This is a genomic window from Bacillus sp. J14TS2 (genome assembly GCF_018333015.1).
GTDB lineage: Bacteria > Bacillota > Bacilli > Bacillales > Bacillaceae_C > Lederbergia.
On record NZ_BORE01000010.1, the window covers coordinates 1 to 115343 of the forward strand.

At 37.9% G+C, this 115343-nt stretch carries 113 protein-coding genes, 3 pseudogenes and 1 other annotated feature (1 of these 117 running past the window's edge); of the genes and pseudogenes, 22 read left to right on the top strand and 94 right to left on the bottom strand.

The genetic code is table 11. From position 1 onward, the window contains the following. Nucleotides 1-150: 150 nt before the first annotated feature. Both KI375_RS15650 and KI375_RS15655 read right to left on the bottom strand, forming a co-directional pair. Nucleotides 151-1749: an ABC transporter permease gene (locus KI375_RS15650; RefSeq protein ID WP_212974414.1), complete on the bottom strand. Its 1599-nt coding sequence runs from the start codon at nt 1747-1749 to the stop codon at nt 151-153. After that, nucleotides 1749-2657, bottom strand: a complete 909-nt coding sequence (locus KI375_RS15655) for an ABC transporter ATP-binding protein (protein ID WP_212974415.1) — start codon at nt 2655-2657, stop codon at nt 1749-1751. Before KI375_RS15655 ends, KI375_RS15650 begins: the two co-directional genes overlap by 1 nt. A gap of 147 nt (nt 2658-2804) precedes the next feature. On the opposite strand from KI375_RS15655, the gene KI375_RS15660 reads away from it, so the two are divergent. After that, nucleotides 2805-3407: a TetR/AcrR family transcriptional regulator gene (locus tag KI375_RS15660; RefSeq protein WP_212974416.1), complete on the top strand. Its 603-nt coding sequence runs from the start codon at nt 2805-2807 to the stop codon at nt 3405-3407. A 229-nt stretch (nt 3408-3636) separates the two neighbouring features. Here KI375_RS15660 and KI375_RS15665 read toward each other — a convergent pair whose 3' ends face one another. The 3 genes from KI375_RS15665 to KI375_RS15675 all read right to left on the bottom strand — a co-directional run bounded on the left by KI375_RS15665 (nt 3637) and on the right by KI375_RS15675 (nt 5427). Continuing rightward, on the bottom strand, nt 3637-4377 hold the full coding sequence (locus KI375_RS15665) for an SDR family NAD(P)-dependent oxidoreductase (RefSeq protein WP_212974417.1): 741 nt from the start codon (nt 4375-4377) through the stop codon (nt 3637-3639). Nucleotides 4378-4513: 136 nt separating this feature from the next. Further along, the gene (locus KI375_RS15670) at nt 4514-5047 is read right to left on the bottom strand and encodes a DinB family protein (protein ID WP_244852713.1); all 534 of its coding nucleotides are present in this window, start codon (nt 5045-5047) and stop codon (nt 4514-4516) included. Between the two features lie 209 nt (nt 5048-5256). After that, nucleotides 5257-5427 (bottom strand): hypothetical protein, encoded by a 171-nt coding sequence (locus tag KI375_RS15675; protein ID WP_212974418.1) that lies wholly within the window; start codon nt 5425-5427, stop codon nt 5257-5259. A gap of 237 nt (nt 5428-5664) precedes the next feature. Here KI375_RS15675 and KI375_RS15680 point away from each other — a divergent pair, with 237 nt between their 5' ends. After that, nucleotides 5665-6570, top strand: a complete 906-nt coding sequence (locus KI375_RS15680; RefSeq protein WP_374706861.1) for an SDR family oxidoreductase — start codon at nt 5665-5667, stop codon at nt 6568-6570. Between the two features lie 97 nt (nt 6571-6667). Continuing rightward, nucleotides 6668-7087 (top strand): DUF6508 domain-containing protein, encoded by a 420-nt coding sequence (locus KI375_RS15685; RefSeq protein WP_212974419.1) that lies wholly within the window; start codon nt 6668-6670, stop codon nt 7085-7087. Between the two features lie 255 nt (nt 7088-7342). On the opposite strand, the gene KI375_RS15690 is transcribed toward KI375_RS15685, so the two are convergent. From KI375_RS15690 to shc, 4 genes are all read right to left on the bottom strand, one after another. Next, nucleotides 7343-12565 carry a GH92 family glycosyl hydrolase gene (locus KI375_RS15690; RefSeq protein ID WP_212974420.1) on the bottom strand — a complete coding sequence of 1741 codons (5223 nt, stop codon included), beginning with the start codon at nt 12563-12565 and terminating at the stop codon, nt 7343-7345. A gap of 105 nt (nt 12566-12670) precedes the next feature. Beyond that, nucleotides 12671-13165, bottom strand: a complete 495-nt coding sequence (locus tag KI375_RS15695) for a GNAT family N-acetyltransferase (RefSeq protein ID WP_212974421.1) — start codon at nt 13163-13165, stop codon at nt 12671-12673. Between the two features lie 100 nt (nt 13166-13265). Next, nucleotides 13266-14567: an ABC transporter substrate-binding protein gene (locus KI375_RS15700; RefSeq protein WP_212974422.1), complete on the bottom strand. Its 1302-nt coding sequence runs from the start codon at nt 14565-14567 to the stop codon at nt 13266-13268. Nucleotides 14568-14873: 306 nt separating this feature from the next. After that, the gene (shc, locus tag KI375_RS15705; RefSeq protein WP_306419833.1) at nt 14874-16739 is read right to left on the bottom strand and encodes a squalene--hopene cyclase; all 1866 of its coding nucleotides are present in this window, start codon (nt 16737-16739) and stop codon (nt 14874-14876) included. A 583-nt stretch (nt 16740-17322) separates the two neighbouring features. Between shc and hflX the strand changes: the two genes are divergently transcribed. From hflX to KI375_RS15720, 3 genes are all read left to right on the top strand, one after another. Beyond that, complete coding sequence (hflX, locus tag KI375_RS15710; RefSeq protein WP_212974424.1) at nt 17323-18579, top strand: GTPase HflX; 1257 nt, start codon at nt 17323-17325, stop codon at nt 18577-18579. A 38-nt stretch (nt 18580-18617) separates the two neighbouring features. Beyond that, a complete protein-coding gene (locus tag KI375_RS15715; protein ID WP_212974425.1) occupies nt 18618-19517 on the top strand; it encodes a macrolide 2'-phosphotransferase in 900 nt (299 codons plus the stop codon). A 211-nt stretch (nt 19518-19728) separates the two neighbouring features. Continuing rightward, complete coding sequence (locus tag KI375_RS15720) at nt 19729-20403, top strand: uracil-DNA glycosylase (protein WP_212974426.1); 675 nt, start codon at nt 19729-19731, stop codon at nt 20401-20403. Nucleotides 20404-20485: 82 nt separating this feature from the next. On the opposite strand, the gene KI375_RS15725 is transcribed toward KI375_RS15720, so the two are convergent. The 3 genes from KI375_RS15725 to KI375_RS15735 all read right to left on the bottom strand — a co-directional run bounded on the left by KI375_RS15725 (nt 20486) and on the right by KI375_RS15735 (nt 23093). Then, nucleotides 20486-21697, bottom strand: a complete 1212-nt coding sequence (locus KI375_RS15725) for a UDPGP type 1 family protein (protein WP_212974427.1) — start codon at nt 21695-21697, stop codon at nt 20486-20488. 50 nt (nt 21698-21747) lie between these two features. Then, nucleotides 21748-22146 (bottom strand): CPBP family intramembrane glutamic endopeptidase, encoded by a 399-nt coding sequence (locus KI375_RS15730; protein ID WP_212974428.1) that lies wholly within the window; start codon nt 22144-22146, stop codon nt 21748-21750. 392 nt (nt 22147-22538) lie between these two features. Beyond that, nucleotides 22539-23093, bottom strand: coding sequence for a GrpB family protein (locus KI375_RS15735; protein ID WP_244852719.1), 555 nt, complete (start codon nt 23091-23093; stop codon nt 22539-22541). A 180-nt stretch (nt 23094-23273) separates the two neighbouring features. On the opposite strand from KI375_RS15735, the gene KI375_RS15740 reads away from it, so the two are divergent. After that, entirely contained in the window at nt 23274-23663 is a 390-nt protein-coding gene (locus KI375_RS15740) for a hypothetical protein (RefSeq protein ID WP_212974429.1), read from the top strand. A 385-nt stretch (nt 23664-24048) separates the two neighbouring features. Here the strand turns inward: KI375_RS15740 and KI375_RS15745 are convergent, their stop codons facing one another. Together KI375_RS15745 and ant(6) are read right to left on the bottom strand one after the other, a co-directional pair. Further along, nucleotides 24049-25806 carry a methyl-accepting chemotaxis protein gene (locus tag KI375_RS15745; protein ID WP_212974430.1) on the bottom strand — a complete coding sequence of 586 codons (1758 nt, stop codon included), beginning with the start codon at nt 25804-25806 and terminating at the stop codon, nt 24049-24051. Between the two features lie 296 nt (nt 25807-26102). Then, the gene (ant(6), locus tag KI375_RS15750; RefSeq protein ID WP_212974431.1) at nt 26103-26969 is read right to left on the bottom strand and encodes an aminoglycoside 6-adenylyltransferase; all 867 of its coding nucleotides are present in this window, start codon (nt 26967-26969) and stop codon (nt 26103-26105) included. A gap of 608 nt (nt 26970-27577) precedes the next feature. Here ant(6) and KI375_RS15755 point away from each other — a divergent pair. The 7 genes from KI375_RS15755 (at nt 27578) to KI375_RS15785 (ending at nt 33637) form a co-directional block, all read left to right on the top strand. Then, the gene (locus tag KI375_RS15755; RefSeq protein WP_212974432.1) at nt 27578-28309 is read left to right on the top strand and encodes an ABC transporter ATP-binding protein; all 732 of its coding nucleotides are present in this window, start codon (nt 27578-27580) and stop codon (nt 28307-28309) included. Beyond that, complete coding sequence (locus KI375_RS15760) at nt 28306-29073, top strand: ABC transporter permease (protein ID WP_212974433.1); 768 nt, start codon at nt 28306-28308, stop codon at nt 29071-29073. Before KI375_RS15755 ends, KI375_RS15760 begins: the two co-directional genes overlap by 4 nt. A gap of 309 nt (nt 29074-29382) precedes the next feature. Beyond that, a complete protein-coding gene (locus KI375_RS15765) occupies nt 29383-29805 on the top strand; it encodes a DUF6220 domain-containing protein (protein WP_212974434.1) in 423 nt (140 codons plus the stop codon). After that, entirely contained in the window at nt 29802-30005 is a 204-nt protein-coding gene (locus tag KI375_RS15770) for a DUF5957 family protein (RefSeq protein WP_212974435.1), read from the top strand. The genes KI375_RS15765 and KI375_RS15770 overlap by 4 nt, the downstream gene beginning before the upstream one ends. A 427-nt stretch (nt 30006-30432) precedes the next feature. Then, nucleotides 30433-31326 (top strand): sensor histidine kinase, encoded by an 894-nt coding sequence (locus KI375_RS15775; protein WP_483861603.1) that lies wholly within the window; start codon nt 30433-30435, stop codon nt 31324-31326. Then, the gene (locus tag KI375_RS15780) at nt 31304-31990 is read left to right on the top strand and encodes a response regulator transcription factor (protein ID WP_212974437.1); all 687 of its coding nucleotides are present in this window, start codon (nt 31304-31306) and stop codon (nt 31988-31990) included. The genes KI375_RS15775 and KI375_RS15780 overlap by 23 nt, the downstream gene beginning before the upstream one ends. Nucleotides 31991-32185: 195 nt before the next feature. Further along, nucleotides 32186-33637: a serine hydrolase domain-containing protein gene (locus tag KI375_RS15785; RefSeq protein WP_212974438.1), complete on the top strand. Its 1452-nt coding sequence runs from the start codon at nt 32186-32188 to the stop codon at nt 33635-33637. Between the two features lie 90 nt (nt 33638-33727). On the opposite strand, the gene KI375_RS15790 is transcribed toward KI375_RS15785, so the two are convergent. The 6 genes from KI375_RS15790 to KI375_RS15815 form a co-directional block, all read right to left on the bottom strand. Further along, entirely contained in the window at nt 33728-34762 is a 1035-nt protein-coding gene (locus tag KI375_RS15790; RefSeq protein ID WP_212974439.1) for a glycoside hydrolase family 18 protein, read from the bottom strand. 16 nt (nt 34763-34778) lie between these two features. Next, nucleotides 34779-35408, bottom strand: a complete 630-nt coding sequence (locus KI375_RS15795) for a 3-keto-disaccharide hydrolase (protein WP_212974440.1) — start codon at nt 35406-35408, stop codon at nt 34779-34781. Nucleotides 35409-35767: 359 nt separating this feature from the next. Further along, the gene (gene ileS / locus KI375_RS15800) at nt 35768-38824 is read right to left on the bottom strand and encodes an isoleucine--tRNA ligase (protein WP_212974633.1); all 3057 of its coding nucleotides are present in this window, start codon (nt 38822-38824) and stop codon (nt 35768-35770) included. A gap of 694 nt (nt 38825-39518) precedes the next feature. Continuing rightward, a complete protein-coding gene (locus KI375_RS15805) occupies nt 39519-39869 on the bottom strand; it encodes a GNAT family N-acetyltransferase (RefSeq protein ID WP_244852722.1) in 351 nt (116 codons plus the stop codon). Nucleotides 39870-40004: 135 nt separating this feature from the next. After that, nucleotides 40005-41144, bottom strand: coding sequence for a 5-methyltetrahydropteroyltriglutamate--homocysteine S-methyltransferase (locus KI375_RS15810; RefSeq protein ID WP_212974441.1), 1140 nt, complete (start codon nt 41142-41144; stop codon nt 40005-40007). A gap of 369 nt (nt 41145-41513) precedes the next feature. Then, a complete protein-coding gene (locus tag KI375_RS15815) occupies nt 41514-42968 on the bottom strand; it encodes an NAD(P)/FAD-dependent oxidoreductase (RefSeq protein ID WP_212974442.1) in 1455 nt (484 codons plus the stop codon). Nucleotides 42969-43255: 287 nt separating this feature from the next. Here KI375_RS15815 and KI375_RS15820 point away from each other — a divergent pair, with 287 nt between their 5' ends. Further along, entirely contained in the window at nt 43256-44035 is a 780-nt protein-coding gene (locus tag KI375_RS15820; protein WP_212974443.1) for a TetR/AcrR family transcriptional regulator, read from the top strand. Between the two features lie 166 nt (nt 44036-44201). Here the strand turns inward: KI375_RS15820 and KI375_RS15825 are convergent, their stop codons facing one another. The 9 genes and pseudogenes from KI375_RS15825 to KI375_RS15865 all read right to left on the bottom strand — a co-directional run bounded on the left by KI375_RS15825 (nt 44202) and on the right by KI375_RS15865 (nt 52523). After that, on the bottom strand, nt 44202-44810 hold the full coding sequence (locus KI375_RS15825; protein ID WP_212974444.1) for a transglutaminase-like domain-containing protein: 609 nt from the start codon (nt 44808-44810) through the stop codon (nt 44202-44204). Between the two features lie 236 nt (nt 44811-45046). After that, complete coding sequence (gene resA, locus KI375_RS15830) at nt 45047-45574, bottom strand: thiol-disulfide oxidoreductase ResA (RefSeq protein WP_212974445.1); 528 nt, start codon at nt 45572-45574, stop codon at nt 45047-45049. Between the two features lie 25 nt (nt 45575-45599). Further along, on the bottom strand, nt 45600-46307 hold the full coding sequence (locus KI375_RS15835) for a cytochrome c biogenesis CcdA family protein (RefSeq protein WP_212974446.1): 708 nt from the start codon (nt 46305-46307) through the stop codon (nt 45600-45602). Nucleotides 46308-46414: 107 nt separating this feature from the next. Continuing rightward, nucleotides 46415-47017: a S26 family signal peptidase gene (locus tag KI375_RS15840; protein WP_212974447.1), complete on the bottom strand. Its 603-nt coding sequence runs from the start codon at nt 47015-47017 to the stop codon at nt 46415-46417. Nucleotides 47018-47198: 181 nt separating this feature from the next. Then, nucleotides 47199-47777 (bottom strand): annotated as a pseudogene (locus KI375_RS15845) (GNAT family N-acetyltransferase). 38 nt (nt 47778-47815) lie between these two features. Further along, a complete protein-coding gene (locus KI375_RS15850) occupies nt 47816-48700 on the bottom strand; it encodes a serine/threonine-protein kinase (protein WP_212974448.1) in 885 nt (294 codons plus the stop codon). A gap of 260 nt (nt 48701-48960) precedes the next feature. Then, nucleotides 48961-50349 carry a group II intron reverse transcriptase/maturase gene (gene ltrA / locus KI375_RS15855; protein ID WP_244852724.1) on the bottom strand — a complete coding sequence of 463 codons (1389 nt, stop codon included), beginning with the start codon at nt 50347-50349 and terminating at the stop codon, nt 48961-48963. A gap of 744 nt (nt 50350-51093) precedes the next feature. Beyond that, entirely contained in the window at nt 51094-52005 is a 912-nt protein-coding gene (locus KI375_RS15860; RefSeq protein ID WP_212974449.1) for a GNAT family N-acetyltransferase, read from the bottom strand. 35 nt (nt 52006-52040) lie between these two features. Beyond that, a complete protein-coding gene (locus tag KI375_RS15865; RefSeq protein ID WP_212974450.1) occupies nt 52041-52523 on the bottom strand; it encodes a GNAT family N-acetyltransferase in 483 nt (160 codons plus the stop codon). Between the two features lie 345 nt (nt 52524-52868). Between KI375_RS15865 and KI375_RS15870 the strand changes: the two genes are divergently transcribed. Beyond that, nucleotides 52869-54296, top strand: coding sequence for a L,D-transpeptidase family protein (locus KI375_RS15870; protein WP_374706855.1), 1428 nt, complete (start codon nt 52869-52871; stop codon nt 54294-54296). 164 nt (nt 54297-54460) lie between these two features. On the opposite strand, the gene KI375_RS15875 is transcribed toward KI375_RS15870, so the two are convergent. The 21 genes from KI375_RS15875 to KI375_RS15975 form a co-directional block, all read right to left on the bottom strand. Next, nucleotides 54461-55237 (bottom strand): class I SAM-dependent methyltransferase, encoded by a 777-nt coding sequence (locus tag KI375_RS15875; RefSeq protein ID WP_212974452.1) that lies wholly within the window; start codon nt 55235-55237, stop codon nt 54461-54463. A 39-nt stretch (nt 55238-55276) separates the two neighbouring features. Further along, on the bottom strand, nt 55277-56134 hold the full coding sequence (locus tag KI375_RS15880) for a GNAT family N-acetyltransferase (RefSeq protein ID WP_212974453.1): 858 nt from the start codon (nt 56132-56134) through the stop codon (nt 55277-55279). A gap of 365 nt (nt 56135-56499) precedes the next feature. Further along, nucleotides 56500-57108: a GNAT family N-acetyltransferase gene (locus KI375_RS15885; protein ID WP_212974454.1), complete on the bottom strand. Its 609-nt coding sequence runs from the start codon at nt 57106-57108 to the stop codon at nt 56500-56502. A gap of 11 nt (nt 57109-57119) precedes the next feature. Next, nucleotides 57120-58151: a serine hydrolase domain-containing protein gene (locus KI375_RS15890; protein WP_212974455.1), complete on the bottom strand. Its 1032-nt coding sequence runs from the start codon at nt 58149-58151 to the stop codon at nt 57120-57122. Between the two features lie 779 nt (nt 58152-58930). After that, complete coding sequence (locus KI375_RS15895; protein WP_212974456.1) at nt 58931-59458, bottom strand: GNAT family N-acetyltransferase; 528 nt, start codon at nt 59456-59458, stop codon at nt 58931-58933. A gap of 12 nt (nt 59459-59470) precedes the next feature. Beyond that, nucleotides 59471-59887 (bottom strand): NUDIX hydrolase, encoded by a 417-nt coding sequence (locus KI375_RS15900; RefSeq protein WP_212974635.1) that lies wholly within the window; start codon nt 59885-59887, stop codon nt 59471-59473. 36 nt (nt 59888-59923) lie between these two features. Then, nucleotides 59924-60736 (bottom strand): GNAT family N-acetyltransferase, encoded by an 813-nt coding sequence (locus tag KI375_RS15905; protein ID WP_212974457.1) that lies wholly within the window; start codon nt 60734-60736, stop codon nt 59924-59926. Between the two features lie 36 nt (nt 60737-60772). Next, nucleotides 60773-61288, bottom strand: a complete 516-nt coding sequence (locus KI375_RS15910; RefSeq protein WP_244852726.1) for an ankyrin repeat domain-containing protein — start codon at nt 61286-61288, stop codon at nt 60773-60775. Nucleotides 61289-61538: 250 nt separating this feature from the next. Further along, nucleotides 61539-61937 (bottom strand): GNAT family N-acetyltransferase, encoded by a 399-nt coding sequence (locus KI375_RS15915; protein ID WP_244852728.1) that lies wholly within the window; start codon nt 61935-61937, stop codon nt 61539-61541. A gap of 74 nt (nt 61938-62011) precedes the next feature. After that, a complete protein-coding gene (locus KI375_RS15920; RefSeq protein WP_212974459.1) occupies nt 62012-62473 on the bottom strand; it encodes a GNAT family N-acetyltransferase in 462 nt (153 codons plus the stop codon). Nucleotides 62474-62668: 195 nt separating this feature from the next. Next, nucleotides 62669-64039 (bottom strand): alpha/beta hydrolase, encoded by a 1371-nt coding sequence (locus tag KI375_RS15925; protein WP_212974460.1) that lies wholly within the window; start codon nt 64037-64039, stop codon nt 62669-62671. 162 nt (nt 64040-64201) lie between these two features. Further along, nucleotides 64202-65500: an arsenic transporter gene (locus KI375_RS15930; protein WP_212974461.1), complete on the bottom strand. Its 1299-nt coding sequence runs from the start codon at nt 65498-65500 to the stop codon at nt 64202-64204. A gap of 15 nt (nt 65501-65515) precedes the next feature. Further along, the gene (locus KI375_RS15935; protein ID WP_212974462.1) at nt 65516-65860 is read right to left on the bottom strand and encodes an ArsR/SmtB family transcription factor; all 345 of its coding nucleotides are present in this window, start codon (nt 65858-65860) and stop codon (nt 65516-65518) included. A 163-nt stretch (nt 65861-66023) separates the two neighbouring features. Then, nucleotides 66024-66635: an NAD(P)H:quinone oxidoreductase gene (wrbA, locus tag KI375_RS15940; protein ID WP_212974463.1), complete on the bottom strand. Its 612-nt coding sequence runs from the start codon at nt 66633-66635 to the stop codon at nt 66024-66026. A 239-nt stretch (nt 66636-66874) separates the two neighbouring features. Then, the gene (locus tag KI375_RS15945) at nt 66875-67477 is read right to left on the bottom strand and encodes an alpha/beta hydrolase (protein ID WP_212974464.1); all 603 of its coding nucleotides are present in this window, start codon (nt 67475-67477) and stop codon (nt 66875-66877) included. 24 nt (nt 67478-67501) lie between these two features. Beyond that, on the bottom strand, nt 67502-68488 hold the full coding sequence (locus KI375_RS15950; protein ID WP_212974465.1) for a ring-cleaving dioxygenase: 987 nt from the start codon (nt 68486-68488) through the stop codon (nt 67502-67504). A gap of 27 nt (nt 68489-68515) precedes the next feature. Next, complete coding sequence (locus KI375_RS15955) at nt 68516-69124, bottom strand: flavin reductase family protein (protein ID WP_212974636.1); 609 nt, start codon at nt 69122-69124, stop codon at nt 68516-68518. A gap of 14 nt (nt 69125-69138) precedes the next feature. Beyond that, entirely contained in the window at nt 69139-70077 is a 939-nt protein-coding gene (locus KI375_RS15960; RefSeq protein WP_212974466.1) for a ring-cleaving dioxygenase, read from the bottom strand. Between the two features lie 92 nt (nt 70078-70169). Further along, complete coding sequence (locus tag KI375_RS15965; protein ID WP_374706856.1) at nt 70170-70625, bottom strand: MarR family winged helix-turn-helix transcriptional regulator; 456 nt, start codon at nt 70623-70625, stop codon at nt 70170-70172. A 475-nt stretch (nt 70626-71100) separates the two neighbouring features. Then, the gene (locus tag KI375_RS15970) at nt 71101-72102 is read right to left on the bottom strand and encodes a tryptophan--tRNA ligase (protein ID WP_212974468.1); all 1002 of its coding nucleotides are present in this window, start codon (nt 72100-72102) and stop codon (nt 71101-71103) included. 42 nt (nt 72103-72144) lie between these two features. Beyond that, nucleotides 72145-72393 (bottom strand) — a binding site (T-box leader). A gap of 127 nt (nt 72394-72520) precedes the next feature. After that, nucleotides 72521-72913: a UPF0715 family protein gene (locus KI375_RS15975; protein WP_212974469.1), complete on the bottom strand. Its 393-nt coding sequence runs from the start codon at nt 72911-72913 to the stop codon at nt 72521-72523. A 313-nt stretch (nt 72914-73226) separates the two neighbouring features. On the opposite strand from KI375_RS15975, the gene KI375_RS15980 reads away from it, so the two are divergent. Continuing rightward, nucleotides 73227-73787, top strand: a complete 561-nt coding sequence (locus tag KI375_RS15980) for an AAA family ATPase (RefSeq protein ID WP_212974470.1) — start codon at nt 73227-73229, stop codon at nt 73785-73787. A 167-nt stretch (nt 73788-73954) separates the two neighbouring features. Here KI375_RS15980 and ggt read toward each other — a convergent pair whose 3' ends face one another. The 30 genes from ggt to KI375_RS16125 all read right to left on the bottom strand — a co-directional run bounded on the left by ggt (nt 73955) and on the right by KI375_RS16125 (nt 100633). After that, nucleotides 73955-75649 carry a gamma-glutamyltransferase gene (gene ggt / locus KI375_RS15985; protein ID WP_212974471.1) on the bottom strand — a complete coding sequence of 565 codons (1695 nt, stop codon included), beginning with the start codon at nt 75647-75649 and terminating at the stop codon, nt 73955-73957. Between the two features lie 87 nt (nt 75650-75736). After that, complete coding sequence (locus tag KI375_RS15990) at nt 75737-76876, bottom strand: M20 family metallopeptidase (protein WP_244852730.1); 1140 nt, start codon at nt 76874-76876, stop codon at nt 75737-75739. A 220-nt stretch (nt 76877-77096) separates the two neighbouring features. Beyond that, nucleotides 77097-77630, bottom strand: coding sequence for a GNAT family N-acetyltransferase (locus tag KI375_RS15995; protein ID WP_212974472.1), 534 nt, complete (start codon nt 77628-77630; stop codon nt 77097-77099). 165 nt (nt 77631-77795) lie between these two features. Continuing rightward, complete coding sequence (locus tag KI375_RS16000; RefSeq protein WP_244852732.1) at nt 77796-78512, bottom strand: aminoglycoside phosphotransferase family protein; 717 nt, start codon at nt 78510-78512, stop codon at nt 77796-77798. 658 nt (nt 78513-79170) lie between these two features. Then, on the bottom strand, nt 79171-80226 hold the full coding sequence (locus KI375_RS16005) for a DUF3231 family protein (RefSeq protein WP_212974473.1): 1056 nt from the start codon (nt 80224-80226) through the stop codon (nt 79171-79173). A gap of 194 nt (nt 80227-80420) precedes the next feature. Then, on the bottom strand, nt 80421-80921 hold the full coding sequence (locus KI375_RS16010) for a VOC family protein (protein ID WP_212974474.1): 501 nt from the start codon (nt 80919-80921) through the stop codon (nt 80421-80423). Between the two features lie 60 nt (nt 80922-80981). Continuing rightward, nucleotides 80982-81437 carry a MarR family winged helix-turn-helix transcriptional regulator gene (locus KI375_RS16015; RefSeq protein ID WP_212974475.1) on the bottom strand — a complete coding sequence of 152 codons (456 nt, stop codon included), beginning with the start codon at nt 81435-81437 and terminating at the stop codon, nt 80982-80984. A gap of 110 nt (nt 81438-81547) precedes the next feature. Then, the gene (locus tag KI375_RS16020) at nt 81548-81736 is read right to left on the bottom strand and encodes a hypothetical protein (RefSeq protein WP_212974476.1); all 189 of its coding nucleotides are present in this window, start codon (nt 81734-81736) and stop codon (nt 81548-81550) included. Further along, on the bottom strand, nt 81733-83031 hold the full coding sequence (locus KI375_RS16025; RefSeq protein ID WP_212974477.1) for a serine hydrolase domain-containing protein: 1299 nt from the start codon (nt 83029-83031) through the stop codon (nt 81733-81735). The genes KI375_RS16020 and KI375_RS16025 overlap by 4 nt, the downstream gene beginning before the upstream one ends. Before the next feature lie 9 nt (nt 83032-83040). After that, complete coding sequence (locus KI375_RS16030; protein ID WP_212974478.1) at nt 83041-83898, bottom strand: P-loop NTPase family protein; 858 nt, start codon at nt 83896-83898, stop codon at nt 83041-83043. Between the two features lie 191 nt (nt 83899-84089). Continuing rightward, nucleotides 84090-85400: a VWA domain-containing protein gene (locus KI375_RS16035; RefSeq protein ID WP_212974479.1), complete on the bottom strand. Its 1311-nt coding sequence runs from the start codon at nt 85398-85400 to the stop codon at nt 84090-84092. Next, nucleotides 85385-86224, bottom strand: a complete 840-nt coding sequence (locus KI375_RS16040; protein WP_212974480.1) for an AAA family ATPase — start codon at nt 86222-86224, stop codon at nt 85385-85387. The genes KI375_RS16035 and KI375_RS16040 overlap by 16 nt, the downstream gene beginning before the upstream one ends. An 84-nt stretch (nt 86225-86308) precedes the next feature. Next, nucleotides 86309-87574 (bottom strand): acyl-CoA thioesterase/bile acid-CoA:amino acid N-acyltransferase family protein, encoded by a 1266-nt coding sequence (locus tag KI375_RS16045; RefSeq protein WP_244852734.1) that lies wholly within the window; start codon nt 87572-87574, stop codon nt 86309-86311. A 519-nt stretch (nt 87575-88093) separates the two neighbouring features. Then, a complete protein-coding gene (locus tag KI375_RS16050) occupies nt 88094-88864 on the bottom strand; it encodes a class I SAM-dependent methyltransferase (RefSeq protein WP_212974481.1) in 771 nt (256 codons plus the stop codon). Nucleotides 88865-89144: 280 nt separating this feature from the next. Continuing rightward, nucleotides 89145-89615, bottom strand: coding sequence for a hypothetical protein (locus KI375_RS16055; RefSeq protein ID WP_212974482.1), 471 nt, complete (start codon nt 89613-89615; stop codon nt 89145-89147). Between the two features lie 19 nt (nt 89616-89634). Further along, on the bottom strand, nt 89635-90510 hold the full coding sequence (locus tag KI375_RS16060; protein WP_212974483.1) for a GNAT family N-acetyltransferase: 876 nt from the start codon (nt 90508-90510) through the stop codon (nt 89635-89637). Nucleotides 90511-90753: 243 nt separating this feature from the next. Beyond that, complete coding sequence (locus KI375_RS16065; protein ID WP_212974484.1) at nt 90754-91431, bottom strand: SDR family NAD(P)-dependent oxidoreductase; 678 nt, start codon at nt 91429-91431, stop codon at nt 90754-90756. A gap of 95 nt (nt 91432-91526) precedes the next feature. Then, nucleotides 91527-92255: an HAD family hydrolase gene (locus KI375_RS16070; protein WP_212974485.1), complete on the bottom strand. Its 729-nt coding sequence runs from the start codon at nt 92253-92255 to the stop codon at nt 91527-91529. 151 nt (nt 92256-92406) lie between these two features. After that, nucleotides 92407-93204 carry a class I SAM-dependent methyltransferase gene (locus KI375_RS16075; protein WP_212974486.1) on the bottom strand — a complete coding sequence of 266 codons (798 nt, stop codon included), beginning with the start codon at nt 93202-93204 and terminating at the stop codon, nt 92407-92409. A gap of 129 nt (nt 93205-93333) precedes the next feature. Continuing rightward, nucleotides 93334-93831 carry an NUDIX domain-containing protein gene (locus tag KI375_RS16080; protein WP_212974487.1) on the bottom strand — a complete coding sequence of 166 codons (498 nt, stop codon included), beginning with the start codon at nt 93829-93831 and terminating at the stop codon, nt 93334-93336. 91 nt (nt 93832-93922) lie between these two features. Further along, nucleotides 93923-94480, bottom strand: a complete 558-nt coding sequence (locus tag KI375_RS16085) for a D-glycero-alpha-D-manno-heptose-1,7-bisphosphate 7-phosphatase (protein WP_212974488.1) — start codon at nt 94478-94480, stop codon at nt 93923-93925. A 174-nt stretch (nt 94481-94654) separates the two neighbouring features. Beyond that, a complete protein-coding gene (gene thyX, locus KI375_RS16090) occupies nt 94655-95362 on the bottom strand; it encodes an FAD-dependent thymidylate synthase (protein ID WP_212974489.1) in 708 nt (235 codons plus the stop codon). 63 nt (nt 95363-95425) lie between these two features. Further along, nucleotides 95426-95548: a hypothetical protein gene (locus KI375_RS27685; RefSeq protein WP_280528653.1), complete on the bottom strand. Its 123-nt coding sequence runs from the start codon at nt 95546-95548 to the stop codon at nt 95426-95428. Nucleotides 95549-95568: 20 nt separating this feature from the next. After that, nucleotides 95569-95895: a hypothetical protein gene (locus KI375_RS16095; protein WP_212974490.1), complete on the bottom strand. Its 327-nt coding sequence runs from the start codon at nt 95893-95895 to the stop codon at nt 95569-95571. Nucleotides 95896-95920: 25 nt separating this feature from the next. Continuing rightward, complete coding sequence (locus KI375_RS16100; protein WP_212974638.1) at nt 95921-96334, bottom strand: NUDIX domain-containing protein; 414 nt, start codon at nt 96332-96334, stop codon at nt 95921-95923. Nucleotides 96335-96414: 80 nt separating this feature from the next. Further along, the gene (locus KI375_RS16105; protein WP_212974491.1) at nt 96415-96885 is read right to left on the bottom strand and encodes an HIT family protein; all 471 of its coding nucleotides are present in this window, start codon (nt 96883-96885) and stop codon (nt 96415-96417) included. Between the two features lie 16 nt (nt 96886-96901). Beyond that, the gene (locus KI375_RS16110; RefSeq protein ID WP_212974492.1) at nt 96902-97063 is read right to left on the bottom strand and encodes a hypothetical protein; all 162 of its coding nucleotides are present in this window, start codon (nt 97061-97063) and stop codon (nt 96902-96904) included. Continuing rightward, on the bottom strand, nt 97038-97541 hold the full coding sequence (locus KI375_RS27990) for an ABC transporter transmembrane domain-containing protein (RefSeq protein WP_374706857.1): 504 nt from the start codon (nt 97539-97541) through the stop codon (nt 97038-97040). Before KI375_RS27990 ends, KI375_RS16110 begins: the two co-directional genes overlap by 26 nt. A 3-nt stretch (nt 97542-97544) precedes the next feature. Further along, nucleotides 97545-99266 (bottom strand): ABC transporter ATP-binding protein, encoded by a 1722-nt coding sequence (locus KI375_RS16120; protein WP_212974494.1) that lies wholly within the window; start codon nt 99264-99266, stop codon nt 97545-97547. 740 nt (nt 99267-100006) lie between these two features. Beyond that, nucleotides 100007-100633, bottom strand: coding sequence for a DJ-1/PfpI family protein (locus KI375_RS16125; protein ID WP_212974495.1), 627 nt, complete (start codon nt 100631-100633; stop codon nt 100007-100009). A gap of 390 nt (nt 100634-101023) precedes the next feature. Here KI375_RS16125 and KI375_RS16130 point away from each other — a divergent pair, with 390 nt between their 5' ends. From KI375_RS16130 to KI375_RS16140, 3 genes are all read left to right on the top strand, one after another. Continuing rightward, nucleotides 101024-101314, top strand: coding sequence for a hypothetical protein (locus KI375_RS16130; protein ID WP_244852739.1), 291 nt, complete (start codon nt 101024-101026; stop codon nt 101312-101314). A 274-nt stretch (nt 101315-101588) separates the two neighbouring features. Beyond that, nucleotides 101589-101984, top strand: a complete 396-nt coding sequence (locus KI375_RS16135; protein WP_212974496.1) for an NUDIX hydrolase — start codon at nt 101589-101591, stop codon at nt 101982-101984. 139 nt (nt 101985-102123) lie between these two features. After that, nucleotides 102124-102597, top strand: a complete 474-nt coding sequence (locus KI375_RS16140; RefSeq protein ID WP_212974497.1) for a hypothetical protein — start codon at nt 102124-102126, stop codon at nt 102595-102597. Nucleotides 102598-102719: 122 nt separating this feature from the next. Here KI375_RS16140 and KI375_RS16145 read toward each other — a convergent pair whose 3' ends face one another. The 9 genes and pseudogenes from KI375_RS16145 to KI375_RS16180 form a co-directional block, all read right to left on the bottom strand. Then, nucleotides 102720-103481 carry a (S)-benzoin forming benzil reductase gene (locus KI375_RS16145; RefSeq protein ID WP_212974498.1) on the bottom strand — a complete coding sequence of 254 codons (762 nt, stop codon included), beginning with the start codon at nt 103479-103481 and terminating at the stop codon, nt 102720-102722. 29 nt (nt 103482-103510) lie between these two features. Then, nucleotides 103511-103888 (bottom strand): hypothetical protein, encoded by a 378-nt coding sequence (locus KI375_RS27435; protein WP_244852742.1) that lies wholly within the window; start codon nt 103886-103888, stop codon nt 103511-103513. A gap of 60 nt (nt 103889-103948) precedes the next feature. Further along, nucleotides 103949-104134, bottom strand: a pseudogene (locus KI375_RS27995) (TetR/AcrR family transcriptional regulator); the annotation flags it as partial. 51 nt (nt 104135-104185) lie between these two features. Then, on the bottom strand, nt 104186-104836 hold the full coding sequence (locus KI375_RS16155) for a uridine kinase family protein (protein WP_212974499.1): 651 nt from the start codon (nt 104834-104836) through the stop codon (nt 104186-104188). Between the two features lie 97 nt (nt 104837-104933). Beyond that, entirely contained in the window at nt 104934-105812 is an 879-nt protein-coding gene (locus tag KI375_RS16160; protein ID WP_212974500.1) for an SDR family oxidoreductase, read from the bottom strand. A gap of 236 nt (nt 105813-106048) precedes the next feature. Further along, on the bottom strand, nt 106049-106666 hold the full coding sequence (locus tag KI375_RS16165; RefSeq protein WP_212974501.1) for a DJ-1/PfpI family protein: 618 nt from the start codon (nt 106664-106666) through the stop codon (nt 106049-106051). A gap of 199 nt (nt 106667-106865) precedes the next feature. Beyond that, nucleotides 106866-108068 carry a translocation protein TolB gene (locus KI375_RS16170; protein ID WP_212974502.1) on the bottom strand — a complete coding sequence of 401 codons (1203 nt, stop codon included), beginning with the start codon at nt 108066-108068 and terminating at the stop codon, nt 106866-106868. Nucleotides 108069-108138: 70 nt separating this feature from the next. Further along, on the bottom strand, nt 108139-108678 hold the full coding sequence (locus tag KI375_RS16175) for a hypothetical protein (protein WP_212974503.1): 540 nt from the start codon (nt 108676-108678) through the stop codon (nt 108139-108141). Nucleotides 108679-108798: 120 nt separating this feature from the next. Next, nucleotides 108799-109314, bottom strand: a complete 516-nt coding sequence (locus KI375_RS16180) for a GNAT family N-acetyltransferase (RefSeq protein ID WP_212974504.1) — start codon at nt 109312-109314, stop codon at nt 108799-108801. 167 nt (nt 109315-109481) lie between these two features. On the opposite strand from KI375_RS16180, the gene coaA reads away from it, so the two are divergent. Next, entirely contained in the window at nt 109482-110414 is a 933-nt protein-coding gene (gene coaA / locus KI375_RS16185; protein ID WP_212974505.1) for a type I pantothenate kinase, read from the top strand. A 22-nt stretch (nt 110415-110436) separates the two neighbouring features. On the opposite strand, the gene KI375_RS16190 is transcribed toward coaA, so the two are convergent. The 3 genes and pseudogenes from KI375_RS16190 to KI375_RS16200 form a co-directional block, all read right to left on the bottom strand. Further along, nucleotides 110437-111060: an NUDIX hydrolase gene (locus KI375_RS16190; protein ID WP_212974506.1), complete on the bottom strand. Its 624-nt coding sequence runs from the start codon at nt 111058-111060 to the stop codon at nt 110437-110439. 57 nt (nt 111061-111117) lie between these two features. Next, a complete protein-coding gene (locus KI375_RS16195) occupies nt 111118-111570 on the bottom strand; it encodes a hypothetical protein (RefSeq protein WP_212974507.1) in 453 nt (150 codons plus the stop codon). A 118-nt stretch (nt 111571-111688) separates the two neighbouring features. After that, nucleotides 111689-112503: pseudogene (locus KI375_RS16200) on the bottom strand (pentapeptide repeat-containing protein). 226 nt (nt 112504-112729) lie between these two features. On the opposite strand from KI375_RS16200, the gene KI375_RS16205 reads away from it, so the two are divergent. After that, the gene (locus KI375_RS16205; protein WP_212974508.1) at nt 112730-113491 is read left to right on the top strand and encodes a TerC family protein; all 762 of its coding nucleotides are present in this window, start codon (nt 112730-112732) and stop codon (nt 113489-113491) included. 77 nt (nt 113492-113568) lie between these two features. Here the strand turns inward: KI375_RS16205 and KI375_RS16210 are convergent, their stop codons facing one another. Together KI375_RS16210 and KI375_RS16215 are read right to left on the bottom strand one after the other, a co-directional pair. Continuing rightward, nucleotides 113569-114438: an aminoglycoside phosphotransferase family protein gene (locus KI375_RS16210; protein WP_212974509.1), complete on the bottom strand. Its 870-nt coding sequence runs from the start codon at nt 114436-114438 to the stop codon at nt 113569-113571. A gap of 96 nt (nt 114439-114534) precedes the next feature. Beyond that, a protein-coding gene (locus KI375_RS16215; RefSeq protein WP_212974510.1) for an MFS transporter crosses the window boundary here: on the bottom strand, nt 114535-115343 show its 3' portion. The gene runs 463 nt beyond the window's last position; 809 of the gene's 1272 nt are visible here — the last part of the coding sequence; its start codon lies beyond the right edge, outside the window; its stop codon occupies nt 114535-114537.

The window sequence follows — 115343 nt, forward strand, 5'->3', positions numbered from 1 at the left end:
CATATTCATGCTATCAAATTTCATTTTTTGTCTGGTTTACTGAAATATAGAGGGAGACTAAAGGGTTTTTTACGCCTATCGCATAATTGGGGGGCAACATCTGTACATACGCAAATGGCACCTCCCCAATTGCTTTTTCAATTAATTAGATCATCCTTGCATATCTCGTTTCTTATAGCCAATCAATCCACAAAACATCAAGATCAGAGCCAGTAATGTTAACAAACAGATCGGCCACCATTTCATTTCTTCAACAGGAAGCTGGGGAATATACCCATATGGAGACAATTTCCCAAGCCAGTTAGGTAAGTCGAATAAGCCACCTAGGTATAGGATTAAAAAGGAGTATATGACATATCCCCAAATAAAGCTAGCCATTTTAGGTAGAAAACCGATCAGCAATACGGAAAGGCCAATCATCACACACAGCGCTGGAAAATATGCAAGTGCTGCTCCGTAAATTGTTGCAAATCTAAAGCCTTCTTCCATGACTGCATTCCCAGCAGCCCAAAGACCAATAGCCGTAAGCGATAGCATTATAAAACCATTCACCAAAGCAATGATCAAGTAGCTTGCCATCACGTTAGTCCGCGAAACAGCTCTACTAAGTAAATGTTCCAAGCGATTCTTTTTCTCTTCCCGATTGAGTTTCAGCATTGCCATAAGTGGGGGAACAGTTGAAAGTAAGCTCATCACGATCATAAGCATCGGGATAAACTGTTCCGTTAGTGTATATCCCTCTTTCTCAGCAAGTAATTGCTCAAAAACTTCATTTCCTTCAAAAAAAGATTCTAAATCACCAAAAACAGATCCATAAGACACACCCATTACAAGCATTCCAACAGCCCAAGCAATGGTACCTGTGCGCTGCAATCTTAACGCTAAACCAGCAGGACTTTGTAAAAAAATCGATGCATGCTTCCTACCTGGTTTTGCTGGAAAGAATCCAGCTTCTACATCTCGGATTGCATGCAAATAATGAGCCAAGAAAAAGAGTATAATCGATAACCCAAGCATGAACAACACAGGCCACCAATGATTCGACGTAAACGCCTCTGTTCGTGTAGCCCAGCCTAATGGAGAAAACAATGATAATGTTTCATTGCTCACATCCCCCATTGCTCGAATAAGATAGGCAAACAAGAGCAAAGCAATCGAATAACCCGTTGCCCCTCGTGAACTTTCACAAAGTTGTGCAAAGACAGCTGCAACTCCAGCAAATACAAGCCCTATTCCCCCTAAAGCCGCTCCATATAGCAACGATCCTTGCAATCCCATGCTATCAATCTGTAAGGCATATAAACCAAAACCAGAAAGGAGCACCAATAATACATTGGTTACAATTAAGATGATCATAACAGCAGTAACGTTGGCCAGCCGTCCAACAGGTAAGGAGCGAATCAGCTCGATCCTTCCATCTTCTTCATCAGCCCTTGTGTGGCGAATCACGATCAAAATATTCATCAACCCGACCACGACCGCTGTTAATAGGAGCATTTGATGTGTCGTCATAGCTCCTGTTGTATACTGATCTAAATTACCAGGTCCTACCATGGCTGTCATTGCAGGATTTCGCATCGTTTCTGCCATAACATCTCTTTCTTGTTGTGTTGCATACATATCATCAAAGGCTAGAGGAACAATCCAAGTAAAAATGGCGATCATTAATAGCCACATAGGAAGTCGAAGTCGGTCCAATCTTATCATTAGCCTAGCAAGTGAAATTGTATTTTTAAAAATAGCCTCCATTAAAATCCCCCCTTTTCTCCTCCACTGCCTTGATTTTCATAATGGCGCATAAACATTTCCTCCAAAGTAGGAGGTGAACTTTCTAACTTGACGATCGCAAACTGACTAAGATACTGGAGGACATCATTCAATACTTCTGTATCTATTTGAAACGAGAGTTCCTGACCTTTTTCTGCTACATCATACACACCATCGAACTGCTGGATAGAAGGAACAGGCTGTTTCGTTTCAACAAGCAAATGCGTTCGCGTTAAATGCCGTAATTCTGCTAAAGAACCTGTTTCAATGATTTGCCCTTGACGAATAATCCCAATCCGATCACATAACTTCTCAACTTCCGATAAAATATGACTGGAAAGTAAGACAGTTTTCCCAGCTTGTTTGGCCTCAAGCACACACTCTTGAAAAATCTGCTCCATTAGTGGATCTAAGCCAGAAGTAGGCTCATCTAAAATATATAAATCCGCATCTGAAGAAAACGCCGAAATCAATGCTACTTTTTGCCGATTCCCCTTTGAATACGTCCGACACTTCTTCGTTGGATCAAGATCAAATTTTTTTATCAATTCTTCACGTTTGTTCTTATGCTTTCCTCCGCGTAATTGAATAAATAGATCAATCACTTCTCCGCCGGTTAAATTTGGCCATAGATTCACATCTCCGGGAACATAGGCAAGCCGTTTGTGTATTTCAACAGCATCCGACCATGCATTTTTACCGAAAATTTCAGCTTCCCCTGTGGTCGCTTTTAAAATCCCCAAAAGGATCCGGATCGTTGTCGACTTACCAGCACCATTTGGCCCTATAAAACCATAAACCTCTCCTTCGTTTAATTCGATGTTAATGCCATCAAGTGCTGTAAACTTCCCAAACCGCTTCTTCAAATTCATTGTCTTTAATATAGCCATATTTTATCTCCCCTTCGAACTAATTATGAAATATTTATCGTATTTCATTTCATAATATACAAATTTAAAACATTCATCAATAGTTTATGAACTATTTCCATTGTGATATTACAAAATTTTTATTAAACTAAGATGGAGGTGAATGAAATGAACGGATTCGAACGACGAAAACAACAAAAAAAGCGAGACATTTTAAAAGCCACTCTCGCATTATTTAAAAACTATGGGGTACAAAAAGTATCGATAGCTGAAATTGCGAGCAAGGCCAATGTATCTCAAGTCACAATTTATAATTATTTTGGCAATAAGGACCAGCTCATCCACGAAGTGATTATTTTTTATGTCGATCAAGTTTGGGCAGAATATGAGGGATTATTTTATAGCAACGCTCCCTTCCAAGAAAAAATCACAAAAATTATTTTTGGTAAAAAAAAGGAAGCCAGCCATTTAAATGAGGATTTTTTTGAGCACTTTATGGCTGAATATACGGATGGAAGTCATTATATTGAAAAGCTGTTTACGGAAAAGGCATTGCCACGTTTTATCGAGCTATTCCGCGAAGGAAAGGAGCAAGGCTACATCGACTCAACGATCTCGAATGAGGCCATCCTGCTTTATTTTCAAATGTTTACAGACTATCTACGCCGCAAAGATACAACGAAAGATATTCTCCCCATGACAGAAGAACTAACAAAACTATTCTTCTATGGAATCGTAGGAAAACAAACTGAAACGGACGATGATAATTGAATGATGCAGTCAGCAAAATCGCTGGTGCTTCTAAACACTTAGAGAGTTCGCTGTAATTTACTCCTAGCTTGAGAGAGAATGGCTAGCGGAAAACAACAGACAGGTGAAGAAAAAGGCTCATTTTCTTCACCTGTCTTATATTGAAAAGCTAATTGATCAGCCTCTCTAGAATTTATAAAGTGACACTTCAATCAGTGGAGTATTACTGCCTGTTAATACGGGATAAAAATTATAATGTTGTTGATCCACCATCGACAACGAATTCTGATCCTGTGCAATAACTTGAATCATCAGAAGCCAAGAATAAAACCATATTCGTTACTTCTTCAGGTTTAGCAATTCGTTTCAGCGGAATGGTTTGGGCGAATTCTTCAACCATTTCTTTATTATCCTCTTGGACAATCATCGGTGTTGCAATGGCCCCTGGGTGAACAGAGTTAACACGGATGCCGTATGGCGCAAATTCTAAAGCCGCTGCTTTATTCATTCCTCGAACCGCAAACTTCGAAGCACTATAAGCAACAGCGGCAACCGATCCTTTTAGACCATTGATCGAAGAAATATTAACAATCGAGCCATTTTCTGTTTTGCGCATAGAAGATAGTACTGCTTTCATTCCTAAAAAGACAGATACTTGGTTAATGTCCATCACTTTTCTATATTCTTCTTCTGTCATCTGTTCAATCAATTTATGAAAAGCAATACCAGCATTATTCACAAGAATATTGATCGGACCAAATGCCTCTTCCGTTTCAGCTACAACTTGATCCCAATCTTTTGCTCTCGTAACATCTTGTCTAATAAATTTGGCATTATCACCTAACTCTTTCGCTAATGCCTCTCCCTCTTCTACTAGAATATCAGTAAAAACAACTTTTGCTCCTTCTTTGACAAATTGGCGAACATGCGAAGCTCCCATTCCGCGAGCTCCACCTGTAATGATAGCTACTTTTCCAACAAGCTTCCCCATGTATACCATCTCCCTCTTTGATTATATTGTGAAATACTTCACATTTAAATTTTACTATAATTCTCCAAATAAGTAAAGGGGCCTGTCCCCCGCCGCGTTAAATGATTAACACGGTGGGGGACAGGCCCCGTGATTTTTATTGCTTTACCATCATTTTTTTGATTATTCTTATTTGTCCTCTATGGTTCAATTCATCTTCGAAGACATGGAACCATTTAAAATAGTTGTTTGCTGGCTGATCAAACCAAAATGGGGTTTGGTGAAATAGCCATTCGTCTGGGAGTGTTTTAAAGGTTTCTATTGTTTGCTTTCGAGTATCTGCTAATTCCTTTAGATAATAATTAATGCTGTTCCCATGAATCTGTTCGCGTGCTTTTTCCCCTAATTCTAAAGCTGGATTTAAGTCAGCAATTTCTTCCTCTGTTATTTGACGATTATGAAACGTTTCAATCTGATACGCTTTTTCCACAGCCACCATATGTGCCAATAACATTCCAATCGAATTGGCATCATCCATATAAAGGAAATCTAGTTCTTCTTTGGACAATTGTTTTACCTCTTCGAGTGTTGCGACTCTCGTATAATTCATCATTGAAAGTAATTTACTAAACTCTGAGCTCAAGTCATCCATTTGGTCAATTAAAAATAAACTATTTAATTCTGCTGTCATGTCTTCACCAACCTTTTTGAAATATATTATTGGAAAAAAATACCACCTATTCAATTATTAAGCATTAATTAAGCTTACGCAAGCTTTTATACACTCGTGAGGTAAATACAGACTATGTATATTTAAAATTACTTCCCATGCTCCCATCTGCAAGCGGTATTTTAAGAGTTTCCCCACTTATAGTTTTGAAGTGGGGATCTTCCAGGCAATCACCCTTTAACAAGCGAGTAGTAAGGTTCATACTGAGGATTTGTGTAATAAGGTGGCCTTCTGGCTATCACTGACGTCGGCCAGCTATATTGAAGATACTCCATCCTTACTTTTTCATTAGATTGATTGACTAACAGCCATTTTATAACAGGATTGAACATGACACGCAATGGTGTCACCTCCTTTTTCGTATCCTACGTATCAATGGATGTATTGGAGCAAGTCTATGTGAAAAATCTAGACACGCACTAAACGTTCGCCCAATCATACAGTACTAAGATAAAGATGAATGGGAGGTTATACAATTGCCTAATAAACGGACGGATGGAGATAACGAAAAACATAGGATCACAGAGGAAGAATTACAAGAATTACGCGCATATCAAAAATGGTTTGCGGACAATCAACTGACAGACCCTTATCCCCTTTATCCAAACTATGGTAAAATAACAAAATATGAAGAAGTCCCGTTAAGTCATCCCGAACAACGACAACTTAGACAACCTGGACATGAGGATTTAATGGTACCCAAACCAATTATTGAAAACCCACACTATAAAGGAAGCGGAAAGTTAAAGCACAAGGTCGCTTTAATAACCGGTGGAGATAGCGGGATGGGGGCTGCAGCCGCTATTGCCTTTGCGAAAGAAGGAGCAGATGTGTCCATTGCCTATCTTGATGAACATGACGATGCCAATCGAACAAAAGCACGGATAGAGGAGCTTGGTCAACGATGTCTGTTACTGCCAGGAGATTTAAAGGAAAAGCAACATTGTAGGGCTGTCGTAACAGAAACGATTCGTACATTTGGCAAATTAGATATACTGTGTAATCATGTAGGCGTCCAATTCCAACAAAATAGTTTACTTGATATTACAGATGAGCAATTCGATGAAACGTTTAAAGTAAATATTTACTCTCATTTTTATATGACAAAGGCAGCTTTGCCTTATCTAAAACCAGGAAGCTCTATTATCGGCACAACTTCCGTCGTCACATATGCAGGGGAACCGTTGTTAATTGATTATTCGGCTACTAAAGGAGCGATCGTGGGCTGGACACGTTCACTAGCTAAAAGCCTTGCAGATCAAAATATTCGTGTAAATGCAATTGCACCAGGGAGAATATGGACACCGCTTATTCCCGCAAGCTTCTCTTCTGATATTAACGCCTTACATGGGCCTAATCTATTTAATCGGATTGGCCAACCATTCGAATTAGCACCCACATTTGTCTATCTAGCTTCAGACGATTCTCAATTAGTAACTGGGCAAGTATTACATGTAGATGGCGGGGAATCTACTAATTCCTAAGTTGCTGGGAAGAAGCTTAAATAATTGCCATGCCGATCTCTCCTATACTGGTCTAGACCCCAAACTAGTAAACTTTCTTTGATAAAGGAGCCTAACTATGGAAGGTAATCCCGACGATATTCAACTTATTAAACAGCTAGATAGGACGCAAACTGATGCTTGGGAGCAACTGCGTTCTATTGCAGAAGAGATGGAAGCTGAGGATCATGATGTAAAATGGCTTAATGCGAAGTCTCTATCTGAACAAATATCTTCGTTAAGCTATCCGGCTTATAGTGAGCGAGTGGAGAAAGCAATTAGTCTATTATCTACTATTGGCGCTGTGACCCCTTTGTACTTTTGGATGGAACATGGGCTTCCAAGCTATTCGCCAAATAACAAGCTGAGCCCTGCAGATGCGGTCCGAGCAGCTACATTTGTCGTGCGCGGCGAGCGATTTAGCGATGGCACTATTGCAAAGGCGTACGAAAAATGGCTTGCTAAAAGCGATTTTAAATGCATTGGTCATATGGTATGACGACAAGCAAATGTTCTAAGCCAATAAAAGTCCACTTTTGACTTTTATTGGCTTAGATTGTTTCGTAAAATATCAGAGTTCGTATATCTTCGCTGATGAACTTACAACTTATGAGCTAGGCATCAGCCACAACAGCCTGCAATTTATCGATTTTAAAATTTCCTACCCAACAAAGAAAATCCGTATCTTCATTCATCATGATTTCTCATTCTTTCTCCTCTTAACGCTTTAAGCAGTCCTTTGTACTGATCTTTTTTATTGCCATTTCTTCTTCAAATAATCAGTATCTGCCTTCAATGCGTTGTATGCATCTTCAGAAATCATTTTGTTCTTTTTCTGATCATCCACTAATACTTCAAAACCTTTTAGGTGTTTCAACACTTTGTCTGTGGCCTCTTTTTTCTCGAATTGTTCTATTGTTGTCAATTGCAAATTCAATGCGTGAGCAGCGTCTTTATTTTTGATCGCCCCTGACTTTTCATATCTTTCAACAAGTGTCTGCATGTCGGATACGCTTGTCGTCACGTTCAGTACATAGGTTTTTTGCTTGATTCCTCCTGAGTTAACAGCGGTCACAATCAATGTATGCTCTCCAGTCTTCCCTGCCAAATCTATGGAAGCCCCTTCCTCATATACCTCACCGTCAAAGGTTGCAGATACCTTAGCTAAATCATCTTGTGCTTCCCAGTTGAATGCCGCGGTTGTGCTATCGGGTACTTTTATTCCGTTTTCAAGAGTTTTGCCGTTCATCATTACATTAATTTTTACATCCGGTTGAATTTCATCTGATTCTAACACCCTTTTGTAGATATGGACTTCATCAATCAATCCTTTCATCTGGAATGCTTCCGTATCCCACGGTGCACCTCCGATAATGAACGGATTGTCGTTGTCTTTAATAGGATCGGAACTTGCGGACACATTCTTAACCTCTTCACCGTTAACATACCCTATGAATCTTCCACCTGCTTCCCATGTAAGAGCAATATGAACCCATTGATTAGCTAGAATAGATCCATCTTCAAAGGTATGATGATGACCACCAGCATCCCATAATTCCGGATAAAGTTTTCCACCCTGTACGCCCAGCATATACCCATCATTTGTGGTGGTTTTACCCAAAATCTTTTGGTTGGCTTCAGGATTTTCCAGATTCACCCAAGCAGTGATGGTAAAAGCATCCTCACCATTTAATAAACCGTTGCCGGGAATTTCAATCCATCCCCCATCAAGCTTCATTGCCTTGCCGAATTGGCCTTGAACTCGTGAGACATTCCCATGTAATTTACCGTCTAATCCGTATGGGGAGGAATCTTTAACAGTATCTCCGTCCTCGTCAAAATGTAGTGACAATACAGGTTTTTCGGCATACAAGGCTTTTAGCATAGTCGTTTGATTATTCATTTTTATCTGATGCACGCCTGGTGATACATCGCGAACTGTAAACGTCACCTTTTTGCTCTCTCCTGGTTTCAGGCTGACTGTCTCAGAATCGACAAGCTTATCATCAAAATAAAAATTTATCTCCTCATCACCTGCAACTAAACCGATATTTTTCACAGAAGCGGTTACGATAGCATCCTCGCCGGGCTCAATTGCATCGCTTTTGAGGTCAGAAATCTCGAATACCGTTATCTTTTCAACCTCTTCATCGTACTCCCAATCACCTTCAGGTGGTTGAATGGTCACGTTTGTTATCAACTCGATCAATGCGTGAATATCTGGCGTTAATTGAGTTCTAGCCTTTTCAGAGACTTCCCCAGTTTTAGCTTCCTTCAGCTGTTTTAGAAAATCCTTTAATTGCTGAATAGCCTCCTTATTTTTATCATTTTTAAAATTGTCTTGTGCTTCGTGTAATGATTGGGACAACTGTTTTTCGGCAGTTCCTTTAATATCCCCTGACTCTACATATCCTTGATAATTCTTCTCTACTTGAACAAATTTTGCTCCGAGATCCCTATGGCCAAGCAGTTCAAGTTCCGCTACAGTGGTGGACGATGCTCCGCCATTACCCTTGATAATCAATCTGTAAAAAGAGTAATTACCCGGGTTCTGAATTGTAAATGGCTTGGTATACTGCCGCCATTTGAAGCTTTCATCGTTTCTTTTATCAAGAATGTTCCAACTTTCCCCGTCTTTGGATCCGATTAATATCCAATTTTTCGGATCTTGTGACGAGTCATCAGTTGAGCTAGTAATCGTGTACATTAGCGCCTTTTGGGCTTCATCTGTGAAATTGTATTGGACCCAGGGATCCTTTCCCTTCAACGTTAGTGATGTATCGGATGAATTGTCAAAAAGCGCTTTGGCTATTGTTCCACTACTATCATAGGATTGCCCGCTCCCTTTATCAGTCAAATCAACCATTGGATCAGGCAGCAATGACGACCCATCCGCTGCCGTTGGGGTAATCGATGATGGAACTGCATCTTTACCAGTACCCCATTTAGATGGCTCAGGTCCCATTTCAAACTCTAATATTGCGCCATTGGCAAGTTCCTTATGACCAATGCTCAATGAATTGTATGGTTTCCCATTCACTTTCAAACTTTGAATATATTTGTTTGTGTCACTGACTTCAGGTGCGTTGATCACAATGTCTTTTCCATTTTCCAAATGAATTGTCATTTTTTCAAAATAGGGAGCACCAATTGCATAAGAAGATGTTCCAGCACGAAGTGGATAAAAACCAGCCGCACTCAAGATATACCAAGAGGACGCTGCTCCGTTGTCATCATCACCAACATAGCCCTGACCGATTTCACTTCCAACATAAATCCGAGACAATACTTCCCGAACCTTTTCCTGGGCTTTCCAAGGCTGACCTGCATAATCATACATATAGATGATGTGATAAGCGCCTTGGTTACTATGACCATACATTCCCATTCGTACATCTCGGGCTTCTCTCATTTCGTGAATGGGATTATCACGCCCGCCGAGATGTAAAGCTGTCTCTTCAGTCGCAAAAAAAGTATCGAGCTTTTTGGCCAACTCCTTTTTTCCACCGTATAGATTAGCTAACCCTTGCCCATCCTGTGGAGCAGAAAAAGCCGTGCCCCATGCGTTCGTTTCAACATAGTCTGAGCCTAGCCAATCTTTCGGATCAAATTTGTCTGCAGTCATTCTCCACTTTCCCGTAGAGTCTTTCCCCATGAAAAAATCCACTTCCGGATTGAATATATTCACATAGTTTTGCGCTCGATTGATAAAGTACTTGTAATTGGTAATATATTGATCATAGTTCGGATCATTTTCATCCGTCTGTTCGGCAAGTTCCTTAGAAATTGACGCGATCGCAAAATCATTAAGGTAGCCTTCTATCGCCCAAGACATCCCTTCACCTATATCGGTACTTGTGTAACCATTAAAAATCGATGTCGCGAGGCCATTTCTTCCTGTTTTCTGATTATGACTTACAACAGATCCGTCTTTGATTGCCGCTTCGTAAAAGCTTGATATATCAAAATTACTAACACCTTTAAGATATGCATCCGTAAAGGCGACATCCGCACTTGTCCCCGTCATTCCTCCTCCATGACCAGGACTAGACCATCTTGGAATCCAACCACCTTGTTCATATGCTTGCAGAAAACCGTCAATCATTTCACCTGTTTTTTCCGGTGACAATAGGCTATAGGCTGGCCATGCAGTTCTATACGTATCCCAAAATCCATTATTAACATATGGTTTTCCTTTGACTATTTTCGCGCCGGTTTTGGTTTCCGTCGGTTTTCCATCCAGATCAGAGAAAGGGCTCGCGTATTCATATATAGGTTTTTCCATTGTTCCTGTATTCTCAAACAACATATTTGGATAGAGATAGAGTCGATACAAATTGGAGTACAACGTAACAAGTTCCTCATCTGTCGCACCTTCGACTTCAACTTTTTGCAATAGGCTGTTCCATTCTTCCTTTGCTCTTTCTTCGACTGATGCAAATGTGTCGCTCTGATGAATTTCTTGATTTAAGTTTTTCTTCGCTTGATCCATGCTGATAAGTGATGTGGCAATTCTCATTGTGACGGTTTTATCACTCCCTGAAGTATCAAAACGGAAGTAACCAGCAACATTGTCACGATCTTCACCAGTTAATTTCCCACTTTTCGTGACTGGTTTATCAAATGTTGCATAGAAGAACATTCTTGTTGCTCCTGGGGTTTTCGTACCCACATCTGTGTACCCTTGGATGTGTTGTTTATCCGCTTCAAGTGTCAAGCCGCCATCATTGTTGAAGTTATCAAAAATCAAGTCAGAAACATCTTCCTTGAATGTAAAATGGAACATCGCTGCATGGTTGGTCGGTGTAATCTCCGTTTGTATACCATTTTCAAAGGTCACACTGTAATAATTAGGCTTTGCGATTTCATTCTCATGTTTGAAAGGCAGTGCTCGTTTGTCACGATTTAAGGGTGGCAGATCCGATGCCGAAGCAGATGGCATGATTTGAAATGTCTGACGATCACCATCACCTACCCATGGACTCGGAGAATGACTAAGCAAAAAGCTTTGAATTTCGGGAAAATTGTCTTCATTATTGTCCTGCTGATATTTGTACATCCATCGCCTATCACCTGCGTCCGTCACTGGAATCCAGAAATTAAATCCATGTGGTACCGCAACTGCCGGGATGTTGTTACCTCGTGAAAACTCTCTATTATTGTTTGTCCCCCTAAGGATATTTACATAATCAATCGGGCTTGAGTAGTTTTTTTGTTCCGGTTGGCCTATGATGCTAATATCATCAATGCTACCTTTAAATTCCCCTGGACCATTTGGATTATCATAAGCCACTAAAATTCTTTTAATTTTTTTTCCAGATGCGACCTTCCCGATGTCTGACAAACGATAATTCCACTGATTTGGAAATAAGGTATTAGACTTGCCTTGTGCTTCAGGTCGCAATTCTGCCCCGTGTTGATCTTTCGCACTAAGGTCACTTAAGTAAGTTCCATCTGTGAATGCTAAATCAATCGATACATAGGTGCTAGAATAATCCATCTGCTCTTTATCCACAAACTCTGGGTGGATATAATACGACAACTGCGTTTCCGGTGTCACCTTAATATCAACATCTAACAGTTTGTTATAGGAGTATGCCCTCCCTTCCTTAAGATGTGTTCCCGCATACGTTAACGCCTTCTTTCCAGTCCAACCAACATTTATTTTTGCGATATAACTGTTAGTTGGGCCATCCCCAATCTGCGATTTCATGGGTGTTGAAGAAGATGTTGGAGGAATGTTTCCATCAATACCCGCTGCTTTCTCTTCCCCGTCAGAAGTGATTTCAACTGTATCCATCCATGTCAACTGGGGATCCTCCTTTTCAAATGAAGTAAAAAAATCAGCCTTGGACGTATTGGTATGAGATGAATGATCAGTTGAAGCCCCGTGAACCTGTTCAAACGGTACCAAAACCATCGCAAACATGAGACAAACAATACTTGGTAATGCAGCTAGCCTTCCTAATCTTCTCATAATCACATTCCTTTCAATGTACAGCTTTACAGCTTATATTGCTTTTGTTCCCTGACATCAGACAGTTTTTTGCTTTCTAAAATGTCATCTGCAAGCCCAATAGATTCACTTCCCATTTGTATTGTCAGAACTGATTTCATTCACCTGTTTATAGACAAACTCACGATATTTTACAAACTTTTGTTTTTTATAAAATCTTTTAGCTATTTGATTATCAACCCAGTAATCTAATTCAATGAGATCAATAGCTTGTTTCTGGGCGAATTGATAAATTCCTTCCATTAAAAGTGTTCCATACCCGTTCTCTCTTTTTGATTGGACAATACTGATTTGATGAACATAAATAGACTTATATTCTTTGTTAAAAACATTTCCTCGATAATGTCTTTTTTCGATCCAAGCATAACCCAAAGCCTCTTTATCCTCTTTTACAAGAAAAAAGGTGAAATCTCTATTTTTCATTAGCTGCTTAAACAAAGCCTTCACTTCTTCGTAGTCATACTCTCTAAAGTATTTCGGGTATAGAGAACAATGCAGATCATGGACAGGCTTATTTAATTTAGCAACTAACTCAAAATCCCTTGTTTGCTCTATTTTCATTTAGCCCTCCTTAACTAAGTCCCCCATAATCTAGTCTCTGTCTACAACTTTTTGTTGATAACCAATAGACTCCGGCAATAACCGGAGTCTCTCTAGCACCCTATTCTTTTGCCTTCAATTCTGTCACAATCGTAGTGTACTCTTCTTCCATTTGTCTAAGATATGTGACAACATCTATATCAGACTCCAGAAATTCTCTTGCTTTTGCTGTAATAAAATTATCGCCATGGAAGGTCATCTGTGGACCGTATTTAGAATACGGTGGCAATTCTCCCATTTGGTCGACAAATGGAGCCTTGACGTTATACGTAGACCCGTCCTCTAAGTCCATATTGCCAAATAGGGCAAAGACTTCCTCACTGTCATATGTTGGCGCACTTCCAGCGGCAGAGAGGACCTTTTGACCTTCTTCTGTCGCTAGGTAAGAGATAACAGCCCAAGCAGCTTCTTTATTTTCACTGTGTTTTGTGATGTTAAATGGTAGTACTGGTGTCGTAGGCGCGATACCAGGAAGCTCCTCCCATACGGGTACAGTGGTCATATCGAAATTTAACCCTTCGACTGGGGCAAGCAGTGGTAACCATGGGGCTGTGCTAATCCACATCGCGATGTTTTGCCCGTTTCCACCAAAGCCATCTGGACGATCCTCATCCATATTCATCAAGCCAGGGATATTGCGGAGCTTGTCAAGCCAGTCGAATACGCGCTTTGTATTCGGATCCTGTGTGAAAAGGACGTCGCCTGTTTCAGGATCCGTACCGGGAATTGCGAACTGGGTATATGGAATCGCATATGTTGGTTCAAGTGCTAGCCCTTTATATTGAATACCATCGACTTCTTGCGTTAGCTTTTTAGCCAGCTCTAGCGCTTCATCCCAAGTCATTCCTTCGGCCGGATAGGGCTCACCGAACCGGTCGAAAATGTCTTTATTGTAATACATGACCAACAGCGTTGATTCGATCGGTAATCCGTATAGGTTTCCCTCGCCAAGGGGATCAATGGCGCGTAGGTTGTCGACGACGCCTTCCCGAAATACGCCAAGGTCAAAACCGCTTTGCTCAATAATATCATCAATAGGCATGAGTAAGTCGAGATCTTCGATATATTCCAGTGTCGGGGTGGTTGGAATAATATCAGGCACTTCACCACGAGCGAATTGTTCCTGTAAAAACTGGGAATCGTTCGGTGATCCTGAGACAAGCTCAAGCGTAATATTTGGATACACTTTGGCTAATTGCTCCTGATAACGGCGGCTGAACTCTTCTTCACCGACATTAATAAGCATCGTGACGGTGGCAGGCTGTCCGTCGTAGCTCCAGGATGTCTCTGCTTCATTCTTGTTACCCTCTGTTGTTTGCTCTTCCTTATTGCATGCAGCAATTAATAATATGGAGAAAATCATAAAAATAAATAGGTAGTAATTCTTTTTAATTCATACCACTCCCATCTTTTACTTCGGAAAACTCTCGCCGTCCACAGCTTCGTCTTGCCCTCCCTTCTGTTTTGTCCCTATCTGGTGGTATTTTCAATCTAAGGTATGCCATATAAATTTAGTTCATTCCAATTATCCACTAAACAAATAAGAAGGACATTGTCTATTTCTTCATAAGCTTATAAAATATAAAGATGGTGTGTATAACTCGTATCACCCACACCGATTCTTAATAGTTAGCTGTCAAAACTCTTAACCAATGCATTGCCCAAGATTCTAATGAAATTTATTTTTATAATGGGCAAGCGCGACTAATGGCCAAATAGAGTCATAACTATGATAATGAATATAGAAGGCTCCTGCCATTCCTCTCCCTTTTGGATATTTCCTCGTCCATGCTTCTTCTTTTTGCTGAGTGAGAAATTCTAACCCGCTGTTTATTTCCGGTGTAACTTCTGTCGCTATAGCGATCAGAACATCAAGAGCCCAAGCTGTATGGGTTCTGGTGCTTCTTCGTAATGAAATATAGCGCTTTTCTTTGTCACTATTACAGGATTCTCCCCAGCCGCCATCTGCCAGTTGAGCCTTATGCAACCAGCCCATTGCCTTTTGAATCGCGGGATGATGCGGTGAAATTCCTACAGATAGTAACCCTGTTACAGCAGCCCATGTTCCATAAATATAATAGATTCCCCATCTTGCATCCCATGAGCCATCTGTCCTTTGCTGATCAAGCAGCCAGTTGACTCCTCGCTTAATCATCGGGTCGTCTTTGCTTAGATCTGTATAATTTCCGAAAAATTCCAAAGTCCTTCCTGTTAAATCAGGTGAAGAGGGGTCTAATACTAAATCTTCTACACGATCAATTGGCAGCAGTGTCAGCATTTGTTGATCAACATTTCGTTCAAATGCCGGCCAGCCCCCATCGTCATTTTGCATCGACATTACCCATTGGATCCCTTGATTCCATATTTGGAGATAGTCCGAATTTTGACTCGTCGATAAAGCAATCGCCCTTAATGCTGCCGTAGAGTCATCCACATCTGGATTGATCGTATTGATATCAGAAAAACCCCAACCACCAGGTTCAATGTTCGGATTATGAAGCTCCCAATCACCCAATTTATGATGTTGACGTGTCCGTAAATATTGATTGGCCTTTTTAATAACTGGTGAAAGAGATGGAACACCTGCTTCCTGTAAAGCATAACTGATTAACCCGGTATTCCACACATTTGCGGTTGTATATTGAACATGGGGACTGTCCCCAATTTGGCAGATCATCGACTTGATCCCATTCACTGCATTGGTAATAATGGCATGTCTTTTTCCATAGCCTTGGGACAAAAAGGCAAAAATCATAAAAAAAGTGGAACTGTAATAGCTTTCGAGGGTTCCATTCGGTTCAATTCGCTGAATCATATAATCCTTCGTACGTGTTAAGGCCAGTTGGTGAAGTTCTTCTGGTAATCCTAAAAGAGCTTCCACCCCTTGTTCAATCACATCTATGATAGAGCGCCATTCCCGTCTTTCTTCTATGGTAAAAAAGGAATCCGTTTCACTAACAAGCAAATCCGATAAATTTGGCATTTGTTTTGTTGGCATCGTGAATTTTTTATCAGCAAGGATAAAAAGAGGAGCAAGATTAGATCGAGCAAATACCGAGAAATCATAGAAGTTAAGCGGAAAAGTTTCCGGCAATAGCATAAATTCGATCGGGATTGGAATAAAATCTGGCCATTTGTATTGACCCGTAATCGCTAACATCACTTTCGTAAAAATTTGCGTCTGAGCAAGACCCCCATTCGCGATAATAAAGTCTCTGGCAGCCTGCATTCCAGGTTCATGCTTGTTGATATAACCCGAAGATAGTAAGGCAAAATATGCCTCCACAGTCGAGGAAAGATTTCCTTCCCTTTCGTCTTGATATAATTTCCACGCCCCATTCGATTCCTGTCTTTTCCTAATCCTGCGCACCAGCCCCTTAATTAATTCTTCCTCCCCATCAACTTCAAGCATTCTCAGCAAAACAATCGTATAACAATCCGTCACAATCCCCATCTCAAACGGATAAACCCATGACCCATCCCCTGTCTGCTCCTGATAAAACTGACCAATAAGACGGCTAATTTCATCCTCCACACCATTCAATGGATTTTCCTCCATTCTTTAGACTTTTATATACATATTCACTAAGTAAAATGAACATTCATGGGGACATTCATGGGGACAGACCCCCGCTGTAGTAAAGTATTAACGGAATGGGGGACAGGCCCCTGGTTGATCTTATCTGTTTTACGTGCTATGATTGTGGTAATTTATAATGAACGGAGGGTTTTCCTAGTGGCATTTATTAGACTTCGATTCCAAACTTTGAACCAGTAATTGAATATGGTCAAGGCTCTGCTGCGCTATGCAGGGTTACGGGATTGGTCTGCCTATTTAGGGGAACCTCAAATTTAACAATTTTTGCACTATTGAGGGAGAGACATTTCTCTCTCTTTTTGTTGTTTTAATATTGAAAAAGCAGTTTACATCCAAAAGTGGGTTTCTGGATCGAAATGATGTGACGCACAAGCGAACGGATTTTCACGTCATTCCTTGAATTTTCTTTTCTACGTGAAAAGGCATTCCTATTCATGGGATTTTTTCCTATGGAACTCGTTTCCCTTGCACAGGCAGAGCGCCTGTGTTTTTTATTTTTTAAAATTGGAGGGAATACATTATGCGTAGAAAAGCCATTATCATTGGAGTGAATCGCAATCAATCTTCAGAGCATTTCGCCTATTCTATGGAGGAATTATCTAACCTGTCCGCAGCATGCCACATTTCCGTGTTAGGAGAAATGACGCAAAACTTACAGCATTTTGATAAAACCTATTATATTGGCAGTGGAAAGGTAGATGAATTACAAGCACTGGTTACAGAGGTAGAGGCAAATGTCATTATTTTTGATGATGAGCTCTCTCCTTCTCAAATTCGCAATTTAGAAGCCAAATTAGATTGTGAAGTGATCGACCGCACCATGTTAATATTGGAAATTTTTGCTAGTAGAGCCAAAACGAAAGAATCTCAGCTTCAAGTTGAAATTGCCAGGCTAAACTATATGCTGCCTCGACTAGTCGGAAGCCGAGAATCTTTAGGACGCCAAGGCGGAGGTGCTGGTTTAAAGAATCGGGGTGCTGGAGAAACAAAATTAGAACTGGATCGCCGCAAAATTGAGATCAAGATATCAGCGTTATCAAAGGAATTAGAACAATTAGTAGCCAGACGAAAAGTCCAGAGAAAACAACGCCGTAAAAATGAAATACCGATCGTGTCTTTAGTTGGCTATACGAATGCCGGCAAATCGACATTGATGAATGCACTGCTAAACATTCACCATGCCGATGAGGAAAAACAAGTATTTGAAGAAAACATGTTATTTGCAACATTAGAAACAGCGGTGAGAAAGATCGTTTTACCAGGAAATAAATCCTTTTTATTAACAGATACGGTCGGGTTCATTGACAAACTTCCTCACCATCTAGTGAAAGCATTTCGTTCCACCCTTGAAGAGGTCTTGGAAGCCGATTTACTTGTTCATGTGATTGATTATTCGAATCCTAATCATGAGGAACAGAAAAAACTAACCAACCAGGTTTTACAAGATTTAGGCATTGAAGATATTCCAGTCCTGTATGTATACAATAAATCGGATAAAGTGGAAGGTCCTTATCCTTCCCGCGAAAACGGCGTTTATCTCTCAGCCAAAACAGGCCAAGGCATTGAAGAATGCACAAAACGGATCAGTGAATATATTTTCCATGATTATCTTCAATGTGAATTATTCATTCCATATACTGATGGAGCTGTGCTCTCCTACTTTAATGAACATAGTCAAATTCTCTCAACCCGCTATGAGGAAAATGGAACAGCGTTCGTTGTGGACTGTAAAAAAGCGGACGCCGAAAAATATCAGCAATACGTAAGAAAAGCCTAAGCATCTACAGGCTAAAAATCTCAAAAGGAGAGATCTCTATGACCCTTACTAATAAGCAAGTGATCGATCTAGCTAACCAACACGGTCTTACCCTTCAGGCGGAATCGTTAAAAAGAAATGAATCAGGTCTTGATTTTCAAGTTGTATTGGCAACAGATAACAAGGACAAAAAATGGGTGCTCCGGCTCCCAAGAAGAGATGATGTGCTTCCAACGGCTCACAAAGAAAAGAGGATTCTTGATTTCGTAGGTCCGAAACTCATAATTCAAACACCCCAGTGGGCAATTTTTTCAGATCAATTGATCGCTTATCCATTATTGCCTGGGGTGCCAACGGGAACCATTGATACAGAAGCCAAAGCCTATAAATGGGAATTGGACGAAAAAAATGTTCCCACTGTTTTTAACGAAACATTAGCAAATGCATTAGTAGAGTTACACAGCATTCGGCATGAGGAAGCAGGAAAAGCCGGATTATCTGTCAAAACTTCAGAGGAATTAAGGGGTGCTATGCGAACAAGAATGGAATGGGTAAAATCCACATATGGCGTGAGTCAAGAACTTTGGAATCGTTGGGAGAATTGGCTTGAGGCGGACTCTCTATGGCCTAAGCAATCAGCTCTTATCCATGGTGATCTACATGCTGGTCATATCCTCATCAATCAACAGGAGGCCTATGTCACAGGGTTTATTGATTGGACAGAAGCGCGTGTAGATGATCCTGCCAATGACTTTACTGCTCATTTAGCAACCTTTGGGGAAACAGCTCTAAAGGAATTAATCCACTTCTATGAACAAGCTGGAGGTTACGTGTGGCCAGCCATGTTCGAGCATATTACTGAGCTTTTAGCCGCCTACCCTATCGGTATCGCCGAATTTGCTGCAAAATCTGGCTTAAAGGAATATGAAGAAATGGCGAAAACAACACTCGGAGTATGACACACCTATTTAAAGCTGTCGGAAATTCCCGGCAGCTTTTACTCATACTCTCCTTTTTATCCCGTATTAATGGTACATTCTTTGCCTCAGAAAACCCAAATACTACTACTCTAAATTGAACACTCTCATAGTAAAATATTTTCTCTTCTACACCTGATTATGATATCCTTTGCTTATGACCATACATCGTTCATAAGTGAGGAAGGATACTATGAATAAACAAATATTAAAAAATGATTGGGATGCAAAGGTAGGCGGGGAATTCACTAAGCCTTACTATCTACAGTTAAGGGAGTTTCTAAAAAAAGAATATAATGCCCAAACCATTTATCCGCCGATGCATGATATTTTCAATGCTCTCCATTACACCTCTTTTGAGCAAGTAAGAGTCGTGATCTTGGGCCAAGACCCTTACCATGGACCGAACCAGGCACATGGGCTCAGTTTTTCTGTTCAACCGAAGGTCAAACAGCCGCCATCATTAAAAAATATCTTTATCGAATTAGAAAATGATCTTGGCTTTCCACCACCAAATCATGGGTATTTGGTAAGTTGGGCGGAACAAGGAGTGTTACTACTAAACTCTGTTTTAACCGTTCGCCAAGGACAAGCTCATTCGCATCGAGGAAAAGGCTGGGAGATATTCACAGATCAGGTCATTCAAGTATTAAATGAAAAAGCAACACCTGTCGTTTACATTTTATGGGGGAGTGCCGCTCAAAGCAAACAAGCACTGATCGACACATCCAAACATTTTATCATTAAATCTCCCCATCCAAGTCCATTATCTGCCTATCGAGGATTTTTTGGCAGCAAACCTTTTTCCAAAACAAATGACATTCTCAAGAAAACAGGTCAAACGGAAATCAATTGGCGGATTGAATAAACTCATAACTATCGATTGCTGTTCATCTTACCGACAGTAATCGATATTTTTCGGTTAAATATGATTATATTCCCGTATTTTATTATTTTTTGAATACCAGTTTTCTTGCACTTTCCAAACTATCTTCGCCAGTCCTTTGCTTGACAGGGGCAAATTCCTGCTCCCGCTCTACTTGTAAGACGGACATGCTTTCAGCCAACGGAAGCACATCGAAATAGAACTTTTCCAATTTATAGCCATTGGGTGAATTTGCTTGCATGCGCCTGCCATAGTTATCTACTAGCGGAATCACCTTATGGGCAAAATGATAAGGGAGAGAAAAGTTCATTGCTTTTTCAAGGAAGGACATGTGAAAAAGATGGATCCCGATATTGGCATTAGTAAGAGAATGATCTATCCCTTCCTCTATCTTCAACTCAGAGTATTCCACTACATGTGGTCTCCCGTCTGCTAGACATAACAGGCCTACTTTTTCATCAGGAGCGCGTTTTTTGACAGCTTTACTAGAAATGGGCGCACCACTTTCCTCCGCAAATCCAATAAACACGGGGTCTGCTACTTGAACAAGTGCATTATCAATATTATTCATAAACACCCATTCGATCTCCTTCTCTTTCATATCCTCCCATACCCCACTTAATTTCATCGAAGAAAATACGCCGCCATTGCCGTTAGGCGCCATAGATATGGTTGCTGGGCTCTCTAAAATCATTTTGCCTTCTAAAGTTAAAGTCGGCATTAATTCCTGTTGAAAAAAACAAACTTGTTTGGGGTCACAATGAAAATAATGATTCCTTTTAAAAAACGCCTTCGTTTCCTTATCATTACTTGGGCTTGTCATAATATACCAAGGAATCTGTGCACCTGCTTTTTCTTCAATCAAACGCAATCGCTTGGCTTGTAATGCAAAAAGCGATTGTTCAGATGAATCTCCTAAACTGATCGTTCCTTTTGGTCCGTCATGACCTAATCGCGTGCCTTGCCCTCCGGCAAGGAGCAGCACTGCCACTTTCCCTTGTCTTATTCGGTTAAGCCCTCGTTCTTCTAACCTTCCCCTTTTCAATGGGGAAAAGTGCACCATCGCTTCATAACCAATAGGCGTAATTTTCGGTTGATGTTCTGAACTTGGAGAAGTTAATTGACGAGAAGCTTCTTCTACTTCCTTCAAATCAACCCCTTCAATTTGCTCAAATAAGGTTTCTTGCTCATCTGGTTTTAATTCATGAAAAAAGGAAAGCAAATGCTCTTGTTGATATCGAGTTAAAGTTTCTTTAAAAAACTTATATTTATCCATTTAAACCCCTCTCCTTACCTTGCTTCTTTTTAATTTGCTTGCACATTTATCTAGGCTTTTTGTTGTTTAAATGCGTAACATGCTGCCAGCAAATTGAATTCGATATGGAGCAATACAGAAAGAATGATAGATTCTGTGTAATCAGTGATCGCACCAAATAGAAGCCCTCCAATAAACGCGAAAAACATATATCGAATACTCAGTCTATTTAATTTATAATATTGTAAATGAGCGATTGAAAATAAGACTGCCGAGATAATAACAGAGATGGAGACTGGTAAATAGGCGATTTCAATCAAGGTATATTGAAAGGATTTATTCAATAGTGGCAGAATTAAGCCTCTAAATATCACTTCTTCAAAAATGGGGTAAAAAATAACAAAGTTAAGAACATGATATCTTCCGATCGGCTGATAACCCGAATATTTAGCAATAAAGTGAAACTTCATTCAGTGGGAGTTTTTTTCATCCCCCACTGAATGTTAGTTGAACCAATCGGGTATTTACTGGCAGTTGATCCCCACTTGCAATTCTCGTTTTCAACCCGAATTCTTGAAATGGGGATCTTACTGCCAGTTAATTCGGGATAAACATATTTGCAATTAACAGTGACAAACACACATAGATAACTCTCCCATCAACCATCGGGAGGTTATAAACAAAATTATCTTTTACTAAAAAAGCTGCAATAAATGCCACTGCTCCCCATACATAAATAAAATACCTACTACCCTTAATAATTCCCAATATGTTGGTAATCTTTGTAATGATTCCTTTAATAATTACGTAGGAAAAAGTTAGCAGAACTACTAGCACAATTAATACGATCTGATTTATAATTTTAGAACAGCTCCCTCCCCGCTATCTCAATTACATCCCTAATAAAAGGTTCTTTTTTCTTTGTATAGGTCGGTCGATCATCTGTATATTTAGAGGCCAGCTCTTTTTTTAATAAAGCATATTCTTTGGCCTTTTGTGGATTCGATCTCAGATAATCGCGAAACGATAGTTTTTCGTTCCATTCGGTTCCACTGATTTCACATATATGTAAATGACAAATCCCTTGTCCCCATTCTCCCTTTCTAAAAAACCTTCTATCTATTAACTCGGGTTTATGTATATATTCAAATTCAATTTTCTCAAGAGGTTTCACAAATTGCGCGACTGATTGTAAATCTTTTACACCGACCATGATGTCAATAATAGGTTTTGCTACCATTCCTTTAATCGATGTACTTCCAATATGTTCGATCTCTAAAATATGTTTCCCGATCGCCTCGATTATTTTATCTTTCTCATAGGCAAATTGTTTTTCCCAATTTAGGTTATATTCCTCCAGTAGGACAATAGGGGTGATCATGATTGAAACACTCTCCTCTTTTAAAATGAATATCATTTCAAAGACTCAACTTCTACAAGCAAAGCTTCATTCAGGATAAAAAATCATCCTCCTCATTCCAACAAGATTCATCAAAACTCGCGATGATTCTTAGTTAAATCTCTTTCCGAATTTAAATGATATGATATAATTTAAATGTAATTATGTTAAAAATTCCCCAGAAAGGATGTGATAAAAATGAACGAGACAAATATGTTGTTGCATAAAATTGTAGAAAGATTGGATATTCGCGATTCAAAAATGGATCATTTGATTGAAGATGTTTCTGAGATAAAAAGTGATGTCTCTGACTTGAAAATTGATGTTGCCGAGTTAAAAACTGATGTCTCTGACTTGAAAATTGACGTTTCCGAGTTGAAAACTGATGTCTCTGGCTTAAAAAGTGATGTTGCCGAGTTGAAAACTGATGTCTCTGACTTAACAGAAACTCAACAGAGGCAAGATGAGATGCTTGAAAAATTAGTCAAAGGCCAAGAAAAGCAAAATTTAATTTTAAAATCATTAGCCCTTAGGTCCATTGAACAGGAAACAGAAATAGATGCTTTAAAGTTCATCACATCCAAATAAATTCATCTGCGTTTTTTCTCCAATAGAAATGGACGACTTTTAACTACGTAACACCTCATTTAGACTACCTTAGTTTTCATTTTTTTAATATCGTACAGTGTCTGTCTCCAACACACTGTATTCGGACAGGCACTTATATTCTTCCCACCATTGAGTCCTCTATTTTATGCACAATTCCTTTAACTCCAAAGAATCACTATAATCAATTCCTCATTTAACTTAACCAACAGAACCATCGCCATGATTGCATCCAACAAATCAATATAAATGAAGCATTCTACTCAGATTAATCCTTATGAAGATCATAGCATAAAACCAAGTGAGGAAAACAACAGATCTTTTCCTTACTTGGTTTTATAAAAAAACTACCGGGTCTGTCTCTATCTTACAATTTAAAATGGCCGACTAATTGATTGAGTTTCTCTGCCAATTTGGCTAGTTGTTCAGAGCTCTCAGCTACCTCTTCCATCGCGCCACTTGTTTCTTCTGTGGAGGCTGAAGTCTGTTCAATCCCAGCGGCTGATTGTTCGGATATAGCAGCAATCTCTTCAACTGAAGTGTTCATTTGCTGTGTATCCTCAGCGATATTCGCGAGATTGGTAGATACAATGCCAACAGTTTGAACCATCGTTTTCATGGCATCACTTATTTGATCAAGCATTCCATCTGTTGCTTGAATTTGAGTTGTCCCTTTTTCTACCTCTGTAAAACCAGCCTGCAATGAACTGGTAACTAAGGATGTTTCATTTTGGATTCCATTTACAATTTTGTCGATATCTTTTAATGAGATGGCTACCTGCTCTGCCAATTTTCGCACTTCGTCAGCTACAACCGCAAAGCCTTTTCCATGTTCCCCTGCCCTTGCTGCTTCAATCGCGGCATTTAGGGCAAGCAAATTAGTTTGCTCAGCAATATCTTTAATAACAGAAACAAGCTTCGAAATATCTTTCGATTGATGATCTAACACTTGGACTTTTTTCACGGATTCTAAGACAATTTGATGAATACTTTCCATTTGCTGACTGGATGCTTTCATTAATTGACTGCCTTCTGCAGTTATTTGCAGAACATCCTTTGACTTTGCTTGGATTTGCATTCCTTCTTTATTCGCTTCCTCCACTTTATTTGTAAGAGAGATCATCGCTGATGAAACCTCACTTGTGCTTGTTGCTTGTATCTCTGCACCTGAGGCTAATTCTTGCATCGTTGAAACGACTTGTTCTGAGCTTGTTTTTACTTCAACCGCCGATTGAGTTAATTCCTCACTATGACTGGAAAGTACCTCCGATGTATCGGATACATTTTTAATCATATCCTTGAGACGATCTTGTAGATGATTCATCGCGCTGGCTAATTTCCCCGTTTCATCTTTTGTTTTAATATTTAATGGTTTTCTTGTTAAATCACCTTCAGCCAAAGCATTCATTTGATCAGTCACTTTTGACAGGGGCCCCACAATTCTCTTTGCCAAAAATAATATAACCATTCCTCCAATAACCATAGTTATACTATTGACAATGATAATAAGGACAAGGATTTCGTTAGCAGGCTGATTGAAGTCTTCCATATAAGCGCCTGCACTGATTACCCAATTCCAGTTAGAATCCATTTTAGAATAAACAACCTTCTCACCTATTTTATCTTGATCACTTGGAAGTGAATAATAGTAATATGTATAGCCTCCACCGCGCTTACCTTTTTCAAGATATTCTTGTACAAATTTCTTGCCATTTGCATCTTCCAAATCTAAAGTATTTTGCCCCTCAACGCTGGGATTTGCAACAGCTACTCCATTTTGATCACTGGCAAACATATACCCATTCTCTCCTAAATCCACATTGTTATTGATCGGGCGAGTACCATCAGCATTCATTTCTCCCAACATTGCAATTTTCACACGATCTTGTGCTTCCTCCAAGAGAAGATTTCCATCTTCCACTTCCTTATTTAATGTCTCAATCAATGCAATTGTTTGTTCTACACTATTTTTTAGATTCGTTTTTCCTAATTCATCGAGACTGCGTGCACTTTTTTGATAATTTAGGTACCCAAGTATGGACATTGGGATGATTAAGAGAAGAAATATAGTAATGATTAGTTTCGACTTAATCGATCGAAACTGTACGAGTGATGTTAACTTCATTTTAGTCCCCTTCTACTGCTTGATTTTAATTTATAACAATTGAATCTATTGATCAAACGACTTTGACATGAACTCCTAAAATCGCTCTACTAATTTATCGGTAGGAATGTTTATTTTCTTAATGAAATAAATTGCGTTGGAAAATATAATTTTTGAAAAGTTAGGTCCTTTTACCCACCCACACAAAAAAAGCGATGATGACCCTATAATCACCATCGCTTCAATATTTTATTCTCAAGGACTTATTTTATGTTTGTTAATCCGTACTATAAGTGCCTCTTAGTTTCAAGATCATTTCAGCTTCTTTTGTCATTCAATGTCCGATAAATCGTTTCTGTATATGTAGTAATCGCTGCATCGTATTCTGGATAAGGGAATCCGAGATCATCGGCGACAAGCTTAGCGTATTTTCTAAATAACTGATAGCAAGTAAACAAGGATTGCCACATGTTTGGATAACCCTGTTGTGAGTATGTTGAGAGAAGCAATTCCCAATCTTCTTCAGGAAGGTACTGCTGAATAAATTTATAGTTTTTCCCCAGGCTGAAGTTGTAGCCATGCTTAAATCCAATTTGCCAGGACATCATTCTTAACAAGTTAGGCCGAGCAATTTCGTGTAGATGGTCAATGGCAAACAGGATTTCTTTTCTAGCTAATCCCTTTACCACATAAGTAGCAACCATCCAAAATTCATTACAGCAATCTTCGAATTCCCTTGCCGTTGGTTGTTTCATCCAATATTGCTGATCATCCGCCTGTATGTCTTGTTTGACTAGCGAATCTTTATCCAAAAGGATTTCTACCAGCCCATCACTTTTTGAAAAATAGTCCTCGACTTCCTCTAAAGGAATTAGCGTCAGGTCTACTTTGTGTCCGTCTGCAAATATCATAAGATAGGAAAACCAGTTTCCTAGTTCTGGCGGAAAAAGCTCCATATCTTCAGGTTTCTGCATAATTAATCGCCTTCCAAATTGATCCAACCAATCGTCACTTTCTGTAAAAGATTCAAGATCTGTCACAAAAAAGGAAAGATCAAAATCTTGAAATGAATCACGGGGAATATTTGAATTAGTGCGTGATCCTTCTAAGGTAACGAGGCGAATGCGGGGATCGTTCTTTGCGAACCCCATTAGTGTCTCCATTAATTCAGCTTCACTTCTCATTTTCCAACCCTCCAGTTTTTCTTTTCACTATGATTCTTCCTTTTTTAGCCCATCATCCACTTTTTAGAATTTATAGTAAATGAACCCATTTCATAATAGAAAATGTAGTATTAAAATCCGAATAATGTTGATTTCCGCTCCAGTCGGGCGCTTTCCGCGGGCTTTGCTTCAGTCTCCTCACCTCTATCGCGTCTGTGGGCCTTTCGCTAAAGCTATTCCCGCAGGAGTCGCCGACTTCCACTCTAATCAACCGAATGGGAGATGTACATTGACTCAAATGATTGGATCGTAAGTTAAGTGCTCCAAATGAAAAATATCCCCAGATTCATATTGTGCGAGAGTTTCTTCAAAAATCTGCTGATATTCAAGCCTTCGTTGACCATTAGAAGATCGCTCTGGTTCTTTAAACAACTCTGAAGTCAGCTCAACCATAGTTTTATGAACTTTTATATTGATAATTGCCTCTACTCATAATTTTAGCATAGTTATTTCCTCTTGACTTTTGGGTGGAAATTTAATGCAACGCTAGTGTTAGTATCTATATTATAATGAACTATGGATAAAACAAAAACATATACAAGTTTTATAGAGAAAGGAAAGTGACATGCTTGAATGTAAATGACCAAGCAGCAATTCAGTTTGAATCCGTAAATTACATCATTGATGATGTACAAATTCTTAAAAATATTACTGGAGATTTTTATAAAGGAAAGATCACTACTTTAGTAGGTCCATCGGGAGCTGGAAAAACGACCTTATTCCGTTTATGCAACGCAATGAAATCGCCAAGTTCAGGTGATATATATATTCATGAAAAACCTCTTAATGATTACGACCAAGTGGAACTGCGCCGCAATGTCGGAATTGCATTGCAAAATGCACCGATGATTTATGGGAGTGTTCGAAAAAACCTGGCTCTGCCCACTACACTCCAAGGCAATGTTATGGCCGAGGAAGAAGCAAAGCGATTCATGCATATCGTGGGATTACCAAATGAGCTTTTAGATCGAAACAGTAAGGATTTATCGGGCGGGCAGCGTCAAAAACTATCCATTGCCCGTACCCTTGTTAATCGTCCCAAGATATTATTATTAGATGAAATTACTTCCTCTCTCGATCGTGTTTCACAAGAGGATATTGAAAAGCTGATCAAACGGATTAATCAGGAATACGGGACAACCATTATTTGGATCACCCATAATCTGAGACAAGCTTTAACGGTTGGAGATTACACTTGGGTGATGATGGATGGACAATTAATGGAAACAGGGGAAAGCAGTCTATTAAATGCCCCCAAAAACGATAGGGTGAAACAGTTTGTAAAGGGGGAAGTAAAATGAGTTTTCTTGCATTAGCAATGACACTTGCTTTTGTCATCATTCCGCTTATTTTATCAAAAACATTTAAATTAGGGCTGGAAAAAGATACATTGATTGCTACCGTACGCTCGATCGTTCAATTACTTGTAGTCGGATATCTCCTCCAGTTTGTCTTTGATTCAGAACATATTCTTTATATTTTATTGATGATCGCCCTAATGATCGTGGCAGCCGCACTAAACGCCAGAAAAAAAGGGGCATCGATACGAGGAATCACTTGGAAATTGGTTGTCACTTTTAGTTTTGTTGAACTATTGACCCAAGGTATTTTGTTAGGTTTGAATATTACTCCCCCGACTGCTCAATATATTATTCCCATTAGTGGAATGGTGATTGGTAACTCCATGGTATTGGGAATCCTTTTCCTGAATAGATTCACCGCGGAAATGGCCACCCGTCAGGAGGAAACAGAACTGATCTTATCGCTAGGCGGCACGCCAAAACAAGCAATTCACAGACAATTGCTTACATCTATTCAAGCAAGCACGATTCCTACTATCGAAAGTCAAAAAACAATTGGGCTGGTGCAGCTTCCTGGTATGATGAGCGGGCAAATCATTGCGGGTGCTGATCCTGTCCAAGCTGTGATGTTCCAATTGCTCATTCTTTTTCTGCTTCTTACGACAGCAGTGATAACCAGCATTTTGCTTGGCTATTTATCCTACCCCACTCTTTTTAATAAACGGATGCAGTTTTTGGATGGTCAGCTTCAAGATAATAGCTAAATTCAATCACTATTCAGTGGGGATTTTTCATCCCCGCTGTTTCTTTATCTCCATCTTCGCTTTCCAATACAATCAAAGATTAACTCGTTTTTTTCCTCGATAAAGTGAAACATCATTCAGTGGTTTTTTCATCCCCCACTTACAATTCTCGTTTTCACCTCGAATTCTTGAAGTGGAGGCTTACTGCCAGTTAATTCGGGATAAACAAAAAAACTTCATCCTATTTAATAATAATTTAAGAATTCCATAAGAAGTCATTTAGAATTGCCGCGTATGATGGTTACAGATCAAACCTAGGAGGCAATTCGTATGAAAGCAAATCAGAAGAGAGTTCACGTTGGACGAATAATTTATTTTATTTTAGCAATTCTTTTTACCTTATGTATCTTAGTACAATTGTATCTAGCTGGAATGGCCATCTTTATAAATCCAGCAGCTTGGTTGAAGCATATGATGTTTGTTCATTTATTTGGCTTTAATCTGCCGATCTTCATGCTGATCTTTGCTTTTATCGGAGCTCTGCCACGTTGGGCATACTGGCAGCTTTTTGGAATATTAGTTTCGATATTCCTTATGTACTTTACCGCCAATATGCGAACCGCCTTCCCTTGGGTCGGTCCTCTGCATGTTGTGGTCGCCATTTCACTATTCGGGCTATCGTGTTTGATTGTAATCAAAGCATGGAATTTACTCTTTCATAAAAATAATAAGGAAGGAAAGATTGGAAAATGAGACTACTTTTAGCAGTAATTGTTGGACTAATCGGAGGGTTTATCATTGGCATCGCCTTTTCTAGCTTTATTGGCATACTAGGCATGATGGTGTGGAATGAACCAATGGGAATCAAATTTCTTCCCTATTTCACCTCACTCCTATGCGCCATTGCCGTACCAATAATCGATCACAAAAAACAGAGTCAGCACAATAAGTAATACTGGTACTGCCCTGTTTTTTAAACATCAGTATATTATAATAAAGTTAAACTTCATTCAGTAGGGATTTTTATCATCCCCTAGGACTGAACCAATCGGGTATTTACTGGCAGTTGTCCCCCACTCGTTTTCACCTCGAATTCTTGAAGTTGGGGTCTCACTGCCAGTTAAATCAGGATAAATCATACAACAAATTTCAGGGTAGGTGAGGGACTTGTCAATCAAGAAACGGTTAGTTCTATCCAATATCGGGATGACTGTAATTCCAATCATTGGTTTCTTCTTAGTTGAAATCATATTGGGCTATGTATTGTTTGTTCTGTTTAATGGCGAGCCCGATGGAGCTGATTTATCTTTATTTTTAAGTATTCGAATGATCGCCATAATGCTAGTCCTCATCATTACCAATGGATTATTATCGTATTATATGTCAAAAAGTATTATTAAGCCTATTCAGAAATTATCTCTTGCTGCCAAGAAAATTAGTGAAGATAATTTAGATTTTCAGATAGAATCCGATAAAAAAGATGAACTTGGCGAGTTGACGAACACATTTGAATTAATGCGTTGCAAGCTCAAAGAAGCGCGGGAATCTCAATTGCAATATGAACAAAATCGTCAAGAATTGATTGCCAGTATTTCTCATGATTTGAAAACACCTTTAACCTCCATAAAAGGGTATGTGAAGGGAATTCAAGATGGTGTCGCCAATACCCCTGAGAAATTAGAGCGTTATATGGACACCATTTATAAAACAGCAAATGATATGGATGGACTGATTGATGAATTATTTTTATATTCGAAGTTGGATGTGAAACAATTACCCTTCCATTTCGAGCAAGTGGATTTATATGATTTCTTTGCTGATTTTATTGAAGAGTTGACTTTTACCTTGGAGAAAGAACAAGGAACAGCTATTCTTTCGGCTAACAGTGACGATTCCTATCTCGTAAAAGCAGATCGAGAAAAATTGAAACGTGTTGTCACCAATCTCATTCAAAATAGCCTGAAATACATGGACAAACAGAAAAAGATCATTGTTCAGCTTACATCTGGTAACGAAGATGTCCTTGTCGAAATAAAAGATAATGGAATTGGGATAAGCAATAAGGATCTTCCCTATATTTTTGAAAGCTTTTATCGTACCGATGCTTCAAGGAACTCCTCCACTGGTGGTAGTGGATTGGGGTTATCAATTGCGAAAAAAATAATTGAAGCCCACGAAGGAGAGATCTGGGCGGATAGTGAATTAGGAAAGGGAACAAGTATCTATTTCAAATTGAAAAAAGGGGATATACATGCAGAAGATATTAATCATTGAAGATGAACAAAATATTGCCGAATTGCAGCGTGATTATCTGGAAGTGAATGGCTTTGCAAGCGATATTGCGACAACGGGTGAAAAGGGATTAGATCTTGCCAGAACCAACACTTATCACCTCATTCTCTTAGATTTAATGCTTCCTGGTATCGATGGATTTGCATTGTGCCAGAAATTGCGCCAAATATTGGATATCCCCATCCTTATGGTCACGGCTAGAAAAGAAGATATAGACAAGATCCGTGGATTTGATCGGGGTGCTGATGATTATATTGTCAAGCCCTTTAATCCAAATGAATTGGTAGCAAGAGTGAAGGCACACCTTTCGCGTTATGATCGTTTAATCAATCGGGAATCGAAATTACATGATATCCAGATTAATGGCTTAACGATTGAAAGCGACTCACGGCAAGTATTTCTCCATGGTGAAGAACGAATTTTTACAGCAAAGGAATTTGATTTACTCAAATTCTTAGCAACCCATCCAAATATTGTTTTTACAAAAGAACAGTTAATGGAACGGATTTGGGGGTATGATGCAGTGGGTGATCTCACAACAGTCACCGTACACATCCGAAAAATTCGTGAGAAAATAGAAGAAGATCCTTCGACCCCTCAATTTATCGAAACTATCTGGGGTGTGGGCTATCGATTTAAAAAATAAGGCTGGAACAAAATATATTCCCCAAAAACGCATTTACCCCGTTTCGGAAATATACTTCGCTTTCCGTGGGCGAGTGGGCAGCCTTCTCAGCTTTTGAGCTGCCCCGCTCTTCCATTACAAAAAAATGATTTCTTTAATCCAAACAAACCTTTTGCCTTATATAACTGCTATAATGTTTTTTAGGAGGTGTATTTCGTGGATGATAAAAGTCTCTCGAAGAAGCTTGATGATACATTGAAAAAATGGGATTACAATGGGACAGTATATGTTACACATAATGGTATTAAATTATTTGAAGGCGCTTACGGAATGGCTGATTTCGAAGAAAATATTGCAAATGAGATGGATTCAACATTTTCTATAGCCTCCATTACCAAACAGTTTACTGCTGCTTGCATAATGCTCTTATATGAGAAAAATATGTTGGATATTGAGGATACACTGGACAAGTTTTTACCAGAATATTCACACGCAAAAAAAATAACAATACGTCAGCTTATGAACATGGCATCTGGGATTCCCGACTATGTAAACGATGTTATAGAGGAACGGATGCATGAAGAAAAAAAGACTACAACACTCTCCCCTCGTGATTTCTATATATATAGCGAACAGAGCTCAGCGGAATATTTTACAACGATGAGTGTTTTATCTCTCGTAAACGAATTGCCACTGCAGTTTACGCCTGGAGAAAAAATGCAATACTCCAATACTAACTATTTCTTTTTAGATAGAGTAATCAAACGTATCAGCGGTATATCCACCGGCGAATTTATGAAAGAATACATCTTCAAGCCTTTGGGTATGACCCATACTTGTGTTGGATCACAGCACTCTACAGCAGTTAGCTACGATTATTTCGAAGGGGAAAGAGTGTGGCTTGGACGAGGCAAACTTTCTGCAGGTGATGGAAGTATTGTTACTACAGCAGAGGATTTATCACTGTGGCTTAATGCGGTATTGGATGGGCGAATACTGAAAGAAAGTAGCTGGCAGCTGGTCTTTGAAATGTTTAATCATTCATATGGCTTTGGTTGGCAAATGGACGGGATTTGGTATCATCACGATGGTGGGAATTTAGGGTATCAGTCCTATGTCTATATATCTTTTGAAAAGAAGTTGGCCATTGCAATGACTGCCAATATCCCAGGCGGAGGTCGTGCAGGTGAATCGATTTTTTATAAATTTCAAGTAAAGGCACCGACAACAGGTCAAGTTAGAATGAAACTTGGTCAGATGAACTCAGGGGCTGCATTCAATCTGTACACAATTGACATTTACGATGATTCAACAAAAACGCTCCTTGCCTCCATCGGCAGGAATTCTGTGTTGGAAGAAAAAGTTCTCTGGGCTCTTAAAAATGAAGGGGAGAATGCTGAAGCAGAGACATTTAGTGTAAATGAAGAGCACATCTATTCCTTAGATTTAAAGCAAGTACTTGGTGAAAAATTCTCATCAGATGCTACCTATCGTATAGAGGCCAGCGTAAGTTCGACTGAATATACCATTGTTAATGCCAGCTATCAATCAGATCAAGATAAAGTGTGGGTTGAGGCTATGGGTATTTATATCGGGGCTGACTTAATAGAAGAAAAACTCCCAAAAATTCTGCAAGAGGAATTCACTTTTTCAAACACTAGTATTTAATAATAGCAGATTCATTATCCCATCAAAAACCTACAATTCCTTATAATACCAAGGTCTTGTAGGTTTTTGATTTTAGTTTCAGTATATATATTAGCTGTTAAGTGACTTATACATAGCATCCAAAAGACGAGAGGTATTGTCACATTTGTATTCCCAGAACATGATACCGCCAAGTCCTTCACGACTTGTATATGTACATTTGTGTTGAATCGATTCTTCGTCATCATAGGTAATAAAGGTACTCCCATCAAAAAGATATGGTGCCTTAGCTTCGTCATCCCAAAAACGAGTAAATCCATTCACGTTTATATAATCAGCTGATAGTTGAGTAAAGTCTGGGCCATATCCCCCTGATCCTGTTGTCATTTGATGCAGTCCGTTATTTTTATCAGGTACATCCTTCCACATACGAGAATAAAATGCAGCCCCAATTACAATTTTTTCCCGTGGAACGCCCGCCTGCATAAATAAATGAACAGATTGCTGTACACTAATTCTGAAAAGATCTCCAGTTGGCGTATATAAATTCGTATGATGCCCTGTTAACGTTTGGAAGCCCCCACGCATGTCATATGTCATTAGCTGAACATAATCTAAATACTTTTGGACTTCCCTCATCTCAGTTCCATCGATGTAATACTGATCAGCCCCCGCTGCAATCGTCAGTAGATAATATTTTCCTTTTTCTTGCTCGAGATCATTTAATGCCTCACGAATCCCTTTCAATAAATACGTAAAGTTTTCTTTATCAGCTGGTGAGGAATGAATGCCTGCTTCCCCATAACAAGGATATTCCCAGTCAAGATCAATTCCATCAAAATCATGTTCCTTGAGGATTTGAACAGCGCTTTCAGCCATAAGCCTTCTTCCATCAGCAGTGGAAGCTGCTTCTGAAAACCCTCCAGCACTCCATCCACCAACAGACAGTAATATGGTGAGATTCGGATTGATAGTCTTTAATTCTGCAAGACGGTCTAGATTTTTCAAATGATCAATTCGAATTTCATCTTTTATAACATGACCAAACGCTACATTTAAATGAGTTAATTTTAAAGCGTCTTCAGTATCGATGCTAGACAAAGAACCGTCTCCAGCATACCCCACTATTTTATATTTTTTCTCCATTTGAATTCCCCTTCCATCATTTTGTGTTTGAATCTAAGGTGCGAATTTTAATATTGCGGAATTCAGCATAGCCGCCATGATCTTGTAATCCGATATGGCCTAAACGTGGACGATCACGCCAAGCATATGTAAACTTATTATCTGTTCCGTCCGGATTTTTCCCGGCAACAGACCATTGGTCAATATCCGCTTCAACAACCATTGTGCCATTTAATGTAAGCTGGATCAGATTACGGTCACACTTAATTATCACTTCATTCCATTCCCCGGCTTGATGAACCGCATTCGAAGTAGGTGCGACAAGATCGTATAGTGCACCTGAGCTATTCTTGACCATCTCCTTCTGATCGAAGGTATCCCAAATCTGCATCTCTAGACCAGTATTCACAGGGTCCTCCAGATCCGTCCATCTAAAAAAAACACCACTGTTGACACCAGGTTCTGTTCGATATTCTAATTGCAAAATAAAATCCTCAAACTGGTCAGTCGTATACAAATAACCATTCGTCTCTCCCTTACAAATGATCAATCCATTGTGCGCCAGCCAACCTTCTGGATCACTGGTTGCAGCCCAGCCGTTTAATGTTTGGCCATCAAACAATAAGCTGTATCCTTGTTTTTTTTCTGCTTCACTTAAACTATTCAAACTAATTCCTCCTATTTTATATCCTCGGAAGAACCTTCACCATCTAAGTCACATTTTCCTGCTTATTTGATTAAAAAGATCCTGTAAATTTCTTCGTTGGCTTTTTCTCCCATTGAGGAAGAAAGTACTTTTCAGGGGCGACACTAATTCAAGAATCATCTATAGGGCGAGGAAGGATAAATTACAAACAACTCGTCACCCCATTTTTGAAAGATTACATTAAGTATAACTAATAATCTGACCATTTTGAATAAGAAACTTCATTTCAAGCATATAAAAGAAGCAGACTAAGTCGTTATATAAATTAGTCTGCTTCTGCATGCTATATTCCCTTCTCTTTCAAATTCACAACCGGCATTCTATGACTGAATGTACAAGTCTATTTCGTTTCCCTCCACTTTAAATCTTTTCATATCTGGTTTCCGGTCAAAATGTATTTCATTCAAGATTAGATTGTTATGCACAAATTCATCATATTCCATCAGTACTTTTTCCAATTGCGAGTCTGTCTGCACAAATAGGTCTACGCGTAAATCAACAGGAAGCTCCAGTTCTTTCCGATATGTTTGAACAGCCCGAATAAATTCCCTGACCAACCCTTCCTCTTTTAATTCTTGTGTTAATCGTGTATCTAATAGGACAATGAATTGACTTCCTTCACCTAATTCAAAACCACCTCTTCCCTTTTTCTCGATGTTTACATCAGCTGTTGTTAAAGTGACAGTTTCACCAGATTGCAGTATGAATGAGATTTCTTTTTCTTTGAGTAATTTTGCCTTTTCGGCCTCTTGCAACTCACTAACTTTGTTTTTCACTTCACCAATTGCTTTGCCAAATTTTGGTCCAGCGACAGCAAAATTTAATTTTAGATCAAACTGGATTATACCTTGATCATCAGCTCGAAATTCTATTTCTTTTATATTGACTTCTTCTTTTATAATGGACGAATAACGTTGGAGCCCAGTTAAAGGAACTGCCTCTTGTGGCACCACCAGCAATTTCGCTAATGGTTGCTTTGTTTTGATTCCCACTTCATTACGAAGCGATCTAGTCAGCTCTACGATTTGTAAAACCGCAGCCATTTCCTGTTCTAATTGTTCGTTTATAAGATTTTCATCTGCTTGTGGATAATCTGATAAATGTACGCTGTCACCAACTAAATTGGAGTAGATATCTTCTGTCACAAACGGTGTATATGGTGCCATTAGTTGGCTGAGCTTTGTTAAAACACTAAATAAAGTGCTGAAGGCCGCTCTTTTATCTTCAGTCATTCCACTGCTCCAAAAACGTTGTCTGGATCGTCGTACATACCAATTGCTAAGATCATCGAGAAACAATGAAATCGATCTTGCCCCTTTCGTGATATCGTAATCCTCTAAGCTTTGTCTCACTTCGCTGATCACCGTGTGTAATCGCGACAAAATCCAATCATCAAGCATCGTGCGACTTCCACCCAAGTCACTTGCAGGTTTAAAGTGGTCGATTTCCGCATACAGTGAATAAAAGGAATACACATTTTGGAGTGTATCTACCACTTTTGATTTTGCATGACTAACTGTTTTTTTGGAAAAGCGTTTATTATGCCATGGTGAACTATCCGCTAACAATGCCCATCTTAACGAATCCGCACCAAACTCATTGATCAGTTCCACAGGATTTAAAGCATTCCCCTTACTCTTGGACATTTTTTGTCCATTTTCATCTAAAATATGCCCTAAAGAAAGAGCTCGTTTATAGGGTGATTGCCCTGTAAATAAAGTAGATACAGCTAATAAACTGTAGAACCAGCCTCTTGTTTGGTCGACCCCTTCAATCACAACATCAGCAGGAAATTGCTTTTTAAATAAATCCTTATTTTCAAATGGATAATGGTATTGAGCAAATGGCATTGATCCACTATCAAACCATACATCAATTACTTCACTTGTTCTATGCATTTTGCCACCACAGGAACAAGTAAATTGCACTTGATCCATATACGGTTTATGCAATTCGATGTTTTCTGGAAGCTCGTGTGTGGAAAACTCTCTTAATTCCTTCACGGAATGCGGAGCTTTTTCTTGCCCGCATTCTTGACAAATCCATACATTCAATGGAGTACCCCAATATCTATTTCTACCGATATTCCAATCCACCATATTTTCTAAAAAGTTTCCAAACCTACCATCCTTCATATGAGCAGGAAACCACTCAACCCCCTGATTATTGGATTGCATGTTTTCTTTGACAGCTGTAGTCTTAATAAACCAGCCTTCCATTGCATAATAAAGAAGTGGACTGTCACACCGCCAACAATGGGGATAACTATGTTCATATTTTTGTTTATCAAACAAGAGATTTTGTTTAGATAGCATCTTGATGATGTCCACATCACAATCTTTTACAAATCGGCCCGCAAGTGGTGTTACGTCTTCTTTATAACGGCCTTTCGTATCAACCACATTCACGTAATCAAACTGATTCTCCTGCACCGCCTTGTAATCGTCTTCCCCATGGGCAGGAGCAATATGCACAACCCCTGTTCCACTTGTCTCTGTCACAAAATCTGCACCGAGAACTTTATAACCATTTGCTACCGGCACATAATGGAATGGCGGCTCGTAAGCAAGACCGATTAAATCTTTTCCCTTCATCACATTGAGGATTTCATAATCCTCTTTCATTACTACTGGAGCCAGAGACTCTGCGAGAATAAATTGCTCTGTTCCTTGTCTCACTCGTACATAATTCATCTCTGGATTAACAGCCAAGGCTACATTCCCTGGCAATGTCCAAGGTGTTGTCGTCCATCCTAACAGATATTCATTCACTGTTCCTTTTAAACGAAATTTGGCAGTAGCGGATAAATCCGAAACATCCTTATATCCTTGGGCCACTTCATGGGAACTTAGAGATGTCTCACATTGAGGGCAATACGGCACAACCCGATGACCCTTATACAAATAACCTTTTTCATGGATCGTAGACAATATATTCCAGACAGATTCAATATAATCATTATTCAAAGTGATATACGGGTTCTCCATATCAACCCAATACCCAAGCGCTTCCGTAAACTGTTTCCATTCGTTTTCATAGGCAAAAACACTATCTTTACATTTCTGAATGAAATTCTCTATCCCGTACTGTTCAATTTGCTCCTTTCCGCGAATATTTAACTGTTTTTCAACCTCTAATTCAACAGGTAAACCATGCGTATCCCACCCCGCCTTTCTCAGCACCTGATACCCTGCCATGGTTTTGTATCTTGCGACAAAGTCCTTGATCGTGCGGCCAAGCGCATGCCCCGCATGTGGTAAGCCATTGGCCGTTGGCGGACCTTCATAAAAAACAAATGTGTCTTTTCCTTCACGATTGGCAATGGAACGCCCAAACGTCCCTGCTTTTTCCCATTCTTTCCGAATGCGTATTTCCATTTCGACATTGGCTTCTTTCACTTTGTTCACCTCATTTTTATAAGAAAAGCGCAAGCGCCTTGGTCAGCCCCGACAAGCAAATGTTCTGAAACAAGAAAAGTCCGGTTTTGACTTTTATTGGCTCAGGTTATAGTAGAACATCGGCTAAGTGCGCGCCGTCCTGGCGCAACGCCGATGAACTCACATCCTGTGAGCTTCTCGGGGCTAGGAGCTGGAGCTAGATCCTAAACAAAAAACTCGACCCCTATACGCAGAGATCGAGTTTATATCTAAATATATATAATCTTCTTGAAAAAAATAAAAAAACCTTAGTAGTGGTTTTTTATCTGTCCATACACTACGTACCATCATACGTGTCCTGGGTATCGGTAGAATGCCGTCAAAGTTTAAATGACTTTCAACTTTGCTTCTCGGAGAGGATTTTCATTACGGTCTTACCGTTGACTTTCAGCACTTCGTCAACTCTCTGTAGATAAGATAAACATAACTACTCTTTCTCGTCATCAAATTTATTATGAAATTATTGATAATCATAACGAAGCTTTATGTAAAAGTCAAATAGTTCTTGAATTGTTTTCTTAAAGGTTCATGCAAAAAGTTGCATCTGAATTTCAGGTGCAACTTTTCTCTTTTTTATTTGAACTGGGCAAAGGCTACTAAAGAACCCTGATCACAAGATGCAAAGCCGATCTTTTCATAAAAATGCCTTACATCCATTGCTTCTTCTGTCAACAAAAACTTTTTGGCGAACATGGTGATATTTTTGTAAAATCCGTTGCATCAGCTGGGTTGCAATCCCCTGGTTTTGATAAGCCTCTAATACAAGGATGTCCTGAATATAGAGGATCGTTAGCCCGTCCCCTACCACACGAACGAGTCCCACTAATTCATCACAATCCCAAACCGTTAGTACATCTAATGATTGAGATACAGCTTGTTGTAAAACAGCTAGATCTTGTGTATACGCGTACCATTGTACATCATTATACAACGCTTCTAATTGTTTAATCTGGATGTTTTTCTCATATTTAAAATGTAAGTTCATGTATGCTCCTCCTCAAATTTGTTTTAATTTGAAGAGTTATTCCACAATTTCTCCACTGTCTTATGCCTCCTTTCAGTAAATTTATATATTCCCCATCTGCTAGATGCCCTGAGATAGGAGACACTGATCTTGATTTCATTTATTGGCAGATACCTTTCCCCATACACTTTCAGCAATTTGAATCATATGTTTGATCTTATTCCATTGTTCCTCTTCTGTTAAAACATTTCCCTCCTCTGAGCTAGCAAATCCACATTGTGGGCTTATAGCTAAGTTTTCTAAGGGAATAAATTGACTTGCTTCTGTAATTTTTTCTTTTATTATCAAGGGATCTTCCAATTCCGGAAATTTAGATGTAATTAAACCAAGAACAATTTCAACATCTCGACGTTTTATATGTCTTAATGGCTCGAAACCGCCGCTGCGTTCATCATCATATTCTAAAAAGAATCCATCATAATGTAATCGATCAAAAATAGGTGTGACATACGCGTAATCACCATCTGTATGTAAGTGATTTGAGCGGAAGTTTCCACGGCACATATGGACAGTCGTTATTAAATCTTCTGGTTTATCCTGTAAAGCATCATTCGTTGTTTTAACGATTAGGTCTAAGATCTCGTCCTTACTTAATCCCGTCGAATCCATCATACGTTTGGTAAAGGTCGGATCGTTAAATGCAGTAAAAGTCGTGTCATCAATTTGTATATAACGACAACCCGCATCATATAAAGCACTCACCACTTCTCGATATGCAACACTTAAGTCATGAAACATATCGACTGGATTTGAATAGATTTCTTTCTCTCTTTCATTAATGGAACGATACATAATCACACTTGGTGCTGGAATGGCAAATTTTGCAACTTGTGTTCCATCGCCATACTTATCTACAGCTTTCTTCAAGAATTTGAAGTGTTCAATCATGTAATGATGGTTATTTTTAATTTTATCTGTGACAACAATGGTAATTGGTTTTGGTTTATTCCCACCACCAAATGTTGCTTTTCTCTCATTTTTAATTAATTCAATTCCTTCAAAACCCGAAAAGAAATCATGGTGCCAAATAATGCGTCTAAACTCACCATCAGTGATTGTTTTTAAGCCTGCCTCAATTTGTTTTTGTACAAGTTTTTCAATTTCACGATCTTCTACTTCTTGTAAGGAGGCTTTATCAATTTCCCCTTTTGCAAAAGCTGCTCTTGCTTGTTTGATAGATTCCGTTCTTAAAAAGCTCCCTACATGGTCACCTTTCAAGGGTAATTTGTTTGTCATCAATAGCCATTCTCCCTTCCCCTAAAGCAAGAAGAGCAGTAGTTTCCGTCCACGATACTCTCCTTATTCGATGCAGGTTAAGTATAACATTGCTTAACCAATATTGTTCAAGATCTAAACTCTATACATTGCTATAACCTAAAACTATAGACCGTTCGTGAACATGTCTGCTAACATAAAACTGATTTTGATAAACACTTAATTCGACGCTAGCACACAGATGCAGTTGAATCTTAATATCTGACCAAAGTAATTGCAAATACAAACAGTTGAATAAAATGATGAGCATATTGGGTTTGCTTACTGGAGAAGAGATCCCATCTGAACGAATTACAAGTTTACTTGGGAGAATCGCTTTCGTCCCACCTGTTACTTAAAAAAGGGAAGATTCTCAGCTATTACATTCTCTATCTTCTGACCGTGAGCTTCAGTAAGTTCAGCAAGCCAGTTTTTTCCTTCCTCCGTCCCATTAAGAATGCTTTTCACCATTTGCGGATTGATTATTTGATTTGGTAAAAACAAGATTGAATTCACAGCCCAATACAATGAAAATAGCTCGAAGTCACCTTGTGTTGTTACCTGTTTGAGATATAAGTCAAAATACTTCTGAGCAAAAGGAATTCCTTTCAATGGCCGGCCTTCATATTCTACACCCGGCCATTTTAAATCAGCGACCGCGTTCAGCCACCAGGTGGGTTCAATCACTTCCTGCAATTTTTGAAGTACACTAAGCTCAAACGCCGGTTGAGGGTTGACGCGTTGATCCTGCAAGCAGGATTCCAGCGCTTCTACTTCGACAGCAGCCATTGTCATCCCTTGCCCATAAATAGGATCAAAATTGCATAATGCATCTCCAAGGACCAACAATCCAGACGGCCAATGTGGCATTTGCTCAAAACGATTACGAAATAATTCCTTTATCCGATACCCTCTAGGTGTTGTAATCGGTTCAAGCTTTTTCCAAATAGCAGTGACAATAGGATCTTTGAGATTCGCAACTGCCTGTTCATATTCTTCGGCATCCGTAGTTGGATAGTTACCACCCGCATTCCAAAGTAACATCTCTGCAATATTATTTTCAATCATGGCAAAGATCCCGGTATTTTCGCTTCTAACAGATTCTCCTTCTACATGAATAAGTGCCCATTTCTCAGCTAAATCAGATGGAATCTTATAATGACGGGTGCTATATCCAAGAGAGACTTTTAAAACATCTGGTTTTGGTATGACTTTTCCCAAGCCCTGAAGCCATTTTGCCAGTTTGGATTGTCGTCCACTTGTATCTACTACCATATCAGCTGTAATTACTTTCTCTTGATTAGACTGTCCTCGTTCTTTTACACAAATACCGGTAACGATTGTCTGCTCCTGATTCGTTTGTAAACCGATAACACTTTGTTTAGGTAGAAAACGAACATGCGAAATTTCCTTTATACGTCGACGTAATCCCCACTCTAGTAAAGCCCTACTACACATAACATCTTTTTCGCTGTTTGATGCACTCAAAATTCCATATGGATTGATAAATCGAAAGCTCTTGTTCTGTGATGTAGCCGCCCCTTGTGCAAGTAGATCATCGTTAAGACCTGGAAAGAGCTCCTCAATAATCATTTTCCCACGAGGTGTTAAACGATGCGGCTGAAATCCTTGCGGAACACCTGAACGATTTTCAGGCTTTTCAGGAAAATCATCTCTATCCACAATCAGCACCTCGTCATAATAATCTGAAAGCACTTTGGCCGCTAACAATCCCCCAATGCCCCCGCCAATAATAATTGCCCGTTCCGTGTTCCCTTTTGCAAGTGCAAAATTTGTATTTGTCATGATATCCCTCCCTTGAAATAAAAAACATATAACCAGATGGAGTAATCCTCCTTTAACTGAATATACCATATACTGTTTATTGCATACACAGTATATATCGTATACAATATTTTTGCAACAATACATTTAGCCATTTTTTGAAAAAAAAAAGGAATTTGTATCATAAAATCCTCTATTTAAAACATTTACCTTACCCAAATCACTGGATTGGAACGATATATTAAATTACGACTTTTTTTCTTTATTCGAAGACGTCAAAGGAATCAGTAAACACTGGAGGGAAAAACATGAAAGAAAAGATGGATGAGGGATTACCACGTGGTGTCGCACTTAGCTGGGGGCTTGGGAAACAACCGAAGAGAGGACCAAAAAGAGAATTGAGTATCGAGCAGATTGTGGAAGCCGCAATGGCGATTGCCGATAAAGAGGGATTATTGGCCGTATCTATGAATCGAGTCGCAACATCACTTGGTTTCACATCAATGTCGCTTTATCGATATATACCGAGTAAAGATGACTTACTGCTTCTTATGCAGGATGCGGCATGTGATATTCCAAACTCACTGAAAAAAAAGGATATAGATTGGCGAAAAAATCTTCGCAACTTCTTTCACGCGATCGTTGGGGTATACATAAAGCATCCATGGTTTGGTGATATTCCAATTTCAGGTGTTCCTAACACACCAAATAATCTTAAAGCTGTAGATTGGGCCCTTGGTGGCCTTCGCAACCTTCCCCTCAATGATCATGAGAAGATGGCCATTATATTGTTAATCAGTAATTATGCTCGCGGGTGTGGTATGATTCAACGGGATATGACCCAGGCAATTCAGGCAGGAGCCAGCCCCAGTACGCTTAGTGGCCAAGAATATAGCAGTGCACTTAAACAATTGGTTACAAGCGAACACTTCCCAAATTTGCAGCCCATCATTGCATCTGGGGTCTATACAGACGAGAACAATGAAAATAACAATGTTGGGAATGATCTTGATTTTGGGTTAGAACGGATATTAGATGGAATTGAGCACTATCTTCAATTAAAAGGGGAAAAGTCAAAAAATGAATAAAGTGAAACTTCATTCATTTGGGGTTTTATTGCCAGTTAATTCGGGATAAATGGGACTGTCCTCATAGACATCAAGCTACTCTGAAAAATAATTAGACGGCTTAATAACGCCATTTTGTGTTAAGCCGCCTTTCCTCTCTCTCGCAACTATATAGCAACCAAAAAGATTATAAGCAATCGGGTAAATAATATTTATACATTTCGATGGGATCATTGTGTTTTTTTAAAACAGCAATCGTTTCTGGATGAGGACTTGTATAAATATGAGGGTAGTCCTTTTCTCCAAACTCCTTTCGAACCGGAAAAGCTAATTTCTCTTCTGCAATTGAAAACTGGGACTGAATCCCCTTTTTATTTCCACGTGCATCTAATCTCACCCATTTCTTAAGTGATCGGAAATAAACCACATTTACGGCATGGATACAATACCCATCTTTAGGTGTATCAAATACTGTCAATCGTTGATAACAAAAACCGGCAGGGATGCCTTGAGAGCGTAATAAAGATGCTAATAAGTGCGATTTTGCATAACAAATCCCCTCCTTCTCAGCCAGTACCTCTGATGCCTTGCATGTAACTTTTTCACTTTGAATATCCCATGAATGTGAGATTTCATCACGAACAAAAGCAAATGCGATTTCCGCTTTTTCAATTTCAGTTTGTGAAGAATGGAAAAGCTCGTTTGCTTTTGTGCAAATAAGTGGATGAGAAAAGTCAACTTCAGCTGTTTCTAGTAAATAATCAGCTAATTTTTCAGATTCACAAACTAAATTCATGAAATTTACCATCCTTTTTTGAATAAAAATTAATTATTTTGTATCATTATACACTAAATGCAAAACAAATCTACTGTTCAATGAAATACCTTTATAAAAACTTCCATCCGAGCATTTACAAGTATAAAGGGACTTTTCCTATTTCAGTACTTCTTTTCCATAATTTAATAGATTTACTGGCTGAGGGCCGGCAATTCGATCAACGGAAATGGTTGCCTACAATAATTGCAATTAATTTATAAAGAATCAGCTACCCAACTATCTAACATTTCGATATTCATTTCTCCCTCAAACGATTTTATTACGTTCCCATCACGATCAATAAGAAAACTGGCTGGCATTCGATAAACATTGTAGATATCTTTTACAGAATTATTTTTATCTAGAGCAATTGGAAGATTAATATCAAGTGTCGTCATAAAGGGTTCTATTTGTACTTCAGACTGTCCCATATTTATAGCGACAACTTCAAAACCATCGTCTTTATACTGTTCATAAACCTTCTGTATAGCAGGCATTTCATCTTTACATGGCTTACACCAGGTTCCCCAAAAATTAACCAGCACAACATTTCCTTTAAGCTTGGATAATTCTACTGGGTCACCACCACCGATAGTTTCCAATTTAAAATTAGGCGCCGTTTCACCAAGCTCTACTCCCTCTGCCTCTTTTTTGAGTACACTATTATATAATGTAAATCCAATTAATAAAATTAGTATACTAAGAATAGTGGTCCGCATAAATAATCGTTTATTCTTTTTCAATTGTCCTCCCCCTCACTCCTAAAGTCTAAAATCCAGTAAATCCTCCAAAGAAAGGTGTTAGATAAGAGATGATGTTCGTCATCCAATCAAAATATAAAACAATCCCCATAACGATCATTAAATAGCCGGCAATTTTTAAAATGATTCCGTTGTGTTTTCTGATCCACTTTAATTTTCCAACAAAAAAGGAAAGAGCAAAGAAGGGAATGGAAAAACCTAGAGTATAAGCCGTCATATAAATCAAACCCGAACCTGGATTGGCTCCTGCTAGAAGAATCACTGACCCAAGAATCGGACCTGTACAAGGTGTCCAGCCGGCCGCAAATGCGATTCCAATAAGAAAGGTGCCCAATAAACCAGCAGGTCGGTTTTTAAATTCCATTTTATGATTGGACATTAGCCAAGTTGGTTTGATAATTCCAACGATCATCAATCCAAACAGAATAATAAAAATTGCCCCTATTTGCCTGATTAGGTTATGATAGTCTTTAAAAAATTGGCCAATAGCTGAAGCGGTAAAACCTAAAGCAATAAACACAACCGCAAACCCCAAAAGGAAAAATACTGTATGTAGCATGCTCCTTCTTTGGAGCATAGCATTTTCATTTGTGATTTCTCTTACCGACATGCCAGTGATATAAGAAAGGAAAGCAGGATATAATGGAAGCGTACAAGGAGAAATAAAACTAAGAAATCCTGCACCTAATGTAAGGAATATATTGATGTCATTCATTTGGATACAACAACTCCCTGTTTATGTTAATGAATTGTATGTGAAAGTTGATAATTTAATAGCGCTTACAATTATCCATTACAGAGCTAATACTCGCACTTAGAAAGTTATTCTGTATAACCTAAAACAATCCCAGTGATATCTTGATTTTTTATAACGCTCATTTTTCCACGCATCCAATCATCATCAATAAAATAATACTCATCACTGGCTAATTTTATTTGATCCATATCCGTATCAAAATATTCTTTCATTCCATTTTTATTGTATTGATTCTCGGCCTCATCCATCATCTCAAAATACTGAACCTTATCTCGGCCTAACCGATGAGCGTCCCCGTAAAAGGTATCCAACTTTTGATTATTAATATACACTTGACCTTTCATTATTTTGATCTTCTCACCTGGAAGGGCAACGATTCTAGAGATAGCTTTTTCTTCATTGACAGTATGAAAGAAAATAACATCTCCTCTAGAAATTTTAGCGCCTTTAACTTGCGGTTCAATAACGAGCGGTTTTTCAGTGTAATCGTGATTTCCTCGGTCCATATTATCGTAATTATGTTGATAGATAAACATTGCTGGGTTTATGGTTACGATTGTAGCAATCTCTGGAGTTGTATGTTGATCTGTAAGTGAATCCGTAGACGTTTTTAAAGAACAAGCAGACAAAATCAATAATACAACAAAGGACAGTCCGATACGATTCATCAAATCCTCCCCTTTGTATATATTTTACACAATTAGTTGTAAGAACTTACTCATCTTATTGTCAGTATTTTGAACAATTCGAAATTCTATTTATAACAAGAAGGGGTAAAAGTCTTGGAGTAGGTATTTGTTTGAAAGGATAAAGAGCAGCTTGACCTTATCAAACTGCTCTACGTTTATTTTACTTCTCTATTTTTTCACTTGAAAATTCCTCTTCCAAGATTGAATACGATTTTAAATCTCTGTGTTTTCCTTTCGTAAACATTCCTTTTCTGATGGTGCCTTCAAATGTCATTCCTGCCTTCTCCATAACTCGTTGAGAGCCAGTATTTTCTACTATACATTTTGCTCCAATTCTTACCAGATTCATTTTTTCAAAGCCGAATTTTATTATTTCTTTTGTTGCTTCTGTCATTATCCCTTTTCCCCAAAATTCTTGAGAGAGAATATACCCGATTTCGGCTTTCTTGTGCTTTAGGCTTATCGTTACATAGTTTATTGTCCCTACAAGTTTTCGATTTTCTTTGAGTTCTATCCCCCAAAAGACTATCTTGTTCTTTTTATATTGCTCCAATATATTATCCAAAAATGCTTTGGTATCTGATAAAGATTGATGTGTGTTCTAGCTTACATATTTTGAAACTTCATCGTTTGACCCGTAAATATGCATATCTCCTAAATCCTCTGTTCTTATCTTTCTTAGGACAAGACGTTCTGTTTCTAATGTTGGCAATTCAGCAAGAATTTCCGTTATTTCCATAAATAACACCTCTATCTTGTAATAAAGAAAACATCATTTCATCTTAATGCCATTTTCCATGCCTCATAAAATTCTTTGACAGTGGAATAACGTTCTTCTCGATCTTTTTCAACAGCCTTTAATGCTATTTCATATAGCTTCTTTCCTGCTCCCCATTTTGAAAAGGAGTGATCCATTTCACCGCCCAGTAATCCAAATGTGATCGCCCCCATTGTGAAGACATTGGTTTTCGAATCAATTGGACTGCCTTTAGTAAACTCTTCAGGTGATTTAGATCTAACGGCACCCCAAAATTGTTCTCCTATATCGTTTACAGATGGTGATGGGCGATAAAAGTCTATATCACAAATTTTTGTTTTATGATTTTTAAAATCGTATAAAATACTGCCATCATAAAAATCCACAGCAACAAATCCTTGCAATTCTACATAAGTATGAAAAGAAAAAATCATATCAAGGGAAGTTAAACGTTGCTGCAAGTCAAGATTTCTAAAACGATAAAAAGGTGAATCCGGGTGGTTGTACTTTGCTTTTCCAGCAAAAGACCAATGAGAGTGTAAACACTCCCCTTCAAACCATTCAAATACGGCTGCATATCCATTATCCGCAGTGAAATGATCGAGCAATTTTATTAAGTGTGGGTGTTCTAGTTTTTTATAAACCGGAATTGCTTTTATTAATCGATTCACTGCATCTTTTGGATTTCCAGAGAAATCCTTCGGTTCGGCTCCGGCATATTTAACAAAAAACTTTCTATTATTATTTTTGACTCCGAAACTAATATTTCCAGAATCCTGTTCATCAAATACGCAAAAAACTTCGCCAAATTTCTTCAACCATGAAAAATTTTGTTTTGCTTTTAACTGAAAGCTTATGTTGTCGATTGTTATTGTAATTAAATTCTGATGCTCAAAATTCACCATAAATTCTGATCCTCCTATAAATCGGGATCACGTAGTTTTTAGGGCCAATGATACGTTCACCCTTTGAATTGTACCCCACTAAAAATAATCGTCATTTTCATAAAACAACGCCTCCTTTCATAGTCGCTTGGAAACTGATTTTTGTTGTGTTCACAAATCCAGCCAATTAGGATATTCTAGGAAGAATCGAGTAGAGGGAAAAGCTAAATAACTTTTCGCCCCTCTCACACCACCGTACGTACGGTTCCGTATACGGCGGTTCAATAGTTTGAGTGTACGAACTGGTATTGAAGAGCGATATCTTTATATCCTCTTAATGCCAGTTCTTTGTCTGTCAATGAACGATGGAGTACATAGCTACCAGCTATGAGCCAGTAACCTTTTCTTGTATTCGACCATTCATAAGCTTTCTGCTTATCGATACCTAAGTGAATTAGATTTCCTCTTTTTGTGCTTGGATTTTTCCATTGTTTCCAAATGTACTGTCTAATTCTTCGCTTCAGCCACCCATTCAGATTCTTCATAAATCCTTTCATTTCTCCTATGCCATAGTAGTTTATCCACCCTGTCATAAGCTGTTGGATTTCTTTTAGAATCACATCGATATTTCGTCCACGATTACGTTTGGTAATCCGTCTAAGTTTCTGTTTAACGGTTACTTTTGCTTTAGAATACGGACGAATTTGAACACCTTTCTTTGTAACGAGGAGACAGAAGCCTAGAAACTTTCGTTTCAAAGGACTGCCAACCGCACTCTTTTCCCGATTCACTGTAAGACTCAAATCCGTCTCGAGAAATTTCGTAATACTTTTCATTACGCGCTGACCTGCTCTTTTGCTTTTCACGTAGATATTACAGTCATCTGCGTAACGCACGAATCGGTGTCCTCTTTTTTCCAGTAATTGATCTAACTCGTTTAAATAAATATTACTGAGTAACGGAGACAGGTTTCCTCCTTGAGGCGTTCCTTCCTCTGATTTTTCAAAGATGCCGTCAATCATGATTCCACTTAATAAATATTGTCTTATCAAGCGTAGTACTCGTTTATCCGTTATCCGTTTTTCCACAAAGTACATTAGTTTATCATGATTTACCGTATCGAAATAGGCTTTCATGTCCAAGTCCACCACATATTTGTACCCCTGTTCGTAGTACGACTTTGCCCGTATGATAGCTTGATGTGCACTACGTTTTGGACGAAACCCAAAACTATTATCGGAGAACGTTGGTTCAAATATGGGTTGTAATACTTGATGTATTGCTTGTTGAAGCATTCGGTCAATAATGGTGGGAATTCCCAGTTTTCTTGTTCCGCCGTCTTGCTTTGGAATTTCAACCCGTATTACGGGTTGAGGTTTATACTTGCCAAGATATAACTGCGTTAATAATTCTTCCCTGTGTTCCCTCAAGTATGGAAGCAGCTGATTGTATGTCATACCATCCACTCCGGCTGCCCCCTTATTTCTGACCACTTGAAGGTAAGCTTGATTAAGATTATCCCTTGAAAGGATTCTTTTAAACAGATTGGATACACCATTTTGATTGTTCTTTTCACCATGAAAGGCACTATGCGCTTCGACATACCCTTCATGTTCCACACTATCTCTCCGCCGATAGCCAGATTCTCCTGTTTTCTGCAGTTCTCGCACCTTTCACACCTCCTAGACTTTTCAAAATTACTATCGTTCGGTCCTTCATGTTTCGGTCCTTTCACACTACTACGACCTCTGCTGACTTCTTGTGATTCACCAAGATGTCACCATCTTGGTTGTGTCGGCTCGTTATCACTCAACTTGCACGTCACCCTCACAAGACCTCCCCCGGTAAGAGCGAAAACTTTCCTCCCATATAACTGCTAGATTTACTGTATAGGTTTCGGGCAGTATTGGACTTCGTCTTGTTAGACAGACTCATCCGACCTAATTCAGCCTTCTATCTAATTTCTGTTCGTCAGTCCAGGAGTTTGCGTCCGACTTCCTTCAGCCACTACCTCACGATAGCCACCTTGTCTTTCGCTAACAGTTCCTACTGCCAAGCCTGTAATGGTCTTTCACCACCAAGTTTTCGCCCATGCAGGGCGCACCTAAAAAAAGGAGAACCAAAATAATCTTTGGCTCTCCTTTTTCTTTATCCCGGATCAACTAGCAATCTTTTGAGGATGATAACATCCTTCCTGACTGAAGCTTCTCTTTATCATGATTTGTGAAAAGCCCTTATATCTTTTACGTCCATAGGGAACGCTTCATAATAGGCGAGGACGATAAAAGACCAAACTTATTGAATTTAGTAATCATCCACCTCACCCCTTTCGTTTTAAAGTATCCATAGTATACGTGATTCATTTTCAAAAGGCAATGCAGATTTACATAATTTACTAGTATCGCCCCATAAACTCAAAGTTCTTTATGATAATATACTTCTTCTGATACTTCTTTAAAACCAATCGAGTGATACAGTGATAAAGCAGATTCATTTGCCGTTTCCACCTGTAATTCTACTAAGGTACAATCATGATTTTTTAAATATGTAAGGGCTTGTGTCAGTAAATATTTTGCAATTCCTTTTCTACGCCAAGGTTCTCTTACAAATAGATCCTCAATGACTCCGTCTCCATCTTCATCAACCCAAGCCATAACACTTCCGACTAATGTATCTTTCTCCCTTATAGCAAAAGTAGTCCATTCAGAATTCTCCATGATTTCCATTAATCGCTGTAAACCAATTGGAGCTTCAGGCCAAATTTCCATGTCTGCCCTTAGGTATTCATCCATACTTTCCTTCGAGGACAGGTCACATTGCTGGCAACAATAAGATGCAGATAGAGCAGCATGCTCAATTGCTTCAGATTCGCTTCTATTCATCGTAAACGCGCTTTTCCTATACGTAAAACCTTTCTTTTTAAAATAATGGTTATTTTGCTCTTCAGTAGATTGATTTCCTATTGCAATCATCGTTCGATACTCATATTGTAACTGTTCTCTCAATTGATATGCCTTCTTGATCAAACAATCATACAATAAGTCATAGATTGCATATTCTCCTTCTCTTTCTGGAAGCACCTTGAGGTTGAAGTATATATAGTGCTTGTAATTTTTGGGGCTGCCTTGAGTAATTGCAGTAATCACACTAACCTGCCCTTTTCCGATCATTTCCTCTCCCTCAAGCGCTATAAACACATTCGTCCAATTCTCCTCATCCCCAACCCACCAGAAAACAGCATCTTCTCTAGATGTGACGGCATGGTACAGCCCACCCAGTTTCTGAAAATCATCCCTTGTAAATCTACGTATTTCAATATCCCCCATATCACTCGCCCCCTCTACAACTACGTCGCAATTCGTTATGTTAGACTTAACCTCATATAACAGTCCCCATCTTCGTCAAGCTCTCCAGTATCCACAAATCCAAGTGATTCATACAATCTATAAGCAATCGTGTTCTCTTTTGCACAAGAAAGCATAATGGAATCTGCTTTGAAGGGCAGCGCTTTCATAATATCAATAAACTTTTCCAATGCTCGCCTTCCATAGCCATTTCCCTGATATCTTTGATCGATCATCAATCTGGAAATATAAAAGTGATCTTCATCTTCATCGGGATCGTTCTCATCAATTGGCTCATAAATTGCCATGGTGAACCCTACCATTATATTATTATGATAAATAACGTATGGAATAGGGGTTATAACTCCATCACTTTGTAATGCAAATGCCTCCGACAAACTGTAAGCATTGTTAGCGAGATGTTGCCACTGTTCTTGAGTAAGATCTAACTCGATACACTCTTCAAAATTATCATCAGTTATTTTTCTTAATTCAATCATAATTACTCTTCTCCCCTCATATCTTCAAAAAATCCCCTTGGGTTTGCGGCCATTAATAAAGGATTATCCAAGTATTGAAAAAACTACTTAAACATTTATCTAAACATACCATTCGAGTTTAACCTATTCAAGAGAATAACTGGCTATAATTATTTTGTATGAATTGATGAAGCTATTCTTCTAGTAATTTAGCATCTTTTAAACCGGACAAGAAATATTTCTGAAATACCACAAATTCTCAAATAATTCCCGCTCATATCACTGTAATACAATTGTAATAATTGTAATTTCATGGTAAAATAAACTTAGTTCTTCGGTGAAAACCAAGTAGCGGAGGGAATGATCATGATACCAATTGTAGAAAATAATCGACGAAGTCGATTCACACCAGCTGTAAAACGTTTTTTAATTGTAATAGGAAGTATTACAATTGTGGCTGCCATCTTACTTTCAGCGCTAAGCTATTATCAAGCAACTCGTTTCAACTCGAAAATTGCTATTAATGATGTAAATGTGGGCGGGCTAACAGTAAAAAAGGCAATCAATAAACTAGAAGCAACTACATTAACAAACAAGGTATATATAGATGACGAACTTATTTTAGATGAGAATGGTACGAAAATGGCATTTTCGGATCAAGACATGCCTGTACTAAAGAAATTGTTAAAACAACAGTGGACGTTTTTTCCTTCCTCAGAGGAACAAAATTACTGGTTGATGCCGAAAAAAACGGATGAATTTCGGAACAAAACACTGAACAAACAATTAGAAGAAAAACTTCTATCCATGAACAAGAACTTAAAGGCACCCCAAGATGCAGAGGTTAAATTAGAGAATGGTAAAGTTGTTATCTCCGACAGTATCGGTGGAGAACAATATGATATTCCAGCTATTTTAGAAGATTATAAGAAACAGAAATATACGAGCGATATCCATCTGAAGCCAGCATTCTTAAAGCCTGTCAAATCAGATAACCCAATGGTTAAGGAAATGGAAAAAAAGTATCAGGCTTTCCTGGAGCGAACAGTTGATTATAAGGTACAGGATAAAGTGTATACCTTAAAAGCTAGTGAATTGATTAAAAACGCTACTATTTCAAATGATGACGAAGTGGCAATCACCACAAGTAATATTAAGGATAAGATTCATGAAATTAATCGGACTCAATCCACTCTAGATAAAAATATAGATTTTAAGACACATTCAGGTAAGGTTATTTCCGTAAAAGCACAAGGCTATGGCTGGGCAGTTGATGTTGAAAAAGAAGCAGCAAACGTTCAAAAAGCTTTTGAAAAAGGGGAAAAGTCCATTTCGGCCTCTAATATTTATGGACATGGCTGGACAAATGAAGGCATTGGCTATGAAACTACAAAGAATAACGGTATTGGTGACACATATGCTGAAGTTTCTATTGCAGAACAGCATATATGGATTTACAGAAATGGAAAATTAGTCGTCTCAACTGATGTAGTGACAGGCAAACATAGTACCGGTGAAGATACTTCACCTGGAATTTGGTATATTCTCTTTAAACGGACCCCGTACACACTAAAAGGTAGTGCGGTAGGGAAGCCCGATTACGAAATTGATGTAAAATACTGGGCTCCATTTACAAACAGCGGGCAAGGTTTTCACGATGCCAGCTGGCGGAAAAACTGGGCGCAAACAGCCTATCTAAATGATGGTTCAGGTGGTTGCGTCAATACGCCTCCGAATGTAATGAAAAAAGTGTATGATAACCTCAACACGTACGATCCTGTAGTCGTTTATTAAAAAGGACGGTTTTTGAGCTTCTAACAATGAAGTTCAAAACCGTCTTTTTACAATGGGAGCATCGGATCTGTTTGGTATTTATTTATTAACCTTTCCACCATCAGCAGCTTAATTCACCTTCAAGTATTGCCATTGTAAATCCTACATCATATTTCTCAAGCTGATTATTTCACTGCCTTCCAAATCGTCCATCGATCCTTTTCAACGATGATATCAGTTGTTGCTAGTGAGACATCTATATGATCGATTAATTTCTGCAATTCTTTATCATCTAATTCATGCAAGATACTTCTCCCCGTTCTTTCTTTTAAGTCACTAAGTAATTGTTCTTTCGTATCATATACTTTTCTGACTTCCCATAACTTAACTTCTTCGATGTCTCTAAATCCTGCTGCTTTAAGTGTTTCGATGACCAGCTGACTATGATATCGGCGATTTGTCTCTTTTTCAACTAATCTTGGGAAAAGTTCAAAGAAATATCCTCTTATATGGTTTTCGTTCCCTGCTAATAAACAATCCTCAGGGGTACGGTCCTGAACAATATAAAATCCGTCATCCTTCACCACTCTATATGCCTCTTTGAAACAAGCTTCTAAATCCTTAATATGATGGATCAAAGCCCTTTCAAGCAGTAACTGAAAATTACTACTAGCTAAGCCAGTATCAAACGCATTCCCAAACTGGAAAGAGATGTTCCGATATTCTTTACAGTTTTCTTGTGCCCCTTCAAGAATGGCCTTGGAAAAATCGACTCCAGTAACAGAAGTCACACCCATATCTGATAATGCCTTCGAATAAATGCCTCCACCACAGCCAATATCTAAAGCCCTAGATATATCTTCAATCGGTACAAGGTTATTTATTGCTTCAATCCATGATTGGTCAGCATTTCGCGTCGTATAGGTTCTCTGATTTTTCTTGTTATGAAAATTAATGCCCATTTTACATTCCTCCTCTCATTCTATTCTTGTTGACACACGTTATATTCCCTTGCCCATATTGGTAAATCTTGGGCCAGGATAAAAACCAACTTTTCGATAAAGGGCTTCGGCATGGTTTCCGACCGTAACGCAGAGTTTCACGACCTTTGTGTGCTCACTAGCACTTGCTCTTATATACTTGAGCATATATTCAGCAAGTCGTTTATTTCTGTGTTTAGGGACGACACACATATCACCGATCTCGGCAAATCCCAATGGCATATTTTTACTGATGCCAGCAATACAAAGTCCGGCAATTTCTTGCTCCTCATCAAGTAGAACGATGGAAAGATTCCTATATTGATAGACTTTCAGCAGATATTCCACATCCTTTAGAACTCCATCCTCATCTGGGGTGCCATAGACTTTATAGTCAATTCCTCCCTTGTATCCTTCCATCATCACCTTGGCAATTTTTTTACGATCTAGTTCTTCATTTAGAACTTGCAAAGTGAAGCCAGCGGGCAACTTCGCTTCGATGTTCGCATCGGCTGGACAGCACATTACCTGTCGAGTGACATCTATGCTATATCCTAATGTTAGCAAAATATCGATATCTTTTTGCAATACCCCATTAATATGACGAATGTCATCGCAACAACTAGATAGCGCCTTCCAAAATACAGTTCTGTCCGAAAAAGGTGCGATCAAAAACGGATACATAACCGTCTGATTATTAATAATCGCTCCGCCTATTTTTTCATTATTATCCATAAGCCAAAAACATTGATCCGTAAACGTAGTATCATTTAACCGAGTATTCCAGTCATACCACATTTCAATATCTGCATCGGCATAAATGACTTGATACACAGCAAACAAATCTTTTTCAGCCTGTTCTAATTTATATTTTGACATATACAAGCTCCTATTCTGAAAGAAAATTTAACAGATCGTTCCTTAAAAACCCCCTTTTATCGACACAGATCAATATGCACAAAAAGGCCCATAGCACATCAATATATTGTAGCGAATTATTTAATTTTTTTGCTTCTCTCAAACGAATCTTCCAATACAAAAAAGATTAGGGTGATTATAACCAATAAGAGTATGCTAACCTCATTAGGGATTGAGCTATAATATGGTAATGTTAAAAACAAAAGGACGAATATTGTAGCCGTTATTCGAAGAGTTAATAACTTTCCTTTATAATTATTCATTCATCAAAATACCTCTCTTCCTCAGCATATATTTATTGTACCCCATAAGCTGACTCGGATTGATCAAGAATGGATACAAGCCTTCCTTTCATATGCTTTCTTCCAATCTGATTTACTTAGCATGTAGTGATTGTAACGTTGATTGTCAATCGTCAATTGATGTAGGTAAGTAAAACTACATTTTTGAATCACTTTATTGGATGGTAGATTCTGAATCAAAGCAATGGCGTTCATATTTTCTACATTTGTATGCGTAAACAAATAATCTATTAAGCCATTTGCGGCCTTCGTTGCATATCCATTCCTTTGATATTGACTTGAAATAGCATATACAATCTCTCTATTCGGCGGAGGCAGCTCCTCTTTCATTCCCGTACAGCACCAACCAATACATCCATCTGTTTTCTTCAAAAATATGCCAAGTTTCAAAAAATGGCCGTCTATATTTTCAGTTTTAGCAGCCTGAAGAAATGCTTGATTTGCTGGTATTTCGTATTGGGCCGTCCACTCAACCCTCTGTTCTTTTGTTGATTTCCAGTCTGGTAAGAACGTTGATATTTCCGGCTGATTGGAAATTCTGTATATACTTTCGGCATCTTCTATGCGAAATTCTTGGAGGTAAAGATCGCCACAATCGATTCTAAATAAGTTTTCCAATCTTTTTTGTTCCATCAAATTACTCCTTATAAGGGATTTTTTATGATTTCTTCCTCAATTCCTTGAAACAAATCATAAGCGCCCTCTGACTTGTTTGAGCAGATAACCGATTGAACATTGTTTTCAGGATAATAAGCAGAATGAAAACTAACACCTGGATCATAGCCCATTATATGATATTTCAATATGGACTCTTCCTTTTTCTCTATCCAGACCCCATAGCCATAAAAGCTATCCTCATCATCACTGTAAATATGGGGAGTGAGCAATTTACACGTATAGTCTTCACTTATCAGTTGATGATTGAAAAGTGCCTTCCATAAATTTGCCATATCCTTGACAGTCACAAATGCGCCCCCATCAGAGCCACCTTTTACTGGCAGTGAATAAATATTTGTTTTCCAACTACCGTCAGAAAAATCTAGATAACCAAGTGCTGTCCTTGAAGGGAGAGAATCAAATTCAAAATAACCCGAATCAACCATACCAGCCTTTGTAAAAATATTTTGCTCGATATAATCGGCGAATTTTTGCTCACTGACCTGTTCGACGATCAACCCTAACAAAATATATCCGGCATTGTTGTAATGAAATCTTTCCCCTACCTTTAATTTCATAGGCTGATTTTGAAACAGCGGAAGAAAGTCTTGTAAACTTCTTATTTGATACATTGGAGTCTGAATCCACAACTCTTCAAAATCATCCATCACTTCCTCATCGAAGTAGTCTGGGATGCCCGATGTGTGTGTTAAAAGATGATGGACAGTGACCTCTTCAGAAAAATGAGGAAAGGAAAAGCTTAGACACTCTTTTAATCTTGTATCAAAGGACAGTTTTCCAACTTCAACAAGCTGACAAATGGCGATAGCCGTAAAAAGTTTACATCCAGAAGCGATGCCAAAACGTGTACTTAGCTGATTTTCAATTTGTTCGGAACGATTCGCGAATCCATAACTTTTCTCTGCCAAAACTTTATTGTTTTCTTGGACAAGCACCGCCCCAGAAAAATAATTCTCCTCTTGAATCGTATTTAAGCGCTTTATAATATCAGTATTCATCTGATCCCCTCCATTATTTAACTAGTTGTTGAAATTCATATTTACAACATACAGTGAAAGCTGGCTTTAAATCTTTTCTGTGCAAGGAATAAAAAACATGTCTAGGTCCGATAAGAATGTGGCCTTATCTTGTGCATAGGAACCATAATAGGCAACAAGTGCAATATCATCCTTATATGTTCTTTTAATCCTATCAACTAAAATATTGGGCGATCGCCATAGCATCTGCCATCAATTACTCTCCCCTTCGGTAAAATCTATTTAACTCTAAACGATTCTGGTGTAAATTTATCATTATCATGCACCCCCTTTGTTTACATAAAAAAATAGAACAATCCTCTACGCCCTTTCCACACAAAAAAAGAATGACAAATGAACAAACACTCATTTACCATCCTGTGATTAACCGTATAAAAATTTAAAAGGTTCTCAAGCTGCCTTATAACGAAATGAAGGAGTAAATATGATTGTTCTTATCTGTCAATCGAAAAAGGACATACTTCTCCTATTACAGGATCCGCTTTTTCGACCGAACTATTTAATTCATTAGATAAGAACTTGTATAATCATTAATCAAAATTCTCCTTACACCATTAATTTTCATTATTTTACCATACAACTGTTCATATTTATATAGTTTAATTGAAATATTTTGTGAATTTCAAGTTTTATTTGCAAAACTAATTCTTATTTCTATTTATAATTATTATCAACTTAAAAAAATATGGATACGGGGACTTTTCATCTTTTCCTATTATTGAAAAAGACACTTATTCTTGTTACGAATAAGCATCTTTTTCAACAATTGTATTTATATTTTCCCAACCATATACAAATTCAGTTAGCTGCTTTCCTGCTATTTCAATCTCAGCCGTGTCAATTTTTTCCGCTCCGAGGGATTCATAGAAGACCCGGGAGCGGTTTTCTGCCAACACTTGGACGATCATCGAGAAAATATTTTCCTCTTGTAAATTTTCAATAACTGCCTTTACTAGCAATCTTCCTATTCCTTCCCTCTGGTACTCTTCTAGGATATAAATGGCATATAATTCTCCTTTATAATGAGGATATTTTCCGATTCTTTCCTTTCCTCCGTTAGCAAAACCAACAATCTCGCCATTAGTGGTTTCAGCAATAAATACCGCTGTTTGTGGAATAATATCTTTCCATTTTTCTTCTCTGCTCTCATATGTCATATTATGTAAATACTTATCCGGCACAATCCCCTTATAGGTTGTTCTCCAACTATCAACCTGAACTTTTGCAATGCCTTTCGCATCTGTTTGCTTAGCTTGTCTAATCTTCATGGCCCCCTCCAATCAGTCCGATAAAATTTCATCCTTGATCATATTTACCTGCTCAATCATATGCCCAATGTTACCTTCGCCCGCATACCTGCTCATATCGAAAAAGTTTTGCTTCAAATCAGTCCAATACAACTCATTTTCATCTCCCGAAACCTGGATATCCCGCTTCAATCTGCCAACATAAACTTCCACATAGCATTGATGAACATAGTAGGTAAAATCCATGACATGGTGTAGTGTCACATCTGCTTTTGAAATGCTCGTCTCTTCAAACAATTCCCGATAGGCCGCTTCCATCCCGTTTTCTCCTTCTTCAATTTTCCCACCAACAAAATTACTTAAGCCCTTATATGGTTCCCGTAATCGCTCACACATTAACAACGCCTTCATATCATTGCTATAGATCATTAGAACATTATATCCTTGCATTGTATCTTCCATATTAAAAACATCCCTTTTTCGGTATCAGAGTTTTGTCCAAATCGCCTTCGTATAGGCGACTTTCATTCCAGCTCTTTCCATATTTCTAAGACTACCGCTGCCATAGCCTGTTTGCCCGACAATCATATGGCAGTGATTTTGTTGAGCCTGTTGTAATCGCTTTTTGACCAAAGCGCTGTGCACACCTTTATTTCTATATTCAGGTGTGGTCGCGGATGCAGCGAGCGTTGCTATCCCATCCTGTTCAAATAAAACACCTATTCCGGCAGGCTCCCCTTTTATACGTGCCAAGTAAAAGGTCCAGTGCTCATTATGATGCAAAACCTGATTATTTTGCGCCACAAAATCGATTAACGAAGATGGCATATTAAACCCTTTCGTATAAATCTGGCCAAAAATAGCAAATTCATCATCCTCAAATTCACGAATCGAAATTGAACCGTCTTCCTCTAAGTCCACCTGATCATCCGTTGCTGGACCATAAAGCGCCGTACGGAAGCTGCGTTGAAAATAGCCTCTCTCTGAAAGCAACTGAAATAGCTCAGCAGAACAATGAGCAGGAGTGATTTCAAAGTTTGCTGATATTCCTCTTTCATGATAAAAATCTAAAATGGCACCAATTTCATCCAGCTGATCGCCACTAAGCCCCTTCACATTATTGAATGAGGGACCCGGAATATTCTTTACATAAAAGGCAACCGCATCACCAAATTTTTTTATTTCCACCCCCATCGGGTTACCTTCTATTTTCTGAACACCTGTCAATCTTGATTCCAAAAGTTCTATTTCTGATTGCTCGATTTTACGTGCAAGCTCTTCCGTCAAAATAAGCGACATTGATCACACCTCTATTTCTTATATTTTAAAAAAGTTTTAGGCAAGTTCGATATACCGCTGTAATTGCTCAGCTACTTGATTGTTCCCTTGTTCTTTAGCTATATCGATCGCTGTTTTTCCGTCATTTATCTTTGCATCAATTGTAGCGCCATGTTCAATCAAAAGACGAACTATTTCTTGGTTGTTATCATGAAAAACCGCAGTATGTAAAACTGTATACCCATTACTGTCAACGATATCTGGATTAGCGTTATTTTTTAGAAGGAGTTCAATAATTTCTATATCCCGTGCTCCCGCTATAGCAGCATGAAGAGCTGTATTGGAAGGGATATAGTCTATTTTCGAGTGGGAGACGGCATTGACATCTGCATTGAAATCTAAGAGCAGTTGAGCCGCTTGTTTATTTCCTAGATGTGTTGCAAATCCTAGCGAAGTTATCCCTTGCTCATTTTCTATATTTGCAAAAGACGAATTAGCAATCAAAGCCGTTTCTAATGCTGGAACATCATTTGTTTCTATCAATCGAAATACATCGCTTACTGTTGCATCCATCATAAAAACCTCCATTATTTTGTTTATGTATAACTTCTATATTTCTATAAAATTACCTTTTTTCTATTGTCACGCCGCTCCGCCCATGTTCCTTTCTAGTGAGAGCCAATAACTGCTGTGGAAACCCATTTAAACTAGGCAAATGAAACGAATAGAAAATAAGGAACACATCCCTAAAAACGCAGATTCATTCATAGAACTTCACTTTCATAGATTCTTGATTGGCTTCCCCACGGATGATAGCCATCACCTATATAAGTGAATCCATATTTTTCATAATATCCAATATGGTCCGTGCACAGATAGACACATGATTGAATCCTGCTTTTTTGGCATCTGCTTTAGCATGCGTAAGTAGCTTTTCCCCTAAAGATCGACCGCGGTAGTTCTCTTCAATATAAAGAGCACATATCCATGGCCATAAATCCATACGACTAATAAAATCATTGCTAATGAGTCCGGCACAACCAATGATCTCATCGGATTGCTCCATTAAGTACCAAATAGGAAGAGGGTTATCTGTTGTGAGGCTATGTGTAATCGAATCCTCATAGACTTTCATACTGTCTTCGTCTGCCCACTTGCTTTGAAAATATGTAATAGCTATTTCTTTATATTCTGGATGTTCTCTCAGATTAATAATATTCATCCGCACTTTCTCCTGTCTTTAGTTATGGCAAGTGCTCCCGCAGTGAGTGTCTCTCTTTTTATTTAGCATTAGAATTAAATGTCTTTGTACACAAATTCTCGGTATTGCACAAAATCATTTTTCTTATAAAAATTCTTTGCCATTTCGTTATTTCCCCAATAGTCTAGTTCAATCTTGTTCATTCCGTTTAGTTTTGCCATTTCAATAATTTTGTCCATCAACATAGAGCCATAGCCTTTTTTTCTTTGGGCTTCTGAGATGCTTATTTGATGCACATAGACCGATTTATATGCTTTCCTAAAGGGGTTATCAGGATAGCACTTGAATTCAATCCAAGCATACCCTAAAGGCTTGTCATCATCTTCAAGCAAAAAGAAAATGAACTCTTCTTTATCAATAATTTTTTGGAAGAAAGACTTAATCTCTTCAAAATTATATACCTTAAAATATTCGGGATATAGATTTGCGTGTATATCATGAACATATTTATTTAATTTTGCGACCAACTCAAAATCGTTTGTTTGACTAATATTCATTTTCTTCTTCCTCTTTGTAAAAATTTTCCTACAATTAAATACTAACATAAAATCTATCTATATGAATAAAGCGTCCAAAAATTAAGAGATTTTAAATAGAAGGTATGAATAATTCCTTCGTTGAACAATAACCAAGAGGCCTTTTCTACAAGATTTATCAATCACGGCGCCGTTGATAGCTTTGCAGCCGCACATTCACTCAAATTGTGCGGCTACAAACTGAAGCATCTTTTTCATATTCTTTTGAGCATAGTTACTATCGAAGGTTACTTCATAACCATGAGGTAAAGGCGTTATCTCTTTCCCATAATAATTAAATTGATGCTCGATACCGAGTTTATCCAACTTTTTATTAAAAGCGTTTGCTTGTTTATAAAAGGAGGCCGTGTTTCCGTCGGAGATGAAAACTGGCGGATAATTGGTTGTCACATTTTTTACTAGGTCAGCTTGTTTTGCGGATTGCTTGGTTTCATAGTCATTGCCCCAATATGCTCGACCATAAATAGACCATAGATAATCCTTCAACCAACTATCCTTTGATTGAGCAAATTTAGTGGGTTCAAATAAGGCAGAGTTGAAAATAACGCCTTTTATGGAATTGGCTTCTATTACAGATTGCATATTCAGCTCTTTGGCATATTCATCATCTGTTTGGGCCAGCACAAATTGTCCTATAATCTGTCCTCCTGCTGAACTTCCTCCCAACATAACCTCTTCCATATCTATACCATATTCATTTGCATGGATTTTTAAAAACTCAATGGCTTCACTCATTTGATACAGAGGAATGGGATAAGGATATTCAGGTGCAAAGGCATAGTTGATAGATACGACATTATATCCTGCATTTGTGAATGAGGTGTAATAATCAATCTCTGAACGGCCAGATTGATCTTCCTCTACCTTATCCCCTGTTACAAAACCTCCACCATGGATAAAAATATAGGTCGGTCTTAAGGTAGATAGATCATGATTAGAGACATAAATATCTAAGAAACTATTGGGATACTGAGTGCCATATTGTATATCATTTATGTACATTGTTCCATCTTGCAACACCGTCGCTGCCGACTTTTTCTCGGGGTGATAGGAATTTTTGTGTTCAAAAAATAATTGAATCCCCGCCATCGGACGAACGGCTAGAAACATAATAAAGCCCACAAACATGATTATAAAAACTTCGACAATTGCCCCTAGAGATTTTGCTCCAATTGTAAGGATTTTACGACTTTTCGGCTGCTGACTCTTTAGTGTTCGGGTCTTATATAATCGCAATACGATTAACAGAAATCCCATTACAATAGAAGCAAAAGCATTCATACATAATAGGATATAGTGATAGTAAAACAAGAATACGAGTTCTAACAGAATTACAATAACTCCAATGCAGGCTAGCCAGGTTTGCTTGTTCACAAAGGCAAAGGCTAGTTGAATTACAAAAAAAATCAGAATACATATATGCAATATTTCCGTAAAATTAACAAGCACTAAAGAGGCTGCACCTAGAATAAACATGCCTACCCCTATTATCATCCATAAGAAAGTATGATCGAGCTGCTTTTTCATATACACTTCTCCTTCTCACTTTCAGATCCTATTCCCTTATCGCCTTTCTGAATAACATCTGGAAAACCGGATCGAAAAATCATTTTAGAGTTCGAAGGAATTTATACCTATGCAACCGTCCGTATGCTCCACTGATGATAGTCTCGCTTTATATATCCTATCCTAAAAAAGGACGAATGTTACATACAGCCCGACTAGTGTGATAAATAGAATAGGTACGGTTAACATAATACCTGTTTTAAAGTACGTCCCCCAAGAGATTTTAACGCCTTTTTGTGATAAAACATGGAGCCATAATAATGTAGCTAATGAACCTATGGGCGTAATTTTCGGACCTAAATCTGCTCCAATTACATTTGCATAGATCAGTGCCTCACGTGTGACACCTGACGTTTGAGTCTCAGCAATAGCTAAGGCGTCAATCATAACCGTTGGCATATTGTTCATAATCGAAGATAAAATCGCTGCGATAAAGCCCATGGCAATCGTGGCTATAAATAAGCCTTGTTCTGCGCTTGCTTGGATGATACTTGCTAGTACATCTGTTAATCCCGCATTCCTTAACCCGAAAATCACCACATACATGCCAATTGAAAAAAATACAATATTCCACGGAGCCTCTTTTATCACCACTTTTGTATTCACCGTCTTACTCTTTCTCGCCATGAGAATAAAGAAAATCGCAATAATCCCTGCAATAATGGATACAGGCAGATGAATAAATTCACTGATAAAGTAGCCGATCACGAGTAATCCTAGAACATACCATGACATTCGGAACAATCTTGCATCTGTAATCGCTGCTTGTGGTTTTCTTAAATGAGAAAGCTCGTATGTTCTTGGAATGCTATTTCGAAAGTAAATTAGTAAGACTGATATCGTGGCTAAAAGTGAAAAAACATTCGGGATTACCATGCGCATTGCATATTCCACAAATCCGATTCCAAAGAAATCTGCTGAAACGATATTCACTAAATTACTGACTACAAATGGCAGCGAGGTTGTATCAGCAATAAATCCGCTCGCCATAATAAACGGAAATACCATTTTTTCCTGAAAATTTAAGTTACGAACCATTGCTAACACAATCGGAGTCAAAATAAGAGCTGCTCCATCATTTGCAAAGAATGCTGCTACAATCGCCCCCAAAATACTCACATAGATAAACATCTTGATGCCATGTCCCTTTGCGGCTCTGGCCATATGAAGAGCGGCCCACTCAAAAAATCCGATCTTATCTAAGATTAAGGAAATCAGGATAATCGCTACAAACGCTAATGTAGCGTTCCAGACAATTTGCGTCACCTCTATAACATCATGAAAACCTACTACCCCTACTAACAAGGCAACAATCGCTCCGCCACATGCTGACCAGCCGATCGATAACCCTTTTGGTTGCCAAATAACAAACACTAATGTGATCAAAAAAATAAACGAAGCTAGTATAACTGATAATGACAATATACTTCCCCCAAATTAGCAACACGCAATCCGTGTCCCTTTTTCTTCTAGTGCTTTTAATAAATGATCTTGACGAGGTAGTTGAGCAAGAATTTCCTGGATAAATGAATAATACTCGTTACTTTTGTTCATCGAATAAAAAATCCATTGCCCCCTTCGTTCTTCTTTCACCAATTGAAGATCTCTCAACTTCCGCAGATGTTGACTAATCGATGGCTGACTCACTTTAAAAATCTCAACAAACTCACAAACACAGCAGTCATGTTGATCTAAAATCTTCATCATGATTAAACGTGTTTTATCTCCAAGTAATTTTAAAATCACTGCCGCTTGTTCCATTTCAATCGTTACTTTTTCCATCTAAAAACACCTCCTATCAACAGAATATAAGTATATAACAATTTGCTTATATATGTAAATGAAAAAAGCTTTAGACTAGTCATATCGAGCGCTTGTTTGTCTTTTTAAGAGTAACACAATAGAGAAAGCTGACCGAATGACTATGGCCAGCTCTGTTTTCTGCTTATTGATTTCCTTTTATAACGGAGTCCGCAACAGCCACTGTCCGTTTCGCTTGGTGCTTCACTGCCGCTTCAACATCTTCAACCATTTTTCCATCTTGTCCAACTGTGACACTTGTCCCATATGGATTTCCACCAGCACCATATAAAACGGGATCTGTATATCCTGGAGGAACGATAATCGCGCCCCAGTGCATCATACTTGTGTATAAAGATAAAATTGTTGCTTCTTGACCACCATGAGGATTCTGAGCAGAAGACATAGCACTTACAACCTTATTGACAGTCTTGCCACTTGCCCAAAGTCCACCTTGAATATCAAGAAATTGTTTCATTTGCGAAGGCATATTCCCAAATCGTGTCGGGACACTGAAAACAATCGCATCTGCCCATTCAAGATCAGCAGATGTCGCGACTGGAACATCTTTCGTCGCATCAACAGTTGCTTTCCATCCTTCATTTCCGGCAATTATAGATTCAGGAGCTAATTCTTCTACCTTAAAAACTTTCACTTCAGCTCCTGCTGCTTTCGCTCCTTCTTCCGCCCATTTTGCTAATTGATAATTTGTTCCACCCATACTATAAAAAATAACCGCTAATTTAACATTTGACATATTGTCCAGCTCCTTTGATTTTCTACCAAATAATTTATTAAAAAAACTCATGTAAAGCACCGTCTCTTTCTATTTTTCATTTTCGAATCTTTTAAAAACCACCTCCAGTGTTAAGGAATATCCCTCTTTCTTATGCCCCTTATGGAGGTTTTTTATTATATTACAAATTCATAATTCTCATATTCGAGATATCGAACAAAAGAATCCCTCCCCTCCATAAAAAGGGGAGATTTATTGGTTTAGATAGACAAATACCACTCTCGAGCAGCATCCACTTCTGTTGCTGTCAATTGATGCCCGCTATTCTCCCAATGAAGATGAACATTGGCGTTTGCTTGTTCAAATAGAGTTTGCAGCTCTACTGTTTCTTCTGCTGAACAAAGTGGATCATTTTTCCCAGTCCCGATAAATACAGGAGTTCCACTTAAATCAGGAAGTTCGATTCCTCTTCTCGGTACCATTGGGTGATGTAAAACCGCCCCTTTTAATGCATCTTGATAATGGAATAGCAAACTTGCCGCTATATTGGCTCCATTGGAGTAACCAATCGCAATCAGTTGCTCGCGATCAAAGTCATATTTTTCAGCGGCTTCATCTAGAAACTCATACAACTCGTTTGTCCGAAAGACTAGATCTTCTTCATCAAATACACCCTCTGCTAATCGTCTAAAGAAACGAGGCATACCATTTTCTAAAACATTCCCTCTTACACTTAAAATATTTGCAGCAGGATCTATTATTTTAGCAAGTGGAAGCAAATCTTGTTCCGTTCCACCCGTTCCATGCAATAAAAGCAAAGTGGTATTATCTAGATCATTTCCCTTTTGAAAAAGATGTTTCATCCTTATCTCCCCTTTCTAGATTGTTTAATCCTCATATTCCTTCTCGAATTCTTTCGTACTTCTTATCGTATCAATCGGACGAATAAGACCTTCAATTTCTTCTCGATTTTCCTCAAAGAATGGTGGTAGAGATAGTTTTTCACCAAGAGTTTCGTATGGTTCATCGCCCATAAAACCAGGTCCGTCTGTGGCTAATTCGAATAAAATATGCGGTGTAACCCTTGTATACAGGGATCCAAAATAATAGCGTTCCACATATCCTGAATTCGGAAAGCGGAAAGTTTGCAATCGTTTCTGCCATTCATCCAGCGCAAAGCGATCTTCCACGCGGAATGCGGTATGATGCACTGTTCCATATCCTTGCCGTGCTTGAGGTAAAATAGCATTATACTCTACGATAACTTGTGCTCCATTGCCACCTTCTCCAACTTCAAATAAGTGATAAGCACCCTCCACGGCTACTTCTTTAAATAAAAGAACTTCCTCCAGCATTTCTTTAAAATAATCGATATTTTCAACGCGAACAAAAATTGGTCCTAGACCAGTAATCGCATATTCCAAAGGAATCGGACCCTTTTGCCAAGGAACTCCAGCAAGAACCCCTTGATTATTTTCATCCGAAATAAGCTGATAGGCTTGCTCATCAAAGTCAATAAAAGAAAGCGTCTTTTTTCCAAATTGTTCTGTGATTCCTTTATGTTTCACATCGAGTCGGTCAAAGCGTTTCACCCAATATTCCAATGCCTTGTCACTTGGTACACGAAAAGAAGTTTTGGCGATCTCATTCGTTCCGTGAACACCTTTGGGAATCCCCGGAAAATCAAAGAATGTCATATCCGTCCCAGGGCTTCCTTTATCGTCAGCGAAAAACAAATGATAAGTTTGAATATCGTCTTGATTCACTGTTTTTTTCACTAAACGTACACCTAAAACCGTTGTGAAAAACTCATATATTTTTTCTGCACTGCTTGTAATGGCTGTTACATGGTGGATTCCTTTTAATTCATTCATGCTCTTTTCCTCCTTAAATTCTTACCATCATTTTGGTCGTTCAATTTCAAAAGTTGGACCAAGTTTAGCATAACTGGCGCCAGCCAAACGGCTCACTGCTGCTAATCCTGTAGGATCAATTCTGCCAGCTTTGTATATTTCATTCTCAATATGAAAGTGAATGACTTTTCCAATAATCAAGTCACAACCTGGTTCATCTTGACCACCCAACTGCAATACTTGCTCCAGTATACATTCCATACGAATTTTCGCTTCTTGAACACCAGGCACAGAAACTTTTGCACTATCAACAGCTGTGAGCCCTGCTATTTCAATCTCACTCTCATCTGGTGATAAAGTTGCCGCTGTTTGATTGATCAAGTCGACATTATGCTCATCGACAATATGAACAACGAATTCTTTTTTCTCGATGATGTTTCTCGCTGTATCCTTCATTTTTCCCCCAGCACGTTGGATCGATAAAGAAATCAGCGGCGGATTGGAAGAGACAATATTAAAATAACTAAAGGGTGCCCCATTTAGTACACCCGATTCAGATAAGCTTGTCACGAAAGCGATCGGCCTTGGGATGATACTCCCGGTTAAAAATTTATAATTTTCTCGTTCTGTATTGGTATTGGGGTCAATGGAAAGCATCAAGTGCATCCCTCCTAATCTAATTCCCTTACTTCAATCGGAATTAACCGCCGGTTCAATTGATCCCGATATTGTTCATATTGCTCAGGTAACTTTAATTGTTCTCCCATTCTTTCTTTTGATTCATCGAGAGCAAATCCAGGAGGATCTGTCGCAATTTCAAATAGTATTTCCCCATGTTCCCGAAAATAGATCGCATTAAAATAATTTCGGTCCTTCACAGGCGTAACACCATACCCATGGGCTGAAACATATTCCTGCCAATTTAATTGGTCTTGATCATCGATTGCTCGAAAGGCAATATGATGAACTGTTCCAGCACCCATTCTCCCCCTTTCTGTCGCGGTCTGTTTTAAATCAATGATATTTCCAATATCTGCAGATGAACGGAAACGGATCAAATCGCCTTCTGCTCCCAAACGTTCCAACCCCATGACTGCTTCTAACAGTTTAGCTGTTTGCTGAGGTTGTGCAGAATAGAGTGTGGCTCCTCCGAATCCTTTAATCGCAACTTCTGGCTTAACGCCACCAAATGTCCACGTATTGATTTCACCTTCTTCTCGTTCAACCAATTCTAAGTGTAAGCCATGGGGGTCAGCAAATTGAATATACTGTTCTCCAAAACGTTCCACCTTTTTAAAGAGAATTTGAAATGTTTCTAATCGTCTCTCCCAAAATGGCAACGTACCTGTAGGAATTACGTACGTTGTCATGCCTACCTGTCCAGCACCAATCTTTCCTTGCTTAGCTCCTGCCCACGGGAAAAAGGTAATTATCGTACCCGGTTTCCCTTCTGCATCTCCAAAATAAAGATGATAGGTGCTTGGATCATCAAAATTGACGGTCTTCTTTACTAAACGCAGCCCAAGTGTACCGGCATAAAAATCTATATTTTCTTGCGGATGCCCAACAATGGCGCTGATATGATGAATCCCACTCGTCCTTTTTTGCATATTACTCACTCCTTCATGTATATTTCATCTATCTAAAATCAAATAATCTCAATTTAATATAATACTAATTCGAGATAATTATTTAAAAAAATTTATAGTTTTTGGGCGTGAAGTCCTAACTTCTTCAGTTGTTCAATCATCTGTTGTTTCTCATCCATATCTAGACCAGCGACGATTTTTTGGATAGCCAATGAATGTTTCGGAAAAACGTCATCCATTAACTCCTTTCCCTTTGCAGTTATAGTGGCAAACGTAATTCGACGATCGTTTGGACATGGTTTTCTCTCTAATAATTTCTTCTTTTCCAATTTATCGACCACATACGTGATGCTACTACTTGCAATCAGAACCTTTTCACCAATCTTTTGGATCGGTTGCTCTCCTTTATTATAAATGAGCTCCAAAACTGCAAATTCAGTTGGATTCAACCCCAAGCATCTAATATCTTCTTCCACGCGCTTTTTAATCGAATCTAAAGCCCTTGTCATAACAACAAATAACTTCAAAGACAGCTCTTCATCATAATGATCTTTGCTCATCGTTATCATTCCTTTTATCTCGAATTCGAGATAATTATATAATGAATATGCTTTTCTGTCAACTGGGGTTTAATTGTGAAGAGTTGGAGCACAGTTTTTAATTCTTGATATGATAGTCGAATATAAAACTTGGAATTTTAGAAGGTAGAGTTTATGCGCATTGCAATCATAACAGATATTCACGGAAATGCCCCGCATTATGGGCTGTTCTTGCGGAAATTGACAATAAAAAAGATGTTGAACATATCTATTGCTTGGGAGATATGATTGGAATTGGTCCTGGCAATCAAATTTAATATGGTCACTATCTGAATGAGGTGAAAAGCCCCTGCTTTGCGGATTGAAAGTAGGAGCTTTTTCTTAAACTGCAGGATCGGGCCAATAGCCTCAAGTATCGATCATTTCGTAGCTCATTTAATAGGATAGACAAGCTCTAAGACCACTTTTTGCCTTTAGCCAGCAACTAGCTAGGTATTCACAAATACTACATTTTAAACCCAATCTTCTCTTTAACCTCATGCAAAAAAGGGATACTTATAGCTCTCGCCTTTTCTGCCCCTTCTTTTAATATTTTATCAATTGTTTCAGGTGAGGACATGAGTTCAGTATATTTTGCCCGTGGTTCTTCGATAAACCGATTCATCACGAGAAACAGTTCCTTCTTCACTTCTCCCCACCCAATGCCATTTCCATATTGCTTTTTCATCGCTTGGATTTCCTGTGAGGAGGCAAATTCTGTATATAATTGGAACAAAATAGATGTATCAGGGTCTTTCGGTGCTTCTGGTGGTAATGAATCTGTTTTAATTTTATTGATAAGTTTTTGCAGCTTTTTTGGTTCTACAAAAAGCGGGATCGTATTTTGATAACTTTTACTCATTTTCCGCCCATCTAATCCAGGTAGGACAGCCGTATCTTTTTTTATTTTATATTCTGGCAGTAGAAATGTTTCACCGTAATTCCGATTAAAATTATGAGCAAGATCTCTCGCAATTTCCACATGCTGAACTTGATCTTTTCCAACTGGAACTACTTCCGTTTGAAACAGCAAAATATCGGCTGCCATAAGGATAGGATAATTAAACAACCCCATATTCACACCAAAGTCAGGATCCCTCCCTAGCCTTTTATTGTCCTCCCCGATCGCTTTATAAGCATGAGCCCGATTCAATAACCCTTTGGAGGCAAAACAACTTAAGATCCAATTTAATTCAAAAATCTCTGGTACATCAGATTGTCGATAAAAGATGACTTGTTCAGGATCAAGCCCTAATGCTAACCATGTTGCGGCCACCCCATTTGATAGGTCACGAAATTCCTCTGCATGATGCATTTTGGTTAACGCGTGATAATCGGCAATAAAATATGCTGCTTGATAATCTGGGGTCCTCGCTAGTTCCAAGGCCGGCTTGATTGCTCCCATATAATTGCCTAAATGAATCTGTCCTGTTGGTTTAATTCCTGTTAAAATCGATTTTTTCACCATACTGTCCTCCTCGAATTTCATACAAAAAGGGCTACCCATCCAAAAAAGGACGAGTAACCCGTGGTGCCACCTTCATTCGTTTACAAAAGCAAACGCACTATTCTGTACGGAAACAAACCCAGTTGTTTCGATACGCGGTCTTTTTTAACGGTAAGACATTCCGCTAAACCTACTGTCATTTCAGTTAAGCAGCTCAGAAGTCCATTCAACTAAAATACCGCACTGATTTTCACCAACCATCAGCTCTCTAAAGCGTTCTTATAGTTTACTCCTCTTCTTCATCGCCTTTTCATTATTGGCCCTATTCTAAATGATTGCTCTGTAAAGGTCAAGATGGTCAATAGCTTTTAAAGGCTAGAAACCCGTACAAAAAACTTATTCTATAAATTCTTAAACACTCATCAGAAGCATATGCTCTTTATACTCCAATTCTGCTCTCTTGTAAGATAAGTGAATCGAATATCCATATAACGATAGCAGCCAAAAGGGAGATCACATAATAATTCATTATGGTAAAAGGCTGCTCTCCATTTATCATCATCATAATCGCAGAGGCAAATAAAGAGGCGCAAATATAGATGAACAGATAGAACAGGTGGAACTTTCTTGGTTTTCGATTTAGACATATTTGAATGGGGACAATAAAAATTAAGTACACGGAAAAATAAATGATCGAGTAGAAGCAAACACCAATAATCGAAAAATAGGATGGTACAAAAAACATTGTGATTATACTTAGGGTTAGCGCAGCTAGTAGTGAACATGGAAGGGATTTTATCACCGTGTTTGGATCAATCTTCAATTTTATCAAAACAGCACATCCTAAAGGAAACATTCATAAGCACAAGATAGCACAGTTAGTGAGTTTTGACGAGGTTTTATATATCTTCTTTTAGAAAGAACTCCAAAAAAGACTAAGTAAATGTAGTTATTGTGTAGAAAAATCAAAATATGATAGTAAAAAAATGACCAATCCGCATTATAATTGGGTTACTAAATCTCATAGAATTTACTTGGAACGGGAGATCACATAAAACTCAATATCATTTATTTGTAAATTCGTGTTACTATATTTGTAGAAATTTCAAAAAAGAGATAATAAATAATTTTTAAGGGGTGAGCTTATGAAATTCGTTCTTATTTTTGGTCCTCAAGCAGTTGGCAAAATGACAGTGGGACAGGAATTAGCAAAAGTTACAGATTTGAAACTATTTCATAATCATATGACGATTGATTTAGTTAATCATTTCTTTGACTACGGTACGAAAGAAGGAAAGAGATTAGTAAGTCTATTTCGGCGGGAGATTTTTGAAGAGGTATCAAGTAGTGATTTATATGGAATGATTTTTACTTATGTATGGGCATTTAATTTACAGGCAGACTGGGATTATGTCAATCAAGTCACTGAGATTTTTGAGTCTAAAGGTGGAACTGTGTACTATGTAGAACTTGAGTCCGATCTGGATGAAAGACTTGAACGAAATAAAAGTTCTAATAGACTTGAACATAAGCCATCGAAAAGGAATATTGAATGGTCTGAAAATGAATTATTAAAATCTTTGGAGACATATAGATTGAATTCCTTAGATGGCGAAATCAACTTCACCAATTATATTAAGATAAATAATACCAACCTGAGTGCGGAAGAAATTGCAAAAACAGTTAAGGGAAAATTCAATTTATAAAAAACGGCATTGAAAAAACGCTTGTTTTTCCAAGCGTTTTTTATTGCTAAATTTGCTACTATTTATTATGTTTTACATAATCTTTGTGCTGTTGATTTGAATTTTCTCCACTTTATCTGAACTACTTACAAAAAGACAATCACTCCCCTTTGTAGATAGCCTTGCCCCTATGCCATTTCCTTCCCATTATGCTCTTCCCAAACCCCAATTGCGGCTCCAGGTCGGGATGAATCAGCTGCTCCATACATTTGATTATTATCCCGATCTAGTAGGATAGCTTGTACATTTCCAATAACAATATCTGTACTTAGGAGCTCAAACCCCATGTTGCATAATTTGTTTTTTACTTTCTCTTCCAGACGCTCATCACATATAATTTTTGGTGTCGTACTGTTATAAATACGTGGCTGTTCAATGGCTTCTTTTAAATCCATTTTATAGTCTAGGACATTGATCATCACTTGGGCTACAGAAGCTACGATGGTTGGACCTCCTGGTGACCCAAGTGTCATGACGGGTTTATCATCATGAAAAATAATCGTCGGACATTTTGTACTGACAGGATACTTATCCGCCTGCAAATCATTTACACTTTCCTCTGTAGGATAAAAATCTGTTAAATCGTTGTTTAAAAGAAAACCATGTCCTGGAACCATAATGCCTGATCCAAAGTAGTGTTCAAGTGAGGATGTACAGGCGGCAATATTCCCCCACCTATCTACAGCGGTAAAATGGGTCGTTTCGCCGCCCCGTAATTCTTGATACGAATCATTCTCTTCATACTTCCAAGGGTTGCCAAAATCGACTCCTTGGTTCATTCTGTCAAAATTGATTAATTTTACTCGTTCGGCGATATATTTCGGATGCAATAATCCATTCACTGGGATATTAAAAAAGTCTGGATCTCCCATATAAGTCAGTTTGTCCGTAAATACAATTCGCATCGCTTCGGCTAGTAAAAAATGCTTCTCCCATGAATTTCTATCATATTGTTCAATTTTTACCATTTCAAGGATTTTCAGTAGCTGAAGCAGCGAAACACCAGCACCGTTCGGTGGTCCAGGGGTTGCCACTTGCAAGCCTTTATAGTCCCCTATGATCGGGTTTTGTATTTCAGCCCGGTAATTTCGCAAGTCTTCCTTCGTCATACAGCCCTTTTTATCATGAATAAGTTGGATGATCGCTTCCCCAATTTCTCCATTATAAAAAGCGCCTATTCCCTTTTCTTGAATAATTCTCAAGGAATGCGCTAATTCTTTGTTTTTCACCATTTTTCCCTTCTTTAAAGGAGTGCCGTCAGGATAGAAAAGCGACCTAGCAGTCTGGCCAACTCTATCGCCATACATATCTAATGCCCTCTCCCACAACCAGTTCACTTCCATCCCTTCTTCTGCTAATTGGGTGGACGGCTCAATTAACTGTGCTAAAGACATTGTGCCGTATATGTCATTCGCTTTTTCCATGGCTTTCAAAATCCCCGGTATCCCGATAAAATTGGCGTTTACTGTGCGCTCAAAAAAAGGAATGATTTTTCCTTTTTCATCCAGGCACATATCAGGTGATAAATGCTCAGGAGCCTTAGAATGCCCATTAATCACTTGTGTAGTCCCTGAATGCTGGTTATACACAAGTAAGAAACCACTTGCACCTAGTCCGGTATTAAAAGGTTCTGACACGGAAAGGGCAAACTGCATCGCAACGATAGCATCCACTGCATTCCCTCCAGCCCGCAATACCTGAGCCCCTATTTCAGATGATTCCTTTGTTGCACTCACTGCCATTCCGAAGTCACCAATGGCCCTTTGCTCCCCCATCTTGATATCTGCCGTTTTTTGCTGTTGAAAAATCTCTCGTATGTCCATTTCAGCTTCCTCCTTGTTTTTCAATTAATTTTTGTTTGATATTTGAAGATGACAGTGGGAGGAGGCGGGAGAGCTCCAGAAACTTGATTATTTGCTCAACTTTTCAATGGTTTTGGCCAACAATGCTGTATGTTGTGGGAAAGTCTTTAAATCGGTATATTCATCGGTTTCACTATGAGAGAATTCACCCATTGGTCCCATTCCATCAACTGTTGGAATCCCCTCCACTGCCGTAAAAGCTGCATCAGACCCTCCACCTGATTGCAATGGATGAACCGACATTCCTAGTTCGTCTCCCGCTTCTTGAATCACTTTTACTAATTGCTCTGTTTCTTCCGTTTTTACCATCGGAGGTCTACTAATACTCCCTTTGAGTTCTGTCGATGTTCCTGGTACATGCTCTTGTTGAGCGATTTTTGTAATTTCTTTCGTTACTTCTCCCGCTTGTTCTTCTCCTTTAATCCGAACATCAATCTCTGCTTTTGCATTTGGAGGTACGGTATTACTTGAGGTTCCGCCATTGACTAAGCCGACATTGACACTTAATCCTTCCTCATAGTTATTTAATTTTTGAAGTTTTAGGATTTTGTCAGAGATTTCCTCAATTGCACTTTTGCCTCTTTTTGGCTCCACACCAGCATGGGCACTTTTCCCTTTTACATCAAGCGAGAAATTTCCTACCCCTTTTCGCTCCGTGACAATCCCTCCGTTAGGACGGGCGCATTCTACAACTAATGAATATTGCTTGTCCTCAGCAATCTGTTTTATCAGTGATTTCGAAGACGGGGAACCCACTTCTTCATCACTATTAAAAATCACATGGATATTTTTATATGCATCAGATCCGCTATTCTTCAAAGCCTTTAAAGCATATAAAACTTGGACATGGCTTGCTTTTTCATCATTTACACCTGGTCCAAACGCTTTATCTCCAATTATTTTAAAAGGACGTTCTCCAGCTTCTCCCTTAGGAAAGACAGTGTCCATATGTGCAATAACCATAATTTTCGGATCGCAGTCTTCATTAGCTTTTATTTCTAAGTGGTTACCAAACTCTTTTTCACGATGTATCTTTACATGCATGCCTGCTGCCTCAAACTTCTCTTTTAAAATATCTCCAACTTCGTCAACACCTTCCTTGTCACCAGATCCGCTATCTGTATTAACAAGTTGTTCCAAGAGTTCAATCATCTCAGGCTTTTTTTCTTCAAGATATGCCTCAATCATGTCTGTCCTCCTATTTTTGAATTGTATGAATACCATACCCTCTTTTTTAAAAGAATTAACCACAACCAAACTTCGAAGAGTTTAATACTATCGAATGCATAAAATTAGAGGCTGCCCAAGAAAGCAATCAAGATTTCTTGGACAACCTCTATTCTTTATATTTTCGATTTTCGTCTCAGTGTAACCGTCCGGAAGAACCTTCAGTGATGGCCGACTCACTTTATTCTAAGAAAGGTTGTGAATACTGAACAACACCTTGCACATTTGCAAGGGCATTCTCTGTTAGTTCGAGCGCCATAAACACTTCATCAGGGACCTCAAATGGTGCGCGAATTTTCCATAATTTTGCTGGTTTAAAGCCAAAACGCGGATAAAAGTCTTTATGCCCTAAAACAATAACAGAGCATTTATCCATTTCTTTTGCCTTTTTTAATGCAGTATGAATCAATTCGCTGCCGATTCCTTGCTTCTGATGTTCGGGGAAAACTGAAACGGGGGCTAGCGCCAATGAATCGGCTGTATGATCCCCATCTACGATTTTAATTTTCGTTAAAAGGATATGCCCCACTATTTCATTATCTTGATCAACGGCAATGAGTGAAAGCTCTGGAATGAAGGCAGCGGAAGTCCGAAGCTGACGAACCAGTATATGTTCTGTCTGATCACTTTTCTCTTCATTTAAAAAAGCTTGTTGAATGATTTCTTCCGTTTTATCATAATCGCTCGTGATTTCTTGTCTAATCAGGATATCCATTTATAATCTCCTCTTCATTTGATCAAATGCCGTTTGACCTTCACCATTCCATATAAAAAAGACCAAAATATGCAAGTGATAAAACCTTGCCTATCCTCTAGACTCTTTCATTCTATCCTTTATTTATGTATAAACACCCGTCGACATAAATGGGATTTTCCCAATTTAAAAAGGATACCACTTAGGCTTTATCTTACTAAAATAATCATGGTCCTCCAAAAACAAGTGAACTTTATCTAACATGTCATTTATGTTGTCAGGAATAGTTTTTATTGTCCAAATTACAGTAGAGAATACACACATTGCTAGGTATAGTGAATATAACCTCCAAAAATATTCATCGGGCTCAATGTTATTGTAATATCCTTTGATTTGCCCGATTGAAAAAGGAATGCTTACATTTCGACTAAAAATACCGATTTTAAGGAATTCATGGATTGGGTCTCCCCAATCATATCTGTTAAAATCTACAACTCCAGCAAATTTTTTATTATTCACAATGATATTCCCAACATGGAAATCATCATGTTGAAATACATTGGGTCGTTGCTTCATAAGATGAATGTTTTCATCAATAAAGTCCATTATCTTTTTGTCATGCTTAACTTTTATTCCACACGCTAAATAAGCATTTACATAATTCTTATGCTTTTCCATTTTTCTTACATACCAAGACGTGACATGGTTTGGAGCAGTATATTGATGCATTTTTCTTAGTTCTTTTCCAGCCTCGATACCGATATTAAATTGTTCCTGTTCTGAGTATTGAGGCAGTTCCTCTTCAGCATCCTTACCATCAATGTAAGTCGTAATGATATAGCCTTGATTATCAACCGTACCAATCGAAATTGGTAGAGAGCAAGTGACATTATAATCTTGCATTTTTCTAGGATTGAATATTCCATCTCTTTAGAATTGAACTCATCATGATTAAACACTCGAAGAAGGACCTTTTTATTTTCAAGAATTATTAAATATTTTTGATCTGAAGAAGCTCCCTTTTTAATTTGAATAATGTCCTTACTATTACTTAATAATGGAATTTTATCGGTTAGTTCTTCAATCATGCTCTCACCCCTGATAATAATTTATGAGGACTAATATAAATGGTAACCTTTCTGTGAAAAGAAACTTTATACTCACCATTCCAGGTATAAGGTAATGCCATTCCGATAATACCCATTATAACAAAGTTGATTTTTACCTCGGTGTATTACTAGGGATCATTTTCACTTATTTAATCAGCTTAATCGACCCTGGAATACTTTCTTTCAATTTTCCAATGATTGCCGTTATGTTGATCATCATTTATCTATTTGCCTATATAGTTTTAATCCCAGTCACAAATCACTTAGGTAAGCTAAATATTTCTGAAGAATTAATGCAGGGAAATAGATAAAGCTTGAAGATGAGTAAAACGACAATGGTATAAATAATATTAGGCTTTTATACAGACTTTGTGAATGGTCTCTGCATAAAAGCCTTATATAAAAGTTTGGAGTTTTCCTGCTTCCATTAACGCCAAGGGAGATTTTCCTCTTCATTCATTAGACTGCTTCTCTTTTGCAAGCTTGTCGCGATCAATCGCTTTTGGAGGTTGTTCCATCCATCCATGATCAATCATAATATTAGCGCCATCTTCTACATAAAGACTTACATCCATTATAAACTTAGCGTACATGGCACCAATATCACGTCTTCCATTGAGTGATGCACCATTGGCATAAGATCTAATTTTCATTGAAAACGTATCAATTTTATGCCAGAGCATCAATTTATCTGAAAAAGGGGAAAAGGTCGACGTTGTTATTAGGTTATCTAATAGAGACGGCGACGGCAAATTATTTTTATGAAGTTGCTGCGAACAGGTTTCTATATGCTTGTTCGTCAATTCCTTCCCTCGTAACATAAATTTTTTTACTTTGTCTATTTTGGATACTTGGCCAAATGCAAGAAGCAATGCCTTACTTGTCACATTATTTTCGATATTATCAAATAGATGTGCCACTTCAAGCGCATGAAGAGGCCGGATATGACCGAAAAAACCACTTAAATAGTTTTGCTGTTTGACAAAGTCAACGCTTTTAGGATTAGGAAGAGTCGGTGGCTTTACATTCAAGCCTTTTTGGGTCGATACCTCATTAATTTGTGTGACAAGTTGCACAGTGGAGTCCAGAGTACGGATAAAAAAATCCTTTATATCTTTCCTGATCATTAAAGGGACGGCAATCGAATAGATACTCAATCCAGCCTTACTTGTATACTTTAAATAGTGAAGATAAAACTCATCAGCAAATAACCTTGGAGCCCCTAAGTTTACATCTTCATTCGTGAAGCCCATAGGAACAGGAAAATTTTCTTGAACAAAGATCTCCCTTATCCTCGACACAAGCGTTTGACTTAAAGTTAAGGCATCTTCTAAGACCTTCTTAATTTCTTTGTCTTCCACATGCTGAAGAAAATATTGGAGAACACAGCTAGCCATCGTATTCCCAGTGTATGTAGCCCAAAGTTTTCCCATTTCCGCTGCGGTTAATTGATCATGTATATCATTCGATTTTCGTGTTTTGATTTTAGTCGGCTTTGTCGGCTCCACTACATACGTGCCCCTTTCATAATGAACATTTTCTTTATTTTCAACTTAAAGATCGAAACTATTCATTATTTAGAAACAAATACGCGTTTTAGAATATGTTTTTGTCAAAAAAATACTTTTATTAGGTTACCAAACATTCACATTTTAGCATCCTGTTAAAAGTATATAATCATCTTAGTAAAGAGATAAGAGCTTTAATTCATCATCACTTTAGGCCATGCAACCTCTAATTGAATACCATTGTTATCCGTAAAAATAAAATTACATATACTACCTTGAGTATAAACGTCAGTCATAATTATATCTTCCCTCTTTAACTTTTCTCTCAAAAGAAGCCCTTGTTCCTCAGTCTCCACCGCGAAAGCAATGTGCTGAAGAGCACCTGGTAAATGGCTGTACAGTTCGGCCGCCCTCGGGTTCTCAGCCAAACGTCTTAATTCCTGATCGCTTCGAAAGATTTTGGCCTCTGGATTTTCGAAAAAATGAATTCCCCAAGTATCTACATTTCCAGGTTTAATAAAACAATGTCTCCCTCGTTGCTTAAATGCTGGATAAACATCTCCAACCTCCATCTCTAGCACAGTCTGATAAAAATGGATTGTCTCATCTAAATTTGGAGTCACCAAAGCAATATGGTGAAATCCCTGCCATATAAAATGCTTTTGCTCCTGTTCCTGCTGTTTTTTATTACTCATGAACACTCACTCCCTCACATTTAATTAGAATCCTAACTAATAAGGTAAAAAAATTACGATTTACTTTTTTTCAAACAAATTAACCGTTTTAATAAGGAGACTTTTCAACATTGCAAATTCTTCAGCCGATAAACCATCTTTAATCCGATCTTCAACTAGGTGTGTAAAGTGTTGGGTCTCCATTGCAATCTTCTTTCCCTCTTCTGTTAGGAAAATTTGCTTGTAACGCGCGTCTTTTGAATAGTTTTTGCGTATAATAAGCTTTTTCTTTTCTAATCCATTCATAAGACTGGTTACACTCGGACGCTCAATCATGAGGATTTGTTCTAATTCTGATGAAGTGATTCCAGGAAAGTAATGAAGAATCCCTAAAGCATTCCACTGAGTATGTGTCAATCCGACCTGCCTTAATTCTTCTTCAACTTCACGTCGTAACGTAATATAAGCTGTCTTGACTATCCTGCCAATTGGCCCCTGATCCCATTTCCAGCTTGATTTGTTTGTAGAATTATTCATGTGTATACCCTCTTTTAATATTAGTTAGAATTCTAACTAATATTAAATGAGTCGCCTTTCCTTGTCAAGATCGAAATGGTGCTAAACCAAAACTATATATAATTACAGGACTAGTTAAGATTAACCAATCCTGTAGCTGTTCTTGCTCTTATAGGGATCACACCTTTTTGCTGGTCTAATAGAACGAATTGTCCTTCTTCTGAATGAATTAACCTTACAATTCGATTTCCTTTGGCTTTAAAATCACGAATCCCAACAACATTTTTTAATCCCCATACTTTTTCAATCATAGCATTCATATATCTTCATCCTTGCTATATCCAAAAAACGTCATTTGCCCGTTTTCATTTTCAACAATACTGTACGGATGACTCTGGTCAGAATGTCTGCGAACGAATTTCCCTTCACCTACTGGATAGATTTCAATATGAAGATTGCCATTGAATCTTGTAAAATATAATTTGCCATCAATGTATTCTACATGGATCTTATCTTTCAAGTACACTCCACAATACCTTTGAAGCTTGTTTACAGTTATTGAAATCTCTTCATGCTTGATTGGAGGATCAACATCTACTTCATGGAGGATATCTGAAATTGCATCACCCAATCTGTACTGGTTGATTGTTTCATTATTGGAAAGAATGCTTACACAAATATCTTCATCGAAAAAATCCACCATATACGTACTGATTCCCAAATGATCTCCTCCATGGGAATATTTGTCTGTCTCATAAACCTGATGATGCACAAGTCCATAACAATAATTATTGCTATTTTCGTTATAGAATCTATTATACGCTTTCTCTGACAAGATTTTCCGATCGCGCAAACAGACATACCATTTGTATAAATCATCGCTGTTTGAAACGATAGCACCTGCACCGATACTAAATTTTTCGTTATAATAGGGAGATTTGATGGTTGTCTGAAAATCCGTTACATAGTTACAGGACCTATTTTGAATCGGTTTGCTGCTGTCATCCACACTACTGTTCATCATATTCAGTGGTAAAAATATATTTTTTCGAATATAGTCTTCATAATTATCTCCTGAAATGTTTTCAATAATCCATGCAAGCAAATTGTAATTTGAGTTATTGTAATCATATACTGTGCCAGGTGGTTTTGTAGGACTTTTCTTAATATATCGCTGAAAGAAGTCCTTCTTCGAATATTCCAACCGATTGTATCCAGCAAAAAAATCATCTTCAAAGTTATAAAAATTATACAATCCAGAAGTATGTGATAACAAATGATGGACAGTGATCGATTGATCAATTTGCAGATCAGTAGGCAAGTATTGCTGTGCGGGCTGGTCGATATCTAATCGTTTCTGATCATATAAGATCATAATCGTGAAGGCGGTAAACTGTTTTGACAAGGAAGCAAGAGAAAAACACGAATCGATCTTATTTTTAATCCCAAATTCAATATTCGCATAGCCGTATGCACCTTTAAAAAGGACCTCACCTTTTTTAACTACTTGAATAACCCCGTAAAAATCCCACAAATTGAGATATTGATTAATATAAACCTCTAATTTCGATCGTGTAGCTAGTATACGATCTCCTCCCTTAAAAGTATGAGTCATTCGCCTCTTCTACCTTTCATGAGTAGATAATAACCATTCCAACTTTTCCATTAATACTGACTTATATTTTTCCTTGTCATAGCTTGAATTATTTATTTTCAGTTGTTTGATATTCAACTTATTCACTATTTTCATTTCTAACTCTCTTCTTGCTTCTAATACTTTAATCGTTCCTTCTATCCCTTCATACCCATGTTGTTTTCCAAAGCCTTGAGTTGTGTAATATTGTATAAATCCTTCTGACCAGGCTTTTGGTCTTTCCCTGACCGCCTTTTTAAACGAATATGCAAGGTCATCTTGTTCAATATAAACTAAAACAGGATTTAAGCGCTCTATTTGTCTTTCTAATTTTTTTACATAATCAATTATTTTCTCTTCTTCTTCACCATATTTTATCATACCAATCGTTAAGGGATTCTGGATAAAGCAGCATTCAAAAATATAGGTTTTATGATCATGAACGGCATTGTTTGCAAATTCAGCCCATTTGCTATCAATTAACTCCACATTTTTCGCAAATGGTAATTCATATATATCCTTTTTAAAAATTTCGTTCAATAATTCATCCGGAAACTGATCACCAAATTCATTTTTTATCTTACTATATGGCAAAAAATAATGTTGATCTTTCTCTATTACTCTATGAAGAAATACCTCTCTAAAACTTCCACTAATGGATAAGATCTTATCAAACTCATCTTTAGTGAACCAGGCTACCCCATCATAATCCGCCGGGTGGTCTAAGTTCCCTTCTAAAACTAGTTCGACTTCCTTATTATTCTCTGAAAGAATGCCTTTAATAAGCTCTGCAGTGGTTGATTTTCCAAACCCAGGTAATCCCTCGACAATAATTAGTTTTGTGTTCATAAAATGTATACGTTCCTTCCTTTCAATACTTGGAGACCTACTTATCGGGTATTAACGTCCATTATTCCCTACTTAAACTTTCTAAAATCTTATAGTCTTGAAGTGGGATCCTACAAACAGTTATTTACTCCACTAAAAACACTCCTTTGAGTTTTTTGGAACACTATTCGCAATCATCTTAGCTTCAGCTTTTATAAATAATCGGTCATTATTTGTTCTATTAACAATGTAATATCTTCTGCTGTTTTACATTCAATAATTTGATCATGGTATCTGGTCAATAATCCATATCTAGCTATTTTTTGCAGATCTGGACTCGATAAGTCATTCCCCTGTCTAGGGATACGTTCGACATCCCATAAGCTTTTTTCACACTCGGGTCCATCATGCACGAGTTCCGAATTTGGGATGACGAGAACCATCCTATCTACTTCCGCTTTTAGTTCGATTAATTCTTTCACTGTATCCTGCCAATCATTGCCGACTAGACTAATCCCGCCGTCAGTAATCAGAAGCACGATTGTTTCTTTGGTGTATGCCTTTTCTTTGCGTACATTTTTCAATGCGAGCGAGATTCTTGTTCCATTCTCCCAAGAATTTGCTTGCTTTTTCATATCTTCATACAGCTCTCTAAATGATCCCTTTTTGCTCAAAGAGTTTATATGGGTTGGCAGATCCGAAAAAATATACGTATGAATCGATGCAACTTGTTCCAAGCAAGAAATAATGTATAAAGTAATGGCTACATACTTCCCCATTGAGCCTGATACATCCCCAATAATTAACAATTCAAGTGATTTATCTCGATGAGATGACAGGGAGGGACTATCTTTATAGCTAAACCCATTAAACAGACCACCAGCTTCTGCTATTTTTCTCACAGTCCTTTTTGCATCGATATTCTTATACCGTCTTTTTTTAACAATTTGCTGTGATTTGAACTCCGGGCTCGAAGTGCTTTTGACTAATCTTCGAAAAACATATTTCATTTCCTCGATATCCTGATCATCTAGATGTTCAATATTATTTTCCAGGCTTTGTGCTATCGATTGGACTGAAGTAGTTTGATCTTGTCCCTTATGATAGAACGATTCAGTGTTTCTCTGAACAGGATGTTCTTCCGCTTTTGATATCCATTCATCTAAATACTCATAAAAATGATAATTGCTTAATTCATCTATGAATTCTCCATACTCTTCCTCAGATAAATTCCCTGAGTTTAGTAATTTTTCTGATCTACTCTCCGATAAATCCGTTAGATATACTTGATCATCGCCATCAATATCCAGCTTCTTATTGCTAGGATCTGTGCTTTTTGTCGAATCCATCCGCTCAGCTTCTATAGGATCACTACTTACCCTCGGGCTCTCTATTTCTCGAGATAGGATCATGTGATCAATCATCGCATCTATAGACATCCTCATCCGCTTTTTCTCTAGGTAGTTATCCTTCAGTTGTTTATACCATTTAATGTAGGATTCGATATTTAAATGACTGTCCATGAGGATATTTCATCCCAGCCTTTCTTCTCATCTTGCGGATATTTTAAAATCAGTCCGATCGTCACTTGTATCGCTTCAAGAGTAAGAACTCCATTATTTTCCAAGAGAAGAGCATTTGTCCATTCTAAAACTTCCCCGATCGACGGGTTCTTTTCTAGCGGCAATAGCCGAAGACGATGAACGATATAGGCAATTCGCTTCGCCATAGCATAGCTACAACCCGTTTTAGTTGAAAGCATTTCCGCTAACATCTTTTCTTCTGGAAATTTAAGCTCAATCCAAGCAATCCGACGCATAATGGCTGGATCCAAGGTTTGATATTCATTACTAGTGAGAAATATGTATATAGGTGATTTTGCTTGCAATAATTTCGGTTCTTCCGCTAAATCATGTACAACCATTTGTTTTTTATCTAAAAATCTAAGAAAAAAATTGGATGTTGTTTCATTTAGCTTATCAACCTCATCAATTCTTAAAACAACAGGTTGCTCCGAATGTAAGCATTCTAAGAGTGGGGTTAAATTAAGATATTCCTTACTGAATGGATCACCAGTTAAGCGATTTGTCTGTGCATCCACAATTTGCTTAAATGAATTCCAGGAAACACCTATGTCTGCAGCCTCAAGCTGACTATGACATTCAATATCTATAAATTTTGCATTCAACAGCTTACTCATTTGCTCAGCTAACTCTGATTTTCCAATCCCAGGTTCACCCCTCAGACCAATAGGTTTTCCTAGTGTTAAATAGGTAATTAGTTTTTTACAGTAATATTGATTTGCTGCTAATGCTTTTTTCAATTCTCTATAATCTGTTACGACCATCTGGAACCTAACTCCTTCCAAATTAGGAATTTAATGTAGCGTCAGCATTTGTAGGCATTCTATTTATTTCTTTCAGGAATCTATTTACGAAGTCGCATTCAGAAAACTTCTCATAAAAAATTCCTTTGTTTTTAACCATGAATCCTGACTTGCAAGGGCGGTCCCCTTTGTATGGCGGCCTGCATTACCTACGAACAGATATGGTATTCCAATAGAATGTGTCCCGCCTTGATAATTATAATGATGATACTCATATGGGTGATCGTACTTCTTTAGGCGATCCATACCCGTTTTCGAGAAATTTGGCACAACACCATCTTCTTGTCCTGTAATAAACATAACTGGCCCTTTGATTTTTTCAACTGGGATCGTTGCCTTCTCCACTATATCTGGATCTGAACCAAGATGTCTATACCACTCCACATAAGGGTTTCCTTCATTCGCTTTAAACATTCTCAAGCATTCTAATGCTACTTCCTTTGGATTATTTGGCGTAGCATAAGGGATTGGTTTCCCATTATAAGTCCAAGATGGCGGCAGCGTTTCAGCATCTGACCATGGTACTATTCCTGCAAAGGATATAGCGAATCCATTTAACGCAACGACAGCTTTTATTTGCTGAAAAAGGGATCCACTTAGTAGTGCAGCCTCCACACCCTTGGATGTTCCATGGATACCTAGCCACCCCGCTTTGACGTCTTCCCGGCTTTCCATCCAAGTAATCGCTTTTTCTACATACTCTAACGGAATATGTGCAAGTCTTTCCGGTAAGTCTTCCATACCAAAATAAGCCAATGCTAAGGTCGTAAATCCATGAGATGCAAGCATGGCAGACATGTACTCATTTAATCCTCCCTCAGAGCCACTTAAAAAAATGACGCCAGGACGTGGAATTCCATCTTTAGGAGAAAATAATGTTGCGACTAGGCCATTTTCACGTATCGGAGTTCTTACAATATCCTCCGATAACCATAACCTTTTGAAATCCTTTGAGCATAAGATCTCATTATCAGCGTTTCGGACTTCAAGGGTCATCTCTTGGGGAGAATTGGCGCCTTGTCTACCGGACTCACTATTATCCTGCTGAACTACTTTTTCAATTTGAAGTGACCAAAAAAGCCCCATCGGATCAATTCCTTGATAAGTCCCACCAATTGACGGTTGCGATGCAAGATCTACCTCACCATTTTCATCCACAATATACTCTCCCTGCGAAGCGAAATGATTGCTTTTATTCTGAGATATACGCCGTGCTTGGATCATTACAAATTGTCCTGCTTGAAGTCCTAAAACCTTGATTCTAACAGGCTCATCAATTAGGGATTGAATTGGCTCAACCGTTATTCTCAAACAAAAAACCTCCTAGGATTATTAGAAAAGCGCAAGCGCCTTGATGTAAGACGAAAGGTTAAGTTCGCGCCGTCCTGGCGCAACACCCTTCTGACTAACATCCTGTTGCCCTCCGACAAGCAAATGTTCTGAGCCAAGAAAAGTCCGGTTTTGACTTTTATTGGCTCAGGTTATTTCGTGGAACATCGGCTAAGGACGCCACGTCCGCATGTCTTCGCCGATGGACTCGCCTCCTACGAGTCTCGAGGGGCTAGGCGCTGGAGCTAGATCAAAACATTAGCCAAAATTTAATATTCATAAGACTATCTATCATATTAATTAAGTTCCTTCCTTCTATCGAGCTCAAATCACAAAGTTTAAATGGAACTCTCCCTTCTCGGAAAAAAGCTATAATACAGGATTCATTAGTTTTTATAATTTAAACAAAACAGGCAGTAAGTTATTTTCAACATGAACACAAATCAAACCCATTACTGCTTTATCAGTTAGGGCTTGATTTGTTCATTTCGAATCCATCTATTATTTTCTTACAGCTTCATAAATGAATTCCTGTTTACCGTTGGTCGGTTGTTTACCATATTCGAAATCCGCAGATATGACAACATCAGAAAAACCGACACTCTCTAGCACAAATTTGAATTCTTCTACGCCATACCAACGCAATGCAAACCGCTGTAACTCAGTTTGAATTAATTCGCCATTACGCCATTTCTCATATTTCAGATAAGAAACTTTACATTGATTAAAAATATCTACCTCAACCAGCCTATCTTCCATCGTAATAGTATCGCCATTGGGCATGGTGAATGGAGTTATTTTAGTCTTATCTATAGGCTCTAGACTAATATTGTCTGGCAAAAAAAGGTCTAGAATAAGACGACCACCGGGTTGGAGATGGTCAAAGAGTTTCTTTAATGCTGCAATCGAATCTTCACGCTTTTCAATCAACAAAAATGAGCCAGCAGGGATAATAATAGCTTCATATTTGTTTGGCAAAGAAAGTTCTTTCAAATCTGCTTGATATAAGTTTGGCATCAATCCGCGTTCTTCACAGCGTTGTTGACAAGAAGCCAACATTTCCGGAGAAGAGTCAACACCATCAATTATGAATCCGGATTCAAGAAGCGGAATAATAACTCGTCCGGAACCAACCATTGCTTCAAGAATTCTTCCCTTGGCAGGTTTTAGTCTATCTTTATAGTATTCTATATCTCCGTTAAACGCTTGCCCGATTTTCTTCGTTAAATCATAAACTTCAGTACATAGTTCTCCATAATTACTAAACGACATTCGCTAGTCCCTCCGTGTTTTGTTTTAAGCACGGAAAGGTTCTCAATTGAAGCGTGATTATCCCTTCCGCACCTCTAATATAATTGAAGTCACGAATATTTTTCTCATTATCACAATCATCACTCACTTTCTAGTATAGTATGGATAACCTTATCATAAGGGGAAAAGTACTTCTATACCGAAAACAATTTTAATAAAACTCCCCTTTAGCGCTCCATATCAAGACATTTCAAAAATTTATTAGTTGCAATCTTTTGAAAAATCACCGTTTAAGAAATGATTAGTCATGCAAAAGTTCATTGAGAATTTGGATTTTACTTTGATCTTTATTATCTTTTTTGGTTCGGCGATATCCATCTATTGAAGACCTCTTATATACTTTAAGGTATTCAGAAATCGAGAGTGTACGATATATTGCTCCACTATCTTCGTTTTTCTTTAGATTATTGTAATCTACATCTGCAAACTTTTTTAAGTCCTCATAATAGGAAATACCGATTTTCACATTTCCCTTCTGAAACTCAAGCTCGTGTAAATCAATTAATTCGTATCCTAAACGGCCAAGTACAGCTTCTAATAGTTCCCATTTCTCCTCTAAAAATGTTAAAGGAACGAGAATATCGATGTCTTGCGGAGAAAATTCAATTTCCGTCACCTTTTCAAGTCCCAACGAACCATATAAAACTGGAATAATATTCAACTCTTTATTCATCATTTTCGCAATTTCAATAAATTCGTCATATAAAAACATTTCTTCTCCCCTAATTTGACTAACTCAAGTCTATATAATATCTCACTTCCACCTTTTCTTTACAAAAACCTACTGATTCATACAGCGACAAAGCTGAATCATTCGATGTTAGAACCACCAACTGGGCTGTTTCCAATCCATTGTCTTTTAGATATTTTAGGGCCTTCGCCAGTAAATACTTCGCAATTCCTCGTTTTCTCCATGGTTGACGGACAAAAACATTTTCAATAAACCCATAGGTTCCTTTCTTCCATACCATTAAACTACCTACGACTGTATCTCCCTCGCGTACGACCATAGTTATCCATAGTGGAAATTGTTTATACTCAAACAATCTTTTTAATCCTAACGGGGTTTCAGGCCAAACCTCGGCATCCAATTCCAAATATTTATGTTCTTCATCTGTGGTCTCTAGCTCCCATAGCATAAAGTGGAGATTTTCAGTCAACGAAACTTCAGGGATTGGACAATTTAGATTGCGTCCCATCGTGTACAAGCTATTTAGATTACGAAAACCCTTGCGTTCGGTAAAAAACTTATTATTAGCAGTCTCATCGGATTCATTACCTATACAGAGGATTGTTCTGTACTCATTGGATAACGATTGCTTCAGTTCCTTCGCACGAGAATAAAGACAGTGATACACTTTGTCCAGCAAATCATAATCATATTCCCTCTCAGGAAGTGTTTTCAGATTAATATAGATCGTATGTTTACTATCTACTGAACGCCCTGGAGGAACCATATCAATAATATCAACTTGTCCCTTTGCTACCATCTTTCCATCTTCAAAGGCACAAAATACATTTTTCCAATTCTCCTCATCGCCAACCCACCAAAATACAACATCACTCCCTGAAGTAACCGTTTGAAAAAATTCCCCAAGCAATGGCATATCTTCCTTTTTAAAATTACGGATTTCAATTTGAGCATCGTGAAATTGTGTTAAGCGATCCAGTTTAATACACCTCTCTATAATAAGAAAATTTGCAGTTTATTGAAGCGTTCTCCCCACCTTAGCATAAGGGCACAAGTACTTCTATACCGAAAACAATTTAAATAAAAATCCCCTCAACCATGCTTTTAGTCGTTCCATGTCAAGACCCAAACTACCTAAACTGTTCCCTTGAAACTTATGTTACCAAGCCCTTACTACTTTTCCATGTTCAAATCTTTCAAACAAAAATGTAAGAATTCTCTTAGCTGCATAATCAGCCGACTTTAACTCTTTTCTGTTCACAGTATCTTTATGCATATCCGTGTCAACCATGCCCGGCCGAATCGCCATGATTTTAACATTCTTTGTTTCTATTCCAATACTTTTTGTGAAAGTTTCAAGCCCTGCCTTCGATGTGGAATAACAACTTCCACCAGGAGATAAATTAAATGAGGAACCAGATGAAACATTTAAAATTCTTTTTTCAACATCATATTGTTCAGTGTGTTTGATAAAACTCGAAGTTAAAATCATTGGGGAAAGTAGATTGACATTCATTAGTTTTATAATAGAGTCTGGTTCTGTCTCTTCAATCTTTTGCGAAAAAACTAAGCCTGCATTATTAATCAGCGATAAAGACTCAACAACAGAAGAATCAACCTTCTCAACGATTTTCCGCATCAGCTCTTCTATTTCATATACATTGCTTAAATCACATTGGAAATAATCCAATTTAGCGTTTCTCGAGTTTGCCAGTGAAATGAGTGAATCATTTCTCTTCCTTGAAACACATATCACATGGTGATTTTTTAATAATAATTTTTCACATATCGATTCGCCTATCCCTCGTGAAGCTCCCGTCAAAATAAAATAATTCACTTTATCACCCTCATTTTCTTTGAGTAATTCGGTTGCTGTTTTTTTCGGATAACTAACTTAATGAATATGCAATGTAAGATGGAACCTTAATATGACTATTTTTGATAAGATGATAAAAGATAAGTTTCAAGCTCGCGGAAATTAGTTATTCTATCCTTCTCATCACTATGTTTATCATTCCTGTCTAATAATAATGATCGGATTCCATATTTCTTGGGCTCAATAAAATCATTTATATAGTTATCTCCAACAAACAAAATTCCGCTTGGGTTTGAATGGGATTTCTCTATTGCCTCTTTGTAAATAGTAGGGTGTGGCTTTCTCCATCCATTGTCAACTGACGTAATTACAAAATCAAAATAATTATTTATTTTGTTAATCTTAAGAAGCATTTCAATCCCACTTTCAACCTTAAAATTAGACACCACTCCTAGTCTAAAATGAGTTGCTAATCTCGGTAATACTTCCTGTACTTCTTTCTTCACATAACACCTTGAAATATAATTCTCCCAATAGTTCTTTAATAATTTCTTCTTAATCTCAGCGCTTAGATCATTATTGATTGAATGATTCATTTCAATTAACAAGCTAAAAATTTGTTCCATATCATATTCTTTATGTGTAGGTAATTCACAATTAAACTTCTTTCGTGCCAATTGATGAGTTTGAAAAAACTCATCAAAACTATCCCAATATTCTTCTGTTCCGGAACCGTTAAAAGCCCAAAAGGAATAATCTCTAGGATCTGGTATATCAGTCAAGTCAACAAGCGTTTCCATACAGTCAAATAATATGCAGTGAATGTTAAGTGGTTTAAAAGACAACATAACACCTCCAAACTATTAAACTATAATAATATTCAATGTCTTTTCCGCGAACAAGCACTGGGCTTACGATCATGTATAAGTAGTTCTCTTTAAGATATTTAATAGAAACAGATCTAAATTAACTCAATATCAAATTGATAAGATTAGATTATTTATTCCTAATAATTATTAAATGGTGATAATTAATGACCTTCAATCCCTTTGACGTTGCATTTTTATCAAAAATTTCTTCAACATCTTTTAGACATTTCTGCCAGGCAACATTCTTTAAGGTCTGGCTTTGCCCAAAGCATTTTTTGATTAAAATATCCTCTGGAGTAGATAGATACTCTACTTCCTCAATAACTTCAATATCCAGGTCTGTTAATTCATTCATTTTATAGTTATTTTTAATAAGCTCAAGGTCAAACGGATTTACAGGCAGTGGATGATATAAACCGGGAAATTGTCTCCGGAGCCCTCCATCAGTTCCACCGTGAAAAAGCCCGATAATAATACCGCCTGGTTTCGTTATCCGAGAGGCTTCCTCGTACAACCAAGGACCTTTTTTTGTATACACTAAGTCAAAATACCGATCGGGAAAAGGTAGTTTTTCATCTGCATGAACGTTTAAAAAACGAATTGAATTTGTAGGTTTATTTTTATTTGCTGTTTCAATAAAGCCATTTATAACATCTATGCCAACAACTTCTTTTGCCTTTGCTGCCCATTGATATGTAAATTCACCGTGGCCGCATCCAATATCAAGGATTCTCGTGTTCTTTCCCACATATTTAGATATTCTTTCGGCCAATATCATCGCTGCCGTTGGTTCAGCAAATTGTGATTTCCAAGGGTAATTATATTCTCCAATCTCCGTACCTAATTGCTTATACCATTGTTCACTATGAGGGGGTATCCATTCTGGATGTTTCATTACATCATACAACACTTTTTGACTTCCCATTTCTATCCGCCCCTTTCCAAACAAAAAGTCAGCTTACTCTTTGTATAAAATTGGATTACTTTAACATTCTAGAAAGAAAAGTGTTTTTTTCTTATTTTAGTTTCGTCACATATGTACCAATCTATGATATTAATAATGTTCAACAAACGTTGGAGTCTTATAACTTTCCCCATTACTGATCCATCGAGCTAAAGTGTCCCTCGTTGGTGCACCCATTATAAAATTCACATCGTCTTTAGGATGCTTATCATAATCAGTTATTTCGGATAGTGGAACCCATTGAATACCTATTTGATGTGCGTCTGGCGTGTCTCCCACCTTGGCTTCGTTATCTGATGTAATTTTGCATAGGAACGTAAAATCAATCTGATGTATCCCCTTATCTTTTTCAGGAAATAATGAATCCCTCTCAGCGATAAATTCATTCAAAAATAAAAGTTGTTCAACTTCAACTTCTAGACTTACCTCTTCACCCACTTCCCTTTTCAAAGTATCGAATATGCTTTCACCGTGCTCCTGTCCACCACCGGGAAGAACATAAAATTCTCCCTGGACACCCATCCTTTTTAAAACAAGTAAGCAATTCCCATGAATAATTATTGCCCTTGCGGCAGTTCTAATTGCCATTCTAAACACCCCATTACTTAATTTTAACTACATAAGTGTATTAGTCATTTTCCTACTATAAATCTATTCCTTCCATTTTAAAAAAAGAATTTCACGAATTGCTTAACCTATTTAAATCTGCAAGTATCCACTGAGTGGCATCCAACACATTGTCTACAACATGATCAAGCGCTATCTGTTTGTTAGATTGTTCTTGCAATGACTGTAAACCTCTACCTGTTTTCACTAATATCTTTTTTGAACCAACATTAGCAGCAGATACCATATCACTCCATCGATCACCAACAATATAACATTTTGTCAAATCCAAATTATGTTCCTTTTGAGCCTGCCACAATAACGTTGGTTGAGGTTTCCGACATTCACAATTTTCTTCTGGAGTGTGGGGGCAATAATAAATGCCATCTAAAAAGGCGTTCTTTTCCTTTAAAGCTTCCATCAACTTACCGGTGCCTTCTAAAAATGTTTGTTCTGAAAACTTTCCCATCCCGATCCAGCTTTGGTTGGTGAAGAGATATACTTTGATTCCTTCGTTATTCAAGCGCTTAATTGCTTCTGCTGAAAAATCATAGAGAGTAAATTCAAATGGATGGACACCTCCGCCATCACCACCGATCGTGCCATCCCGATCAAGAAATACACCAGTCATTTTAACAAATCACCACCCACTCATAATGGTCTATCTATCCTCCCATTAATTCAGCTCTGTACAGTATTTTACAACCCCTTCTTGCCATTCTTTTAGCCATTCTTTAAACCTAAATTATTTAATAGCAGCTAAAACATTACCTCTAATAGAATTGGAGCTTTTTAGTTAGTATTATCATTGTTTTTTTATAAGGTCGTCTATAGCATTTGGATATAATGGTTTACTTAATTCAAGAATTGCCTTTGCATATTCTTGAATTTCCTTCTGAGCATCATGTTCTAATCTTTGATTTAGAAAATGACAAACCGACTGTAAGGATGCAGTCCAATACCAACGTACATACATTCCATATGCAGGGAGAAATAATCTCGCTTGTTCTGGACATATTCCATCTTTCAGGGCTGATTCATATTTGCGTAATCCCTCGTCAACATAGGCCATAAGTTCACTGCTATATTTATCACCAATTTCCAAAGTAACTATTTCTCCACTGCCTTGCTTAGAATTTTTTGGTTTACTTCTCCATTCTTTACTTGAAGGAATATAAAAAGTAGGCTCTTCTGTTATATATCTTCGACTTGATTCATTCCAAGCATCTAAACTATCTCCTGTACCCTCTTGGTGAGAGGAACCAATTACATACTTCCACCATTGTCTGGCTACCATGAGTGGTGCATACACTTCAAATTGCATGATTACATGTCTAAATGGAGAAGTATGGCCTTCTCTAGCTAAAAATTTAATCAACTTAATATCCTTTTCATTCAATTCTTTGGATTCTTTTGCATAAGAAACTCTAGCAGATTTTACTACAGTCAAATCTGAACCCATATGATTTACAAGTCGAACATAGCCCTTGTCTAATACGTTTATCATATCCATTTGGTTGGCACTCCTCTATTTTTTTCTACTATTTACTTAAAAAGTCGTTCGCCAGGAAAGTCATTATTTTCTATCCAGTTTTTTCAATAAATCGATCATCTCGTCATTTTGTTTATTCGCTTTTCTTAACTGGATTTCTATGCTAAGCATGATGGTGGCGCTTACAATAAGGACTATAAGGACCATTTGAATCTCTCCTGTATTTATCAACTCTTTTTCACTCTTGACAAAAAGTAAATAAGAATATTCGCAACTGAAAAGCCTGCAATCGCTAAGAACAAATAAGAACTTACAGCATCCCCACCTAATCCAAGCTCATCTACAATAATTCCATTGAAAAATAACAGTTGGGCTGAAACCAATACTAAAATGAAGGATAGGCTCAGTACCGTGACTCCGTTGATCAATTTCTTTCGGACTTTTGGGATAATAACTCCTAAAAACAAGAGTAACGTCATAAGCAAAATAGTCCAAAAAATAGGTCTAAGCAAAGTGAATACACCTAAGGTTTCGAAAGATTCGTAACTATACATTTCTCTTCTCCTTGATTGTATTGGTTCAGCTTCGATTTAAAACATCCAGGTTTAGTTTCACTGTACTCTCCCACCAAATATCTCTATTTCCATTCAGGTAATTTGCAATTAAATGTCTGAAAGGATAAGGCTGCAAATGTTGCTGATCTAAATTCCTTCCGTGCCACCAGAAAAATTCAAGATGCGGTTCGATTGCGATTGGATTGGTATCAAGACGTAAGTCACTACAATGGACTTCAAATACCTGATTGATTTCGCAATGAACGACTTGATCTAGTTCCCATTTATGTTCAACTACACCGAGAAAACGTCCCACTGTACAAGGAATCCCCAACGCTTCATTGATTTCTCGTTTCAATGCATCTTTGGCGCTTTCTCCAAACTCGATATGGCCCCCAGGTAAAAAAGTGTTTGTCTGCCCTTCGCTTTTGCGAGTAATATTTTATCGTCGCAAATGACCAGACCTCTTGCTAAGTGATGAAAGGGTTTTTGCAAAATCAACTTCCTCCTACTCTTTAACTAAGTATTTTCCTGGATCCATAAACGTAATTTTTCGGCATAGAAAGGACGTTGATCTGGTTCAGTCCCATCCCCTTTGGTTAAATAGAGTGTATCGTTTGCATATCTCGGATAAACGTGAAGATGATAATGCCATACATCTTGGTTTCCAGCAGGCTCATTATGTTGTCGAGTAGAAATTCCATCACATCCATATGTATGTTTCATCGCAAGCGCCGCCAATTGAGCAGCACGATGGATTTCTGCCGCCAGTTCTACTGGCAGTGTATACATATTCTCAAAGTGTTCATTCGGAATAACGAGAACATGCCCTTTGTTATTCGGCCACCATTTGCTTGCGATAAATGCCGTTACATGTCTATTTTGATAGATAATGTCTCTTTGTTTTGTTCCTTTATTTGGTCTTTCATTTCCTGACACAATTCGACAAAATGGACATTCGTATGCTTCAGGTTTATGTGAGAAAGACATCTTTATCTCTCCTATTCTAAAGATTGAAGAGGGCTGGTTCCCAGTCTTCTAAAAGTGCCCAATTAATCTGTGGATTTCCATTTAACGAGCTCATTGAGCCTACGTATGTTTTTTCAGTCGATATTCCTAATTCCAAGTAATGTTTCGCAATTTCAATGGTAGTCGCTGAAACATCCAATGGAAATAGCTCCTCCCATTAATGTACTATTCAAATTTACAATTTTACTCGTGAAGGCGCCTTCAACAGATTGAATATCATTGGTTAATCTTGACATAAGTTCTCCGCTTTGTCGTGTATCATAGTATTCAAGAGGCATATGTATTAAATGATCAATAAATCTTAATCTCATCTGGCCAATTATGTAATTCGTTCGTGTTGAAAGTAAATAATTTAAATAGAACTCTATCACCATAAGGACAAATATAAAAACTGTGATACTAATAGAAATGAGTATAATTTCCGAATCGGCCCCAGTTACTGCGTCGATGATTAGTTTTAATAGCCACGCAAAAAGGACCGTCTGGGTCAGAGTCAGCACTCGAGCACACATTAACATAGAAAAATAGTATTTTCTATGTTTGCCAAGAAGGGAAAGTAGTTTAAAAAATTGATTATCTTTTATTGTTCTAAACAACCTGACACCTCCTATTGTCATTTATTATGCGAATAAATGGCGGTACATTGCGTTTTGTTGTAAAAGCATTTCATGTGTATCATCTGCTATAATCCTTCCACCCTTCAATACTAAAATTCGATCTGCGCTTTTCACTGTAGTAATTCGATGGGCGATGATGAATGTTGTTCGTCCTCTTCTTAAATGCAATAAACTTTGCTGTATCTTCCTTTCTGTCTCTGTATCTAAAGCAGAAGTTGCTTCATCTAATAGTAATATGGGGGCATTTTTTAGAAGTGCTCTTGCGATTGCAATTCTTTGGCGTTGTCCACCTGATAATGTCACTCCATTTTCTCCAACGATTGTCTGATAGCCCTCAGGGAGCCCTATTATAAAGTCATGAGCAAACGACATTCTCGCAGCATTTTGAATCTCATCCCATGATGCTTGTTGATCTCCACAGCGAATATTCTCCGCAATCGAACTAGGAAATAAATGGATATCCTGAGAAACAACGGCCAATTGTTGACGTAATTCACTAGGAATCCACTCATCGATTTCTCTTCCGTATACATATACCTCTCCGTTTTGTATAGGGTAAAACAATGTTAGAATATCTATGATTGTGCTTTTCCCTGATCCACTTAATCCTACTAAGGCCACCGTCTCATTATGATAAATATGAAACGTTAAATTATTCAATACAGCTATTTGTTTGTTATAGGAGAACTGCACATTCCTAAAATGAATAATCGGGGCAGTCATTTCCTTATTAAGTAAAGAAAGATCTATTGGCTTACCGGTTTGACGCTCCAATGGATAATCAAACAACTCATAAATCCGTCTAAATCCGGAAATACTTGTACGAAATTGAGAAAACAAATGAAGGATCTGACTAATAGGCCCTGATAGGTATTGCATAAGGAAAATAAAAGCAACAAGATCTCCTGCACTCATATTCGTATTCATTGCTAAATAGCCCCCGAATATGGCAATAATTAAATAAGGGGCCACAACAAGAAACGATGTGATCGCATGTATTAAGAAAGTTCGTTTCGCAATTTGGCGTTTCCGCTCCATTATCTCCTTTACTTCATCTGCATACTTTTTGTAATACGTTTGCTGCAAATTAAATGATTTGATCATGGCTATGCCTATTATCGTTTCTCTAACCATGGTGTTTGCTTGTCCTTCTCGTGTCTGCACTTCAAATGAAAACCGTTCAATGAAGCTACTAATTTTACTAACAATTCTCGTGATAATAGGCATCAAGATAACCGTACAAATAGCGAGTAACCAATTAATGGTTAATAAGTAAAGAAATGTCCCTAGAAAAAGCACAGGCTGTAAAATCATGTTATGGAAAGTATTCTTAAAAAAATCCTGAATTAATCTTATATCATTCGTCATCCGGGAAATGATATCACCTGAATGACTGTTCTCCAATGTTGGCACCTGAAAACGTAACATTCTATGAATGACAGTCTGATTCAAACCTTTAACAATCCCACCGCTAAATACATTTGTTGCATACTTAGAAACATATTCCGAAATAGCTCCAACTAAAATAACCGGGAGAATAAGAAAAGCTGTATAAAATGTTTTTGTCCAATCCCCATTTAAAGCCGTATCCGTCATTATTTTGAGAAAGTGAGCATTGACAATGTTCACTACACCAACCGTAAGCACTCCAATCATTACAAATATAAGCCACTTAAAATATGGTTTTAGATATTGAAATACCCACTTGATAAATGCGTGTTCCAAGGCGATTCACCACCTTTAATATGGATTACTACCCGCTCCAAGACTATAGTGACAACCCTGCTTTCCAAGACTGACGTTGCTTAGCATTTCATGACTTGAGTTAAATTTCCTCAAGTCACTCACCATTATCTTCCTTAAGGTAAGGGAATTTATTTCCTTTTAACAAACAGCTGAAGAGCAACAATGATAGCAAATATAGCAACACAAATAGTACTAATCATAGTTATCCAAAAGTGAAATGGGATGGCCCCTTCCCCTACGGGGCCTATCCTGGGTCTGTTAATTTCATAAAAACTCCATATAACCGCAATGAGTAACATGATACCTGAAAATAACAAGAAATATTTCCTCATAGATTCCCTCCTTTTTTTTGTGCCACGAGCATGTTCCATGGAATTCTTGTATGTCATAAAATGAAGATGTGTCTATATTTTTTGTTCTAATGAAATTTGAGCATAATAATATTTACATATGTAAGGGTATTCAAAATAGAGCTACCTAATTTAATTTGGAAGGTGACTGCACTAAATGGATATTCTTCTCTTAATTATATTTGGCGCTAAATCGATTAACTCATTTCCGTTCACTTCTTTTACAATATTGAACCACGCATCATTAATAGTATTGGGGAACATTGCTCCAGCAATAGCAGCTCCCATAGAGGCAACTGAATCTGTATCTCCACCTATATTTGCTGCTAAAAGGGGGGGCAACCATAATTATAAATTCTATACGGCTCACTAAATTCCTTCAAACTCAATCATCTCAGCAATGGTTTCAGCAGTCGGTTTCCCCATGATTTGCTCTACAAGGTAGATAGCCATATTGATTCCAGATGAAACGCCTCCAGAAGAAATAAGATTCCCATCATGCACAACTTTACGGTCCCTTATCACTTGAATATCGGGATATTTTTGTTGAAGGATTTTCCAGGTTAAATGATGAGTGGTGGCCTTCCTGCCGTCTAGTAAACCAGTTTCTCCTACAATATACGCCCCAGTACAGACTGAACATATATACTCAATATCCTTATGTGCCAGAATCCAATTACATAGTTTCTGATTATTAGCCATCGATTGGACTACTCGCAATGGTCCTCCTGGAACGATGAGAATATCCAATTCAGGACAGGTCTCCATACTAAAATCAGGTTTTATTCTTATACCAGAATGCGTTTTTATTTCATTTCCTGTCTCAGACACCGTAAATACTTCAAATGGCCTTGTTGGCAATAATTGCTTTTTATAAAGGGTAATTGTTTGTTCTACTTTGTTATTAGCCGTTAATGACAGCACCTCTGCCGGCCCAGCAAAATCCAAAACATCGACATAATCGAATAGGACGATTCCTACTTTTCTCTTTCTCATGTATTGCTCCCCCTTGCTCCCACATGAAAACTCTTTTCTCCTGTTGGTCATCTATTCATTTCTCTATTTTTATAAAGCTATTTCTCTCATAAATATTCATTAGCTGCTTTAATGCGTAAAAACATGGTCACAATCGTACCATTATTACGATTGCACGAATGTTGTTACCCGCAATATATCATATTTTGAAGGAAAAAGAACGAAATCCTCCCAGATTATAGCAAAAAATAGAAGTTCTTCCAGTCATCTATGAGATCATGCTAGAGATGCAATAGCTCCAAAACCACTAAAGCCACTTTACAAATAATAAATTTTAGACAGTGCTACCTCCTCAAATCTCCTTGCCATTTATCCATATTCCTTTATACTATACATATGGAGGTGAAAAACATGGAACAAGAAACCATGCTAAAAGAAATACTACATGCGTTCAAGCTTCATGCTGAACATATTGATCAGAGATTTGAACAGATGGACCAGCGGTTTGAGCATATCGATAAGAGGTTTGGACAGATGGAAAAAAGATTTGAACAAATGGATAAGAGGTTTGATCGGTTAGAAAAAAAGGTTGATGGTGTCCGTTTGGATTTAACAGATACACAGAAAACCACGAATTTTTTGCTAGGTAAAGTAGCTCACCACGAAGAAAAACTTCTAGAATTATCTCTGCAGCACCAATAATACCCCATATTGTATATTTCCAATTACCAATATCTCTTCACTTCAAATTACTGGAAGGAAGAGATGTTTATTACTAACGTAAGTTTCCAAATAGAATACTGAATGCTCGATGAATGAATTACTTTTTAATTTAAGCATTAGCTACTTTGTTGTTGTATTAGAAAATAAAATAAAGCTTTTTATACACTCCCAAACCGTTTGTTTAGTATGTAAATAACCGTTATTTAATCCGTAACTTAGAATGAATTTTCATCTATAAAGGGGAGACCAAAATATGGTTGGTGTTTTTGCAGCAATTACGGATAAGGATAATAGAATTTTATTAACTAAAATCAGGTATGGCTCTCGTAATTGGACATTTCCTGGTGGTCACCTCGAAGAGAATGAATCACCCATAGACGGTGTAAAAAGAGAAGTGTTAGAAGAAACAGGTTATGTTGTAGAGGTAAATAATCTTATTTCAACTTATTACTCTTCCTCGAATGACAATTTGGTTTTTCTATTTAAAGCGACCATCATAAATAGGATCCAGTGGGAGCCAGATGAAGAAATAGAACAAGTGCAGTTCTTCGAACGGAAAAAGTTACCCGAACAAATTCATCCGTGGAATATTAAAAGAATGGATGATGCGCTAGAAAATAAAATAAGTCATTTTCATATTTTTGATTAGAGTTCTTTACAGTTATGTAGGGTTTGATAGCTATATTTGATGATAGAACGATTCACGCTGGTTATGCTTTCAACAACCATAGCTATGGCAAAAATATTTTAAAGGAGGTTAGTGTCACGTAGTTGTTGACAGACATATTGTGAAGAAAATACTTCTTAGTTTTAATCCAGAGCATTTTTCTCCGATTCCAAAAGGTAAGAAAAAATTTGAATATCGCACTCGGTTTGTAAATCAAGAAACAATCGCATACCTGTACCTAAGTTCTCCTGTAAAGAAAGTAGTAGCTAAGATTCATTTTGGTGAAAAAATATTACTTTCAGATCTAAAGCAAAGATTTAATGAAGACAAATCAGTTATAGCGAGAATAGATGATTATATTCATAACTACAATAAAAATTATGCCATTCCAATATTGTCCTTTCAAGAATTGGAGAGCATTTCACTTTCTCAAATCAGAGATCAAATTAATCCTAACTTCATGCCTCCTAGATCTTATAAATATATTGATACAGATGAACAATTTTTAAAGATACTTGAAAATTTAAATGATAATGGAAAACCACTCATATTAGACCATAGTTGTATTCATTCTAGCGATGTATGCATTAATTAGTAAAATATTGATGAAAATTAAAAGTCTGTCATATACAATGTTCTATGCCTCAGTTGTATATGACAGGCTCCTTATATTTATAAAATGCGCCATAAACAAAGACGTCTGGTCAAAAGGCAAATCTAGTGATCATTCAGAGTTAATTCCTCAACGATTGTTTGAGCACCGTATTCAGCGCTATATAATAATTCAAGCAGTTGTTCCGCTGTTTTGTCAGGTGTTTGCAAATTCCCTTCGCTATGTAGCTGTTTAAAAAGTTCAACATGTGGAAACTTCTCTGTACTAGTAGATCGGATTTCAGTTTGCAATTGTGTATCGATCATACCCGGATAGACTGAAACAATCTTCACTGGATGGGATTTGTCTTTTTGTTCTAGGTGAATACTTTTTGAAAATGAATCTACCCCTGCCTTGGCAGTACTATAGGCACTTTGAGAAGGAAGCAAATATTTAGCGGATCCAGAGGAGATATTTAGTATCCGTTTGTCTACCTTTAGGTGATTGGTGTGCCTTATAAAATTTGCCGTAAACAAATATGGTGCAAGTAAATTCACATTAAAATTTCGAATGATCTCTTCGCTTTCATTTTCCTCAACCGGACCAATGGGAGATAGTATGCCTGCATTGTTTATTAAATAAATAGAATTGATGTTTTGTTCATCCACTAATGTAAATATCTTTTGAAAAAGATGATCAATCCCAATTATTTCATTAAGATCGAACGAAAAATAACTAATATGAGCAGGGTATTCCTTTTCGATATCCACAAAATTATGCTCATTTCTAGAAATACAAATAATATGGTGATCCTGATTATGTAACAATTGCTTTACCAGCGATTCGCCGATACCTCGTGATGTTCCCGTTATAATAAAGTACTTCACTTTTATCCCCCACTTTTAAAAATTCTTGCCTATATTTTTGCCTCTTCTACTAATACACTATTGACCGTTTCCTTCCAAACTGCTTTATATTCAATCTCAAAGCCCAGCATAATAGACCTTGAAATGTTATCCATGACAAGTGCTAAGATTTTCGCATAATGATCAATATTTACCGCTATAATCACTCCCTCTTCCTTGCCTTTTAAAAGAATATTTCTAAACCCATTTGCAAATTCACCCTGAACACCTATTAAGTGTTCTTTAAATACAGGATTTCTACTAGCGATTAATGTAAATTCATTTAAGACCTTTAATAAAGTATAATGATCGTCTTCCTTAATCGGAAAGCTGTCTAATCCAAATTGATAAAGCTTTTCTCCAAAATTTTCTTTGGTCCAACCTTTCATAGGAATGTCGCCTTGAAACGGATGATCTCGCAAAATGAAATGAAAAGCTTGTTCCACTAACTCTTCTTTTGATGAAAAGTGATAATAAATAGAAGGCTTTGTAATCCCTACCTCCTTTGCAATCTGGGCAAGGCTCGTTTTCTCAATGCCATGGATTGTAAACAGACTTATAGCAGCTTCAAGTATTTGTACAGATGTTAATTCCTTTTTCTTGATTGTTGTCCTCTCCTTTATGATGTTATAGATCGTATTTTACCTAACGGTAGGTAAAAAATCAACAGTGAGAATCCTTTCATGCTAATCAAATTCAAATTCACTTTTCTCAAGAAAGCTTCCTTCATTAGACGTTTTGATGATGATGTTAAATTGCTGACTGTATGGGTGCATAAATACCTCATATTGAATGCGGCGCTCTTCATGGGATTGTTTTAAATATTCAAGGTCGGTTCCTCTTTCAATAATATCCCGGCTCGTCCTTCTCTTAAATTCTGTTTCACCATCCGTATAAAAGTAGATATTCAAATCAAATAAATCCTGGTTGATAAAGGCAACACTCATCCCCTCCACAATCGTGATCATCTTGTCCGCAGATATAAGTTTACTCTTCATATAATGCGTCTCGATTGTATATAAATCGAGGCCTGCTTTTATCATCTGAACATCTCTTTCTAAAGAGGGCAGATGGTGAGCAGCCGGATGGCAGGCCGTCATCTTATAACGGTGATTTTTATTTTGATACGTATAGTCGATTGCACCTTTTTTCCGTATCGCCGAACTCACAATATAGGGATCTGTATTCATATAGTTCACTTCATTTTGATCTAACTGACTTATGAGCTTATTGGCAAAGGTTGTTTTTCCAGCAGCCCCATGCCCGGAAATGCCGACCACAATCCGTTGATCTGTCTTGGTTGACCACGCAATTATTTGCCTTATTAACCTATCCATTGTCTTCCCCCTTGTTAAAATAAAAATGATAGTATGAATGTCCATCATACCACCATTTCTTTAAAATTCATTTTGTTTTTATAAAAATGTATATCCATTATCCATTCACAACTTGTCCACCATTTACATGAATGACTTGTCCAGAAACATAGGATGCGTCTTTTGAAGCTAAATAGACATAAGCTGGAGCTAACTCAGAGGGTTGGCCAGGTCGTTTCATCGGCCCATCTGTTCCCCACGAGTCTAGCTTGTCTTTTGGGAATGTTGCCGGGATAAGTGGTGTCCAAATTGGTCCTGGGGCTACACCATTCACTCGAATACCTTTGTCGAGAATTTCTTGATTTTGCGATAATGACCGTGTAAAGGCAACGATCGCTCCCTTTGTAGCAGCATAATCCATGAGGACTGGGTTCCCTTTGTAGGCTGTAATGGATGTAGTATTTATAATCGCAGAACCTTCATTTAAGTGCTTCATCGCTGCTTTGGTCAAATAGAACATCGAAAAGATATTGGTCCGGAAAGTACGATCCAATTGCTCGTTCGTAATATCTTCGATCCGTTCACAAACATGTTGCTCACCCGCATTATTGACAATGATATCAAGGCTTCCTAAAGTATCGACGGTTTGTTTGATTACCTGCTGACAGAAATCTTCATCGCCTACATCTCCCGCGATTGTTAAACACGTCCGACCATGTTTTTCAACAAGCCTTTTCGTTTCTTCAGCATCCTTATGGGCCTCATAATAGACAACTGTGATATCGGCGCCTTCCTTCGCATACGCGGCTGCAACCGCCTGACCGATTCCACTGTCACCACCTGTAATAATGGCCACCTTGCTCTTTAATTTATCGCTGCCCTTATAATCGTCATCTTCAATCTTAGGCTGAGGATTCATTTTCGCTTGATTATCAGGCTCCAAATAATTGTCTTGAGGTTCTTGTGTTTTCAGATCTGGTGCTTGATTATTCTTCATGGAATCTCTCCTTTTCCTAGGATAATGTAAATTCTTTACCCATAAAAAAGAAAGCTAAAACAATCGGAATGATGACCAGGCACTGCTTCTGAAATAAACAAATAAGATCAGTAACAAGTATAGTAAATTCAATTAAATAGTGATTTATTGTAAAAAACGTAAAAAGCTCAAAGTTTCATGCTCAAACTTTTCTTTTACAGATTTTCTTCACCTCGAATATCATAGAGGAATAACAATTAAGATTGGTACCATCCTTTTTGATACTGCAAATTTAAATAATCACCAAATTTGAATGCAAAATCAATAAAAGCTGAACCTTTCGCCGTAATAATGTAATCATCTACAACCACTTGAGAATTCACAAAGTTATCTTCGGTAAATGTTCCTAAAAATTCCCTTTGGTCTGCTGTTAATCCCGTTGTGAATTTTTTGTCAGCTAAAATACCGCTCATAGATAAAAAGTATGGAGCACTAGAAATTGCACCAATCAATCGTCTCTGGTCATTAACTTTAAGTAAAAAAGCTGAAAGTTCTTTATGATTAACTAGATGCTCAAAATCATCCACTCCAGGTAACACAATACTATCAATATGTTCTAAATCAATATCCTTAATAGTAGTTTCGGGTATACAGCTTAATCCTGCCTCTCCTTTTACAACCTGATCATCTAATCCGACATACATAGTTCTTTTTCTACCTTGTTGCAATACTGATAAAAGTACTGAAAGTTCATATTCACTAAATCGAGGATATAGTAAAATGACTGTATATTTAAGTTTATTCAATTCATCCTCACCTTTTTTAATGCGATCCCGTCCATTAACGGAAAAAAGTAATTTTGTATATTCTAGCATAAATTAACCTTTACTATTTACTTAAAATAACAAAGTGACAATGGGGATGCTTATTTATTTGTTAAGTAATAATAGATACATTCAATAAGTAATCGAGTATACCTTCCTTTACTGGTATATACTCGCACTCTAATATAAATACTTTCTCCTTTGCATAATTTCTCTAAGACTATCCAACAAAGTTTCCGCAACCTTGCATTCAATATAAAAAAACAGGAGCTGAATCAGCTTGCTTAATCCATACATGCTCCTGCCCATCTAAACCATCCTTGATCCACACTTCCCCTTGTTCATTTTCTTTATTTCGGCGAAACCATGTCAGCTTAGAACCAACAACTTGTGGCTTTTCATCGAGTTCATTCTTTCTTGGAGAGGTTATTTGTGTTTGTTTGTCTGTTTTTATATTAATCGCATATAGTGTTGTAAGCATCGTCGGAACAGGGCCTTCTTTCCACTTCTTGTTCTCTTTTGCCCGTGCTACGATTACGTTTTCTGAGGAGAACCATTCTAAGTCAAGATCAACATATCCTTTAGGTGTATATTCCTTTTGTTGCTTAGAAATTGGAGTGTCCGCAATCGTTGTTTTTTTATTTTCAACGAGGAATCTTCCTTCACCCGAAATATAGGCTAATTGATTGGCTGATGGGGCCCACTTCATCCAATCATCGAATCGCAACATGTTTCCTATCACTTGAAACTCTTTTCCTTGTGATGATAAGACTGCTAATGTATTACTGTCCATTGCCCATGATGCCGTAGGAGTAGCTAAAAAACTAATCCATTTTCCATCAGTACTCCATTTAAAATTGCTCACATCAATCGCAAACAAATCCTTTTCATCTGTTTGGAGAGTGTAAAAAGGCTTAATTTTTTCAACGTTCAGATTGGCATCAGCAGAAATTCTATATAGAGGGACTGGCCCCCAGCCGGTAGGACGCAAAACAGCTGAAGAGGATACGATAAACTCCCGCCCATTCGGAAACCAGGCAAATTCACTCACACCTAATGCAACATTGTCAAACCCTTGCGGACGCCCCCTCTCTGTTTTTGTCACATTTAGTACGCCGTGATCATTGTACGCCAATTGATTTTTAGTCGGAGACCATTGAAAATCAAATGTTTCAACTTCTATATAAGGCTGATAGTTTACTTTTTCTTTTGTGTCATAAATGTATAAAGCTGATTTCCTATCCTGCTGATCCAAGTAGCCAATAAAACGGCCATCATAGGACCACTTCTGGGAATACACATTTTTGCCTTTTGTAACTTGTATTTCTTGATCCCCCTCTTTTATCCATAGCTGCTGGTCGCGGATAAATGCAGCCTTGAGCGGTGGCTCAGCGGAAGCACTTATCGATAAACTGCATAATAGTAAAATGAGTAAGATTCTTGTAGTAGCCATTGATCATCCTCCTGTTAATAGGATGTCCTACTGTATGGCTGCCATCCGACCATGTGAAGCGAAAAAATATTTATTCATCTTCCTCTCCAGCAATAACATGACCTTCTTCATCAAAAGCGGTCACTTCTATTGGCATGTTTACTTTCTCCTTTTCAGTTGTAAAATACCAAAACCACAAGTTATCACGGATTAAAAAACGATTGGGTTGGACATTATTTTCACTATTGATGATGATTGACTTAATCTCATCATTTGCAAATCCACTGATCATTGCAAACTTCTCTTTAGGGGCTTGATCTGCTTGCCAACTGATCAATCCCCTATCCACTTTTTCCTCGTTGAACTCTTGGAAGTCCAATTCATGAAAGGCATTCTTTACCTTCGTGAACTCTTTATTAGTAAGGACTGGCATTACACCTGATTCACTTTCACAAAAAGCGATATTTGCAGATACATCCATAAAACGGAGTTGACTAGAAAGATCAAATTGTTTTGAAGCTTGAACACAGATTTCCTCTTCTGAACTAGTCTCAGGACGTAATACTAAGAAAGAAATGACAGCAATAAATGCTAAACTAAGAATAGTTAATAATATTTTTTTCTTATTCATGCTTATTCGTTCCTCCATTATCCCATTAGTGGAAATGTTCTGATTTTAACTTCCTTAGAGGACTGAGTTACAGTCCTTTTATGGCTCTAAGATGACTACGCATTTTCGCCCTACATATGCTTATAGCTCCATATCCAGATGTACTGTCTGCCAATCTGGATCATCTTCGACCCATCTCTCCGTAAAATCTTTCGTCTTCCAAAATGAAAGCGCACCTGGCAAAAACAGATGGGTATGTAAATACAACTTTTGATAACCGACATCATGACAGAATTGCAATGCTTCTTGAAAAAGCTTCGTGCCAATTCCTAGACGGCGGGCTTGTGGATCGACATAGCATTTTACAATTTCTGCGGTTGACCAGTCCCTGTAAAAAGTTTGTAGCTGTGAAAATCTATCATCATATGGGCAAACACCAATCGTGCCCAACACTTGCCCAGATTGAGAATAAGCAGCATACACAATAGCGTTTTTTCGTTGAAGATAAAATGACCGAAAATGAAGTAAATCTGGAGGTAGTTGATCTTTTGACAACATCGGAAAAACCTCACTTCGAATGCTCATCATAAAGTCGATCACTTGGAGGTATTCATCCTCTTGCACTTTTTTTATTGTATAAACTTCTTGGTTTTTCATAATCATACATCCTTTCCAATTCTGACAGACTATGAACTGATCATTCCTGATCGTTTATCCGTCTGCTCTACTTTTACGTAAATCATAATAGAACTATATATTATCTTTATTAGGTGTGTTATCTTGTATACAAAAGCAGTTAAACTTTAAATCGGTGAGGGCCAAATATGAACAAAGAAGAATATTCACCATATATTTCTTTTAATAGAAAACAATGGACAGCACTTAAAAAGTCTAATGATATCGAACTATCTAATATTGATCTAGACTCCCTGCAAGGGATTAATGTAGATTTGACATTAAAAGAAATTGAAGACATATACATTCCTTTATCACAATTGATTCACTTCCATTACCTACAATATAAGGAGCTTTCCAAAGGGATGAACCACTTTTTGAAATTGGCTAACAAAAAGAGCCCTTTTATAATCGGTATGGCAGGAAGTGTAGCAGTTGGAAAAAGTACAACAGCAAGAATACTTCAGTATTTGCTCTCTCAATGGGGAGATAGACCACAAGTAGAACTAGTCACAACGGATGGATTCCTTTACCCTAATAAAAAGCTAAAAGCGCTAGGATTGATGGAGAAAAAGGGATTTCCTGAAAGTTATGATGTAGCCAAGTTAATTCGATTTCTATCTTTATTGAAGTCTGGAAATGGGCAAGTATCGGCCCCAGTATATTCTCACTTGTCCTACGATATTCTCCCTGATCAAAAACAGAGCATTTGTCGCCCTGATGTAGTCATTCTTGAGGGAGTGAATGTGTTACAAGCCCCAAAGCATAAGGAAGTTGGTGTATTTATATCGGACTTTTTCAACTTTTCGCTATATATTGATGCCGATGAAGCACTCATTGAAAAATGGTATAAAGACCGCTTTAAAATTCTGCGAAAAACAGCATTTCAAAATCCTAAATCCTATTTCCAGCGTTTTTCTAAGCTGTCGGAAAAGGAAGCATTACTGATTGCTGATCGTATTTGGCATGAAACAAACAAAGCGAATCTTTATGAAAATATCTTACCAACCAGGGATAGAGCAGACTTAATTTTAGAAAAAGGAAAGGGACATTTAGTAGAAAATATTAGCATTCGAAAATAGCGATCGTCAGTTCACTCCAGATCTATTCTATCTTGTCTTTAATTTTTTGAATAACGGTCCTATAAAATTTATTTTGGTAAGAAACAAATCGATCTCGTCCTACACTCTCATCGAAAAGGGTTTTGTTTCCTTCTTTATTCATTCTAAACCCTTTTATATCAATTGTGTTTCTTTCACCAGACCAAAGCTCCATAAAATTGTTAAGTTCAACTTTTACGATCCCTGCGACCTCTTCTTCTTGAAGAGTAAAGTCATCAAAGGAGCTGTCACATTTATAGAGAAATACATTTGCTAGTTCCTTATCTATAAAATTATCTCTTATTAAACAATATTCCATTACTCCCAACGGCTCTAATTCTTGAAAGGAAATATCAATTCCCACTTCTTCTTTAATTTCCCTTACACCATCTTGAACGGTTTCATTCTCCAGTAAATGTCCCGCAACGGTAATATCCAAAAGATTGGGGTATTCCTTCTTGGTTTCACTACGGAGTTGCAAATAGATATAATCGATCCCCATTTCATTGCTAATAAACCAACAATGGAAGACTTCGTGCCAATACCCAATCCGATGGACCTCTTCACGAGTAGCAACACCTATCTGCTCTCTGTCTTCATCAAAAATTTTTAATCGTTCATTTTCCATTTACTAAACTCTCCTTGTGTTTATAATCCAATGAATACTGTTGATTTACGCTCTGGTTCAATCTTCTTTGCCCATCTTAAACAAATCATCCTCTAAAAGTTTATGAGTATGTTGATCTAATTCCTTTGAAGGAAACCAATCGATATCAGGACTTCCATTTCCATATTTAATCGTATGGATCACGGCATGAGGAGGTAAAAAAATATTATGATGAACAAAAGGTTTGACAGCTACACATTCCCCTTCGTGCAGAAAGCTTACATTCAAGGCTCCCTTTGAACTGATTTCCGCATAGACAATCCAACCAGATTGAACAACATAAAATTCCGATACCACTTTGTGGTAATGACTATTTTGCCAGCCCCCTCGTTCTGAAGCGATCGTCCGACAATAAGAGCTTCCATCAGTACTCACCAATCTGAATCGCTTCTCTCCATTTTTCATCCGTTCAAAATTCACATCAATCCCTGCTAAGTGTGCTTCTTCCATACTAATCTTTGTTCCAGTCATATTGCTTTCTCCCTCCCCGTATTGGCGTATTTAAAGCCTTTAAAAGTAAATAAAAACAAAACACTATTACACATGGAATATGAGATAACATCGTATGTGCTAATATTTTTAGATGTATTCAGTTCAGCCAATGACTTGGTCTATCTAGATAGCTCGGTATTTTGGTGTGAATATTTCCTTTAGACGAGTTGATCTGTGCCTGGGTAAGAAAGAGGGCATCAGATAAGTTAGCTCCACTTAACTCCGCGTCTCTAAGATCTGCTCCAATAAAATCGGCCTTTCTCAGATCACTATGGCTTAGGTTTGCAGCAATCAATAGGGTTCCCCGAAAATCTTCCCCTTGCAATGTCTGTCTTGTCAGGTTTGCGCCTAAGTAGTCCAAGCCTTTTTTCATTCTTTTCTTTTTACCCTTTTTAAGGAAGTCTGCTCGATACAATCTACTCGTCTCGATTAACAGTACATTTACTTTACTTCGATGTTCTACCATATCCATTTCTAAAATTTCCTTTGGCGTTTGTACGGTTCGTTCAACCGTCTCCTCATACATCTTTTCCAAAGCTGGATGCAAAACATCGGTTTCCTTAAATGCCATGGCTTGTCTTAGATACCAAAGCATCTCATGAAGCTGTTGTACAAGAGGAAATACTGCAAACATTTCTTGAGCATTTTCCTCAACTGTTCTCCAGTCTTTTCCTTTATATAAATTCTGTGAAACATGTTGTCCGGCACCAAAGCATTCATAGGATACACACACCCCCGAAAACCCTTCTCACGCAACTCACTGTGAATCGAGCAGAGATGATTGGAACATAAATTCCTACACGGTTTTCCAGCCTCTTTATTGAAAGGAAAATCCGCCGACTTAGCATATGGCAACGCTACACAACATAACCCGAAACAATTTGAACAATCTGATCGTAAAGGATCCTTCATAATGAACCACTTCCTGTACTTGAACTAGAATATTTTCTAAGTATATCGAAAAAAGACAATTGTATATAGAGCTTTCCCACATCTTTTTCTGAGTGTATTTTTGCTAATAACCTTGAATCTTTACGCGATTCAATACCTGCCATTTTCTCCTAAGAAAACTTACTGCATTTTTTTAAAGCACTATCTCATACTATATGATAAGCGATCGCTATGAAGGAGGTTTTATATGAATTCAATTTGGTTGGAGTACGGATGGACATTATTAATATTAATTGGTCTAGAAGGGATACTGTCTGCTGATAACGCTCTAGTGATTGCCGTTATCGCAAAGCATTTACCTGATGACAAAAAAAAGCGAGCCATTAATTATGGTATTCTGGGTGCCTTTATTTTTCGGATTATTTCGATCTTCCTCATCTCCTTTATGGCAAATGTTTGGCAGGTTCAGGCGATCGGTGCAGCCTACCTTATCTACATAGGCGGGAAGCATATTTATAAAAAATTTTTCCAATCGGAAGCAAAGCAAAAGGATAACCGTACTAATAAAGGCAGGCCCGATTTTTGGCCGACCGTAGCAAAAATCGGTGTCGCCGACATTGCCTTTGCTATTGACTCAGTCCTTGCTGCTGTTGCACTTGCTGTCACATTACCAGATACAACATTACCGCAATTTGGTGGATTAGATGGAGGGAAATTTTCCATTATTGTAATTGGTACAATCGCTGGATTGATTTTAATTAAATTCGCAGCAAACTGGTTTGTGCAACTTTTAGATAAGCGCCCTGGCCTAGAAACAGTAGCTTTCCTAATCGTTGCATGGGTTGGAGTGAAATTGGCTGTCATAACTCTCTCGCATAAAAATGTAGGGATATTGCCCGAGGCTTTCCCACATAGTACCGTTTGGACGATTGTCTTTTGGGGTGTCCTTATCAGTATTGCAGTAGTTGGATGGTTTTTATCTGGGAGAAAAACATCAAACAAGAAGTAATGATAGAATGGCATCTCAAGAAACGATGGCCAGCTTTTATTTTTAAAAGCAGCCTTCTGTGGATGCCATTTTTCTTTCTACTCGTAATCGTCCTCATCTGCTAAAATTTCTTTGATCGTGGCTTGTGCATGCTCTCTTATTTTCTTTTCTTCATGATTATACGTGATTAACGCCTTCCATAAAGCCCAGCCTTTTGCACGATTCCAAGTTCCCTCGTCAATATCCAGCTGTTCCTTAAATACTTGCCTGCTCGTTCGATCAAAAAAGGTCCAGGCCATCGCAAAATCGCAAGCAGGATCACCGACACCCAAAATACCGAAATCAATCACCCCTGATAAATGTCCATTTTGCACTAATAAATTCCCTGCTGCGACATCACCATGAACCCATACACCCTCTTTTTCCCATTTACTTGCAAGTGATCGTTGCCAAATCCTTTGACATTTTTTAAGTTGAACATCTTTATTCAAATTTTTAAGAGCCGCCATCGTTTCGGAATCATAAACAGCTAATTCCCCTCCACGGTAAAAATTATGCACGCCTGCCGTTGGTCCATTGGAAGCATCGATCCTTTGTAATTCTTTTAAAAAAGCTGCTAATTCTTCCGCAAAAACAGTTAATTTCACATTGCTTTGGGTAACGGTTTCGCCTGGTAACCATTTATTAATCGACCAAACATAAGGATACTGATCAGTTGGTTTTCCTATAGCAACTGGCTCTGTAATTGGTAACGCTAAGCCTTTAGCTAAATAAGGCAACCATCTGGCTTCTTTCTTTACCTGCGGCTCATAGTCCTTCCCACTTGGTAAACGAATCGTCATCGTTTCCCCTAAATGAAACGTACGATTATCATGGCCACCATTTTTCACAGGTTTAATATGTAGTTCCTTCCATTGGGGAAATTGTTCTCTGATTAATTGCTTCACTAACTCTACTTTTATTTCCATAAGTCCCTCCGAATAAAGATATTGGTCGGATGTTTCATCATCATACTATTATTTAACTATATTCAGTCCCCTTTATAACAAAACAGTGTTTATACGCTATCCTTCACTCTGAATGACTAGACTATTTTCATCTAAAGATTTTGTAGGAGGAAGGTTTCTAACCTCCGCGTTCAATAGCCAACATATGGAAACAATTAATACAATGATACCCGAACAAGTCACGATGAAGGCGCTTCCGATCCATGCACCAACACTGCCACCTAACAAGGAACCAACAGGAGCCGCCATAGCTGAAAGACTAGTAGCAGCAGTAAATATGCGACCAATTAAATGTTTGGGAGCAATTTTTTGCAACATTGTAAAGACAAGCACATTTAATGCTCCCGCTGGAATCCATGAGATCATATAGAATAATAATGTAAGCCATGCAACTGGCATTAAAGCTGAAAGCGTCCAGAGTGATCCAGAGATTACATAACCAAACGCATATAATTTTCCAATTGGAAATTGTTCCAATTTTAATAACGGAGCTATAAGTGCACCCGATAAGCTACCAAAAGCGGAGGCCATTAACAAAAACCCAACATATTCTGTTCCACCCATAACTTCACCAAATGCAGGAAACACTGCTAATGTTGCTGCACTAACTAGATTCAGGATAATCACACCATACAATAATTTAGCGATAAAGCTTTTAAACATAATCATTAGTCCCTCTTGCAAGTCATGTATATAATTCTGTATAGTTGTTTTAAAATCCTTCTTATGAACAACCTCTTCTATGTCTTTTTCAACCACAGCATTTGGAAGGCGAATAAACGAAAAGATCATTGCACCTATTAAAAAGGCAATCGAGTTTACAGTATATAAAGCAAAAGGACCGATCACAACAAACAAGATCCCTG

What these genes read in the sequence shown, in the direction of transcription:
- KI375_RS15650 (WP_212974414.1), bottom strand. Translation starts at nt 1,749, where the DNA reads ATGGAGGCTATTTTTAAAAATACAATTTCACTTGCTAGGCTAATGATA.
- KI375_RS15655 (WP_212974415.1), bottom strand. Translation starts at nt 2,657, where the DNA reads ATGGCTATATTAAAGACAATGAATTTGAAGAAGCGGTTTGGGAAGTTT.
- KI375_RS15660 (WP_212974416.1), top strand. Translation starts at nt 2,805, where the DNA reads ATGAACGGATTCGAACGACGAAAACAACAAAAAAAGCGAGACATTTTA.
- KI375_RS15665 (WP_212974417.1), bottom strand. Translation starts at nt 4,377, where the DNA reads ATGGGGAAGCTTGTTGGAAAAGTAGCTATCATTACAGGTGGAGCTCGC.
- KI375_RS15670 (WP_244852713.1), bottom strand. Translation starts at nt 5,047, where the DNA reads ATGACAGCAGAATTAAATAGTTTATTTTTAATTGACCAAATGGATGAC.
- KI375_RS15685 (WP_212974419.1), top strand. Translation starts at nt 6,668, where the DNA reads ATGGAAGGTAATCCCGACGATATTCAACTTATTAAACAGCTAGATAGG.
- KI375_RS15690 (WP_212974420.1), bottom strand. Translation starts at nt 12,565, where the DNA reads ATGAGAAGATTAGGAAGGCTAGCTGCATTACCAAGTATTGTTTGTCTC.
- KI375_RS15695 (WP_212974421.1), bottom strand. Translation starts at nt 13,165, where the DNA reads ATGAAAATAGAGCAAACAAGGGATTTTGAGTTAGTTGCTAAATTAAAT.
- KI375_RS15700 (WP_212974422.1), bottom strand. Translation starts at nt 14,567, where the DNA reads ATGATTTTCTCCATATTATTAATTGCTGCATGCAATAAGGAAGAGCAA.
- hflX (WP_212974424.1), top strand. Translation starts at nt 17,323, where the DNA reads ATGCGTAGAAAAGCCATTATCATTGGAGTGAATCGCAATCAATCTTCA.
- KI375_RS15715 (WP_212974425.1), top strand. Translation starts at nt 18,618, where the DNA reads ATGACCCTTACTAATAAGCAAGTGATCGATCTAGCTAACCAACACGGT.
- KI375_RS15720 (WP_212974426.1), top strand. Translation starts at nt 19,729, where the DNA reads ATGAATAAACAAATATTAAAAAATGATTGGGATGCAAAGGTAGGCGGG.
- KI375_RS15725 (WP_212974427.1), bottom strand. Translation starts at nt 21,697, where the DNA reads ATGGATAAATATAAGTTTTTTAAAGAAACTTTAACTCGATATCAACAA.
- KI375_RS15730 (WP_212974428.1), bottom strand. Translation starts at nt 22,146, where the DNA reads ATGAAGTTTCACTTTATTGCTAAATATTCGGGTTATCAGCCGATCGGA.
- KI375_RS15735 (WP_244852719.1), bottom strand. Translation starts at nt 23,093, where the DNA reads ATGATATTCATTTTAAAAGAGGAGAGTGTTTCAATCATGATCACCCCT.
- KI375_RS15740 (WP_212974429.1), top strand. Translation starts at nt 23,274, where the DNA reads ATGAACGAGACAAATATGTTGTTGCATAAAATTGTAGAAAGATTGGAT.
- KI375_RS15745 (WP_212974430.1), bottom strand. Translation starts at nt 25,806, where the DNA reads ATGAAGTTAACATCACTCGTACAGTTTCGATCGATTAAGTCGAAACTA.
- KI375_RS15760 (WP_212974433.1), top strand. Translation starts at nt 28,306, where the DNA reads ATGAGTTTTCTTGCATTAGCAATGACACTTGCTTTTGTCATCATTCCG.
- KI375_RS15765 (WP_212974434.1), top strand. Translation starts at nt 29,383, where the DNA reads ATGAAAGCAAATCAGAAGAGAGTTCACGTTGGACGAATAATTTATTTT.
- KI375_RS15770 (WP_212974435.1), top strand. Translation starts at nt 29,802, where the DNA reads ATGAGACTACTTTTAGCAGTAATTGTTGGACTAATCGGAGGGTTTATC.
- KI375_RS15775 (WP_483861603.1), top strand. Translation starts at nt 30,433, where the DNA reads ATGTCAAAAAGTATTATTAAGCCTATTCAGAAATTATCTCTTGCTGCC.
- KI375_RS15780 (WP_212974437.1), top strand. Translation starts at nt 31,304, where the DNA reads ATGCAGAAGATATTAATCATTGAAGATGAACAAAATATTGCCGAATTG.
- KI375_RS15790 (WP_212974439.1), bottom strand. Translation starts at nt 34,762, where the DNA reads ATGGAGAAAAAATATAAAATAGTGGGGTATGCTGGAGACGGTTCTTTG.
- ileS (WP_212974633.1), bottom strand. Translation starts at nt 38,824, where the DNA reads ATGGAAATACGCATTCGGAAAGAATGGGAAAAAGCAGGGACGTTTGGG.
- KI375_RS15805 (WP_244852722.1), bottom strand. Translation starts at nt 39,869, where the DNA reads ATGAACTTACATTTTAAATATGAGAAAAACATCCAGATTAAACAATTA.
- KI375_RS15810 (WP_212974441.1), bottom strand. Translation starts at nt 41,144, where the DNA reads ATGACAAACAAATTACCCTTGAAAGGTGACCATGTAGGGAGCTTTTTA.
- KI375_RS15815 (WP_212974442.1), bottom strand. Translation starts at nt 42,968, where the DNA reads ATGACAAATACAAATTTTGCACTTGCAAAAGGGAACACGGAACGGGCA.
- KI375_RS15820 (WP_212974443.1), top strand. Translation starts at nt 43,256, where the DNA reads ATGAAAGAAAAGATGGATGAGGGATTACCACGTGGTGTCGCACTTAGC.
- KI375_RS15825 (WP_212974444.1), bottom strand. Translation starts at nt 44,810, where the DNA reads ATGAATTTAGTTTGTGAATCTGAAAAATTAGCTGATTATTTACTAGAA.
- KI375_RS15835 (WP_212974446.1), bottom strand. Translation starts at nt 46,307, where the DNA reads ATGAATGACATCAATATATTCCTTACATTAGGTGCAGGATTTCTTAGT.
- KI375_RS15840 (WP_212974447.1), bottom strand. Translation starts at nt 47,017, where the DNA reads ATGAATCGTATCGGACTGTCCTTTGTTGTATTATTGATTTTGTCTGCT.
- KI375_RS15850 (WP_212974448.1), bottom strand. Translation starts at nt 48,700, where the DNA reads ATGGTGAATTTTGAGCATCAGAATTTAATTACAATAACAATCGACAAC.
- KI375_RS15860 (WP_212974449.1), bottom strand. Translation starts at nt 52,005, where the DNA reads ATGGGGGATATTGAAATACGTAGATTTACAAGGGATGATTTTCAGAAA.
- KI375_RS15865 (WP_212974450.1), bottom strand. Translation starts at nt 52,523, where the DNA reads ATGATTGAATTAAGAAAAATAACTGATGATAATTTTGAAGAGTGTATC.
- KI375_RS15870 (WP_374706855.1), top strand. Translation starts at nt 52,869, where the DNA reads ATGATACCAATTGTAGAAAATAATCGACGAAGTCGATTCACACCAGCT.
- KI375_RS15875 (WP_212974452.1), bottom strand. Translation starts at nt 55,237, where the DNA reads ATGGGCATTAATTTTCATAACAAGAAAAATCAGAGAACCTATACGACG.
- KI375_RS15880 (WP_212974453.1), bottom strand. Translation starts at nt 56,134, where the DNA reads ATGTCAAAATATAAATTAGAACAGGCTGAAAAAGATTTGTTTGCTGTG.
- KI375_RS15885 (WP_212974454.1), bottom strand. Translation starts at nt 57,108, where the DNA reads ATGGAACAAAAAAGATTGGAAAACTTATTTAGAATCGATTGTGGCGAT.
- KI375_RS15890 (WP_212974455.1), bottom strand. Translation starts at nt 58,151, where the DNA reads ATGAATACTGATATTATAAAGCGCTTAAATACGATTCAAGAGGAGAAT.
- KI375_RS15895 (WP_212974456.1), bottom strand. Translation starts at nt 59,458, where the DNA reads ATGAAGATTAGACAAGCTAAGCAAACAGATGCGAAAGGCATTGCAAAA.
- KI375_RS15900 (WP_212974635.1), bottom strand. Translation starts at nt 59,887, where the DNA reads ATGCAAGGATATAATGTTCTAATGATCTATAGCAATGATATGAAGGCG.
- KI375_RS15905 (WP_212974457.1), bottom strand. Translation starts at nt 60,736, where the DNA reads ATGTCGCTTATTTTGACGGAAGAGCTTGCACGTAAAATCGAGCAATCA.
- KI375_RS15910 (WP_244852726.1), bottom strand. Translation starts at nt 61,288, where the DNA reads ATGGATGCAACAGTAAGCGATGTATTTCGATTGATAGAAACAAATGAT.
- KI375_RS15915 (WP_244852728.1), bottom strand. Translation starts at nt 61,937, where the DNA reads ATGAATATTATTAATCTGAGAGAACATCCAGAATATAAAGAAATAGCT.
- KI375_RS15920 (WP_212974459.1), bottom strand. Translation starts at nt 62,473, where the DNA reads ATGAATATTAGTCAAACAAACGATTTTGAGTTGGTCGCAAAATTAAAT.
- KI375_RS15925 (WP_212974460.1), bottom strand. Translation starts at nt 64,039, where the DNA reads ATGAAAAAGCAGCTCGATCATACTTTCTTATGGATGATAATAGGGGTA.
- KI375_RS15935 (WP_212974462.1), bottom strand. Translation starts at nt 65,860, where the DNA reads ATGGAAAAAGTAACGATTGAAATGGAACAAGCGGCAGTGATTTTAAAA.
- wrbA (WP_212974463.1), bottom strand. Translation starts at nt 66,635, where the DNA reads ATGTCAAATGTTAAATTAGCGGTTATTTTTTATAGTATGGGTGGAACA.
- KI375_RS15945 (WP_212974464.1), bottom strand. Translation starts at nt 67,477, where the DNA reads ATGAAACATCTTTTTCAAAAGGGAAATGATCTAGATAATACCACTTTG.
- KI375_RS15950 (WP_212974465.1), bottom strand. Translation starts at nt 68,488, where the DNA reads ATGAATGAATTAAAAGGAATCCACCATGTAACAGCCATTACAAGCAGT.
- KI375_RS15955 (WP_212974636.1), bottom strand. Translation starts at nt 69,124, where the DNA reads ATGCTTTCCATTGACCCCAATACCAATACAGAACGAGAAAATTATAAA.
- KI375_RS15960 (WP_212974466.1), bottom strand. Translation starts at nt 70,077, where the DNA reads ATGCAAAAAAGGACGAGTGGGATTCATCATATCAGCGCCATTGTTGGG.
- KI375_RS15965 (WP_374706856.1), bottom strand. Translation starts at nt 70,625, where the DNA reads ATGATAACGATGAGCAAAGATCATTATGATGAAGAGCTGTCTTTGAAG.
- KI375_RS15970 (WP_212974468.1), bottom strand. Translation starts at nt 72,102, where the DNA reads ATGGTGAAAAAATCGATTTTAACAGGAATTAAACCAACAGGACAGATT.
- KI375_RS15980 (WP_212974470.1), top strand. Translation starts at nt 73,227, where the DNA reads ATGAAATTCGTTCTTATTTTTGGTCCTCAAGCAGTTGGCAAAATGACA.
- ggt (WP_212974471.1), bottom strand. Translation starts at nt 75,649, where the DNA reads ATGGACATACGAGAGATTTTTCAACAGCAAAAAACGGCAGATATCAAG.
- KI375_RS15990 (WP_244852730.1), bottom strand. Translation starts at nt 76,876, where the DNA reads ATGATTGAGGCATATCTTGAAGAAAAAAAGCCTGAGATGATTGAACTC.
- KI375_RS15995 (WP_212974472.1), bottom strand. Translation starts at nt 77,630, where the DNA reads ATGGATATCCTGATTAGACAAGAAATCACGAGCGATTATGATAAAACG.
- KI375_RS16000 (WP_244852732.1), bottom strand. Translation starts at nt 78,512, where the DNA reads ATGCAAGATTATAATGTCACTTGCTCTCTACCAATTTCGATTGGTACG.
- KI375_RS16010 (WP_212974474.1), bottom strand. Translation starts at nt 80,921, where the DNA reads ATGAGTAATAAAAAACAGCAGGAACAGGAGCAAAAGCATTTTATATGG.
- KI375_RS16015 (WP_212974475.1), bottom strand. Translation starts at nt 81,437, where the DNA reads ATGAATAATTCTACAAACAAATCAAGCTGGAAATGGGATCAGGGGCCA.
- KI375_RS16020 (WP_212974476.1), bottom strand. Translation starts at nt 81,736, where the DNA reads ATGAATGCTATGATTGAAAAAGTATGGGGATTAAAAAATGTTGTTGGG.
- KI375_RS16025 (WP_212974477.1), bottom strand. Translation starts at nt 83,031, where the DNA reads ATGACTCATACTTTTAAGGGAGGAGATCGTATACTAGCTACACGATCG.
- KI375_RS16030 (WP_212974478.1), bottom strand. Translation starts at nt 83,898, where the DNA reads ATGAACACAAAACTAATTATTGTCGAGGGATTACCTGGGTTTGGAAAA.
- KI375_RS16035 (WP_212974479.1), bottom strand. Translation starts at nt 85,400, where the DNA reads ATGGACAGTCATTTAAATATCGAATCCTACATTAAATGGTATAAACAA.
- KI375_RS16040 (WP_212974480.1), bottom strand. Translation starts at nt 86,224, where the DNA reads ATGGTCGTAACAGATTATAGAGAATTGAAAAAAGCATTAGCAGCAAAT.
- KI375_RS16050 (WP_212974481.1), bottom strand. Translation starts at nt 88,864, where the DNA reads ATGTCGTTTAGTAATTATGGAGAACTATGTACTGAAGTTTATGATTTA.
- KI375_RS16055 (WP_212974482.1), bottom strand. Translation starts at nt 89,615, where the DNA reads ATGTTTTTATATGACGAATTTATTGAAATTGCGAAAATGATGAATAAA.
- KI375_RS16060 (WP_212974483.1), bottom strand. Translation starts at nt 90,510, where the DNA reads ATGCCATTGCTTGGGGAATTTTTTCAAACGGTTACTTCAGGGAGTGAT.
- KI375_RS16075 (WP_212974486.1), bottom strand. Translation starts at nt 93,204, where the DNA reads ATGGGAAGTCAAAAAGTGTTGTATGATGTAATGAAACATCCAGAATGG.
- KI375_RS16080 (WP_212974487.1), bottom strand. Translation starts at nt 93,831, where the DNA reads ATGGCAATTAGAACTGCCGCAAGGGCAATAATTATTCATGGGAATTGC.
- KI375_RS16085 (WP_212974488.1), bottom strand. Translation starts at nt 94,480, where the DNA reads ATGACTGGTGTATTTCTTGATCGGGATGGCACGATCGGTGGTGATGGC.
- thyX (WP_212974489.1), bottom strand. Translation starts at nt 95,362, where the DNA reads ATGGATATGATAAACGTATTAGACAAGGGCTATGTTCGACTTGTAAAT.
- KI375_RS27685 (WP_280528653.1), bottom strand. Translation starts at nt 95,548, where the DNA reads ATGGTCCTTATAGTCCTTATTGTAAGCGCCACCATCATGCTTAGCATA.
- KI375_RS16095 (WP_212974490.1), bottom strand. Translation starts at nt 95,895, where the DNA reads ATGTATAGTTACGAATCTTTCGAAACCTTAGGTGTATTCACTTTGCTT.
- KI375_RS16105 (WP_212974491.1), bottom strand. Translation starts at nt 96,885, where the DNA reads ATGTCTTTCTCACATAAACCTGAAGCATACGAATGTCCATTTTGTCGA.
- KI375_RS27990 (WP_374706857.1), bottom strand. Translation starts at nt 97,541, where the DNA reads ATGACAATAGGAGGTGTCAGGTTGTTTAGAACAATAAAAGATAATCAA.
- KI375_RS16125 (WP_212974495.1), bottom strand. Translation starts at nt 100,633, where the DNA reads ATGAGAAAGAGAAAAGTAGGAATCGTCCTATTCGATTATGTCGATGTT.
- KI375_RS16130 (WP_244852739.1), top strand. Translation starts at nt 101,024, where the DNA reads ATGGAACAAGAAACCATGCTAAAAGAAATACTACATGCGTTCAAGCTT.
- KI375_RS16135 (WP_212974496.1), top strand. Translation starts at nt 101,589, where the DNA reads ATGGTTGGTGTTTTTGCAGCAATTACGGATAAGGATAATAGAATTTTA.
- KI375_RS27435 (WP_244852742.1), bottom strand. Translation starts at nt 103,888, where the DNA reads ATGAAAGGTTGGACCAAAGAAAATTTTGGAGAAAAGCTTTATCAATTT.
- KI375_RS16155 (WP_212974499.1), bottom strand. Translation starts at nt 104,836, where the DNA reads ATGGATAGGTTAATAAGGCAAATAATTGCGTGGTCAACCAAGACAGAT.
- KI375_RS16160 (WP_212974500.1), bottom strand. Translation starts at nt 105,812, where the DNA reads ATGAAGAATAATCAAGCACCAGATCTGAAAACACAAGAACCTCAAGAC.
- KI375_RS16165 (WP_212974501.1), bottom strand. Translation starts at nt 106,666, where the DNA reads ATGCTAGAATATACAAAATTACTTTTTTCCGTTAATGGACGGGATCGC.
- KI375_RS16170 (WP_212974502.1), bottom strand. Translation starts at nt 108,068, where the DNA reads ATGGCTACTACAAGAATCTTACTCATTTTACTATTATGCAGTTTATCG.
- KI375_RS16175 (WP_212974503.1), bottom strand. Translation starts at nt 108,678, where the DNA reads ATGAATAAGAAAAAAATATTATTAACTATTCTTAGTTTAGCATTTATT.
- KI375_RS16180 (WP_212974504.1), bottom strand. Translation starts at nt 109,314, where the DNA reads ATGAAAAACCAAGAAGTTTATACAATAAAAAAAGTGCAAGAGGATGAA.
- coaA (WP_212974505.1), top strand. Translation starts at nt 109,482, where the DNA reads ATGAACAAAGAAGAATATTCACCATATATTTCTTTTAATAGAAAACAA.
- KI375_RS16190 (WP_212974506.1), bottom strand. Translation starts at nt 111,060, where the DNA reads ATGGAAAATGAACGATTAAAAATTTTTGATGAAGACAGAGAGCAGATA.
- KI375_RS16195 (WP_212974507.1), bottom strand. Translation starts at nt 111,570, where the DNA reads ATGACTGGAACAAAGATTAGTATGGAAGAAGCACACTTAGCAGGGATT.
- KI375_RS16205 (WP_212974508.1), top strand. Translation starts at nt 112,730, where the DNA reads ATGAATTCAATTTGGTTGGAGTACGGATGGACATTATTAATATTAATT.
- KI375_RS16210 (WP_212974509.1), bottom strand. Translation starts at nt 114,438, where the DNA reads ATGGAAATAAAAGTAGAGTTAGTGAAGCAATTAATCAGAGAACAATTT.